At 61.4% G+C, this 115,343-nt stretch carries 97 protein-coding genes, 1 tRNA gene and 1 pseudogene (1 of these 99 running past the window's edge); 64 read left to right on the top strand and 35 right to left on the bottom strand.

Going from position 1 to position 115,343, the window contains the following annotated elements:
* From HMPREF2760_RS08930 to HMPREF2760_RS08920, 3 genes are all read left to right on the top strand, one after another.
* Positions 1-975 carry the 3' portion of a carboxylesterase/lipase family protein gene (locus HMPREF2760_RS08930; RefSeq protein ID WP_070562921.1) on the top strand. The gene continues 747 nt to the left of window position 1, outside the view, so only the last 975 of its 1,722 coding nucleotides appear in the window; its start codon lies beyond the left edge, outside the window; the stop codon is at positions 973-975.
* 76 nt (positions 976-1,051) lie between these two features.
* Positions 1,052-1,900, top strand: a complete 849-nt coding sequence (locus HMPREF2760_RS08925) for a DNA primase (protein WP_070562924.1) — start codon at positions 1,052-1,054, stop codon at positions 1,898-1,900.
* Between the two features lie 63 nt (positions 1,901-1,963).
* On the top strand, positions 1,964-2,815 hold the full coding sequence (locus HMPREF2760_RS08920) for an ECF transporter S component (RefSeq protein ID WP_070562927.1): 852 nt from the start codon (positions 1,964-1,966) through the stop codon (positions 2,813-2,815).
* Positions 2,816-2,851: 36 nt separating this feature from the next.
* Here HMPREF2760_RS08920 and HMPREF2760_RS08915 read toward each other — a convergent pair whose 3' ends face one another.
* Positions 2,852-3,373 (bottom strand): hypothetical protein, encoded by a 522-nt coding sequence (locus tag HMPREF2760_RS08915; protein WP_245168466.1) that lies wholly within the window; start codon positions 3,371-3,373, stop codon positions 2,852-2,854.
* A 106-nt stretch (positions 3,374-3,479) separates the two neighbouring features.
* Between HMPREF2760_RS08915 and HMPREF2760_RS08910 the strand changes: the two genes are divergently transcribed.
* The gene (locus HMPREF2760_RS08910) at positions 3,480-4,715 is read left to right on the top strand and encodes an MFS transporter (RefSeq protein WP_070563092.1); all 1,236 of its coding nucleotides are present in this window, start codon (positions 3,480-3,482) and stop codon (positions 4,713-4,715) included.
* A 354-nt stretch (positions 4,716-5,069) separates the two neighbouring features.
* Here HMPREF2760_RS08910 and HMPREF2760_RS08905 read toward each other — a convergent pair whose 3' ends face one another.
* Genes HMPREF2760_RS08905 through HMPREF2760_RS08890 form a run of 4 tightly spaced genes read right to left on the bottom strand, consistent with a single transcriptional unit; the run spans position 5,070 to position 10,962 of the window.
* A complete protein-coding gene (locus tag HMPREF2760_RS08905) occupies positions 5,070-8,186 on the bottom strand; it encodes a DUF3427 domain-containing protein (RefSeq protein WP_070597108.1) in 3,117 nt (1,038 codons plus the stop codon).
* Entirely contained in the window at positions 8,183-8,575 is a 393-nt protein-coding gene (locus tag HMPREF2760_RS08900; protein ID WP_070524965.1) for a (deoxy)nucleoside triphosphate pyrophosphohydrolase, read from the bottom strand. The genes HMPREF2760_RS08905 and HMPREF2760_RS08900 overlap by 4 nt, the downstream gene beginning before the upstream one ends.
* A gap of 33 nt (positions 8,576-8,608) precedes the next feature.
* Entirely contained in the window at positions 8,609-9,577 is a 969-nt protein-coding gene (gene hutG / locus HMPREF2760_RS08895; protein WP_070597107.1) for a formimidoylglutamase, read from the bottom strand.
* A gap of 2 nt (positions 9,578-9,579) precedes the next feature.
* Entirely contained in the window at positions 9,580-10,962 is a 1,383-nt protein-coding gene (locus HMPREF2760_RS08890) for an amino acid permease (protein ID WP_070531231.1), read from the bottom strand.
* Between the two features lie 367 nt (positions 10,963-11,329).
* Between HMPREF2760_RS08890 and HMPREF2760_RS08885 the strand changes: the two genes are divergently transcribed.
* From HMPREF2760_RS08885 to HMPREF2760_RS08860, 6 genes are all read left to right on the top strand, one after another.
* Positions 11,330-12,676, top strand: coding sequence for a YjiH family protein (locus HMPREF2760_RS08885; protein WP_070597106.1), 1,347 nt, complete (start codon positions 11,330-11,332; stop codon positions 12,674-12,676).
* Between the two features lie 37 nt (positions 12,677-12,713).
* Positions 12,714-13,442, top strand: coding sequence for an IclR family transcriptional regulator (locus HMPREF2760_RS08880; RefSeq protein WP_070597105.1), 729 nt, complete (start codon positions 12,714-12,716; stop codon positions 13,440-13,442).
* 182 nt (positions 13,443-13,624) lie between these two features.
* Positions 13,625-15,178 carry a histidine ammonia-lyase gene (hutH, locus tag HMPREF2760_RS08875; RefSeq protein ID WP_070597104.1) on the top strand — a complete coding sequence of 518 codons (1,554 nt, stop codon included), beginning with the start codon at positions 13,625-13,627 and terminating at the stop codon, positions 15,176-15,178.
* Between the two features lie 387 nt (positions 15,179-15,565).
* Complete coding sequence (locus HMPREF2760_RS08870) at positions 15,566-17,242, top strand: urocanate hydratase (protein ID WP_070531219.1); 1,677 nt, start codon at positions 15,566-15,568, stop codon at positions 17,240-17,242.
* A 21-nt stretch (positions 17,243-17,263) separates the two neighbouring features.
* Positions 17,264-18,442, top strand: coding sequence for an imidazolonepropionase (hutI, locus tag HMPREF2760_RS08865; RefSeq protein ID WP_070597103.1), 1,179 nt, complete (start codon positions 17,264-17,266; stop codon positions 18,440-18,442).
* 287 nt (positions 18,443-18,729) lie between these two features.
* Entirely contained in the window at positions 18,730-20,742 is a 2,013-nt protein-coding gene (locus HMPREF2760_RS08860; protein WP_070597102.1) for a DEAD/DEAH box helicase, read from the top strand.
* Between the two features lie 112 nt (positions 20,743-20,854).
* Here the strand turns inward: HMPREF2760_RS08860 and HMPREF2760_RS08855 are convergent, their stop codons facing one another.
* The 3 genes from HMPREF2760_RS08855 to putP all read right to left on the bottom strand — a co-directional run bounded on the left by HMPREF2760_RS08855 (position 20,855) and on the right by putP (position 23,763).
* On the bottom strand, positions 20,855-21,298 hold the full coding sequence (locus HMPREF2760_RS08855; protein ID WP_070597101.1) for a DUF2269 domain-containing protein: 444 nt from the start codon (positions 21,296-21,298) through the stop codon (positions 20,855-20,857).
* A gap of 47 nt (positions 21,299-21,345) precedes the next feature.
* Positions 21,346-21,888 carry an HNH endonuclease family protein gene (locus tag HMPREF2760_RS08850; protein WP_070597100.1) on the bottom strand — a complete coding sequence of 181 codons (543 nt, stop codon included), beginning with the start codon at positions 21,886-21,888 and terminating at the stop codon, positions 21,346-21,348.
* Positions 21,889-22,200: 312 nt separating this feature from the next.
* On the bottom strand, positions 22,201-23,763 hold the full coding sequence (gene putP / locus HMPREF2760_RS08845; protein WP_070597099.1) for a sodium/proline symporter PutP: 1,563 nt from the start codon (positions 23,761-23,763) through the stop codon (positions 22,201-22,203).
* A 243-nt stretch (positions 23,764-24,006) separates the two neighbouring features.
* On the opposite strand from putP, the gene HMPREF2760_RS08840 reads away from it, so the two are divergent.
* From HMPREF2760_RS08840 to HMPREF2760_RS08805, 8 genes are all read left to right on the top strand, one after another.
* Complete coding sequence (locus tag HMPREF2760_RS08840) at positions 24,007-27,093, top strand: DEAD/DEAH box helicase (RefSeq protein WP_070597098.1); 3,087 nt, start codon at positions 24,007-24,009, stop codon at positions 27,091-27,093.
* Positions 27,094-27,927, top strand: a complete 834-nt coding sequence (locus tag HMPREF2760_RS08835) for an SWIM zinc finger family protein (RefSeq protein WP_070597097.1) — start codon at positions 27,094-27,096, stop codon at positions 27,925-27,927.
* A 62-nt stretch (positions 27,928-27,989) separates the two neighbouring features.
* The gene (locus HMPREF2760_RS08830) at positions 27,990-29,114 is read left to right on the top strand and encodes a metallophosphoesterase family protein (RefSeq protein WP_070597096.1); all 1,125 of its coding nucleotides are present in this window, start codon (positions 27,990-27,992) and stop codon (positions 29,112-29,114) included.
* A 2-nt stretch (positions 29,115-29,116) separates the two neighbouring features.
* Entirely contained in the window at positions 29,117-31,690 is a 2,574-nt protein-coding gene (locus HMPREF2760_RS08825) for an AAA family ATPase (RefSeq protein ID WP_070597095.1), read from the top strand.
* A gap of 24 nt (positions 31,691-31,714) precedes the next feature.
* Complete coding sequence (locus HMPREF2760_RS08820) at positions 31,715-32,224, top strand: MarR family winged helix-turn-helix transcriptional regulator (protein WP_070597094.1); 510 nt, start codon at positions 31,715-31,717, stop codon at positions 32,222-32,224.
* Between the two features lie 66 nt (positions 32,225-32,290).
* A complete protein-coding gene (locus tag HMPREF2760_RS08815; protein ID WP_070597093.1) occupies positions 32,291-32,584 on the top strand; it encodes a molecular chaperone GrpE in 294 nt (97 codons plus the stop codon).
* Positions 32,585-32,766: 182 nt separating this feature from the next.
* Entirely contained in the window at positions 32,767-32,973 is a 207-nt protein-coding gene (locus tag HMPREF2760_RS08810) for a hypothetical protein (protein ID WP_154737117.1), read from the top strand.
* 308 nt (positions 32,974-33,281) lie between these two features.
* The gene (locus tag HMPREF2760_RS08805) at positions 33,282-33,722 is read left to right on the top strand and encodes a hypothetical protein (RefSeq protein WP_070597092.1); all 441 of its coding nucleotides are present in this window, start codon (positions 33,282-33,284) and stop codon (positions 33,720-33,722) included.
* A gap of 202 nt (positions 33,723-33,924) precedes the next feature.
* Here HMPREF2760_RS08805 and HMPREF2760_RS08800 read toward each other — a convergent pair.
* From HMPREF2760_RS08800 to HMPREF2760_RS08775, 6 genes are all read right to left on the bottom strand, one after another.
* A tRNA-Arg gene (locus HMPREF2760_RS08800) sits at positions 33,925-33,998 on the bottom strand.
* Positions 33,999-34,136: 138 nt separating this feature from the next.
* Positions 34,137-35,729, bottom strand: a complete 1,593-nt coding sequence (locus tag HMPREF2760_RS08795; RefSeq protein ID WP_070597091.1) for an alpha/beta hydrolase — start codon at positions 35,727-35,729, stop codon at positions 34,137-34,139.
* 104 nt (positions 35,730-35,833) lie between these two features.
* Positions 35,834-36,463, bottom strand: coding sequence for a LutC/YkgG family protein (locus HMPREF2760_RS08790; RefSeq protein ID WP_070597090.1), 630 nt, complete (start codon positions 36,461-36,463; stop codon positions 35,834-35,836).
* Positions 36,460-37,965: a LutB/LldF family L-lactate oxidation iron-sulfur protein gene (locus tag HMPREF2760_RS08785; protein ID WP_070597089.1), complete on the bottom strand. Its 1,506-nt coding sequence runs from the start codon at positions 37,963-37,965 to the stop codon at positions 36,460-36,462. The genes HMPREF2760_RS08790 and HMPREF2760_RS08785 overlap by 4 nt, the downstream gene beginning before the upstream one ends.
* Positions 37,965-38,750 carry a (Fe-S)-binding protein gene (locus tag HMPREF2760_RS08780; RefSeq protein WP_070597088.1) on the bottom strand — a complete coding sequence of 262 codons (786 nt, stop codon included), beginning with the start codon at positions 38,748-38,750 and terminating at the stop codon, positions 37,965-37,967. Before HMPREF2760_RS08780 ends, HMPREF2760_RS08785 begins: the two co-directional genes overlap by 1 nt.
* Positions 38,751-39,074: 324 nt before the next feature.
* Positions 39,075-40,727: an L-lactate permease gene (locus tag HMPREF2760_RS08775; RefSeq protein WP_070562998.1), complete on the bottom strand. Its 1,653-nt coding sequence runs from the start codon at positions 40,725-40,727 to the stop codon at positions 39,075-39,077.
* A gap of 224 nt (positions 40,728-40,951) precedes the next feature.
* Between HMPREF2760_RS08775 and argS the strand changes: the two genes are divergently transcribed.
* From argS to thrB, 4 genes are all read left to right on the top strand, one after another.
* Positions 40,952-42,613: an arginine--tRNA ligase gene (gene argS, locus HMPREF2760_RS08770; RefSeq protein WP_070597087.1), complete on the top strand. Its 1,662-nt coding sequence runs from the start codon at positions 40,952-40,954 to the stop codon at positions 42,611-42,613.
* Between the two features lie 12 nt (positions 42,614-42,625).
* Positions 42,626-43,963 (top strand): diaminopimelate decarboxylase, encoded by a 1,338-nt coding sequence (gene lysA / locus HMPREF2760_RS08765; protein WP_070597086.1) that lies wholly within the window; start codon positions 42,626-42,628, stop codon positions 43,961-43,963.
* Between the two features lie 151 nt (positions 43,964-44,114).
* Positions 44,115-45,437, top strand: a complete 1,323-nt coding sequence (locus tag HMPREF2760_RS08760; RefSeq protein WP_070597085.1) for a homoserine dehydrogenase — start codon at positions 44,115-44,117, stop codon at positions 45,435-45,437.
* 16 nt (positions 45,438-45,453) lie between these two features.
* Entirely contained in the window at positions 45,454-46,377 is a 924-nt protein-coding gene (gene thrB, locus HMPREF2760_RS08755) for a homoserine kinase (protein WP_070597084.1), read from the top strand.
* Here thrB and HMPREF2760_RS08750 read toward each other — a convergent pair.
* From HMPREF2760_RS08750 to HMPREF2760_RS08735, 4 genes are read right to left on the bottom strand one after another with little or no spacing between them, the layout of a single operon-like run.
* Entirely contained in the window at positions 46,374-47,096 is a 723-nt protein-coding gene (locus HMPREF2760_RS08750; protein ID WP_070597083.1) for a helix-turn-helix transcriptional regulator, read from the bottom strand. The genes thrB and HMPREF2760_RS08750 overlap by 4 nt on opposite strands.
* A 57-nt stretch (positions 47,097-47,153) precedes the next feature.
* Positions 47,154-48,884, bottom strand: a complete 1,731-nt coding sequence (locus tag HMPREF2760_RS08745; protein WP_246823661.1) for an ATP-binding cassette domain-containing protein — start codon at positions 48,882-48,884, stop codon at positions 47,154-47,156.
* Positions 48,885-48,893: 9 nt separating this feature from the next.
* Positions 48,894-49,616, bottom strand: coding sequence for a molybdate ABC transporter substrate-binding protein (gene modA, locus HMPREF2760_RS08740; protein ID WP_046648918.1), 723 nt, complete (start codon positions 49,614-49,616; stop codon positions 48,894-48,896).
* A 22-nt stretch (positions 49,617-49,638) separates the two neighbouring features.
* Positions 49,639-49,899 (bottom strand): DUF2249 domain-containing protein, encoded by a 261-nt coding sequence (locus tag HMPREF2760_RS08735; protein ID WP_046648919.1) that lies wholly within the window; start codon positions 49,897-49,899, stop codon positions 49,639-49,641.
* Between the two features lie 93 nt (positions 49,900-49,992).
* Between HMPREF2760_RS08735 and HMPREF2760_RS08730 the strand changes: the two genes are divergently transcribed.
* Positions 49,993-51,192 (top strand): beta-carotene 15,15'-monooxygenase, encoded by a 1,200-nt coding sequence (locus HMPREF2760_RS08730; protein WP_070597081.1) that lies wholly within the window; start codon positions 49,993-49,995, stop codon positions 51,190-51,192.
* Positions 51,173-52,546, top strand: a complete 1,374-nt coding sequence (locus tag HMPREF2760_RS08725; RefSeq protein ID WP_070597080.1) for a multicopper oxidase domain-containing protein — start codon at positions 51,173-51,175, stop codon at positions 52,544-52,546. The genes HMPREF2760_RS08730 and HMPREF2760_RS08725 overlap by 20 nt, the downstream gene beginning before the upstream one ends.
* Here HMPREF2760_RS08725 and HMPREF2760_RS08720 read toward each other — a convergent pair.
* The 5 genes from HMPREF2760_RS08720 to HMPREF2760_RS08700 all read right to left on the bottom strand — a co-directional run bounded on the left by HMPREF2760_RS08720 (position 52,533) and on the right by HMPREF2760_RS08700 (position 57,896).
* Positions 52,533-53,099, bottom strand: a complete 567-nt coding sequence (locus HMPREF2760_RS08720; RefSeq protein WP_070597079.1) for a molybdenum cofactor guanylyltransferase — start codon at positions 53,097-53,099, stop codon at positions 52,533-52,535. The genes HMPREF2760_RS08725 and HMPREF2760_RS08720 overlap by 14 nt on opposite strands.
* Positions 53,100-53,104: 5 nt before the next feature.
* Entirely contained in the window at positions 53,105-53,590 is a 486-nt protein-coding gene (gene moaC / locus HMPREF2760_RS08715; protein ID WP_070563029.1) for a cyclic pyranopterin monophosphate synthase MoaC, read from the bottom strand.
* Between the two features lie 142 nt (positions 53,591-53,732).
* Positions 53,733-54,950 carry a molybdopterin molybdotransferase MoeA gene (locus tag HMPREF2760_RS08710; protein ID WP_070597078.1) on the bottom strand — a complete coding sequence of 406 codons (1,218 nt, stop codon included), beginning with the start codon at positions 54,948-54,950 and terminating at the stop codon, positions 53,733-53,735.
* A gap of 10 nt (positions 54,951-54,960) precedes the next feature.
* The gene (moaA, locus tag HMPREF2760_RS08705; protein WP_070597077.1) at positions 54,961-56,094 is read right to left on the bottom strand and encodes a GTP 3',8-cyclase MoaA; all 1,134 of its coding nucleotides are present in this window, start codon (positions 56,092-56,094) and stop codon (positions 54,961-54,963) included.
* A 50-nt stretch (positions 56,095-56,144) separates the two neighbouring features.
* Entirely contained in the window at positions 56,145-57,896 is a 1,752-nt protein-coding gene (locus HMPREF2760_RS08700; protein WP_070597076.1) for a long-chain fatty-acid--CoA ligase, read from the bottom strand.
* Between the two features lie 467 nt (positions 57,897-58,363).
* Here HMPREF2760_RS08700 and rho point away from each other — a divergent pair, with 467 nt between their 5' ends.
* From rho to HMPREF2760_RS08600, 21 genes are all read left to right on the top strand, one after another.
* A complete protein-coding gene (gene rho, locus HMPREF2760_RS08695; protein ID WP_070597075.1) occupies positions 58,364-60,280 on the top strand; it encodes a transcription termination factor Rho in 1,917 nt (638 codons plus the stop codon).
* Positions 60,280-61,356: a peptide chain release factor 1 gene (gene prfA / locus HMPREF2760_RS08690; protein ID WP_046648926.1), complete on the top strand. Its 1,077-nt coding sequence runs from the start codon at positions 60,280-60,282 to the stop codon at positions 61,354-61,356. The genes rho and prfA overlap by 1 nt, the downstream gene beginning before the upstream one ends.
* A 24-nt stretch (positions 61,357-61,380) precedes the next feature.
* On the top strand, positions 61,381-62,280 hold the full coding sequence (gene prmC, locus HMPREF2760_RS08685) for a peptide chain release factor N(5)-glutamine methyltransferase (protein ID WP_070597074.1): 900 nt from the start codon (positions 61,381-61,383) through the stop codon (positions 62,278-62,280).
* 54 nt (positions 62,281-62,334) lie between these two features.
* Positions 62,335-63,012, top strand: coding sequence for an L-threonylcarbamoyladenylate synthase (locus tag HMPREF2760_RS08680; protein ID WP_070597073.1), 678 nt, complete (start codon positions 62,335-62,337; stop codon positions 63,010-63,012).
* A 10-nt stretch (positions 63,013-63,022) separates the two neighbouring features.
* Positions 63,023-64,198 (top strand): MraY family glycosyltransferase, encoded by a 1,176-nt coding sequence (locus HMPREF2760_RS08675; RefSeq protein WP_070525174.1) that lies wholly within the window; start codon positions 63,023-63,025, stop codon positions 64,196-64,198.
* 16 nt (positions 64,199-64,214) lie between these two features.
* Positions 64,215-64,649, top strand: coding sequence for a Cg1360 family ATP-synthase-associated protein (locus HMPREF2760_RS08670; protein WP_070525176.1), 435 nt, complete (start codon positions 64,215-64,217; stop codon positions 64,647-64,649).
* A gap of 447 nt (positions 64,650-65,096) precedes the next feature.
* On the top strand, positions 65,097-65,909 hold the full coding sequence (atpB, locus tag HMPREF2760_RS08665) for a F0F1 ATP synthase subunit A (RefSeq protein ID WP_070525178.1): 813 nt from the start codon (positions 65,097-65,099) through the stop codon (positions 65,907-65,909).
* Between the two features lie 99 nt (positions 65,910-66,008).
* Positions 66,009-66,251 (top strand): ATP synthase F0 subunit C, encoded by a 243-nt coding sequence (locus HMPREF2760_RS08660; protein ID WP_010187073.1) that lies wholly within the window; start codon positions 66,009-66,011, stop codon positions 66,249-66,251.
* A 45-nt stretch (positions 66,252-66,296) separates the two neighbouring features.
* Positions 66,297-66,869 carry a F0F1 ATP synthase subunit B gene (locus tag HMPREF2760_RS08655; protein ID WP_070597072.1) on the top strand — a complete coding sequence of 191 codons (573 nt, stop codon included), beginning with the start codon at positions 66,297-66,299 and terminating at the stop codon, positions 66,867-66,869.
* A 6-nt stretch (positions 66,870-66,875) separates the two neighbouring features.
* Positions 66,876-67,691 carry a F0F1 ATP synthase subunit delta gene (locus tag HMPREF2760_RS08650; RefSeq protein WP_070563259.1) on the top strand — a complete coding sequence of 272 codons (816 nt, stop codon included), beginning with the start codon at positions 66,876-66,878 and terminating at the stop codon, positions 67,689-67,691.
* 60 nt (positions 67,692-67,751) lie between these two features.
* A complete protein-coding gene (atpA, locus tag HMPREF2760_RS08645; protein WP_070528750.1) occupies positions 67,752-69,392 on the top strand; it encodes a F0F1 ATP synthase subunit alpha in 1,641 nt (546 codons plus the stop codon).
* Positions 69,393-69,448: 56 nt separating this feature from the next.
* Positions 69,449-70,432 (top strand): F0F1 ATP synthase subunit gamma, encoded by a 984-nt coding sequence (locus HMPREF2760_RS08640; protein ID WP_070531166.1) that lies wholly within the window; start codon positions 69,449-69,451, stop codon positions 70,430-70,432.
* A 3-nt stretch (positions 70,433-70,435) separates the two neighbouring features.
* Positions 70,436-71,884 (top strand): F0F1 ATP synthase subunit beta, encoded by a 1,449-nt coding sequence (gene atpD / locus HMPREF2760_RS08635; protein WP_070528745.1) that lies wholly within the window; start codon positions 70,436-70,438, stop codon positions 71,882-71,884.
* Positions 71,885-71,894: 10 nt separating this feature from the next.
* Positions 71,895-72,263, top strand: a complete 369-nt coding sequence (locus HMPREF2760_RS08630; protein ID WP_046648936.1) for a F0F1 ATP synthase subunit epsilon — start codon at positions 71,895-71,897, stop codon at positions 72,261-72,263.
* A gap of 197 nt (positions 72,264-72,460) precedes the next feature.
* Positions 72,461-72,946: a DUF2550 domain-containing protein gene (locus tag HMPREF2760_RS08625; protein WP_070597071.1), complete on the top strand. Its 486-nt coding sequence runs from the start codon at positions 72,461-72,463 to the stop codon at positions 72,944-72,946.
* 23 nt (positions 72,947-72,969) lie between these two features.
* Entirely contained in the window at positions 72,970-73,662 is a 693-nt protein-coding gene (gene nucS, locus HMPREF2760_RS08620; protein WP_010187052.1) for an endonuclease NucS, read from the top strand.
* Entirely contained in the window at positions 73,662-73,946 is a 285-nt protein-coding gene (locus tag HMPREF2760_RS13080) for a hypothetical protein (RefSeq protein ID WP_083304502.1), read from the top strand. The genes nucS and HMPREF2760_RS13080 overlap by 1 nt, the downstream gene beginning before the upstream one ends.
* A gap of 10 nt (positions 73,947-73,956) precedes the next feature.
* Entirely contained in the window at positions 73,957-74,265 is a 309-nt protein-coding gene (locus HMPREF2760_RS08615) for a thiamine-binding protein (protein WP_070597070.1), read from the top strand.
* Entirely contained in the window at positions 74,262-75,185 is a 924-nt protein-coding gene (locus tag HMPREF2760_RS08610; protein ID WP_070597069.1) for a tetratricopeptide repeat protein, read from the top strand. The genes HMPREF2760_RS08615 and HMPREF2760_RS08610 overlap by 4 nt, the downstream gene beginning before the upstream one ends.
* 206 nt (positions 75,186-75,391) lie before the next feature.
* Positions 75,392-76,969 carry a peptide ABC transporter substrate-binding protein gene (locus HMPREF2760_RS08605; protein ID WP_070597068.1) on the top strand — a complete coding sequence of 526 codons (1,578 nt, stop codon included), beginning with the start codon at positions 75,392-75,394 and terminating at the stop codon, positions 76,967-76,969.
* 47 nt (positions 76,970-77,016) lie between these two features.
* A complete protein-coding gene (locus tag HMPREF2760_RS08600; RefSeq protein ID WP_070597067.1) occupies positions 77,017-77,415 on the top strand; it encodes an arsenate reductase/protein-tyrosine-phosphatase family protein in 399 nt (132 codons plus the stop codon).
* A gap of 91 nt (positions 77,416-77,506) precedes the next feature.
* On the opposite strand, the gene glgB is transcribed toward HMPREF2760_RS08600, so the two are convergent.
* Complete coding sequence (gene glgB / locus HMPREF2760_RS08595) at positions 77,507-79,627, bottom strand: 1,4-alpha-glucan branching protein GlgB (protein ID WP_070597117.1); 2,121 nt, start codon at positions 79,625-79,627, stop codon at positions 77,507-77,509.
* Between the two features lie 106 nt (positions 79,628-79,733).
* A complete protein-coding gene (locus HMPREF2760_RS08590) occupies positions 79,734-81,740 on the bottom strand; it encodes a maltotransferase domain-containing protein (protein WP_070597116.1) in 2,007 nt (668 codons plus the stop codon).
* 132 nt (positions 81,741-81,872) lie between these two features.
* On the opposite strand from HMPREF2760_RS08590, the gene HMPREF2760_RS08585 reads away from it, so the two are divergent.
* From HMPREF2760_RS08585 to HMPREF2760_RS08535, 11 genes and pseudogenes are all read left to right on the top strand, one after another.
* Positions 81,873-82,670, top strand: a complete 798-nt coding sequence (locus HMPREF2760_RS08585; RefSeq protein ID WP_371440631.1) for an ABC transporter ATP-binding protein — start codon at positions 81,873-81,875, stop codon at positions 82,668-82,670.
* 50 nt (positions 82,671-82,720) lie between these two features.
* A complete protein-coding gene (locus HMPREF2760_RS08580; RefSeq protein ID WP_070525210.1) occupies positions 82,721-83,548 on the top strand; it encodes an NUDIX hydrolase in 828 nt (275 codons plus the stop codon).
* 11 nt (positions 83,549-83,559) lie between these two features.
* Positions 83,560-84,711, top strand: coding sequence for a THUMP-like domain-containing protein (locus HMPREF2760_RS08575; RefSeq protein WP_070597065.1), 1,152 nt, complete (start codon positions 83,560-83,562; stop codon positions 84,709-84,711).
* Positions 84,712-84,745: 34 nt separating this feature from the next.
* Positions 84,746-85,546, top strand: coding sequence for an electron transfer flavoprotein subunit beta/FixA family protein (locus tag HMPREF2760_RS08570; RefSeq protein WP_070525214.1), 801 nt, complete (start codon positions 84,746-84,748; stop codon positions 85,544-85,546).
* 11 nt (positions 85,547-85,557) lie between these two features.
* Complete coding sequence (locus HMPREF2760_RS08565) at positions 85,558-86,517, top strand: electron transfer flavoprotein subunit alpha/FixB family protein (RefSeq protein WP_070525217.1); 960 nt, start codon at positions 85,558-85,560, stop codon at positions 86,515-86,517.
* Positions 86,517-87,641: a cysteine desulfurase family protein gene (locus HMPREF2760_RS08560; protein ID WP_070597064.1), complete on the top strand. Its 1,125-nt coding sequence runs from the start codon at positions 86,517-86,519 to the stop codon at positions 87,639-87,641. Before HMPREF2760_RS08565 ends, HMPREF2760_RS08560 begins: the two co-directional genes overlap by 1 nt.
* A gap of 90 nt (positions 87,642-87,731) precedes the next feature.
* Entirely contained in the window at positions 87,732-88,985 is a 1,254-nt protein-coding gene (locus HMPREF2760_RS08555) for an alpha/beta hydrolase (protein ID WP_070525221.1), read from the top strand.
* The gene (locus HMPREF2760_RS08550; protein ID WP_070597063.1) at positions 88,966-91,410 is read left to right on the top strand and encodes a bifunctional lysylphosphatidylglycerol flippase/synthetase MprF; all 2,445 of its coding nucleotides are present in this window, start codon (positions 88,966-88,968) and stop codon (positions 91,408-91,410) included. The genes HMPREF2760_RS08555 and HMPREF2760_RS08550 overlap by 20 nt, the downstream gene beginning before the upstream one ends.
* 50 nt (positions 91,411-91,460) lie before the next feature.
* Positions 91,461-96,492 (top strand): annotated as a pseudogene (locus HMPREF2760_RS08545) (DEAD/DEAH box helicase).
* A gap of 205 nt (positions 96,493-96,697) precedes the next feature.
* Positions 96,698-97,150 carry a Panacea domain-containing protein gene (locus HMPREF2760_RS08540; protein ID WP_070531141.1) on the top strand — a complete coding sequence of 151 codons (453 nt, stop codon included), beginning with the start codon at positions 96,698-96,700 and terminating at the stop codon, positions 97,148-97,150.
* A 735-nt stretch (positions 97,151-97,885) separates the two neighbouring features.
* On the top strand, positions 97,886-99,040 hold the full coding sequence (locus HMPREF2760_RS08535; RefSeq protein ID WP_070531264.1) for a glycoside hydrolase family 25 protein: 1,155 nt from the start codon (positions 97,886-97,888) through the stop codon (positions 99,038-99,040).
* Here HMPREF2760_RS08535 and HMPREF2760_RS08530 read toward each other — a convergent pair.
* A complete protein-coding gene (locus HMPREF2760_RS08530) occupies positions 99,037-99,879 on the bottom strand; it encodes a spermidine synthase (RefSeq protein ID WP_070597062.1) in 843 nt (280 codons plus the stop codon). The genes HMPREF2760_RS08535 and HMPREF2760_RS08530 overlap by 4 nt on opposite strands.
* Positions 99,880-99,981: 102 nt before the next feature.
* Between HMPREF2760_RS08530 and mnmA the strand changes: the two genes are divergently transcribed.
* Positions 99,982-101,067, top strand: coding sequence for a tRNA 2-thiouridine(34) synthase MnmA (gene mnmA, locus HMPREF2760_RS08525; RefSeq protein ID WP_070565066.1), 1,086 nt, complete (start codon positions 99,982-99,984; stop codon positions 101,065-101,067).
* 2 nt (positions 101,068-101,069) lie between these two features.
* Here the strand turns inward: mnmA and HMPREF2760_RS08520 are convergent, their stop codons facing one another.
* Entirely contained in the window at positions 101,070-101,438 is a 369-nt protein-coding gene (locus HMPREF2760_RS08520; protein WP_070565063.1) for a PH domain-containing protein, read from the bottom strand.
* Between the two features lie 108 nt (positions 101,439-101,546).
* Between HMPREF2760_RS08520 and HMPREF2760_RS08515 the strand changes: the two genes are divergently transcribed.
* Positions 101,547-102,455, top strand: a complete 909-nt coding sequence (locus HMPREF2760_RS08515; RefSeq protein WP_070597061.1) for a uroporphyrinogen decarboxylase/cobalamine-independent methonine synthase family protein — start codon at positions 101,547-101,549, stop codon at positions 102,453-102,455.
* On the opposite strand, the gene HMPREF2760_RS08510 is transcribed toward HMPREF2760_RS08515, so the two are convergent.
* From HMPREF2760_RS08510 to HMPREF2760_RS08485, 6 genes are all read right to left on the bottom strand, one after another.
* Positions 102,452-103,582: an ATP-binding protein gene (locus HMPREF2760_RS08510; protein ID WP_070531133.1), complete on the bottom strand. Its 1,131-nt coding sequence runs from the start codon at positions 103,580-103,582 to the stop codon at positions 102,452-102,454. The genes HMPREF2760_RS08515 and HMPREF2760_RS08510 overlap by 4 nt on opposite strands.
* A 108-nt stretch (positions 103,583-103,690) precedes the next feature.
* The gene (locus tag HMPREF2760_RS08505) at positions 103,691-103,954 is read right to left on the bottom strand and encodes a FitA-like ribbon-helix-helix domain-containing protein (RefSeq protein WP_070531131.1); all 264 of its coding nucleotides are present in this window, start codon (positions 103,952-103,954) and stop codon (positions 103,691-103,693) included.
* A 4-nt stretch (positions 103,955-103,958) separates the two neighbouring features.
* Positions 103,959-104,243 carry a hypothetical protein gene (locus tag HMPREF2760_RS08500; protein WP_070531130.1) on the bottom strand — a complete coding sequence of 95 codons (285 nt, stop codon included), beginning with the start codon at positions 104,241-104,243 and terminating at the stop codon, positions 103,959-103,961.
* A 9-nt stretch (positions 104,244-104,252) separates the two neighbouring features.
* The gene (locus HMPREF2760_RS08495; protein ID WP_070531129.1) at positions 104,253-105,251 is read right to left on the bottom strand and encodes a serine hydrolase domain-containing protein; all 999 of its coding nucleotides are present in this window, start codon (positions 105,249-105,251) and stop codon (positions 104,253-104,255) included.
* The gene (locus HMPREF2760_RS08490; protein ID WP_070597060.1) at positions 105,251-105,766 is read right to left on the bottom strand and encodes an ArsR/SmtB family transcription factor; all 516 of its coding nucleotides are present in this window, start codon (positions 105,764-105,766) and stop codon (positions 105,251-105,253) included. Before HMPREF2760_RS08490 ends, HMPREF2760_RS08495 begins: the two co-directional genes overlap by 1 nt.
* A gap of 63 nt (positions 105,767-105,829) precedes the next feature.
* Positions 105,830-106,501, bottom strand: a complete 672-nt coding sequence (locus tag HMPREF2760_RS08485) for a 3'-5' exonuclease (RefSeq protein WP_070597059.1) — start codon at positions 106,499-106,501, stop codon at positions 105,830-105,832.
* Positions 106,502-106,646: 145 nt separating this feature from the next.
* On the opposite strand from HMPREF2760_RS08485, the gene HMPREF2760_RS08480 reads away from it, so the two are divergent.
* Genes HMPREF2760_RS08480 through HMPREF2760_RS08465 form a run of 4 tightly spaced genes read left to right on the top strand, consistent with a single transcriptional unit; the run spans position 106,647 to position 111,506 of the window.
* Positions 106,647-107,906, top strand: a complete 1,260-nt coding sequence (locus tag HMPREF2760_RS08480; RefSeq protein WP_070597058.1) for an ATP-binding protein — start codon at positions 106,647-106,649, stop codon at positions 107,904-107,906.
* Between the two features lie 53 nt (positions 107,907-107,959).
* Positions 107,960-109,984: an NAD-dependent DNA ligase LigA gene (ligA, locus tag HMPREF2760_RS08475; RefSeq protein WP_070563070.1), complete on the top strand. Its 2,025-nt coding sequence runs from the start codon at positions 107,960-107,962 to the stop codon at positions 109,982-109,984.
* Complete coding sequence (locus tag HMPREF2760_RS08470; RefSeq protein WP_070563073.1) at positions 109,981-110,751, top strand: HAD family hydrolase; 771 nt, start codon at positions 109,981-109,983, stop codon at positions 110,749-110,751. Before ligA ends, HMPREF2760_RS08470 begins: the two co-directional genes overlap by 4 nt.
* Positions 110,748-111,506 (top strand): HAD hydrolase family protein, encoded by a 759-nt coding sequence (locus tag HMPREF2760_RS08465; protein WP_070525254.1) that lies wholly within the window; start codon positions 110,748-110,750, stop codon positions 111,504-111,506. The genes HMPREF2760_RS08470 and HMPREF2760_RS08465 overlap by 4 nt, the downstream gene beginning before the upstream one ends.
* Here HMPREF2760_RS08465 and HMPREF2760_RS08460 read toward each other — a convergent pair.
* A complete protein-coding gene (locus HMPREF2760_RS08460; protein ID WP_070525255.1) occupies positions 111,503-112,162 on the bottom strand; it encodes an ACT domain-containing protein in 660 nt (219 codons plus the stop codon). The genes HMPREF2760_RS08465 and HMPREF2760_RS08460 overlap by 4 nt on opposite strands.
* 201 nt (positions 112,163-112,363) lie before the next feature.
* On the opposite strand from HMPREF2760_RS08460, the gene gatC reads away from it, so the two are divergent.
* Together gatC and gatA are read left to right on the top strand one after the other, a co-directional pair.
* Positions 112,364-112,666 (top strand): Asp-tRNA(Asn)/Glu-tRNA(Gln) amidotransferase subunit GatC, encoded by a 303-nt coding sequence (gene gatC, locus HMPREF2760_RS08455; RefSeq protein WP_070597057.1) that lies wholly within the window; start codon positions 112,364-112,366, stop codon positions 112,664-112,666.
* Between the two features lie 2 nt (positions 112,667-112,668).
* Positions 112,669-114,153: an Asp-tRNA(Asn)/Glu-tRNA(Gln) amidotransferase subunit GatA gene (gene gatA / locus HMPREF2760_RS08450; RefSeq protein ID WP_070597056.1), complete on the top strand. Its 1,485-nt coding sequence runs from the start codon at positions 112,669-112,671 to the stop codon at positions 114,151-114,153.
* Positions 114,154-114,357: 204 nt separating this feature from the next.
* On the opposite strand, the gene HMPREF2760_RS08445 is transcribed toward gatA, so the two are convergent.
* The coding region (locus tag HMPREF2760_RS08445) for an HNH endonuclease signature motif containing protein (RefSeq protein WP_148138855.1) at positions 114,358-115,343 on the bottom strand (986 nt) is incomplete at its 5' end.

The following is a 115,343-nucleotide window of genomic DNA, read 5'->3' as shown; positions in this document are numbered from 1 at the left end:
GCGGTCCTGACGTTGATGGCTGTTCCGCGCGCCGAGGGCCTGTTCCACCGTGCGATTGCTCAATCACCACCGATCGGCATGATTCATTCGCGAGCGCAGTCAGTCTTTTGGGCCCGCGAGCTGGTCCACAAGATGGCCTTGCCGCGTGATACCACCGCGGATGATTTACGCCGCGAAGATTTCGCGGACGTGGTGCGCTCCGGTCAGTCTATGATGTGGCGCGCGGGGGAGTTACTGTATCTAAATTCCTGCTATGCGCCGACTGTCGACGGCGACCTCATCCCACAGCACCCCATCGAGGCCTTCGAGGCCGGCAACCAGCACCCCGTGCCCTTGCTTGTAGGAACCAACTCCGGTGAAGCTAGTTTTGGCAAGTTCCTTTACCAGCGTCAGAGTGCGCGTGAGCGCGCAGCGCTGCGCCTGCTAGCTTCCTTCGATCCGGAAAGCGCACCGGATGTCGTCGCGGCATACGGTGGTGCGGTGTCGCGCCGCGATTTCGGGGACTTGCTTACCGACGCCCTCTTCTGGGCCCCCACCGTCCGCGTGGCTTCGGAGCATGCGCGGCGCTATCCGACGTGGATGTACCGCTTCGACTTCGCCCCGGCAGCACTGCGTTGGTTGGGCTTGGGAGCGATGCATTCGATGGAGCTCTCCAATATCTTTGGTGATCCGGGAGCATCACGCGTCTCCTTCCTCACCAGCATTGCTAAATCCTCCGAAATGGATGACGTGACGGAGACCATGCAGGCGCAATGGGGCGAGTTCATCAGGGGAGGGGCTCCTCAAGACAACTGGCCGCAATATCGCGCACCGCAGCGCTCGACGATGGTTTTCGATGTGGAGCCGCGCGTCGAGGAGGCACCGATGGAGGGGCGTCGCCAAGCGTGGGAGGCCTACGACATGTTGGAGTGGGGCACCGGGCGTCCGGAGATTCTGAAGGAACTGGGATTCCTGCTTGCGGACGGCAGCTATTGAGGGCAAACGCAGGTAAGATGTGTGGGGCCTTGGCAGCAGCCTGGGTGAGACTCCCACATGGATGGATGTTTATCACATGAGCTTTTTTGAAGATATCGCCTCTGCGCTGGACGGGGAGGGCATTGAGTCCCGCGTCAATGACGATGTGATGTTCGTGCCCATCACCTCCGATTTGGAAATCCAGTTTGTGGAAATTGACCCACTTCTGCCAGCCGCCAACGTATATATCGCCGCCGCAGACGTGGACGAGGATGACGAAGACTTCGAGGCCGTTTTGGTGTCCGTGGCGTTCTCTGTGGAGGATGCGGTTGAGGCCGTATCCCGCCACATCGCCACGGACCAGGTGGTGACGGTGCTGCGTGACCTGCTGGAGGGCACCGATGAGCGCATCGCTGAGTTGGAGTTTGTCCAGGACGAATTCAACCCGAACCTCGTCGTGGCGGAGGTAGCCAACGATTCGGAACTGCGCGTGCTGGTGGAGACCATCGACGGTGTTCCGAGCGCGGTCGTGCGTTTCCTCTCCTTCGACTTTGATGAGGAAGAGCTCGATGAGCTGGAGGATGAGGCAATCAGCAAGCTCTGGGACATCGAGACTCCAGAGGACCTGAGCGAAGAAGAGCGCGTTGCCATCTTCGGCGACGCGGAAGACGTGGACGGCGGGCTAGCTCCCATCATCGAGGTTCCTGCCGAGGCCCTCGAACTGGGCACCTACACCGACTTTGACCGTCTCTTTGACGTGCTGAGCCTTGTCTCCGATCAGGCCTTGGATTGGGAAGCCCAGCTGGTCAGCATCGATGATTCCGATATTGACGAGCCTGAGGTCTATGACATTTTCGGCGCCGATGATGAGGACGAGGATGACGTTCTTTTCGACGACGATGATGACGATGACTCCGACATCGAGGAAGGCGACGCCGACGACTAAAAGCGTCCGGGGTAGGGTAGGAGCGTACTTTTCCCTGGCGTTGAAGAGGAGCAACCAAGACAAATGCCGAATGACAAGGCATCGCTGTACCAGCGTCTGTGTGTTGGCTCAGCGCTAGTGTGTGTGGCTTTGTCTTGGGTGCTGTCGTTGAATCCGGACTATGGCCATCGGGATTTTGTCTTTTCCTCCGTGCTTTCGACCGGCGTGTGGTGCCTGAGTCTGCTCGGCGCAATTTTCTTCATTGCTGCACAGTGGCGGTCCTTGGGTAACCACGCACTGTTCAACCCTTTGCTTGCAGTGGCGGCAAACCTCCTCTTGTCGTCGTTGATCTTCAACATCAACATCCCCTTGTACCTCGACATGATGGGCACGGCTTTCATAGCAATCGTTTACGGCCCTGTCTTGGGAATGGGCACCGCAGTTTTGAGCGCTTGCCTGGCTAGTATCAATAACCCGTCGCTCTTGGCGTATTTGCCAACAGCCGTGGTGGTGGCCTATTTGTTTGGCTGGCTTGCGCGCCGTGGTGCGTTTAAACGAACGCTGGCCATGATGCTTGCTGGTACCGGGCTGGGCATTGTCGCAGGATTGTTGTCCGCAGTTTCTACGTGGTTACTTCCCAGCGATTACGGCCAGCGCGGCCCCGCTGAACTTATAGCGCTGTGGGAGCTCATACTGCACGATGAACACCTCGCCATACTGCTTCAGAACCTGTGCTCTGACGTCATTGACAAGACGTTTACGGCGCTTGTGGTGTGCATTGCAATCCGCTTGGCGCCGAAACCCATCCTCCGCCTTTATGACTACCCGGAGACGCGCCCAGCATTGGATCGCGTGCTGACGGAGGATAGGTTCTCACTTTCTCTTGATGAGGAACCGCCCAAAGGTTTCCTGGACCGGATCCAGCGCTACTTCTAGCGGCTGAGCATCTCGACCTGATGAGGCCCACCGGTACTAGGCGGCCTGACTAAGCCCTTCGAAAAGGGAAAGCGGGGAATGCACCGGTGTGTAGGTGCTATCCACCAGCCACACAAACGTAGCTGCGCTGCTGCTGGAAATCTCATGCACTGCGGAGACGAGTTCTTCAGGAACTAGGGCCCGCACCCACGCTTCCGCTAGTGAGGGGGCGACGGGGCGGCCAGTGGGATCAGTAATGCGCACCGTAACGAGGTAGGAGGGCACGCGCTTTTCGCCATACCCCAGAACGCGGGCCTTAGCCCGCTCACCCACGCGGTGGCGCGAAATGGTAAGCGTCAGCGGGAGTGCTTCACCGCCATATGTCTTTACCGGTGGCAGCACTTTTGATGGTGGGCGCCACTGTGGCGTCGGCCGCGCAAGCGAGCGCGGATGGCGGATGATGCTCTCTATGGAGCGAAGCGTTTCGTGGTGGTGGTAGAGGATATCCGCGGTGAGTTCACCGGTGCTGAGAGCGGACGGGGACTGAACGGAAGTGTGAATGCTGCTGTAGTTCTTCATGGCCCACACACTAGAAATCCACGCGGACATCACCGAACCTTTAAGGGAACATATGTTCGATGTAGCGTTCGACGATTTGACGGGGTGGGATACAGTGAATGGCGATATGAAAAGTACTGCAGCTCCGCAGGTTAAGATCCCGCGGGAAATTTGGGTCATGGTCACCGCCGGGTTCATCATCGCCTTGGGGTACGGGCTCATTGCGCCGCTGCTTCCACAGTTCATCGTTAGCTTCGACGTCTCGATGGCCGCAGCCGGCCTCGTTGTCTCCGTCTTTTCCGCTAGCCGCCTAGTCTTCGCCCCGGCTGCCGGCTTCCTCATTGACCGCGTGGGCACGCGCCGCGTGTACGTGACAGGTTTGTTCACCGTGGCGCTCACCACCGGCTTGGTGGGGATGGCGCAGGAATACTGGCAGATCGTCGCCTTGCGGGCTATCGCCGGCATTGGTTCGACGATGTTTACTGTCGCAGCAATGGGCCTCATCGTGCGCCTGGCACCGCCCAGCATCCGCGGGCGCTGTTCGGCCACCTACGCCACATCCTTCCTTCTCGGCAACGTGATTGGTCCGCTCGTGGGTGCGAGCCTTTCCTTCCTGGGGTTCCGGTGGCCCTTCTTTATTTACGGCACCGGTGTGGCCATCGCCGCGCTGGTTGTGTGGATCCTCATGCCGTCGGTCAATCGCGCCGATGAGCGCCGGCGCCAACTCCGTCCGATGCACTTGGCGGAAGCCTGGGAGGATACCGCCTACCGGGCGGTACTGACGTCGAATTTTGCCCAAGGCTGGATCAACATGGGCGTGCGCGTGGCTGTCCTCCCTCTGTTCGCAGCCGCCATTTTTGCCAACGGCGCCTCGACGTCGGGCGTCGCTCTGGCGGCCTTCGCCGCCGGCAACGCCATTGTCCTGCAGTTCTCCGGATCATGGTCTGACCGGGTCGGACGTCGCCCGCTCATCATTGCAGGACTGGTGGGTTCCGCATTGTTCGTTGGCACGCTGGGCTTGGCGACGAACATCGTATCCCTCCTCATCCTCTCCGCCCTGTCCGGCGCGGCATCGGGCCTCATCGCTCCGTCGCAGCAAGCAGCCGTGGCGGACATCGTCGGCTCGCAGCGCTCGGGCGGACAGGTGCTGTCGACGTTCCAGATGGCGGGTGACTTCGGGCAGATTTTAGGCCCGATTTTCATCGGGCTGCTGGCGGATAGGTACGGATTTGAGACCGCTTTCGGGTTCTGCGCGCTCGTGGCTGCGGCCGGCATTGTTGCGTGGGCATTCGGCCGCGACACCTTGGGTGAGCGGAAGATCATTCTGCGTGGGTTGCGCCGCCGCTACCACCCGCGGCGATAGAGAGCAGAATAGTCCGACTGCGAATTGCTAGCGGAGTTGTGCTGACGGAGTTTCGGGGCGGGACTAATGCTACTTAGCTCGTGTGGCGCGCTTTCTTGCTGCATGCAGCCCAGCGTGGGGTGGTGCCAGTCTTGAAGCTGCGTTCCCTAAAACGCGTAAACCCATACACGGAAGTTTCGGAACCGGTATCTGGGCGGTTCCAGCGCTTTTGGCTACGCTCGCTCGCGGCTCCCATAACCGACCTCCATTTTTCTGCACCAAGGCAACAGAGATTAATTACTTCTTAATCTGCTAAGAAAAGATTAATTTATGGTGGTTACGGCGTCAACTTCCTGGTTTAACTCAATGTGAGGTTTAAGCCACAGTGCGCCCGGCTGCATAAAGCTGCTTGGGCATGTCACGGCGGAGGCTCCATTCGAACTGGATCGGCTTCTCACCGCTGTGCGTGACGTAATCGACGTTTCCTAGGAAGGTATATGCCGAAGCCGTATCCACCTTGTTCTTCTTATTAAAACGGGTTGCGATGATGATGTTGCCGTTGAGCTCATGGTGGTGGATGTAGCGGCGGGCCATCGCGGACTTAAGTGATGTGGTGGATTGGGATTCCCAGTGCAAACGATCCGGTGCTAGCGGGTAATCGCGGTAGTTTGTCGAAGCACTAACGTTCTCATCCTTTTGGAAAGTAACCAGGAAAAGATCAGTGTTAGAGGCATCGAAGCGGCGTACCCCTTCGCGTGGGAGGTTGGCGAGCTTGCGCAGAGAGCCGTCGTCCAAAGCGCCGACGAGTTCGGCGAGGCTGTAATCCGCGTGTGTTTCCAAGACACTATTCGTCGATTTCTCTGGGATGACTCGGGAGCGGTCGAGTGTGAGCCGCATAACCTGAGTTACTTCGGCGACGAAGGCAGGGCAGGCGCGGATGATGCCCAGGGCCTGGTCAATGGTCTCTGGGATTGCCGTATTTGAGTTCGCCCACAGAGCCAGCACAAGCATGGTGGCGTACCGGACTTGCTCGGGAGTCATATCGTTCTCATATGGCCCATCCGGAGAAACCAGGAGACTGTAGGCCGCTACGCGGTTGAGATCGTTGATGTGTAGCAGCACCCGGATTCGGCTGAGTAGAAACTCTTCGTGCTCGCTCGCAGGGCCGAAGGGCAGCAGGTTCTCGTCGCGAAGCAGCGTGGTCCACGTAATGCCCTTGCGACGGTAGATGTCTTCCACGGGGACGCCAGAGCTATTTATGAAGCTTGCGAGGTCGGTCGAGCCGTAGTCAGTAATGAGTGCTCGTATCTTCTTAACGGTGTTCCGGGCCAAGCGTTTGATGTTCTTTAGAACGCGCTCGGTCGTCACGCGGTCCAAGGTGATGCTAGAGCCAGGCGGGGCAGTAGGGAATCCTTGCTCTACCTCCTTGGCGAGGTTCTTTCCGCGAGCGGCGGTAAGCACCTTGAAGCGCTCTTCGAAATCGAATTCCTCGTGCTGGAGACCTAAGAAATCAAAGACGGTACAGGCGTTCTTTCCTTCGTTGAGGCGCAGACCTCGGCCAAGCTGTTGGACGAAGAGCACCGGGCTTTGCGTCGGGCGCAGAAGCAACAGCGTGTTGACCGCTGGGATGTCGATGCCTTCGTTGAAAATATCGACCGCGAAGATGATCTTGATCGTGCCTTCGCGAAGCTGCTCGATGGCGCGACGACGCTCATCAATGTTGAGCTTGCTGCTGACCGCTAGGGCAGGGATACCGAAAAGGTTGAATTGCTCCGCCATGTATTCGGCGTGGGCGATGGTCACACAGAAGCCAAGGGCTTTCATCTCGGAGAGATCGAAAATGCGACGGTTGAGCTCATTGATGATGAACCTGGTGCGCTTTTCTCCGGCCTTGATATAAAACTCGCTCAGCTCCGAAGCTTGATAGTCCTTCTTTCCACGGTTCCAGGTTAGGCTCGTCAGGTCAGTAGCATCGTCGACTCCGTAGTAGTGCAACGGTGCGAGGAGCTGGAGGCGCAACGCATCCCAGAGGCGAAGCTCATGGGCTACGCGATAATCGAAATACTTCTGGACGTTCTCACCGTCACCGCGCTCCGGTGTAGCCGTGAGGCCAAGGAGCTCACGCGGCTGCAGGTAGTCCAGAACAGCGCGATACGTTGCGGCTTCGGCGTGGTGGAACTCATCAATGACGACGACTTCAAAATGGTCCGGCGCAATCTGGGCCAGGCGCTTGCCATGCAGCGACTGGATGCTCGCGAAGACATGGTCCCACTGGGCGGGCTGATCACCGCTTAGGAGGAGCTCGCCAAAGCTGGCAGTGCGAAGAACCTCGCGGTACGTCCGCTGGGCCTGGGTGAGAATCTCACGCCGGTGGGCAATGAAAAGTAGTCGTGGCCTTCGCCCCAGTTTCTCGCATAGGCGGCGGTAGTCAAGTGCAGCCACGACCGTCTTGCCTGTACCGGTGGCGGCAATGAGGAGGTTGCGGTGACGACCGTGAACTTCGCGCTCGGAGTCTAAAGCTTCGAGCATCTCCTCCTGATAAGGATAGGGCTCGACGCGAAGGCCTGATAGCTCGAGCTTTTCGCCGGGCTTTGATTCGAGGAATTTGGCGCTGCCTAGCGCGTCCTTGAGGCGCTCGTAGTCCTTCTCGGGATCAAATGCTTTGAAGTGGGCATCGTACCAATAGCTGTCGAAGGTTTTGATGAACTTCTCAATGATCTCCGGCGTGGAGGAACGAGAACCTCGGACGTTCCACTCCCAGCCGTCAACAAGCGCTGAGCGCGAAAGGTTTGAGCTGCCGATGAAGGCGGTGTCGAACCCGGACTTTCGCCGGAAGAGCCAGGCCTTGGCATGCAAACGTGTGCTCTTGTGTTCGTAGCAAATGCGGACTTCAGCACCGTAATCTTCCACGAGTCGGCGCACTGCGGCTGCTTCGGTCGCCCCGCAGTAAGTGGACGTAATGACTCGCAACGGAATCTGGTGATCCCTGAGGTATTCCAGTTCATCGCTGATGATCGCAATGCCCGAGCTCTTGATGAAAGCGCACAGCAGATCGACGGAGTCCGCCGTTCTAATCTCACGGGCGATCTCAACCGACATATTGGTGTCGTCCACGCTGTTGGTGAACAAGGCACTGGTGTTGAGCGAGACTTCCGGAAGCTCCGGGGCCTCCTCGAGCTCTGATCGATAGATGGCGTAGAGCAGCTGTTCTGCGGCGATAGACTCATCCGCACCAAGATGTTGTGCTAGCGCATTGATGAGGGCAACGCGGTCTTCCGCCTTCGTCATCTCGGTGAGTTTTTGTTCAAGTGCTTTGGCGAAATGCTGAGACACTGCCGCGGCGAAGCGCGGATTGACGTCCTTCGTGGACTCGTGAGCGATGCCAGTAGCAGCCGTGGGGCGAGCCCGTTTGGTCTCCTCGATCCGCTCCTGAATACGAGCGGTGACCGGGGTTTCGTAGATGCCGAAGGGCAGGATGGATTCGGAGCTCATAGGCGCGAAGAAATGAGTTTGACGGTGGGAATGTCTGCGGGAGCCCAGTCGAGTTCCCGTGCCTCAGGTGAGGTCACCCAACGCGTCTCGTCGTGATCACTAAGGGTTAGTTCACCGGACTCGATGCGGCACAGGAATGTAGTTAGCTCAATGGTGGCGAAGTCATACTCGTACAAGGTCGAGGTGACCTTGTCGCCAACGGTTGCGGTTACGGAAAGCTCTTCCTTGATCTCACGCGCCAGCGCCTGCTCCGGGGTTTCGCCCGACTCAACCTTGCCGCCCGGAAACTCCCACATGCCGGCGAGGGACTTTCCAGGAGCCTTTCGACAGGCCAGGAAACGATTGCCGTCTGTGAAGACGGCGCCGACAACACGAATCGGTGAACTCATGGGGACCAGTATGCCGGCTAGCCCCGGTCTTATCTAGGAATTCGCGCCCGTGGCAGCAGAAATATGCGCAGTCACAATGTCATCAATCAACCGCGCGGCCAGCTTGGCGGTGTGGGCGTCGATGTCGAAGGTGGGGTTGAGCTCGACGACGTCGACAAGCGCCAGGCGTCCCGTGGCGGCGATGGTGAGTGCGAGTTCTCGGATGATGTTTACCGGGACGCCGAGGCCTGCGGGGGCGGAGACGCCAGGGGCTTGGTCGGCGGGCAGAACGTCCAAGTCGATGGAGAGGTGGATGGGTGTGGTACCGGCGCAGATGCGCGCGGCGGTGTCGCGCACCTGGGCGAGGTCCATGCTGAGCAGTTCCTCGTCGAGGACGACGGTGACGCCGAGGGCGGCGGCTTCGTCGAAAAGCACGGGCGTGTTGTTGGGGCGGGAGATTCCCAGGACGGAATAGTCGAAGTCTTCGCGGCCGACCAGCTCAGAAATCTGCTTGAACGGGGTGCCGGAGGTGGGCACGTCCGCGGTGCGGAGATCGAAATGCGCGTCCAGGTTGATGATCTGCAGTGGGCCCTGGGCGCGGAAGGCGCCGCGGTGGGAGCCGAAGGCCGTCTCATGGCCGCCGCCGAGGATGATGGGCAGGTGCCCGGCGCGCGAGAGTGATTCCACTGCATCGGAGAGGCGCTCGTGGGAGCCCTCCAGGTCGGTGCCTTGAGTGGTGATCGTGCCGGCGTCGTAAAGCGGGTGCGTATGGTGCAGCGCCAGGGAACCCAGGGCGCTGCGCAGGGCGGCCGGGCCTGCAGCCGCGCCGGGGCGTCCATGGTTGCGCTCAACGCCCTCGTCGGAGGCAAAACCAAGGAGTGCGACGCCGGGTTCTGCCTGGGGCTTGGCGACGTCCAGCGGGCGAACCACGCTGTGCCACCGCGCATGCTCGGGGCCCGGGCCATCGGAGCGGCCGGACCACTCGGGGGCGGGGGAGTAGGCGGGGGCATCAACGGTGTTCATGGTTATCCTTTCGCGTCTGTTCCTTGCGTGGTACCTGCGGCGGTGCGGCGGCCGGTGAGGTAGAAGATGGCAGTCATGAGGAGGATGAAGATAACGCCCGTGGCGAGTGCCGGGCGGTACTGCTCCTGCCATACCATGATGCCAAAAGTGAAGATGATGAAGACGATCGAGAAGTATTGGCCCCAGGGCCAAAAGGGGACGGTGTATTCCAGGCTGGCACGCTCTTCGGTGGGCATCTGGCGGCGGGAGGCCACGTGGGCCAGGAGGATCATCAACCACACGTAGATGGTGGCGAAGGTAGCCAGGGAAGCGATGATTTCGAAGACATTCTCCGGGATGAGCGCGTTGAGCGCGGTGCCGATGATCATGACGATGAGCAGGATGATCATGGTCATGACGGGCACACCCCGAGTCTTCTTCGCCATGATCTGCGGCGCGAGGTTCTGGCGTGCCAAGCCGGTGAGGACGTTGCCGGCGCCGAAGAGATCGGCGTTGATGGCAGAAACCGCCGCGGTGATGACGACGACGTTGAGGGCGGCCGCGGCCCAGGTGACGCCGAGGGTGGAGAAGATTTGGACGAAGGGGCTTTCCTCGCCGGTGATGCTGCGCCAGGGGTTGATCATCAGGATGACCAGGATAGCCAAGACATAGAAGAGCAGGATGCGCACCGGGATGGTGTTGACGGCCTTCGGCACGGACTTGGCGGGGTCCTCGGCCTCCGCGCTGGCGACGCCGACGATCTCCGTGCCGCCGAAGGCGAAGAGGACCAGGATGAAGGAAGCGACCATGCCGGAAATACCGTTGGGGAAGAAGCCGCCATCGTTGACCAGGTTGGCCGGGCCGGTGGTCTCCGCTGTGGAGAGGCCGAAGACGAGCACGGCCACGCCGCCTAAGATCATGGCGATGACGGCGCCGACCTTGACGATGGTGAAGGCGAATTCCAGCTCACCGAAGGCCTTAACCGTGGCGAGGTTGGCGCCGCCGACGAGGAGCAGCGTGGCCGCAACCCAGACCCATTTGGGCGAGCCGGGGAACCAGAATTGCATGTAGACGCCGATGGCGGTCAGATCCGCCAGGGCCACGATGACCATCTCGAAGGCGAACATCCAGCCGGTGATGTAACCCGCCCAGGGGCCTAGGAAGGCGCGGGCGTATTCGGCGAAGGAGCCGGTGACGGGGTGGTGCACGGACATCTCACCGAGCGCGCGTAGGAGGAAGTAAACCACGGCGCCGCCGAGGAGGTAGACCAAGAGGACCGAGGGGCCGGCGGCTTGGATGGCGCCGGCGGAGCCGTAGAACAGGCCGGTGCCGATGGCCGAGCCCAGGGCGATGAAGTGCAGGTGCCGGTGTTTCAAGCCGGGGCGCTTGGCGGTGGTTTCTGCCACGGGGATGCGTCCTCCTCAGTTCCCCTATGCGGTGCTCGTTGGTTCCGGCGCCGCGGATGAAGGGGAGTGGTTGGTGCGGGTGGGTCTGGGAGTTACTTTCCTCTAGTTCAGACGTGGGGTCAATTTTGTGGTGGGGGTGGCACGGTTGGGCTCTATGGCGGGGGACTCATTCCGCTTGTGGGGGTGACGTGCGTGACAAGTGTGTGTGGTGCCGCTAGTATGTGGAAGACCTGCGTGTGGCTGTCGCGTGGGCACGGCTTCAAGCAACCGCCTTTTCTTGGCGTGTGCTTGATCGGCGCGATCATTTAAGAGAACGCGTTTGTGGCCGTGCTAATGACGTGTAGTTTCCACCACCGTGAGGTAGAACATGAACTCTGAAGACGCAATCGTTGACGCCTTCTACGAAAGCGACGACGATGTCCCCTCCAAGAAGGGCATCTGGCGCCTCTTTGTCTACAGCGCTATTGGCGCTTTCGTTTTCTTCTTTCCCATTAGCTATGACGGAAAGAAGTCCATCCCGCTTGACCACATGGTCACCATCATCCGCACTTATGCCGATGCCTTCGTGCCCTGGTTCATCCTGGCGCTGGCGCTCTATGGCACGGTGCGTAGCATCGTGAACAAGAACTGGCGGGAGGGGCCGCTGCAAGCGGTCTTTACAGTCCTCAACGTGGTGGGCCTGGTGGTTTCCTTCCTCATGGTCATCGGAACCCTGCCGGGAGTGCTGGGCAATGAGGACATCGTGCCCTTCCTGTGGAATTCCATTGCCACCCCGGTGGGCCTCATCGTGCCAATTGGCGGCGCCTTCCTGGGCCTGCTGATTGGCTATGGCCTCCTTGAATTCGTGGGCGTGTTCATGCAGCCCATCATGCGCCCGCTGTGGCGCACGCCGGGGCGCTCCGCCATCGACGCTGTGGCTTCCTTCGTGGGCTCCTACTCTTTGGGAATTCTCATCACCGACCGCGTGTATCAGCGCGGCGGCTACACCGCACGTGAGGCATCCATCATCGCGACGGGCTTCTCGACGGTCTCAGCGGCTTTCATGGTGATCGTCGCCAAGCAGCTCGACCTGATGGGCATGTGGGGCACCTACTTCGCGGTATCCCTCGTGGTGACCTTCCTGGTTACTGCAATCACCGTGTGGATTCCGCCGCTGAGCAGGATCCCTGATGAGTACGTCGACGGCGTGCAACCGGACCCCGAAAAGCCGGTCAAGGGCAACTTCATCAAGGCCGCCTGGCGCGAGGCGCTGCTGGCGCTGGACCGCGCGCCGTCTTTGGGTGCTGCCATCTGGGAGAACCTGCGCGATGGCGTGCGCATGGCGGCGGCGATCGTGCCCTCCATCATGTCGGTGGGCCTGATTGGCCTTCTGCTGGCTAACTTCACTCCGCTCTTCGATTGGTTGGGCTACCTGTTCTATCCCTTCGCGTGGATTGTCCAGCTGCCGGAACCGGCACTCGCGGGCAAGGCAGCCGCCATGGGAATCGCGGAAATGTTCCTGCCTGCCACCGTGGCGGCTGGGTCCTCGAGCATGGTGCTCAAGTTCGTGATCGGCGTGGTCGCGATTTCCGCCATCATTTTCTTCTCCGCGCTGGTGCCCTGCATCCTGGCCACCAAGATCCCGATCAAGCTGTGGCAGCTCGTGGTCATCTGGTTCGAGCGCGTGGTGCTCACCATCATCATTACGACGCCGATTGCCTTCTTGGTGACCTAAGGAGGGCTCAGATGAGGGCTCACTAGAATGTGGGCCCATGAGTACCTCCCGAGTCCCGGCGGCGCGCAACGCGCTGGAGATCCTCCGGCTGCTGTCCACCATCGACGTGCCGATTTCCGCCGCGCGCATTCGCAGTGAGCTGAACCTGCCGCGCTCGTCCACCTACCACCTGCTCAAGGAAATGGTGGACGCGGGATTCGTGGTGCACCTGCCGGAGAACCAAACCTATGGCTTGGGGCTCGCCGCCTATTCCATGGCCGCGGCTTATGCCACGCAGCAGCCCCTCGTGAAGGCAACGCAGGGGCACCTTGAACGCATCGCCAGCAGCGTGGGCGGCTCGGGGCACCTGTCGCGCTTGGCGGGATCGGAGATCCTCTACCTCAACGAGGTTCGCGCGCCGGGGGCGCTGTCACTGGTCACGGAGAGGGGAGTGCGGCTGCAGGCACAGCGTACGGCCTCGGGGCGGGCGATGTTAGCGCTGCTTCCGGAAGCAGAATGGAAGGCGGCATTCTTCCCCGGTTCCTTAGGCTTTGGGGAATACAAGGAAATCCTGCGCCACGTACGCGAGCGCGGTTGGGCCGAAGAGGTTGAGGTGGTGGCGCGCGGGCAGGCGTCGGTAGGCGTGGCGGTGGTTGACCACGTGGGCAGGCCGGCAGCGGCGCTGGCGGTGACTTTCCCGGTGGGCACTGCCGACGCCACCGACGTCGCACAACAACTGCACGCGGCAGCACAGCAGGTGGCAAAGAGGATGTACGGGCGCCGTTAAAACGTAGTGCGCGGGGTATTGGCGCGCCGGGGAGCCTGTTGTACTATGAGCGCAACGCGTAAGGCTGTCGCGCGTATCACCATTTTTCTATTCTTGTGAAAGCAAGTACGTATTTTCGCGTGCCTTTTCTCCCCGCTGGTGGGTGAGGTGCGGGCAACGCGGCGACGTTAAAGGAGCCTTACATGTCTAATTCTTATCCCTCCACCGTGACCGTGGGAATCGGGGCGCTGAGCATCGAGGAGGTCGTGGCCGTTGCGCGCTATGGCGCGCCGGTAGAGATTTCCCAGGATGCGCTTGAGGAAATCGCCTCCACACGCGAGCGCGTCGAGGAGCTGGCGCAGGACCCGACTCCGGTCTATGGCATTTCCACCGGCTTCGGCGCCCTGGCCCGCCGTCACATTCCGGAGGAGATGCGCGCGCAGCTGCAGCTTTCGCTGGTGCGCTCGCATGCGGCGGGCACGGGCCCGGAGGTTGAGCAAGAGGTTGTCCGCGCGCTCATGTTGCTGCGCCTGTCCACCCTGTGTACTGGCCGGACCGGTGTGCGCCCGGTGGTGGCACAGACCTATGCCGCGGTGCTCAACGCCAACATCCACCCGGTGGTCCGCGAGTACGGCTCCTTGGGCTGCTCCGGCGACTTGGCTCCGCTCGCGCACTGCGCGCTGGCGCTGTTGGGTGAGGGCGAGGTGCGCGTCGACGGCGGTGATATCACCCCGGCCGCCGAGGCCCTGTCTGCTGCGGGCATTGAGCCGCTCAAGCTGCGGGAGAAGGAAGGCTTGGCGCTAATTAACGGCACCGATGGCATGCTGGGCCAGCTGTGCCTGGCTATTACAGATCTGCGAGAACTGGCCAAGACCGCGGATATCGCTACCGCAATGACAGTGGAAGGCCTGCTGGGCACGCTTGTGGTATTCGCCGATGACCTGCAGCAGCTGCGCCCACACCCGGGCCAGGCGGATGCCGCAGCCAATATCCTGCAGGTTGCAGAGGGGTCGGAGATTCTCGCGGCTGCCCTCGAGGACTTCAAGAAGAAGCAGGTCCAGGACGCCTACTCCGTACGCTGCGCCCCGCAGGTAGCCGGCGGTTTCCGCGATACTTTAGCGCACACCGCCTTGGTTGCGGAGCGGGAGCTTGCCGCGGCCGTCGACAACCCGGTTGTGGCCAAGGATGGGCGCGTGGTTTCCAACGGCAACTTCCACGGCGCGCCGGTGGCCTACGCGCTGGACTTCCTGGCCATCGTGGTGGCTGACCTGGCCTCTATTTCTGAACGTCGCACCGATCGCTTCCTCGATGTTGCCCGCAACCGCGGCCTTAACGCCTTCCTGGCCGATGACCCGGGCGTGGACTCCGGCCACATGATTGCGCAGTATGCGCAGGCGGGCATCGTCTCTGAGCTCAAGCGCCTGGCCAACCCGTCCTCGGCGGATTCCATCCCGTCTTCGGCGATGCAGGAAGACCACGTTTCTATGGGCTGGTCGGGCGCGCGCAAGCTGCGCAAGGCAGTCGACGGACTGCAGCGCGTCCTCGCCATCGAAATTCTCACCGCCGCCCGCGCTATTGATATGCGTGAGGGCAAGCCGGCCAAGGGTACTGGCGCGGTCATTGACACTCTGCGCCAGACCGTGCAGGGTCCGGGCACCGACCGCTACCTCTCCCCAGAGATTGAGGAGACCGTGCGCCTGGTCAAGGAAGGTGCGCTGGTGGCTGCGGTAGAGGGGGCCGTCGGCACGCTGCGCTAACTCCACCCCAGCCCCATGGTCCACGCGGTCCATGGGGCTTTCTCGTCCGCCCTTGATTTCAAAAGTGCAGACCTGGAAGTACAGACGCTGCATGAATACACTTCCAGGTCTGCACTTTTGGGTTGGGTGGAGGTATGGAGCCATTGGGTTGGTTGATGCGGGGCCGCTGCAGGGCAGCTGAATGTGGCGGAGGCGGGCAGCGCGCCGCTGCAGTACTGGTCGTGCGACAGTCTTGTATCTGAGACAGCTAGGCCAAAAGTGTCCTGGCTCATGGTGCTGCGTCACAGTAACTTGTCCTGTGTGACGCCGACCAAGCCTCTAGGGACAGCCCCGGGAAACCGGCCTGGGGCTTGGGAAGGCGTCGAAAAGCACGAGCGAAAGGAAGTCATGTCTGAACCCCGCGAAGTACGCGCCCCGCGCGGAACCGAACTGAACGCCAAGTCTTGGCAGACCGAAGCCCCGCTGCGCATGCTCATGAACAACCTCGACCCCGAGGTTGCCGAGCGCCCCGAGGACCTCGTGGTCTACGGTGGCACCGGCCGTGCCGCCCGCAGCTGGGAAGCCTTCGATGCCATCGTGGAGTCCCTCAAGGACCTCGAATCCGATGAGACCCTGCTGGTGCAGTCCGGCAAGCCGGTGGGTATTTGGAAGACCAACGAGTGGGCACCGCGCGTGCTCATTGCGAACTCCAACCTGGTCGGCGACTGGGCCAATTGGGAGCACTTCCGCAAGCTCGAGGATGAGGGCCTCATGATGTACGGCCAAATGACGGCCGGTTCCTGGATTTACATCGCTACCCAGGGCATCCTGCAAGGCACTTTTGAGACCTTCGCGGCCGTGGCCAAGAAGCGCTTCAACGGAACGCTTGCCGGCACCTTTACCCTGACCGGTGGCTGCGGCGGCATGGGCGGCGCACAGCCGCTGTCCGTCACTCTCAATGGCGGCGCTTGCCTCATCGTCGATGTTGATGAGACCCGCCTGAAGCGCCGCCAGTCCAAGCGCTACCTCGATGAGGTCGTCACCGACCTGGACGAGGCCCTCAAGCTGGTGCTCGACGCCAAGGAGAACAAGAAGCCTCTGTCCGTGGGTCTGGTGGGCAATGCCGCCGAGGTCTTCCCGGAGGTGCTGCGCCGCCAGCGTGCGGGCGAGTTCACCGTGGACATCGTTACGGACCAGACCTCCGCGCACGACCCGCTGAGCTACCTGCCCACCGAAATCACCGTCGAGGATTGGCACAACGAGGCCAAGGCGGATCCGACCACCTTCACGAAGAAGGCCCGCGAGGCCATGGCCGCCCAGGTTCAGGCCATGGTGGAATTCCAGGACGAGGGCGCCGAGGTCTTCGACTACGGCAACTCCATCCGCGATGAGGCCCGCAAGGCCGGCTACCAGCGCGCCTTCGAGTTCCCGGGCTTCGTCCCTGCCTACATCCGCCCGCTCTTCTGCGAGGGCTTGGGCCCCTTCCGCTGGGCAGCGCTCTCCGGCGACCCAGAGGACATCAAGGTAACCGACCAGGCGCTTAAGGAGCTCTTCCCGGACAACGAGCACCTGCACAACTGGCTTGATGCCGCTGAGGAGTACGTGGAGTTCGAGGGCCTGCCGGCGCGTATTTGCTGGCTGGGCTACAACGAGCGCCACAAGGCTGGCTTGCTCTTCAATGACCTAGTCAAGGAAGGCAAGATCAAGGCCCCGATCGTCATCGGTCGCGATCACCTGGACTCCGGCTCCGTGGCCTCCCCGTACCGCGAGACCGAGGCCATGCTCGATGGCACCGATGCTGTGGCTGACTGGCCGCTGCTCAACGCCATGACCGCTGTGTCTTCCGGTGCCACCTGGGTGTCCATCCACCACGGCGGTGGCGTAGGTATGGGCCGCTCCATCCACGCGGGGCAGGTCACCGTGGCCGATGGCACCGAGCTGGCCGCCGCCAAGCTGCGCGCGGTGCTCACCAACGACCCGGGCATGGGCGTTATCCGCCACGTGGATTCCGGTTACACTCGCGCCAAGGAAGTCGCCGACGAGCGCGGCGTGCGTATCCCGATGGAATTCAAGGCCCGCGACTAGACACGAGAGGAAAAGAAGATCATGTCCACCCTGTTTACTGGAATCTCAGAGCTGCGCACGGTGTCGGAGGCAGGCACGCTTGCCGACGCCTCCCTCATCGCCAACACCGACGGCACCATTGCCTGGATCGGATCGGCGTCCGAGGCGCCAGCCGCGGACGAGAAGGTCGACCTTGGCGGCCGCGCAGTTCTGCCGGGCTGGGTGGATTCCCATACCCACATGATCTTCGACGGCGACCGCTCCGCCGAGTTCGAAGCCCGCATGGCGGGCGAGTCTTACCAGGCCGGCGGCATCGCCGTGACCATGGATGCGACCCGTTCGGCGGGGGAGGAGCGCCTGGAAAAGCTCTTGGTGGAGCGCATCGCCGCCGCCCGCCGCGGGGGAACGACGACCCTGGAGACCAAGACCGGCTACGGCCTCAACACCGCCTCCGAGGTTGAGGCCGCTCGCGTGGCGGCCCGCCACGTCGATGACGTGACCTTCCTTGGCGCGCACCTCGTGCCGCCGGGAGCAGAGGCCGAGACCTACCTCGACGAGGTGGTCGGCCCCATGCTCGATGGGGTGGCCGAGCACGTGCAGTGGATTGACGTCTTCTGCGAGCGCGGTGCATTCGACGAGGATCAGTCGCGCCGCGTGCTCGAGGCCGGTAAGGCCCGCGGATTGGGCGTGCGCGTGCACGGCAACCAGCTGGGCGAGGGGCCAGGCGTAGCACTCGCGGTGGAGCTGGGTGCTGCCTCCGTGGACCACGTCAACTACCTCAGTGATGCCGATGTTGAGGCACTGGCGTCTTCGGATACGGTGGCCACCTTGCTGCCTGCCTGCGACCTGTCCACGCGTGAGCCGCTGGCGCCGGGACGCAAGCTTATCGACGCCGGCGCGACCGTCGCCATCGCCTCCAACCTCAACCCGGGCACCTCGTACACGTCCTCGATGAACTTTTGCGTGACCACGGCCGTGCTTCAGCAGCACCTTACGCTCGATGAGGCGATTGCCGCCGGCACGCTGGGCGGTGCCACCGCGCTGCGCCGCCAGAATGTTGGCGAGGGCAAGGATGCGCAGGGCCGTCCGGCCAAGGGCTCGCTGGTGGTCGGTGCTGCCGCGGACCTCCATGTCCTCGATGCCCCGAGCGCTATCCACCTGGCCTACCGCCCGGGCATGCCGATGACCTGGAAGACCTTCGTGGGTGGCTGCGAAGTCTAGGCCGGGGCAAAGGCACCATTTGAGGGGCACCTTATAAAGAAACCGACATGTATTGACGTGGGGTTTTAGATTTCGGAAGCCGCAAATGGTGCCTTTGGGTTTGGTATCTTCGGTCTTTTCGGGCCTTCGCGGACGGGGACTAAGTGTGATTCAAAGGGCTGGGTCAAATGGGGCTGAGTTAAAGGGCCTTGGCTGAAGTTCGAGGTGCCGGGGTGCCGCGTCGGGAAGAGACAGGTCGTGGGGAGAAATAGCTAATCTCACCTCAGTGCCGTACTCTGGTTTGAGCAATGAGCATTACCGATAACGCCACCGGCGGCGTCAACGAGCCGGAAGAATTCAATAAGTCGGAATCTCAGGAAAACTCGCAAGGTGGCGAAGCATTGGACGCTTCGCAGGTGTCGAACCATGACACCGGGGCTGCGAATAACCCTGAGGACACCGGCGCTGAAGAAGCTTCAGCCAACGACAACTCCCAGGGTTTTGCACACCTCGGCCTTCCCGATGACGTTCAGGAAGCCGTGTCCAAGGTGGGCTTTACCAAGCCATCCCCGATTCAGGAAGAAACCATCCCGATCCTCATGGAGGGCCGCGACGTCGTCGGCCTCGCCCAAACGGGTACGGGTAAGACCGCAGCCTTTGCGCTGCCGGTTCTCTCCCAGATCGATACCGAGGCTCGCTATCCGCAGGCCCTTGTCCTTGCGCCCACGCGCGAGCTGGCTCTCCAGGTTGCGGACTCCTTCCAGTCCTTCGCCGACCACTTGGGTCGCATCGAAGTTCTGCCTATTTACGGTGGCCAGGCTTATGGCATCCAGCTCTCTGGTCTGCGCCGTGGTGCCCAGATCATTGTGGGTACCCCGGGCCGTGTCATCGACCACCTGGAGAAGGGCTCCCTGGATATCTCCCAGTTGCGCTTCCTCGTCCTCGATGAGGCAGACGAGATGCTCAACATGGGCTTCCAGGAAGACGTTGAGCGCATTCTTGAGGACACCCCGGAGGACAAGCAGGTCGCACTCTTCTCGGCCACGATGCCGAACTCCATCCGCCGCCTGTCCAAGCAGTACCTCAACAACCCTGCCGAAATCACGGTGAAGTCGGAGCGCCGCACCAACGACAACATCACGCAGCGCTTCCTCCTGACGCCGCACCGCCATAAGATGGATGCCTTCACGCGCATCCTCGAGGTCATTGACTATGACGCCATCATCGTCTTCTGCCGCACGAAGCATGCGACCGAAGACGTGGCCGACAGCCTCAAGGAGGCCGGCTACAACGCCGCTGCCATCAACGGCGATATCGCGCAGCAGCAGCGTGAGCGTACCGTCGATCAGCTCAAGGATGGCCGCCTGGACATCCTGGTGGCTACCGACGTTGCTGCCCGCGGCCTCGACGTCGACCGCATTACTCACGTGGTCAACTACGACATCCCGAATGACACCGAGTCCTATGTGCACCGCATTGGCCGTACCGGCCGTGCTGGCCGCACTGGCGAGGCCATCCTCTTCGTCACCCCGCGTGAGCGCCGCATGCTGCGCTCCATCGAGCGCGTGACCAACGCCCGCCTGGAGGAGATGGATCTCCCGACCGCGGATGAGGTCAATGCCAAGCGCAAGGAGAAGTTCTTCGCGGCCATCGGCGCCTCCCAGCAAGACAAGCAGTTCGACTTCTTCCGTGACATGGTGCGCGAATACTCCGCGGCAGAGAACGTGGCGATGGATGACATCGCGGCCTCCCTGGCTGTGCAGCTGCAGGGCGGAACGGACTTCCTGATCAAGGAGCGCCCGGTGTCCAAGAAGGACCGCCGCGAGCGCGATCGCTTTGAGCGCGATGGCCGCGGGCGTGACCGCGACCGTGATCGTGGTGGCCGTGACCGCGATAGGGGCCGTGACCGCGGCCCGCGCCGCCCGGACGGGGACTTTGAGACGTACCGGCTGGACGTCGGCAAGCGCCAAGGCGTGCGCCCCGGCGCCATCGTGGGTGCGTTGGCCAACGAAGGTGGCCTGACCTCCAAGGACTTCGGCCGCATCACCATCGCCGTGGGGCACACCCTGGTGGACCTGCCGAAGAACCTGGACCCCGCAGTGCTGGACCGTCTCAAGGACACCCGCATTTCTGGCCAGCTCATCAAGATCCAGAAGGATACCGGACGCCCACCGCGCCGGAACTTCGACGATGACCGCGGCCGCGGCGGTTACGGCGGGCGCGGACGTGGTGGACGCGGTGATCGTGGCGGATACCGTGACCGTGACCGCGGTGGACGCGGCCGTGATCGTGGTGGACGCCGCGGCGGCTGGCGCGACTAGCCTCCGCTCGGCGCCGCAGCGGCGTTAGAGCAACACAAGAAAACCTCCCAAACTCGTTCACGCATCGTGCGAGCTTGGGAGGTTTTCGCTATTGGGGCCTAAACCGGAAGGATTAGACGTACATCAGGATGGCGCACACAACCCACAGCAGGTTGAAGATGCCGGAGAACATAGCCAGCTGCTTCTTTAGCTTGGCAACATCGGCGCTGCCTGGGGCAGCAATCGCGGACATGGCCTGGTTCTGCTTCGGGATGACCACGACGAGCAGGATAACCCAGGCGATGACGGCCAGAAGAAGAGCGATGTGGAACTGGACCTGGGACTTGTAGGTATTGAGGTCAGTAAGGAAGACAGCTAGACCAATGACCGGAACAATAGCGGAGATATAGCCATACGTCGAGGTGATCTTGTTGAGGACACCGGCGGCACCAGCTGCAGAAGCATCACCGGAGGCCGCCTTTGCCAGCTGACCGGGGAAGGCGGAGGTGGAGATGCACACGGTACCGACCAACAAGATAGCGGCGAAGGCGTGGAGGAAGATGAGCAAGCTAGTCATGGGAGGGTGCTTATACCTTTCTGTACGGGGCTTTTCCCTGCGAGAGTCTAACGGCGCGGTGAGATGAAATCGAATCGACACTGGTGGCGCATGACCACGTAGTCGCGGGAGGGCAGCGGTAGTTGGTATTTGCGGGCCACTGCGGCAAGCCGCTGCGAGTAGTCGCAACGGTCGGCGGGCGGGAGCCAATCGGCCGGCAGAGAATCGGACTTGGCCTGGTTGAGGTTGCGGGCGGTGGCGACGAGGTTGAGCGGATCGTTAGCAAAGGCCATCTTTTTATCCGGCGGCCAAACTGATGCCCCAAGGTCCCAGGCCGCCGCGAGCGGGAAGACGTGGTCAACTTCCACGCGGTCCGGCGCGGGCGCGCGGGCATAGGGATCGTAGAGGGCCCCGTCGATAGTCTGCGCGGCCTTGACGTTGTCCCGTGTTCCAGGTGCCCATCCGCCGAAGTCTTCCCGTTTATAGCCGGGGACCTCCACGCGCGCGGGCACGGTTGCCACGCCCAGATCAGGTCCGGGGAGGAGGTGATAGCCGCCGTAGACAACGGTTGCCACGGAGAGGAAGCCTATATAGACCGTGCGCAGGTTCATGCACTTTTAGACTGCGCGGGGGTGTTCGCGGTTCCCGTATGAGCAGGAAGCCTGTGAGTGCGCAGAGGGGCTACATGGATGCAGTCAAAAGGCACTTCCCAGAAGGCATTAGTAAGAAGGTTTCTTTGGGGGGGCAAAGACACCTTTTAGAGGCTCGGACACGGCGTTCTCGAAGCAAAGGCACCTTTTGGGAAATGCCTTTTGAGTAGCGACCATGTAGAGCCATCCGATCCAATCACAAGCGAAACCCCGCCACAGCAGTAACTGGACTGCTGGAGCGGGGTTCGCGCGTGAGGGGAGAGGGGGAGAGGCCTACTTCTGAACCTGCTCCGCAGCCTCCTCGAAGTCCAAGTCATCGTTCTTCTCAACGAGCTTGGCCAGGCGGGATGCCTCCTCGAACTCCTGGGTGACCTTCTCATCCGGAGCCTTGGTGGCCAGGGAAACGCCGACAGTCACGAGCAGAGCGGAGATGAAGCCAGGTACCAGCTCGTAGAGGGTATCGCCCAGCGGGCTCATGCCCCAGCCGATGGCCACGATGGCACCGGTGAGCATGCCGGCGATGGCGCCGGTGGAGTTGAGTCGCTTCCAGTACAGCGACAGCAGCACCAGCGGACCGAAGGCGGAACCGAAGCCGGCCCAAGCGAAGCCAACCAGGCCCAGAATCGAATCCGACGGGTTAATGGCCAGCACAGCAGCGATGACGGCGATGGCCACGACGGCGGTGCGGGACAGGTTGATCAGGACGTTCTGGCTCGGCTTTTTCTTGGCGAAGATGAGGTAAAGGTCCTCAATCAGGGAGGTGGAAACAACCAGCATCTGGGAGGACATGGTGGACATGATGGCCGCCAGAACGGCGGTCAGGACCAGACCTGCGAAGAGCGGGTGGAACATAACCTGTGCCATGTCCAGGAAGATGGTCTCGTAGTTCTCCTGGTCAGTAATGGAGTGGCTGGTCTCAGTGAAGAAGACCGTGCCGGAGAGCGCGACGAAAATAGCACCGATGAGGGAGATACCCATCCAGCTGACACCGTAGAAGCGGCCTGCGCGGGCGTCGGAAGGCTTACGCAGCGCCATGAAGCGCACGATGATGTGCGGCTGGCCAAAGTAGCCCAAGCCCCAGGCCAGGTTGCCGATGATGACGGCGGCAGACACACCAGAGAACAAGGAGAAGTAGTCAGGGTTCTCAATTACACCACCGGTGGCGTACGGGTTCTCAGCGGCGAAGCTGAAAATCTCGCCCGGGTTGTCCAAGGAGAAGAGCACCATGATCGGCACGATGATGAGAGAGGCGAACATGAGCAGGCCCTGGACGGTATCGGTGTAGGACACCGCGAGGAAACCGCCGACGAAGGTGTAGAAGACCGTCACGGCAGCCACGACGAGCATGCCGACCAGGTAGTCGCCACCGAAGCTGGACTCGAAGTAGCGGCCGCCGGCCACCATGCCGGAAGAGACATAGAAGGTGAAGAAGAAGATGATGATCGCCGCCGCGATAATGCGCAGCAAGCGCGACTTATCGTGGAGGCGGTTTTCAAAGAAGGAGGGAACAGTAATCGAATTGCCGGCGATTTCGGAGTAGGAACGCAGACGCGGCGCGACCCACTTCCAGTTGGCCCAAGCACCGATGAGGAGGCCGATGGCCATCCATAGCTCGGACATGCCGGTCAGGAACAAAGCGCCCGGCAGGCCCATAAGCAGCCAGCCGGACATATCGGAGGCGCCGGCGGATAGGGCGGCTACGAACGGGTGAAGGCCGCGGCCGGCGAGAACGTAGTCGTCGTACTCATCCGTCTGCTTGTAGCTCCAGAAGCCGATGGCGGCCATGGCAAGCAGGTAGATGATCATCGCAACGACATACCAAGTGGAGTCTTGCACTGATCTCTCCTTGAGATTGAGATTAAAGAATAGGACTCACCCACGCTAACGAGGCAAATGCTCCAACCCAACTGAAAATTGGCTGGTTGACCAGTATTTGGTTACCTTGGTCACAGATTAATGCACGGTCTTACTGGTGTTACGCCGTTATGTAACGAGACTGTAACAATTGCGTATTTGGGCAGGAATCGGGAACTTTCTGCAACCCTTTCCCCACAAAGGTGTGCTGCTAAACTGGCCCCTATGGCTTCTTACCTGCTGCATGGCCTCTGGCTGCCCGTCTCCGGCCTGAGTCTATGGATCGAACAGGTCGAAGGGCACAAGATCGTCATGCCCTCAGCAGTCCCGGAGGGAACCTTTCCGGATGTGGTTGATACCATCCTGAGCAAGAAGACCTTCCGCAACCGAGCGCGCGTCTCCCTCCGCACACCGAAGGGCAAAGATGTCTCCCTCATGGTGCCCATGGCGATGTTCGCCCCGGATGAGGCAGTGGAGACGCTGGCCAAACTGGAATACCTCGATACAGACAGCCAGGCGGTTTCGGCGGAACAGCGTGCAGCTATTGCGCCGGACCTCCTGTGGCTCATCCGCGCCTATCGCGGCCTGTACCGTTTCGTCCGCGCCGGCCGCGTGACCATCCGCCTGTCCTATCAAGCAGGCGAGTGGTACCCGATGTGGCAGCTGGCATCCGGTCTGGGCGAGCGCAGCTGGCTGGCGGAAATGCTGGCTTCTGCGCCCGGCATCCTCTCCATTAATAACCGGGCGCTTTCGGATGATTTGGCCGATGAGCTTACGCACTGGATTGCCTATACCCAATTGCGCCCGCAGATCGATGCCCCACGCGCCGCGCCCTGGCATGAATTCGCGCAGGCCTTGCTGAAAACCGCGCCGGTCAAGAAGGGGCGCGCCCAGCTGCTGCGTGGGCTCAATGAGTGGAAAGATTCCATTACCTCCGTTGACCTGCAGCTCGTCTTCCTCGTGGAGGAGCCGCCAAATAGTACTGACTCCGTCGAGGATGCAGCGTGGCCCATTCGCCTGCTGGTGCGCTCCGGTACGGATTCGCCGCTGCCGGTGCGGCAGGACCAGTTGGATCGGGGGAGCGTCGAGAAGCTGCGTGAGGCCCGCCGCCATGCCTTCGACGTGGCTCCGCGGCTGAAGTACAACTCCGCCCCGGCGAGCCGGAATGCGGGGGACTGGGACGTCTACCTGACCACCGAGCAGCTCGTCGATTTTGTTACCCACGACGCCGCTGCCCTGCGCAAGGCCGGTTTCACCGTGCTGCTGCCCAAGTCTTGGTCCCATATGGAGACCAAGGCCAAGCTGGAAACCACGGAGGTCCGTGATCCGGCCGATGCTGCCACCAAGGCGCACATTGGTATGGAGAAGCTGTTCAGCTATGACTGGAAGCTCTCGGTGGGTGACACGCAGCTTACCGACGCCGAAATGCAAGAGCTCATCACTTCTAAGTCCGGGCTGATTCGTTTGCGCGGCGAGTGGGTCATGGCGGATACCCAGGCCTTGAACAAGATCTCGCAGTACATGCGCGAGTTGGCCGATACCGCACGAAAGCGCGCCCTGAAGGAGTTGGAGCAACTCGCCGCTACCGCAGAGATGGCGCGCCAGCTGGAACAGCCCGGCTGGGAAGAATTGGTGGCCGAGGTGGAGCGCCGCCGCAAGGAATTCAATGAGGGTGAGCAAGAAGAAGCGGTAACGCTTGCAGACCTGCGCGAGATGGCCTTGAAGTCCATGGCGGAGGACCCCGTGGCCTTCACCGGATCCGAGTGGCATACCTCGCTGCTCGGCGGGCTGGATAGTACGGCACCTGACCGCGTGGAGATCCCCGATACGGTCCATGCCGAGCTGCGCGAGTACCAGCGCCGAGGCGTCGACTGGCTGTACTGGATGTCCCGCAACAACATCGGCGCGGTGCTGGCAGATGACATGGGTTTGGGCAAGACCCTGCAGCTGCTGTCTTTGCTGGCGGTGGAAAAGGCTGCCCACGAGGACGCGCCGGACAAGGAAGATGGGGAGGCTGAAGCCTGGAAGCCCACCCTCGTCGTCGCGCCGACCTCCGTGGTGGGCAACTGGGCTAGGGAAGCTACGCGCTTCGTACCGGACTTTAAGGTCATGGTGCAACACGGCACTGGGCGCCTGAAGGGCGAGGAATTGGTCAGCGCAGCTCAGGAGGCCGATATCGTCATTACCTCCTATGGCACGGTGAGCCGTGACTTCCTCACATTGAGCAAGGTGGAGTGGGACCGCGTGGTCCTCGATGAGGCTCAAGCGATCAAGAACGCCTCCACGCGCTCCTCCAAGGCAGTGCGCGCCATCCCGTCACGTCACCGCGTAGCGCTGACCGGCACGCCGATTGAGAACCGCCTCTCAGAGATGCGCTCCATCCTGGACTATTGCAACCCGGGCATCTTGGGTTCGGCCTCCTTCTTCCGCAACCACTTTGCCAAGGCCATCGAGCGCGAGGGCAGCGATGTTATGGCGGAGCGCCTGCGCCTTCTCACCGGTCCGTTCATCCTGCGCCGCCTTAAGACGGATCCGAATATCATCGATGACCTGCCGGAAAAGTCCGAACAGATCATCACCGTGCGCATGACCGATGAACAGGCAGCACTCTACAAGGCCCTGGTCAATGACGTGGAGCAGGCCCTGGCGAAGAAGAAGGAGGGCATCTCGCGCCGCGGCCTCATCCTGGCATCACTGACGCGCATCAAGCAGATCTGCAACCACCCGGCGCACTTCTTGGCCGATGGTAGCCCCGTCACCATCAAGGGCAAGCACCGCTCCGGCAAGGTGGAGGAGCTCATGCGGATCATCGACCAGGCCATCGAATCTCAGGAGCGCGTTCTGATCTTCACCCAGTACAAGGCCTTCGGCGACGTTCTCCAGCCCTACCTCTCTGAACAACTGGGCTGCGAGATTCCCTTCCTCCATGGCGGGGTCAGCAAGAACCGGCGCGATCAGATGGTGGAGGAATTCCAGGCCGATAACGGCGCGCCCGTCATGCTGCTCTCGCTCAAGGCGGGTGGTACGGGGCTGAACCTCACGGCGGCGTCGATTGTCGTGCACATGGACCGCTGGTGGAATCCGGCGGTGGAGAACCAAGCCACGGACCGCGCCTTCCGCATCGGCCAGCAGCGCAACGTGCAGGTGTACAAGATGATTACCGCCGGTACCTTGGAGGAATCCATCCAGGACATCCTCGACGGCAAGACACAGTTGGCCGGTGCCGTCGTGGGCGAGGGCGAGGGCTGGCTCACCGAACTGAGCCCTGAGCAGCTGGCGGATCTCATGAGCTATAGGGAGCAGGAGAAGTAAATGGCACCGAAGAATCCTGAGGACAATAACGTCATCTACGCCAACTTCGGCACCCGCAAGCGCGTGAGCACGCCGGAGGAGGTCAACCGCGTTGACCGCGTGCGCACCATGCAGCCGGCGGCCACGCGCCTGCTCAATTTCGTGAACCAGCAGACGGATTCCGGCCGCATTCGCCGCGGGCGCCAGTACGCCACCGAGGGGCATGTCGTGGGCCTCGATGTGCGCAATGGTGCTGTGCACGGCAAAGTCGCGGGCTCTCAGAACGAACCTTTCGCGGTGCTCATCCAGGTGCCTTACCGCAACAACGAGGACATCGGGCGGCTGTCGGAGATGTTCGCGCGCACCCCCAACTCCGTGGCGAAGGCTAGGGAGGGCATGCTTGCCGACGCCTCCCTCGACATCCTCATCGCCGAATACCCCGACGACCTCCGTTTCTCTTGCACCTGCCCCGACCCGGAGTACGTGTGCAAGCACGTCGTGGCGGTGGCGGACCGACTGGCCGCGCGCATGGACGCTGACCCGTCCGTTATCTTCGCCCTGCGTGGCCTCGATTTTGCGCGGCTGGAGCAAGCGGTCATGGAGCAGGCCAAGGCGGCCTCGGAGGACTCTTATTCCGCTTCCGCGGCCTCTGAAATCTCTGCCGAGGAGCGCAATGCCTTGTTCTGGGAGGGGCGAGAACTCCCGCCCCTGCCGGAGCCGAAGACCGCTCCCGCTGTCGATGATTCCGACCCGGAGTTGCTGCGCAAGGCCATGAGGTCTGTCAGCCATACGAACATAGATTTGCTTCGGGCCGTCTCCGATGTCGAGGACCTTTACTATCATCTGACGCACTAGACATTGCCACCCCAGGGGAGAGGCTCAAGCGCCAGCCCTGGACCACGTTGTAGGGAGTTTGCATGGCCGCGGTTACGTTCATCCACACCTCAGATTTCCAGCTGGGAATGACACGCTGGTTTTTAAGTCCCGCCGCGCAGTCGCGCTTTGATGATGACCGCGAAGCAGCGGTCCTGCGGCTAGGGGAGTTGGCCACCGAGACAGGGGCGGAGTTCATCGTCGTGGCCGGTGATGTGTTTGAGCACAACTCCTTGAACAAATCCACGCTGCTGCGTGCCAAGGACATGTTCAAGCGCCTGCCGGTGCCGGTCTACCTGCTGCCCGGCAACCACGATCCTCTCGTGGCGGATTCCATCTTCTTCAACTCCTTTGCGGATAACGTGCACGTCATCGCGGATTCAGAGCCCATCGAGGTGCGCCCAGGCGTGGAAATCGTCGGCGCTCCCTACCTGTCCAAGCGGGCTAATTATGACCTGGTGCGCCGCGCGCTGGAGCCGCTGCAGCCTGCCGATGAGGGCACGGTTCGCATCGCGGTGGGGCATGGCCAGGTGGAGTCCCGCGCGGGCGAGGGCGAGGACTCGGACGCTGATACTATCGACCTCTCCTTCGTGGAGGAGTGCCTGGATAAAGGCGTTATTGATTATCTGGCCTTGGGGGATACGCACTCCACGGAATCGCTGGGCCGTACCGGCAAGGTGTGGTTCTCCGGCAGCCCGGAGACTACGGCCTTCGACGATAGGGAGCGCGATTCGGGCAATGCCTTGGTGGTGACCGTTGAGGGGGAGCGGGTGGACGTCGCCAAGCACCGCGTCGGTCGCTGGGACTTCCGGGCGATTGATGCGGACGTTGACTCACTCGAGGAGGTCGAAAGCTTCCTTGCGGAGCTCGAGGCCGTGCCGGAGAAGATTCGTACCGCGGTGAAATACAGCCTGCGTGGCACCGTGGGTTTGAGCGCGCAGGCTCGTCTGGAGCAGGGGCTGGCGGAGCTGGAGGAGGTCTTTGCCTCCCTCAAGCCGCGCGAGAGAACCATGGACCTGCATCTGGCGCCCTCCGAAGAGGAGCTCAGCGAGTTGAGTTTGAGCGGTTATGCCGCGGATGCCCTGGCGGAGCTGCTTGAGGACTTAGATGATCCCACCGCCCGCGACGCCGCCAACCTGCTGTTCCGCCTCAGCGCGAAGGGAGCTTAATCATGATGCAGCTACATTCTGTTGAACTCAATAATGTCCGGGGCGTGGATCACCTGGAGGTCAAGGACCTTCCAGAAACCGGTGTGGTGGTCATCGGCGGGCCGAATGAGGCTGGCAAATCCACATTGGTGGAGTCTATTGATTTTGTGCTGACGCAAAAACACACCGCCAACTCTAAGGCGGTGAGGGCGCTGCAGCCCGCCGGCCGCGATGTGGGTCCAGAGGTCACGCTGGAGGCCACCGTGGGGCCCTATCATTTCCGCATCCACAAGCGGTGGGTGAAGAAGCGCACCTCGGAGCTGCATGTGTTCTCCCCGCGCCCGGGCCAGTGGACCGGTGCGGAAGCGGATGGGGAGCTCGAGCGCATTCTCAGTGAACATATGGACCGCGCGCTTGTCGACGCCCTCTTCGTCCGCCAAGACGATAGCCACGAGGGCATCGCCGCCGTGGGCATTCCTTCCCTTACTGCGGCGCTAGAGGAGCAGACCGGGGCGAATGCCGTGGCGGAAGACTCCGAGCTGCTCACGCGCATCGAGGCGGAGTACAAGGAGTATTTCACCGCGAAGACGGATAAGCCGGCGGGAGACTATAAGGCCGCAATCGCCGCGCTGTCAGAGGCGGAGGAGGAGCACGCGAACGCTGAGTCTGCGCTCCGTGAGCTCGACGGCGTGGTGGAGCGCTATGAAGCCGCCGAGCTGAAGAAGTCCGAGGCCGAAGCGGCTTTGCCGGAGGCCGTAGAAGAGTGCGAGCGCCGTGACGGCGAACTAGTCGCCGCCCGGGCCGCCCAGGAGAAGGTCACCGCGCAGGAGGCAGCAGTGACCCGGGCAGCGGAAGCTGTGACGCGCGCGGAGGAGGAATCGGCGCGGCGCAAGGCTGTGATTGCTGAGCACTCCGCAGCGGTTGAAGCGGCCGAGCGTGCTGCAACTGCTGTTAGCGAAGCCCGCGAGCGCGCCGAGGAAGAGTCCGCCGCCCGCACGAAGCTGGAAGAAGAACGCGCCGAGGTTCATGAGCGCTACGAGGCCGTGCGCGAGGAGCGCCAGCGCGCCCGCCGCGCGCAGCGGCGCGCAGAACGCGAGGCCTTGGGCACCCGCCTCGAAGCCTTGACCAAGCTGGAAGAGACCTTGGCGTCGCGCCGTCGTGAGCTGGCTGCCGCTCCAGACGTGCCAAACTTGAAAGCACTGGAAGAGGCGGCTCGTGAGGTCACTGTCCAGGAGCGCCTGCGAGCGGCGGCTGCTGCCAAGCTGTACTTTTCCGGGAAGGGCTCCGTCGCCGTCGATGGCGAGGAACGCTCTCTGGAGAGCGGTGAAGAACTTGCAGTCGAGTTGCGTGAGGGCACGACCCTTCAGGTAGGCGAGGTCACCGCCCGCTATGCCGCAGGTGCCGGCGAAAGCGGTGAGGAAGGCGTGGAGAAGGCTCGCGCTGAGCTCGCGCGCCTGCTGGAGGATGCCGGGTGCGAAGACCTCGAGTCGGCCCGTGCCGCTCACGAGAAACACACCGAACTCGCATCCGCCGCGGATTCCGCGGCGCGCGAACTGGCTGCTGCGTTGGGAGGGGAGGACCTCGGTGAACTGCGTGCGCGTTTTGAGGCCGGCGCAGAAGAGGCTGAGGACGTCGAGGGCGCTGAGGAGGCCGCGGAACCGCGAGAGCTGGACGTGGTGGAGCAGGAGGAAGAGGAGCTACGCAGGAAGCTCGATGAACTCGACCGCGCTGTGGCACCCTACCGTGAGAACAAGGCTGGCGCGGCATTAGAGGTAGCCACCGTGCGCGCGGAGGAGGCAACCGCGCAGCGCGATGCCAAGGCCGCAGCCGTGGAGGCCGCCCGTGCTCAACTCAGTGATGCCGACGTGACCACGGCTATCGAGGCAGCACAGGCCAAGCTGCAGGAGGAAAGAGCAGTGCTGGCGGAGATGTCCGCGGTGGACGTGGACACCGCCGAGCATCTTGCCAAGGGAGCGCGTACACACGTGGACTCCCTGAAGGCAGCGGTGAATGCCGCAGTCGGTGACATGCGCGAGTTCCGAGGACTCATCGATATGCATTCCGGTGCGGCTGAGGATGCGGAGAAAGCCGCCGCCGAGCTCGAGGTTGCTCGTGAGCGCCACGCCGCTATCGAGCGCCGTGCGAACGCTGCGCGTTACCTGCGCACTCTCATGCTGCGCCACCGTGACGCCGCACGCCAGCGCTATGCCGCGCCGTTTGTCACAGCGCTCAATAGCTTGGCGCGAACAGTCTTCGGCGGGGATGTGGACTTCGAGCTGTCGGAAGAGCTCAAGGTCGAAGCTCGCAGCCGCGATGGGGAGACCGTGTCCTTCGACGCGCTCTCGGGTGGTGCCAAAGAGCAGTTGAGCATCCTGACGCGCTTCGCCATAGCCCAGCTGGTCTCCGATGAACCGGTGCCTGTTTTGATCGATGATGCGTTGGGTTCCACGGACTCCCAGCGCCTTCAGCTCATGGCGGCGCTGTTCAGTAAGGCCGGGAAAAACACTCAGGTCATCGTGCTGACCTGTATGCCGCAGCGCTACTCCTGGGTGCCTGGGCGAATGGAGCTAGATATGGAGAAGCTTACAAGGGCTTAAGTCCCGGAGTGTAGGGTATGAGCCATGACAGCGGACACTCGATGGCTCACCGAAAGCGAACAGGACCTGTGGCGCCACATTCTAGCTAGCATTCGCAAGATCAATCGCGGTATGGAGGAAACCCTGTTGGCCTGCGGCGATATCTCGGCCGCGGAGTTTTCGGTGCTTGTTTCTCTTTCGGAAGCACCCGAGCACACGCGGCGCCTGCGCGAATTATGCACGGAGTTGGAGTGGGACCGCTCCCGCGCCTCCCACCAAATCACCCGCATGGAAAAACGGGGTTTGGTGCGCAAGGAAAAGTGTGCGGGCGATGCGCGTGGCGTGGAGGTCGTCATGACGAAGTCCGGCCGGGAGCGTCTAGAGGCGGCGGTACCTGAGCACGTCGAGTCCGTGCGCCGCATGGTTTTTGATCACCTCGATCCTGCCGACGCTCCGGCGGTCCTGCGTTTCTGCGAGGGCGTCCTTTCAGAAAGCAACCTTCCAGGATATGACGGCTTCGTGCCGGATGAGCGCTTGGGTATTCACACCGACTAGTTGTGCTTCGTACGGGTAGTGTTAGTTTTCGACCGTTTACTCACCTGGAGGTGATCTGTCCGCACCATGATGGGACAAGAACTGTTTGAGCATCCCGAGCGCCAGTACGCTACGTACGACATTACTCCGCTGAAAGAGCTCAGCGCTCAAGTCGGCCCGGTCGATGATCTGGATGAGCTCTCCGAGGAACAAGCCACCGCGCTTGAGGCGGCCCTCGAGCAGCACCCGGAGGGCGCGCTGACCTTCGATGACGCCTCGCAGCTGTGGATTATCGGCGCGGATGAGGACATTGAGCGTATGTTCCAAGACCGCGAGGGATTCGTCGAAGCGCTCAACAACAACGAAGACCCTGGGGTCTAACCCACAGTCGGTGTCATACTAAAGGTGGATGGCGGCTAGATTTACTGGGTTTAACTACGGGCGGCTCTGTTTAAACTGCTAAGATACTCTGTGTTAAAGGGCGAGCATCCCCGCGCTTTTCAGAGGCAGCTTGAGCGAGAGCGCCATCTGGCTAGGGGAGCTAAGTGAAAGGACAAAACATAATGGTCGAGCGCGATTTGGCTCAGGAACAGCGCGAAGCAGCTGCACGTGACAAGGCTGACGGCTGGGTATCCGTCTTCGTTCAGTGGATTCCCTCCATGCTTCTCTCCGTGGTGATGCTGGGCGCCATGATGTTCGGCATGTACTACATCGAGCACGGCACCTTGGACATCACCCAGCCGATCGTCAACCAGTACATCACCCAGTAACCTGGTTCGCTCCCTCGCTGCCGCCTGGCAGGGGGAGAACAGCTTGACTTTAAGCCCCAGCAGATTTGTCTGCTGGGGCCTCCTCTTTATTACCAGGCTCATCTCTCTAACTCGTGACGTGGATCCATCAGGCGGCTTGAGCCACTGCTAAGCCTGAGAATTAATCTCCGAGTGCGATGTCTCGAGGCATGATGACTCCTACACCCTTCGCGCTCACCGTCGTTCCTTGATCAGCCGCCGCCCGTCCTTTCGGTGAGCGCGAAGGGCGTATTCGTCCGAGAGAGCGCTAATCCGATAGCCTGAACTCCATGGACTCTCGCATCTACATTCGCTATCTCAACGGTCCGCTCCTGTGGATGGGAATAGTCGTTGGCCTTGCCGTCGTGGCAGCGGTGGTGCCCACGATGATTGATTCCACGTGGGCAGCAATCCTATTTGGTGCCCTAGTCATCATTGCAACCGTGGCCTGCCTGCTGATGCGGGTGAAGATCGCCGTCAACGATGGCGAGGTTGCGGTGTCCGTCTTTGGCGTCTTCACAAAGAGAATTCCCCTGCGCGAGATCACCGGGGTGAGTATCGGTCCTGAGACGGGGCTTAAAGAAGGTGCGGGCCCGCGCATCGTCGATGGCGCACCAGCCTATATCGTCTCTGGGCCGACGGTGCGCATTGAATGGGGTCGGAGTTCTCTCATTGCTTCGGCGAAGAACCCGGAAGAAGTGGTTGCGGATATTAAGGCGCGCTTGCACTAGTTCCATATCCCCAGACCTCGATCCCGAAACTTCCAAGTGAGTGGTTTGGTGCCGGAGGGCGCTTGACGACGCCCACCTGCAGGTTGCGGGTTTCAGGTCTGGGGAGATGCAAAATGCGCCAAGCCGCCCACCCGCAAACGTGGCGTCGTGAAAGGTGGGCCGGGGCGTACTGGCCGATTCGCGATAGGTGGGCATGAAAAAGTGCCCCTGACAGGGATCGAACCTGCGACCTTCGGTACCGGAAACCGATGCTCTAATCCGCTGAGCTACAAGGGCATTGCTGGCGAAATGCCAACGATGCGATTCTAACCTATAAAGACTGAAGCGCAGTAATTGGCCTAGCGCCGATGGGGGTGTGGTGGGAAAGAAGCAGCGGCCGGAGTAGCCACTGCTTCGAGTTTTTCGCTGGGGCGCTTACTGGGCCGGCTGTTCCTGGGGCTGGTCAAAGAAGCCCGGGGCATCCGCGGTGTGGACCTCGCCAGTGCGCAGGTAGTCAACCACAATCTGGTCAACAGCCTTGTTGCCCACCGCGAAGTGCCCGTGACCTGGGCCGTGGACGGTTACCACGCGGGATTGCATCGGGTCAGACAGGCCGCGGTAGAAAGCGTATGGGGTCTGCGGGTCACCGGTAGCCTGCAGCTGCAGCGGCTTGGTCTGCAGCTTGTCACCAGAAACGGCAATCGGGGTAGTGATCGGTGCGCGGCCGGAGCAACCGGCGCCGGAGGCATACATCGCGTTGAACAGTGAGAACGGGTCAACCGTGACATAGTTAGACCAGAGGAAGGCCGGTATGAAGGCCGGATCCGTCGGCGCAGTGTTCTCATTGCACATGATGATGTTCTGCATGCTCATGGAGTTGAGAATCTCTTGCTGGACCTTTTGCGGGTCCTGCTCGCCCTGTTGTGCGGCCTGCGCCTCAAAGTTGATGGCTTCGACGCCGCCAATGTGCTTGGCTAGGGAGTCCCACGACTCCGGGCGGGGAAGGAGGTCACGGGTAGCGGTGAGCGTCGGCGAAGTGGCCTGAACAGCCTGCGGGTTCTGGACCTTGCCCGCGAGGTGCTCTGCCTGTACGCGCAGCTCACCGGTCGCAGTCATGACATTGGCGCCGGGCTGGCCGGCAAACTCGAGCCCCGGCGGGAGGTCACCAATCTGAGCGTTCGGAGGAAGCACGGTGGGGCGCACGCCCGCCTCCGCGGCCACAATCTGAGACCAGCGCTCGTAGGCCTTCAGCGGTGTCGTGCCGGCGTGGTAGGTGGCGTCGTTCTTCGCCACATAGCTAAAGAAGTCATGCAGAGCATTCTCATAACCAGCCTGCTGAGAAGCGAAAATCTGGTTCCACGCCATGTTGGGGTTCATTCCGGAGTCCAGCACGACCTTGTCGGTGTGCTCCGGATAGAGCGTGGAGTACGTGGACCCCAAGAAGGTGCCGTAGGAGAGGCCGAAGATGTTGATCTTCTCCTCACCAAGCGCCTGGCGCACGACATCCCAGTCCTTGGCGGTGTTCTCCGTGGTCAGGGAATCGGTGTAGCCCGGAGTGTTCTTCTCGCAGTCATCGCGGGTAATGGAGCCGATCTTTGTCAGCTGTTCTAGAGGGTTTCCGCCCGCCTCAGTTGACGAGCAGTTCACCTGTGCGGACTCGCGCAAACCACGCGGTTGAACGCCGATGATGTCGTATCCTTGTTTGACTTCCTCAGGCCAGGCAGCGAAGTTGACCCAGCTATACGCGTCACCGCCTGGACCGCCCGGGTTGGTGAACAGAGTGCCTTGGCGCTCGCCCGTGGCCTTCAACCGGATAAGGCCGACGTCGATAGTGCCCTTCTCGGGAGCATTATGGTAGGTCGGCACGGTCACGTGGCCGCATTCGGCGCGCTCTTCGGTGACCCCTTCCGGGCACGGGCCCCAGTTGATGGCGGGTTGGTCGGCGTGAGCAACGGCAGGTGCCGCAACCAAGCCAGCGGCGATGGTTACAGGTCCTAGAACCGAACCTAAAACGCGAGAAAGACGCATAGAACAAGGCTCCTAAAATCGTAAATTGGTACGAGCCTTATCCTATGCGTCAGGGGTGATGTGAGCCGAGCTCTCATACAGGGCGGGTGCCCCCGAAAGCCTCACTACTTAACAATCACCACAATGAGATCGCGCGGGCCGTGGACACCCTCCACGCGGGAGAGCTCGATATCCGAGGTCGCGGAAGGGCCCGAGATCCACGTTGCCGGGCGCTCAGGGTTGATGCGGGAGACCATCTCCGGGACACCGTAGACAATCTGGTCCTTGCGCACGATGCACACGTGACGGTCCGGCACCAAGGTCAGCGCGCGACGGCCGCAGGTCTCATTGGATTCGAGCACGATGGTGCCGGTCTGCGCGGAGGTGACGTGGGATTCGGTCACCACGGCGTCGACGGCGTCGAGCTCACGCGGGTCCTTGGCGTTGTCATCCGGGGTGATGGTGCCCTCGAAGCCGACGAGAAGCCCAGCGTCCATGCCGGGGGCGTAGACGACGTTCGAGCAGCCGCGCTCCTTGAGGATGCCCACGAGGGTGGAGTTCAGGCCGGACTCATCGGTGACGTGCACGTCAGCCTTGTAGTCCTCGAGGCGGTCCACGAGCATCTCACGCAGCTCATCTTCGTTGAGCGTGCCTTCCTTCTGGTATTCGCGCGGGATCTCTACGTGGTCCGGCAGGCCGGCCTGCTTTTGGGCGGCGGCAATGCGGTTGAGGATTTCCTCTTTGGCGGTGGTCACTTGATGCCCTCCTTCTTGGCTTGGGCGAGGAGTTCTTGAGCTTCGTCAGAGTTGAACCATTGGCGGAAGGACTTCTTCGGCGGAACGGCAGTATCGCGTACCTCGGACCAACCAGACATGAACAGCGGTAGCTTGTCGATGACTCCGTTGAAGCCACCGAGGACACGGCCGAGCGCCACCATGTGGGTGATCTGGTTCCAGATCTTCGGGTTCTTCCACACCAGCTCCACGACCTGGAAGAGCTTTTCCTCCACCGGCGGGGTGGCGTTAGTGACCTTCTGGTAGCGGTTCTCCAAAATGACTTGGGAGAGCGGGATGCGCACCGGGCATACCTCGTCGCAACGGCCACACAGGGAGCAGGCATAAGGCAAGCTTGCCGACGGATCGTTGTGGTCCTTCATACCAGTCAACTGCGGCGTCAGGGAGATGCCAATTGGGCCCGGGTAGACAGAGCCGTAGGCGTGTCCGCCGGCGCGCTCGTAGACCGGGCAGACGTTCAGGCAGGCAGAGCAGCGAATGCACTTGAGTGCTTCGTGGCCCTTGGGGGAGGACAGGGCTGCGGTGCGGCCATTGTCCAGAAGCACGATGTGGAAGTTCTGCGGGCCGTCGCCTTCGGTCACACCGGACCACATCGACGTGTACGGGTTCATGCGCTCAGCAGTGGAGGAGCGCGGCAGCAGCTGGAGGAAGACCTCGAGGTCCTGGAAAGTCGGGACCAGCTTCTCAATACCCATCACGGTAATGAGGGTTTCCGGCAGGGTCAGGCACATGCGGCCATTGCCCTCAGACTCCACGATGTTGATGGTGCCGGTTTCTGCCACACCGAAGTTAGCGCCGGAGATGGCCACCTTGGCCTTCATGAACTGCTCGCGCAGGAACTTACGGGATGCTTCAGCCAGTTCCGCCGGCTCGGCCTTGAGCGAGTCATCGGTATTCGGCATCTTGTTGACAAAGATGTCACGGATCTCCGCGCGGTTGCGGTGGATAGCCGGGACCAGAATGTGGGAAGGCTTGTCCTCTCCCAGCTGGACGATGAGCTCCGCCAGGTCAGTCTCTTGGGCGTGGATGCCGACTTCTTCCAGGTGCTCGTTGAGCGCGATTTCCTGGGTAGCCATGGACTTGATCTTCACCACGTCGGTCTCACCGGTTTCGCGGATAAGGCCCTCGATGATCTCGTTGGCCTCCTTGGCATCGCGTGCCCAGTGGACGATGCCTCCGCGCTTGGTCACCTGCTCTTCGAACTGGACCAGCAATTCACCCATGCGTACGGCGACGTCATCCTTGAGCGCGGAGCCGGCGTCGCGAAGCTGCTCCCAGTCCGGGGTCTCATCCACGGCGTGCTGGCGCTTATCACGAATGGTGGTGGTGGCGTGGTGCAGGTTGCGGCGCTGGGTAGCATTGTTGAGACCCACGTGAGCCAGCGGCACGAAGGCCTTCGAGCCGCGCAGGTTGCCGTAGCCTTCGGGGGCGCGCGGAGGAGTGGTGTCGAGGAAGGAAGTCATTAGAGCATCTTCTCCTTGGAGTAGGCCGCAGAGGTAGGAGTCCACGGGTGTTCCTTGGTGGAGGCGAGGATTTCCGCCAAGTGGATAGCGCGAACACCGGAGCGCTGGCGAGTCAGAGCACCACCGATATTCATCAGGCAGGAGGAGTCACCGCCGGTGACGTATTCGGCCTCGGTTTCACGGATGTGGCGGGTCTTGTCACCGACCATCGCTGCAGAAACCTCGGCGTTCTTGAGGGCGAAGGTGCCGCCAAAACCACAGCACTCTTCGGCATTAGGCAGCTGGACGAGGTCGATTCCTTCGACCTCCTTAAGAAGCTGGTAGGGGCGGTCACCCAGTTTGAGGAAGCGCAGGCCGTGGCACGAAGGGTGGTAGGTCACGCGGTGGGGGAAGAAGGCACCGACGTTGGTGACACCGGCGACGTCGACAAGAAACTCCGGCAAGTCCAGGGTCTTGCCGGCGGCCTTCTTGGCGCCGTCCACATCGGCGGAAGTGCCGAAGCGGTTTGCGATCATCTCGTGCTGCTCGCGCACGGCGCCCACGCAGGAGCCGGAGGCAGAAACCACGTAATCAATGGAGGGATCCGCGAAGGCGTCCGCATAGGTGCGGATCATGCCCAAGGTCTGCTCCTGGTAGCCGGTGTTGATGTGCATCTGGCCGCAACAAGTCTGTTCCTCGGGGAAGACGACGTCGTAGCCCAGGCGGGAGAGGATCAGGGCCGTGGCCTTGTGGGCATCGGGGAAAAGTGAGTCACCGATGCAGGTGGAAAACAATGCTATTCGCATTTGTGAGCGCTCCTTAATCTGCCTCCATGTGGCTTGTCCCGTGCTGTGCACAGCGGAGTTGTGCTCGGATGCGCGCTACCAGGACAGCCGCACTGGGCATTTTTCGAGTGTGTACCTTTGAGCCTACCGCCCAAAACTCACATTATCGACACAGGATTACCCCTCCTACCTGGCTTTTTATCGCAACACTAATGTTGTGAAATTCCTAACGTGCGGTGATGGTCGCAGCGGTCGCGGCCGATATGAGGCAACCCCCAGACTGGGCGATGAAGACGCCCGAATCTGGGGGTAGTTAGTGGTGTAGAACTTTATGGCTAAACCCTTTTAGGGGACCAAGAAGCCCAGCACGTTGGTCATGAGGAAGACGATGACGCACACGACGGCGAGGAAGGCCACGGAGTAGCCCACGACCGCCTTGAAGATGCGGGATTCCTCGCCCTCCATCTGCACGGCGGTGGCGGCGATGGCCAGTGACTGCGGGGAGATCATCTTGCCCACAACGCCACCGGAGGTATTGGCGGCCAGCATGAGGTCCGGATTGACGCCGATGCGCTCGGCGGCGGTGACCTGCAGGTTGGCAAAGAGTGCGTTGGCGGAGGTATCCGAGCCGGTGACGGCGGTGCCGATCCAGCCCAGGACGGGGGAGAAGAGCGCGAAGATGCCGCCGACAGAAGCCACGAACTGGCCGATGGAGATGGTTTGGCCGGAGTAGTTCATGGTGTAGGCCAGTGCGAGGACCAGGATGATGGTCAGCGCGGAGAACTTCATGCGGGAGACAACCTCGCCGAACTTGGTCAGCGGCGCGGAGGCGTCCAGCTTGTAGCGGCCGTTCTCGTTGAAGGTCATGTAGATAAGGGCCACGATGATGCCGGAAATCAGCAGTAGGGTTCCCGGGTTGCCCAGCACGTTGAACGTGAAGGCGGTGTCCATGGCGTGGCCTTCGGCGTCGAAGACGGTGCCGTCGAGAAGCGGCCAGGCAACGTTGACCTGGAGGAAGCCGAAGATGGCCGGCCATGCGGTGGCGATGGCGAAGACAGCGGTGACCACGGCATAGGGCAGCAGGGCCATCCAAATGCGGCTGCTGTTGAGATCCGTGACCTCCTCCTGGGCGGGCAGCTCCATGCGCTCGCGCAGGCTGTCGACACCCTTGGGCTTCCACACACGCAGGAAGATGAAGCCCGCGCCGAGGGAGACGATGCAGGCCACGACGTTGGTGAGCTGGTAGGCGAAGAAGGTAGCCGCGGCCCACTGGGCAATGGCGAAGGAGATGCCGATGACGGCCGCGGCGGGGCCGGCCTCCTTAACACCGCGCATGCCGTCAAGGATAAAGAGGATGAAGAAAGGCACGACGGCGGCAATGAGCAGGACCTGGAGGGAAATCAACGCGGCGATGTCAGCGGTCTGCTCGGCGGTGCGCCCGCCGACCGAGCCCGCGGTGGTGACTGGGATGCCCACCGCGCCGAAGGCCACGGGCGCGGTGTTGGCAATGAGCACCGTGGTGGCCGCCTTGAGCGGCTTAACACCCAAGGCCAGGATCATGGTCGCCGTAATCGCCACGGGGGCGCCGAAGCCGGCGAGGGCCTCCAGCAGGCCGCCGAAGCAGAAGGCGATGAGGATGGCCTGGATGCGGATATCGCCATCGCCCAGCAAGTCAAAGGTCTTGCGCAGGTCATTGAATCGTCCGGAAGCCACGGTCACTTCGTAGAACCAGATGGCGGTGATGATCACCCAGACGATGGGGAAGAGGCCGAAGAGCCCGCCGCGCACCGCGGAGGACAAAGCCATGCCGGTTGGCATGCCCATGCCGAAAATGGCGATGAGAACCGCTACGAGAAGCGCTACCGCACCCGAGGTGTGGGCGCGGGCCTTGATCCCCAGGAGCATGATGAAGAACGCGATGAGCGGCAGCGTGGACACCAGCGCGGTAAGCCCGACGTTGCCAGCGATGGCGTCGGTGGTGATTGTGAATGTAGACATAACGCTCACTTCAGGTTGAGTCCCGCCGGCGTCCCTGCGGTGTGGCACCACAAGTTTCGGCCGGGCGAGAGAGGCGAAAGAATAAATCGGTTCAGATATCAAGTTTAGGGTAAAACCATGCGAGTGCTTGTGTCGCCGGATTCACACTACGGGGGTGGGTGACCTTGCTAACGTCCGCGACCTGATAGTGCCTCCCAGCGGCGGGGACGATAGACTTTGGCCCTATGAATCCTGAAGATCTTTCCGTCCTGATCAAGAACACCGCTGCCGCCGTGCTCACCGAGCATGAGCTGGACGCCTCAGTCCTGCCAGAGACCGTGACCGTGGAGCGTCCGCGCAACCCGGAGCACGGCGATTACGCCACCAACCTGGCCCTCCAGGTGGCTAAGAAGGCTGGCGCCCAGCCGCGCGAGTTGGCGCAGTGGCTTGCCGACGCCCTTGCAAGCAACGACGCCATCGATGAAGCGTCCATCGCGGGCCCGGGATTCCTCAACATTCGCCTCGCTGCCGCCGCGCAAGGTGCCATCGTGGCGCAGGTTCTTAACGCCGGCTCAGAGTTCGGCAGCAATTCCACCTACCAGGGCAAGAAGATCAACCTCGAGTTTGTCTCCGCGAACCCGACTGGTCCCATCCACCTGGGTGGTACCCGTTGGGCCGCCGTGGGTGACTCACTCGGCCGCGTGCTCGAGGCCTCCGGCGCGGACGTGACCCGCGAGTACTACTTCAACGATCACGGCGGACAGATCGACCGTTTTGCTCGCTCCCTCGTGGCCGCGGCCAAGGGCGAGCCCACCCCGGAGGACGGCTACGGCGGAGACTACATCAAGGACATCGCGCAGGCGGTAGTGGAGAAGAACCCGCAGGCTCTCGAGGGCAGCGATGCCGAGGTCCAGGAGAACTTCCGCGCTGACGGCGTGGAGATGATGTTTGCCCAGATCAAGGAGTCCCTCCACGAGTTCGGCGTGGACTTCGACGTGTACTTCCACGAGAATTCCCTCTTCGAATCCGGTGCCGTGGAGAAGGCCATCCAGACGCTCAAGGACAACGGCAAGCTCTACGAAGCCGAGGGCGCGTGGTGGCTGAAGTCCACCGAATACGGCGACGATAAGGACCGCGTGGTCATCAAGTCCGACGGCAACGCCGCCTACATCGCCGGTGATATCGCTTATGTGGCCGATAAATTCGACCGCGGCCACGACCTGGCCATCTACATGCTGGGCGCTGACCACCACGGTTACATCGCCCGCTTGCGTGCCTCGGCCCAGGCTTTGGGTTATGACCCGGAGGCCGTCGAGGTGCTCATCGGCCAGATGGTGAATCTGGTCCGCGACGGTAAAGCGGTCAAGATGTCCAAGCGCGCGGGAACCGTTATCACCTTGGATGACCTCGTCGAGGCCATCGGCGTCGACGGCGCGCGCTACTCGCTGGTGCGCTCCTCCGTGGACTCCAGCCTGGACATTGACTTGGGCCTGTGGGCCTCCCAGTCGTCCGATAACCCGGTCTACTACGTGCAGTATGGCCACGCCCGCATCTGCTCGATCCTGCGCAAGGCCACGGACCTGGGCTTCGACACTGCCGCGCTTGGCGACGCCCCCCTCGACCTCCTCACCCACGACAAGGAAGGCGACCTTATCCGCACCCTGGGCGAGTTCCCCGAGGTTGTGGCCACCGCCGCCACGCTGCGTGAACCGCACCGCATCGCGCGTTATGCCGAGGAGCTCGCTGCCGTGTTCCACCGTTTCTATGACCAGTGCCAGGTGCTGCCGAAGGCAGGCGAAGAGACCGAGCCGATCCACTCCGCACGCCTCGCCCTGGCTGCAGCCACCCGCCAGGTCATGGCGAATGCCTTGACCATGGTCGGGGTCAGCGCGCCGGAGAAGATGTAAGAAAAGGTATCGATGACTGATTTCAATTCTCTTCCGGCCCACGTGTGGCCGCGCAACGCCGCTCGAGACTCGAATGGTGTGGTCTCGATTGGCGGTGTAGCGCTGACGGACTTGGCCGCCGAATACGGCACCCCGCTCTACGTTTTCGACGAGCAGGACTTCCGCTCGCGTTGCCGGGATATGGCCCAGGCCTTCGGCGGGCCCGACCACGTGCACTATGCCTCCAAGGCTTTCATTACCAAGCGCATCGTGCGCTGGGTTGACGAGGAGGGCTTGTGCCTCGACGTGGCCTCCCTCAACGAGGCAAAGCTGGCCCTGGCCGCGGGTTTCCCGGCGGAGCGCATGACCGCCCACGGCAACAACAAGGAAGACGAGTACCTGCAGCTGTGCGTGGACAAAGGTATCGGGCACGTCGTCCTCGACAACGAGGAGGAGCTCTCGCGCCTCAACAGCATCGCGGCGTCCGCCGGCCGCGTGCAGCCGGTGATGATCCGCGTTAAGCCTGGCGTGGATGCGCATACCCACGAGTTCATCGCCACGGCTCATGAGGACCAAAAGTTCGGCATTTCCCTGTCCACCGGTGCAGCCTTCAACGCCGCACAGAAGGTGCTGGAATCCGCCAACCTTAAGCTCGTGGGCCTGCACTGCCACGTGGGGTCTTCGGTGTTTAATGCTGATGGTTTCAAGCTGGCCGCCGAGCGCGTGCTCAGCCTGTACAAGCGCATCCACTGCGAGCTCGGCGTTGCCCTCGAGGAGCTGGACTTGGGCGGCGGCTTCGGCATTCCCTACATGGAATACGAGGAAGCGCTCGACGTCGCCACGCTGGCCAAGGATCTGCTCGACGCCGTGGAGCGCACCGCCACCGAGCTCGACATCACGCCGCCCTTCGTACTGGTGGAACCCGGTCGCTCCCTGGTGGGTGCCTCTGCGGTCACCGTGTACCGCGTGGGCACGGTCAAGGATGTGGAGACCGGCAAGGCGGATCTGCCGATGCGCCGCTACCTCTCCGTGGACGGCGGCATGTCCGATAACATCCGCCCAGCGCTTTATGGCTCGGAGTACGACGTGCGCGTGGTCAACCGCCGCACCCGGGGCGAGCCCGTGGATTCGCGCATCGTGGGCTTCCACTGCGAGTCCGGTGACATTCTGGTCAACGAGCGCCGTTTCCCCTCGGATATCACCACCGGTGATCTCCTCGCCTTCGCCACCACCGGCGCCTATCAGTACATGATGGCCTCGCGCTACAACGGTGCTCTGCGCCCGGCGGTCGTGTCCGTGCGCGACGGCAAGGCCCAGCTCATGCTGCGCCGGGAGACGGTGGAGGACTTGCTGGCGTTGGACGTCGATTAGTGCGGCGTTGTCACAGCTCACCGTATTTTATTCACTATGACATGGCCGGTCGCGCCCAGTGCCGGCCATTTTGTATAGAAATAGACAGCTCGTTCTGTATAGTGATGGGCTAGCACGTAAGAATCAAACGCAACATCAACAAAGGGACACCATGACGACGAACCGTAGCAAGAAGCCCGAAGGCGAACCAGTAGGTATTGCGCTGCTTGGGTTTGGCACCGTAGGCGCCGAGGTTTTCCGCCTCGTGCAGGAGAATGCGGACGCTTTTGCGCACCGCATCGGCGGCCCGGTGGAGATCCGCGGCGTTGCCGTGCACAACAAGAACAAGCTGCGCCCAGGCGTGCCGGAGGAGCTGCTGACCGACGACGCCAAGGCGCTTGTCCTGCGCGATGATATCGACCTCGTCGTCGAGGTTATCGGCGGCATTGACTTCCCGCGCGAGCTCGTTCTCGCCGCCCTTAATGCTGGCAAATCCGTGGTTACCGCCAATAAGGCCCTCGTGGCCGCGCACGCTGATGAGCTGGCGGAGGCCGCTGAGCGCGCTGACGTCGACCTCTTCTTCGAGGCTGCGGTGGCCGCCGCCATCCCGGTTGTCGGCATGCTGCGCCGCTCCCTGGCCGGTGACAAAATCCAACGCATCTCCGGAATCGTCAACGGAACCACCAACTTTATCTTGGACGCCATGGAGACCACCGGCGCCTCCTACGAGGACGCGCTGGCTGAGGCCACCCGTCTGGGCTACGCCGAAGCCGATCCCACCGCGGACGTGGAGGGCCACGACGCCGCCTCCAAGGCCGCCATCCTGGCATCCCTGGGGTTCTACACTCGCTTGACCTTCAACGATGTCTATTGCGAGGGCATTTCCAAGATCACCGCGGATGATATCGCGGCCGCCAACCAAGCCGGTTATTCCATCAAGCTGCTCGCTATTTGTGAGCGCTTGGTTGATGAGGAAACCGGCGCGGAATCCGTCAATGCCCGCGTGCACCCGACTTTGGTCCCGAAGGATCACCCGTTGGCGTCGGTTAGTCAGTCCTACAATGCCATCTTCGTCGAGGCGGAGGCCGCCGGTTCCCTGATGTTCTACGGCAACGGTGCCGGCGGCAACCCGACGGCTTCGGCTGTGCTGGGTGACGTCATCGGCGCGGCACGCAACATTGTCCACGGCGGCCAAGCGCCGGGGGAGAACACCTACGCCAACCTACCTATTGCGGAGTTCGGAGAAGTGGAAACTCGTTATCACGTCGACATGGAAGTTGAAGACCGCACCGGCGTGCTTTCTGCCATCTCCGGTGTCTTTGCCCGCCACGGGGTGTCACTGCGCACCGTGCGCCAGGAGGACGGCGATGCCACCGCTCGCCTCATCGTGGTGACCCACGCAGCGAAGGAAGCGGTGCTCGAGGAGATCGTCGCTGCCCTCGGCGAGCTCGATGAGGTTAAGGCCGTTCACTCCGTCATCCGCCTGGGCGTATAGGGACTCAGAGAGAACAATGAGTATCGATATCGAAGTAGGCACCAAGGTCACCGTCCAGGTCCCGGCATCCTCGGCCAACCTGGGCCCGGGCTACGACACCCTGGGTATTGCGCTGAGTCTCTACGACACCGTGGAGGTGGAAGTCACCCGCTCCGGCCTGGAGGTGGAGATCTTCGGCGAGGGCGCAGACGAGCTGCCGCGCGATGGCTCCCACTTGGTTGTCAAAGCCATCCGCTCAGCGCTGAAGGCTGCCGACGTGGAGGTTTCCGGCCTGCGTGTGGTGTGCACGAACAACATCCCGCAGTCCCGTGGTCTGGGCTCCTCGGCGTCCGCCGCGGTGGCCGGCGTGGCCGCGGGCAATGGCCTGGCGGGCTTCCCACTTTCGGAGCAGCAGGTTGTGCAGCTGTCCTCGGCTTTCGAAGGGCATCCGGATAACGCCGCTGCCTCTGTGCTGGGCAATGCCGTGGTGTCCTGGACCACCGTGCCTGTCGACGGCCGCTCGCTGCCGGAGTACCGTGCCGCGACCTTGGACGTGCACCCGAGCATTAAGGCCACGGCCTTGGTCCCGGATTTCCATGCGTCGACGCAGGCCGTGCGCCGCGTGCTGCCCTCGCACGTCACGCATGCCGATGCCGCCTTCAACGTCTCCCGCACTGCAGTAAACGTGGCGGCGCTGACCACCTACCCGGACCTGCTGTGGGAGGGTACCCGCGACCGCCTGCACCAGCCCTATCGCGCTGACGTTCTGCCGGTCACCGCGGAGTGGGTGAACCGCTTGCGCAACCGCGGCTACGCCGCCTATCTCTCCGGCGCTGGCCCCACCGTCATGGTCCTGCACACCGAGCCCATCGAGGAGGAGATCCTCGATGATGCCCGCGGTCAGAATCTGCGCGTGCTGGAGCTGGAGGTCGCCGGGCCGGTCACCGTCGAGCGCGGTTAGCCTAGCTCGCTGCTCTCTTCCACGTCAATTCGGCACACGCCGTTTCCGGCTTTGGGTATGAGCTTCAGGCTCAGCCGCCCGCCGGAATCGGCAGCCGCTTGATCTAGGTAGCCATCATGGATGGCGCAGACGAAGGGGGAGGGCTGAATTCCGGCCGTGACGAACGGGCAGGCGTGGAGTTGCACTGTGGTGCGGCCTTCTTCGGTGCGGCCTTCTTCGGCGAATTGCTCCACCGAAGTTACCGGGTCAAAGCCCATATCGCGCATCGTCTGGTAGAGAGGTGCCAGCGCCTCAGCACCGTGGCTCGTGGCCGCAGCTTGAGCCCACGCGCGGCCGATCTCTCGTGCTTGCTCGGAAGAAAAGTCATTGAGCTGCTCTTTATCCGCCAGCGCTGTGACCAAGACGCTAATCAGCGTGACGTATTCCTCCGCCACCGAACGGTTGTCGGGTACACGTACTTGGAAGATCAGGGAGGGGCGCCCGCGCCCGTGCGCTGGGGCGGTAACTACCCGCACCGCGCCGGCGTTAACGAGCTCATCTAGGTGGCCGCGCGCGGTGTTAACGTGCATCCCCAGTTCCTGTGCAATCTCGGCGGCGCGTGCTCCTTGCGGGAATGTCTGCAGGGTTGAGAGTACCTCGCTCTGCTTGGGGGAGAGCTTCATCGTGTCGGGAAAAAGCTCAGTAGACGAGCGCGGGCTATGCGCAGATGACGTAGACATAAACGGCCTCTCCTTGGACAATGCTACGAGGATCTTACATCTGCTCGCAGCTCTTCCCTATTTCAGCGCATAAAGCCTTAAAGCAGCGGAATCGAGGAACACAGTCACAACCTCACCGGGGGCCTTGCTGCCTGCTGGTTGGTCTAGAGTCACCCGTTGGCCATCGATCTCCACCAGGGTTGAGCTGCCTAAGTCAGCAAGAATTGTGGCGCTCAGTGCCCCGGCGTTGTCGAAGTTCAGTGCGCTCTGGGGGAAGGCCGCCCAGTGGTCACCGCTGCGAGCAGGAGTGAACACTCCATCGCGGAGGCTACCCCGTAACAGATTGACGCCTGATAGCTCTGCCATGAAGAGAGTGGTGGGCTGCTCCAGTAGCTGATCCGCGGGTCCTTGCGAGATGACCTCGCCGGCTTCCATTACAGCGATGTCGTCTGCCAGCGTGGTGAGGTCCACGCGGTTGTGGGTGACAATGATGGTGGTGCGGTCTGCCGCCGAGAGGCGCAAAAGGTGACGCCACCGGGCGGCTGATTCGACGTCCATGGCGGCAAAGGGCTCATCCGCGACCAATACCTCGGGCCGTGTCGCCAGCGCGCGCAGGAGGGCAACCTGCGCGGCCTGCCCGCCGGAAAGCTCGGAAACATGGACCAGCTCCTGCAATCCAGCTGCGTTCAGCAACTCCTGGGTCCTTTGTCCATCCTTGGTCACCATGGTCAAAGCTTGTTCCACGGTGGCGGTGGGAGGCAGCCCGGGGTCCTGGGAGAGCATGACCACACGCTCGGCATTCGTCTGGGCTCCCTGCAAGCGCCCGCTAATGAAACGCATCAACGTGGTCTTTCCCGCGCCGTTGGGGCCAACCACTGCAGTCACGCGCCCGCCACGGAATGACGTGGTGGTGGTACCAATCGTGACGACGAGATCGCGGGGAGAGTCCTGTGGGGAGGTCATCGTGCGGAGCGCAGCCGGGTCCATTGGCTGCAAAGCGCGCACAGCTTGCTCGCGGCGGCGGCGCAGCAGCAGGGGCATTCCGGCGGCGGTGAGCGTGAGGATGGCTATCCCAATCAACACGGCCGACAGCGCATAGGCATTGTCCGCGCTGACCTCACGCTCAAGGTAGATGCCGTTGGGCATGGTCCGAGTAGAACCGGGCAGGGAGCCGGCGAAGGTGATCGTCGTTCCGAATTCACCCAGCGAGCGGGCGAAAGCTAGTGCTCCGCCCGTGAACACCGCAGGGAGGATAGCGGGCAGGATGATGCGCCGAAGAATGGTGCTGGGGCTCAGGCCGATGCCCCGCGCGCTGGCCACGACTTCGGGGTCGAGCTGCCGCAGCGCAGAATCCACCGCCACCACCACGAAGGGCAGGGTGACGAATAAGTGAGCTGCCACAACACCGGGAAAGGCGAAAGACACGTGCAGCCCAGCCTGCTCCAAAACCGGACCAAGCAGTCCGCGGCGCCCGAGCAGCGCGGTGAGTGCCAACCCGCCCACCACGGGAGGCATGGCCAAAGGGAGATAGACCACCAGACGCACAAGGTGAGACACGCGGCGCAGCTGCTGGAGCCACAGAGCCAGACAGGTGCCCAGGATCGTGGATAGCAAGGTAGACAACGCCGCCGCGGAAAGGCTGACGCGGAGGAGGTCATGGGTCGCCGGAGCGCTCAGCGTGTCGGCGAGCTTCGGCCAGGGCACTCGCACCCCGAGGGCGAGCACTGGGGCAAGGATGTAGACCGCAGCAAGCACGCCGGCGGCGATGACCGGCCACGTTGTCCGCGGGCGCTGTTCGTGCAATATCACGCGTGACACTTAGTCCACCGGGCTAAAACCGAATTTTTCCCAGGTGCTGTCAAAATCCGAGTCGAGGAGGTTGAGGACATCCTGAGCTTCGTCGTGTCGGGGTGAATCAGTTACCACCGCGCCCATGATCTCGTTACGGAAGTCTTCCGCGTGGTCCAGCGGAATGGCCTCGACGTCCTCGCTAGCGGCGGCATCGGTGGAATAGACCCACCCGGCGTCCGCCTCACCGGAGGCGACCTTACCCAGGACGTCAGCTACCTGTCCCTCCAAGGAGGAAGCGTGCAGGTCCCAGTTGTTGGCCTCCATGATGCGCGTAGAGATGGCGCCGCAGGGCACGCTTGGGTCGCAGAGCACGAGGTGTGCTGAGGGATCCAGGTCGGCCGCGGAGCGCAGTCCCAAGGGATTGCCCTTCGGCACGACCATGACCATGACGTTGCTGGCTAGGGTCACGGGGGTGTCGACGGTGCCCTGAGCGGTCGCATCATCCATGGTCTCCCGGGAAGCCGTGAGGAGCAGATCTGCGGGAGCGCCTTCATTGATTTGCTGTACCAGGGCAGAAGAGCCGCCGTTGTTGAACGCCAGCGGGGTTTCAGACGCACTGGAGAGTTCGTCGTTGAGCACACGGGTGGAGGACGCGGCAAATACCTGCAACGGCTCGTCGGAGCTGGAGGAGCAGCCGCCGACAGTCAGCGCGGCGGCGAGAACAGAGACAGCAATTTTCAAGCGGCGCATGGTGAGTTACGTTACGGCATCTTTACGCGGTCCGCGTGAATTTAATATGGACTTCCTTTGGTTCCTTCTTGAGGTATTCACGGTCGAAGGATTCTTCGCGCTGGTCCACCTCTTTGAGTAACGGAAGCGGGTCGTGCGGAGCAATGAGAATCATGGATTCGCCCACGTTGAGGGTGCCCAGGGCTCCATGGATGGCGCCGTGGCGCACTGCATGAGGGATTTCGGACGCGTTAAGGGTGGGAATGTCGCGGCCCTTGGAAGTGTCGACAAGCGGCAAGTTCATTGATGGATTCCTTTCGAGTTCTAGGGCGGCGGGCGTTGCTGCCCGTGCAACTAATTTACTACGATTATATCCGTGCAAATAAGTATGTCAGATATGTCTCTGCGTGATGTCTCCCTGGCTTCGCGCCGGCGCTGGCACACCCTTGCCTTTAGCCTCGTCGCGCTCTGGATCACGGTCGGCGTGGGAATCACCGTGGCAAGTTTTTGGGGAGCACCCGTCGTGTGGTGGGACCTCATCCACCCATTTACCCTCGGCGCGCTGACCACCGCGATCCTCGTATTCAGTACCCACTTCACGGAGGCGCTCACCCGCACTCCGGCGGTCGGCTTCCGCGGGGTGGGCGCGCGGGTAGGGCTGGTCCAGGTGGGACTGGTACTTCTCCTCATTGATCGTGCAGGCTATGACTGGGGCGTGCTTGCGGATATCGGCTCCGCTCTCGTCATCGCTGCCGTTTCGTGGCACCTGTGGGCGCTGTGGACCACGCTCCGGGGCTCTTTGTCTGGTTCTTTCGCCGTGACCGTTCCTTTTTATCTGGCGGCGGCCTGCTTCATGATGTTCTCGGTGCTACTGGTCATTCTGGCCGCGCACGGGGTAGGGAATTACTCGCTGTTGGTGGCCGCGCACTCACGCGGGATGGTGTGGGGCTTCGGACTGCTTACCATCCTGGGCACGGTCATCACGCTGTTGCCCACGTTGACCCGAACCCCCATTTCAGCGGTTGCCCGGGCGCGGTGCAGCCGGGCGTTGAGCGTGCATTGCGTGGGGCTGGGGGTGGCCATGCTTGCCGACGCCTCCGGGCTCACCCGCGCCGCCGGCATGGCGCAGCTGCTCACCGTGCTTGCTGCCGTACTCATCATCCAGCCAGTGCTGGCCGGCGCGCTTGGTGGCGACAAGACCACGGCTAGCGTGTCCGCGATGGCGGGTCTGGTGTGGATGGTGGCGCTCTGTGCCGGTGACGCCGCGGCCACCATCGCAGGGGCCTACCCACGCGCGGTCACGTTACTGCTCATGCCGGCGTTTCTGGGCGCCGGCCTGCTGCAGCTTGTCACCGGGGTGCTCCATCACATGCTTCCCATCCTGGCCGGGGCGGCCCGTCCCGCGCACGGGCATATTGCCGGGTTCCTGCGCGTGGCGCTCATTAACGTGGGCGGTGTGCTCAGCCTCCTCGGCATTGCTGGTGTGTCTGTGGCCGGGCTTATCATGATGGGGCTTGGACTCATCGCCAATAGTGCGGCCCTGGCATGGGCCGTCGCATCATCTCAAGGAGAAATTCATGTCAAGCGTGCCCGTTAAGAAGGAGCATTCCGAAAAGAAGTGGGCGTCCTGGCTCATCATCATCGTCGCGCTCCTCGCTGTCATTGGGCTGGCTGTGTTTAACTCGACCACAGGTAAGCAGGACCCAGCTACGGTGGCATCCGCCGACGCCGTGACCGTTGACGTCTCCGTGGACGGCATGGCCTTTGTCCCGTCCTCCATTGACGTGGCAGCGGGCAGTCACCTCGTAGTGAATTTCACTAACACCGGTGACCAGGTCCATGACCTGAAGATTGGGCGCGAGGAGACGGGCCGGGTGGAACCGGGCGAAACGGTGCAGCTCGACGCCGGAATCATCGAGGAGTCTGTGGAAGGTTATTGCACGATCGCCGGGCACAAGATGCAAGGTATGACGTTCATGGTCAACGTCGGCGAGTCAGCATCCGGCGAGCATGATCATGCGGGGGCGTCGGAAAGCACCGGCTCCGCCGGCGCACCGGCGACGGTGCCCTCGGCTGCCGAGCGCATGGCAGCCCGCGAGAACTTTAAGGCTTTTGATGCCTCCCTTGCCCCCGCCGAAGGGGACCTCCATGAGGAAACGTGGGTGATGACCGAGGAAGAAGTCGAGGTTGCCCCAGGCGTGCGCCAAACCCGGTGGCTTTTCAACGGGCAAGCACCCGGGCCTACCTTGCGCGGCAAGGTAGGGGATAAGTTCCGCATCACCATCAAAAACGAGGGCTCGATGGGGCACTCGGTGGACTTTCACGCGGGTGAGGTCAACCCGGATGAGAACATGAAGTCGATCCAGCCGGGTGAATCGCTGACCTATGAATTCGTGGCACACAGGGCGGGTATCTGGATGTATCATTGCTCGACCATGCCGATGAGCTTGCACATTGCCAATGGCATGGCGGGATCGGTCATCATCGATCCTCGCGGGGAGGACGCGCTGGCAGACGTCGATGCGGAGTACGTCATGACGGTGAACGAGGTCTTTCTAGCCTCTGCGGGTAAGGAAGCTGAGGGCGCTAACGCGCAGCGCGTCAGCGACGGCGACTATGACCTCACGGCCTTCAATTACTATCCCAACCAGTATGATGTTGCTCCGCTGCGCGCCAAGGTGGGCGATACCGTGCGCATCTGGGTGGTCAACCTCGGCCCGGATCTGCCGTTGAGCTTCCACGTCGTGGGCGAACAATTCGACACCGTGTACAAGGAAGGCGCCTACCTGATTAAGGGCGCGAAGGATTCCGGATCCCAGGCGCTCGACCTTCTACCTGCCCAGGGCGGATTCGTGGAGATGACCTTCAACGAGCCGGGCACCTACTCTTTTGTCAACCACCTCATGACGAACGCGGAGAAGGGCCAGCACGGCCAGATTATCGTTGAGTAGCAAGGCGCTCGCGCCGTAGACGTAATTCGTCCAAGGTGTCGATATCGCGTACTGCGTGCGTTGCCTCGACCTCGGCGATGGTGCCCGCGAGCCTCAGTAAGTGCATGGCCGGCTTGTTGCGTGGATCTCCGAGCTCCTCCAGCGCGCGGGTGAGGGCCTTAGTGCGCCACAGCGCACACAGCGGTTGTAGGCTCCCGTCGAGGGTAGCCACAGCGACATCCGCGCCCGAGCTAGCCAGAGACTTGTGGAGGGCGGGCAGTACCTGCGGGGAATCCGGGGCATCGACGGCAAAGATTGCTGTGGTAGCCCTCGCGTCACCAGCCAGTGCGGCGTGGCCCGCAGCGATACCTGCAGCTGGCCCGCCGAAGAGGGGACTTTCGCACACCTGGGGCATGCCTAAACGATAGGGCGAGACGACCGCTATCGGCGCGCCATAAGGAAGCTGGCGCAGCAGTCGGTCGATGAGGCGTTCACCGGCGAGCCTCACGCTAGCCTTGTCCACGCCGCCCATGCGTTGGCCGCGCCCGCCGGCTAAAACGATGACACCTGGCACTTTGCTTAACCTTTCGTTCCGGGCAGCTCGCGGGACCAATCACCGGAGCGGCCCCCGGACTTCGCGGTGATGCCGCAGCGCCGGATATAGGCGGAGCGGTCGACGCCTTTGACCATGTCAATGACCGCCAAGGCGGCGATGTTCACCGCGGTGAGCGCCTCCATTTCCACACCGGTGCGGTCAGCGGTGCGCACTGTGGCTTCGATGAAGACGTGGTCTTCACGCAGCTCAATGTCCACCGCACAGCCATGCACCCCAATGGTGTGGGCCAACGGAAGGAGATCGGGAACCTTCTTGGCCGCCGCGATGCCAGCCACACGCGCAACCGCAAGCACGTCCCCCTTAGGCACGGTTCCCTCCCGCAGCGCGGTGAGAACTTCTGGTGAGCACGCGACCTCGCCTTGGGCGGTAGCGGTGCGTACCGTGGGCTGCTTTTCGGTGACGTCCACCATGTAGGCGGAGCCGGCGTCGTTGAGGTGAGTGAACTTCATGTCTAAACAGGGATCCTTTCCTAGCGTGGACCTAGCCTAGCTGACCTAGCCTAGCTGAAGAAGAGCGGACCGATCCGGGGGTTCAGATGCGCGATCTTTGGCAGCAATGGAGGGGTGGGGGATGTGGAGGTAGATTGTGACGCTAGTAGGGGTAGACGGTAAGTTGCTCGCCGGCGGCGACCGGACTCGTCAGCAGCGCAAAGCCGTGTGTGCCCGGAAGGGCGGCAACGTGGTGGCTGCGCATACGCGGACCCGGCGGTGGGCTTGCGGTAATGGATTCCGTCATGGTGATGGAGCACGGCTGAATGAGCGGGTGGTGAGGTTCGGGGAAGTCCGCACCGGCGACGGCCGTGAGGCACGGCCGGTCCTTGACACCCGCGGGGCGGGGCAGTCCGCGCAGAGAGCGCAGCAGTTGGGTGAGGTAGAGGTGTGCGGAGACAAACGCCGCCACCGGGTTGCCCGGCAAACACACCACGGGGATACCGTCCCAGAGCGCATGGCCCTGAGGCGCGCCGGGCCGTTGGTTGACGTGGCCGAACCAGTAAGAATCGCGTTCCACGGAATCCTCAATCACGGCGCGGACCACGTCAAAGGCGCCGGCTGAGACGCCGCCGGTGGTGACAATGAGATCGGAATCCGCAGCGGCCGCGTTGAAGCGCCGCTGCAGCTCAATGGGGGAATCTCCACAGACCGTGCGGGTGATCTCGCAGAGACCGGTGGAAGAAATGAGGGCTTCGAGCATGGGCCCATTCGAATCGGAAAGCTGGCCGTTGATCAGCTCCTCACCCGTGGCAATGATGGTTACTCGTGGGATGCGGTGAACCACGGCGCTGTCAACGCCGGAGGAGAGGCTGGCGGCGATAAGGGGGGCGTCGACAAGCGTGGCAGATCCAGCGAGTTGGTGGCCGGCGTCGATGTGGGAACCGCGTCGCCGGATATGGTTACGGTCGGGCAGGTGGTGCACCGTAACGGTTTCAGGCACAGGTCCGGGCCCTAGGGGAACATCGGTGTTTTCTACTGGTATGACCAGGCCATCAAAACCCTCCGGAACCTCCCCGCCAGTCATAATTCGCACCGCGGTCCCAGGACGCGGGACCTGGGCGGGTGAGCCTGCTGGGACATCACCTATAACAGGCAGCGTGAATGGGGTGGGTAAGTCATCAGGTGACGCCGGAGTTGGGATGAGGAAGCCGTCCATCGCCGAATTATCCCGCGGCGGGAGGGGAAGACGGGCGAAGAGTGGCTTGGCCAGAACGCGGCCTTGTACAAGGGGAGCGCGCTCAGCAGGCAGGGCGCGAATCAATGCGTGGAGGCGGTCGAAGTACTCCTCGATGCTTAAGTCAGTCCCGGTGCTTGTCATTGCACCCAATCTAGCCGCCGATGGCGGACATCGGGCGATCGGGCTGGAGGAATCCTTCGTCATCCACACCATGGCCCGGAAGCTTCTTCCACATTTCGCCCGCCCATGCGGCGGCGAGTTCCGCGTCGCTAGCGCCGCTGCGCAACAAGTCCCGCAAGGACGTCTCTGAGTTTCCAAATAAGCAATTACGTACAGCGCCGTCCGCGGTGAGTCGCGTGCGGTCGCAATTGCCGCAGAAAGGCCTTGTCACGGATGCGATGACGCCGATTCGGCCTACCGGTATTAAGCCATCGCGCGATTGTGCGTTCCACAGCGCGGCGGGGGCTGAGCCGCGGGGACCCTGCACAGGTGTGAGCTCGAATTCTTCACCCAAACGAGCCAAAATATCTTCTGCGGTGACCATCCGGGAGCGTTCCCATTCTTCGCGCGGACCTAGTGGCATCTGCTCGATGAAGCGCAGCTGCGCGCCTCGCTCGAGGCAGTAGCGTGCCAAGGGGACGATGTCCTCTTCATTTACTCCGGGCATAACTACGGCATTAACTTTGACCGTGCCCAGACGCCCTTCGCGGTGGGCGGCTGTGGCGGCTTCGATGGCGGCGAAGACATCGCCAAGCCTGTCGCGCCGGGTGAGGCGGGCATAAAGCTCAGGATCAATGGTGTCTAGGGAGATGTTGACGCGGTCCAGTCCCGCCTCAATGAGACCGTCCAGGCGGCGGGGGAGTCCCAAGCCATTGGTCGTCAGTGCGGTGGCGGGGGCCAACTTTTCGTCTGTGCGTAGCTGCGTGGTAGCGGCGATAATCTTCTCTAGCGACTTGCGCAGCAAAGGTTCGCCGCCGGTAAAGCGCACCTGGCGAATGCCCAAGTGGGTTACGGCAATCCTGATGAGGCGGATGGTCTCGTCGTCGCTGAGCGTCTGTGCAGTGGGCATCCACTCGAGGCCCTCGGCGGGCATGCAATACGTACAGCGGAGGTTGCAGCGATCGGTCAGCGAGACTCGAAGGTCGCGCGCTTGGCGTCCATAACGGTCGAGCAAGTCGCGGCGACCATCGCTTAATGCAGGCGGCAGGTCCGGAGGCGTTGCGTCGGCACCGCCGCGGGTGGAACCGCGCGGGGAGGGCGTAGGCAGAAAGACGCGATCAGACATTAACCACACTTTAGCCGGAGTAATAGCAGATCTATAGTCGCACGGCCCCTTTATTGCGTGGCGCCTTCTTCGGCGTCGAGGCGTTGAGCCTCGCCTGGGCCCTTGAGCCGGATGATGTTATAGGCACCCTCGGCAAGATGGGCACGGAGATCCTTCTTGTCGAACTTGCCCACCGAGGTCTTGTCGATGGACTTCACGAAGGTCCAGTACTCCGGCAGCATCCACGATGGAAGCTCAGAGCGCATCCCGTCACGCAGGCGCTCGGCGGTCTCAATCGTGGGGCTGATATCCGCGGCAAGCACGGTGACGGCCAGCGGGCGCTCGACCCACTGCTTGTCGGGGTAGCCAATGACGGCGCATTCGAGCACCACCGGGTTGGCCATGATGAGGTTTTCCAACTGGACGGAGTAGATCCACTCGCCGCCGGAGCGGATGACATCGCGCGCGCGATCCTCCACGGTGAGGAAGCCATCCTCGTTGACGAATCCGACGTCACCAGTGCGCAGCCAGCCATCGGCAGTGAACTTCGAGGCCGCGTCCTCGACGTCTTTTCCGCGGAACTCGTGAGCAGCGCCGCCATCCTCCGAGGTGGGCGAGTGGTAATAGGAGCCGGTGACCAAGTTGCCGCGCACCTGAATCTCGCCCGCATTGCGGTCGGTGGTGTTGACCACGTGGCCGTCATTGACCACCCGGTATTCCAGGGAGGAAGGAAAGCGCCCCTGGGAAATACGGTAGGCCCACCGGGCTTCACCCGAAGCACCTGAGGGCGGGCGCGCCACTGTACCCACCGTGGTGGTTTCCGCCATGCCCCAGACATGGACCACGTCCACGCCATAGCGCTCCTCCCAGCTCTTGATGAGCTGCGGCGGAACTGGTGAGCCGCCGGCAAAAATCTCCGTCAGCGTCATGCGCTCCGGCGGGTTCTTGAGGTAGTGCACGAAGAGCTGAATCCAAATGGTGGGCACACCGTGCGCCACGCGCGGGGAGGTGGCGGCGATGATTTTGGCCAGGGTGGCGGGGGAGACGTCGGCGTCGGGAAGCACCAGCGGCGTGCCCGTCATCCACGCCGCAAAGGGAACGCCCCAGCTCAACACGTGATAGATGGGAATGCAGCACAGAAATGTTTCCCCGTGGGTCACACACAAGGAATCGGAGGAGCGCAGCTGCATACCTTCCAAGTACAGGGCGCGGTGCGAGTAGAGCACGCCCTTGGGTGCACCGGTGGTGCCTGTGGAGTAGCACAGGGCGGCAGCGGTGTGCTCATTCAACACCGGCCAGTTGTACACGGTGGAGCGCCCATCCAGAAGCTGTTCGTAGCTATAAACCTCAACGTTGCCCGGCAGGGCAATGCTGGGCTTGTCGACGCCCGTGAATACCACCGCGCGCACGCACTCCACTCCGTCTAATACGCGGGCGAGCTGCTCCGCTAACCGGGCATCTGCGACGATGACGCGAACCTCGGCGTGGTTGATGATGTGCCGGATCTGATCATTCATGAGCTGCTTGTTGAGCGGCGTAAACACCGCTCCCTTGCAGGCCGTTCCGAAAAGCACTTCGAGGTGTTCGGCGCAATTCCACATCAGGGAGCCCACGCGTTCATCACCAGTGATGCCGAGCGTGTCATGCAGGGCGTGGGCGAAAGCGGCGGCGCGTGCACCGATATCGGCGAAGGTCGTCTCTTCGCGTTCGTTGCCGGGATTGGCGCTGTGCCACGTGACTACCTGGGTTTGGCTGTGGACGGAGGAGCCGTACTCCAGGATGCGGGTGAGGGACAGCGGGATATCCTGCATTGTGGAGAGCATGCGCACCACTTTAGCCGTGTCAGTGTGAGCGCGGTGGATGGATGCGGTATAGTTGTTCGCGACTGGCGGGGAAAGCCTTCCTCGCACCTCCGAGCTCCCTCCACGGCGTGCACACCTGCGGTGAAAAACTCATGGCAGTCCAACGGTGCGCGCGGCAATGAGAGGGTAGAGATACGCTCGCAGTCGCCTTCTTAAAATATCTCCCCGCGATTGACCCGCGGCCGCTTCCTTGAGTTCTTTTCGGAGTTCAGCAAGGAGTTCTTCACGTTCTGCTCCGCAGGGCCGGAGAGGGGGGAGAGCCAAAGAAAACCACCGCCCACGGGGATCGCGGTTGCGTGAACTCGCTGGTGGCGGCGGACCATCTCAATTACACACTGGCTTCCAACGCCCACGTGGAGCGGCACCACGCACAATGCGGGTGCGGCTGAATAGACGGCGCGCGTTGGTGAAGCGACGAAAGGATATCCGTGAGCGATACGGACAAGACCGCAGCACAGGATCTCGCGTCCCTGAAGCTGCCGGAATTGCGCAAGCTGGCTGCGGAGCGCGGACTTCGCGGCGTCTCCGGACTGCGCAAGGGGGATCTCATCACCGCACTGACCACCGGCCAGGTGCCAGCGCGCGGCGCGAAGGCCGCAGCCCAAGCGGAGCCCAAGAAGGACGAACAGCCGCGCCGCGCTACCCGCAAGGCTTCTCGCCCTGCCGGCGCCGCAGACCAGGAGTCCGAGCAGCCGGAGCAGGATAAGAAGCGCAAGCAGGACCAGCCGAAGCAGCAGACTGATGAAGCTGCCAAATCTGACAAGGCTGATAAGTCCGAGCACAACGACGGTAACGACGAGCACCGCTACGAGTCCCGCTCCCAGGCTCGCCGCGCCCGCCGCAACCGCGCCCGCCGCCAGGAGCGCGAGGCCCGCGAAGAGGCCAAGGGCAACGGCAACGGAAATAACAACGGTGCCGAGGACAATAACGGCAAGTCCGAGGACAACCAGTCCCGCGGTGGAAACAATTCCGATAACGGTGATCGCGGCAATGGCGGCAACGGTGGCAATAACGGTGGCGGCCACAACAATAACCGCCGCGACAACCACCGCAACGACGATGACAACAATGGCGGCGGCCGCCGCAACCGCCGCAACCGCCGTAACCGCCGCGGGCGTGACCGCGATGGTGGCGGCAATGGTGGCAACGATCTGCAGATCCGCGAGGGCGATGAAGTACAGGTAGTCGGCGGCATCCTGGAGGTCGTGGACAACAACGTGGCCTTCCTGCGCACCACCGGCTACCGCGCGGCCAGCTCCGATGTCTTTGTTAACAACAACCTCGTGCGCCGCCTGGGCCTGCGCTCCGGCGACGCGCTGACCGGCAAGGTCAAGGTTTCTGGCCCGACCCACACCCACGGCAACGGCCGCAACCGCCGCAAGTACAACCAGCTGGTGGAGGTCGACACCGTCAACGGCCTGGATCCGTCGACTGCGAAGGACCGCCCGGACTTCTCCAAGCTCACCCCGCTTTACCCGAACCAGCGCCTGCGCTTGGAGACGGATCCGAAGATCCTCACCACCCGCGTCATCGACCTCATCATGCCGATTGGTAAGGGCCAGCGCGCGCTCATCGTCTCCCCGCCGAAGGCCGGTAAGACGACGATCCTGCAAAACATCGCCAACGCCATCGCCACGAACAATCCGGAGTGCTACCTCATGGTGGTCCTCGTGGACGAGCGCCCCGAAGAGGTCACGGACATGCAGCGCAGCGTCAACGGTGAGGTCATCGCTTCCACCTTTGACCGCCCGCCGTCAGAGCACACCTCCGTGGCGGAGCTGGCCATCGAGCGCGCCAAGCGCTTGGTGGAGCAGGGCAAGGACGTCGTCGTCCTGCTCGATTCCATCACCCGCCTGGGCCGCGCCTACAACAACTCCTCCCCGGCGTCGGGCCGCATTCTGTCCGGTGGTGTCGACTCCAACGCCCTGTACCCGCCGAAGCGCTTCTTGGGTGCTGCCCGCAACATCGAAAACGGTGGCTCGCTGACCATCATCGCCACCGCGATGGTGGAAACCGGCTCCACCGGTGACACGGTCATCTTCGAGGAATTCAAGGGCACCGGCAACGCCGAGCTCAAGCTCGACCGCGCCATCTCCGAGCGCCGCATCTTCCCGGCCGTGGACGTCAACCCGTCCGGCACCCGCAAGGACGAACTCCTCCTGGTTCCGGAGGAGGCGCGCATCATGACCAAGCTGCGCCGCATCCTGTCCGGCCTGGATTCCTTTGCTGCCATCGATTTGCTGATCAAGCAGCTCAAGAAGACCCGCTCCAACGGCGAATTCCTCATGCAGGTGGCCTCGTCTGCGCCCATGGCGGCAGATATGGATGAGGAGGACTACAAATAATGTCGAACCAGGTTTCCCTCGTTGATGACATCGTCTCCGAGTACCAGGGCATCGAGATGCAGATGGCTGACCCGGATGTAGCCGGAGATCAGAAGCAGTTCCGCAAGCTGTCCAAGCGCTACGCTGAACTGCGCCCCATCGTTGCTGTCAACGATGAACTCGTCCAGGCCCGCCAAGACCTGGCCGACGCCAAAGAGATGGCCTATGAGGACCACGAGTTCCAGCCCGAGGTTGAGCGCCTCGAACCGCTCGTCGTGGAGCTGGAGGAGAAGCTCGCGGATCTGCTCGCTCCGCGCGATGAGCAGGACTCCGAGGACATCATCATGGAGATCAAGGCCGGCGCCGGCGGCGAAGAGGCAGCACTTTTCGCTGGCGACCTAGCCCGCATGTACGAGCGCTTCGCCGACAAGGCCGGCTTCCAGTGGGAGGTCCTGGGCCTCAACGAGTCCGACCTCGGTGGCGTCAAAGACATGTCCATCTCCTTCAAATCCAAGACCCCGTCCCGTGATGGCGCGTGGAGCGTGTTCAAGTTTGAGGGCGGCGTCCACCGCGTGCAGCGCGTTCCGGTGACCGAGTCCCAGGGCCGCATCCAGACCTCCGCAGCCGGTGTGCTGGTCTACCCGGAGCCGGAAGAAGTCGAAGCAGTCAACATCGATGACAAGGACATCCGCGTCGACGTCTACCGCTCCTCCGGTAAGGGCGGCCAGGGCGTGAACACCACTGACTCCGCCGTGCGCATTACCCACCTGCCCACGGGCCTGGTGGTGACCTGTCAGAAGGAGCGCTCCCAGATCCAGAACAAGGCGCGCGCCCTGCAGGTGCTGCAAGCCCGCCTGGATCAAATGGAGCGCGAGGCACGCGAGGCCGAGGCCGGCGAGCAGCGTGCATCCCAGGTGCGCACCATGGACCGCTCCGAGCGCATCCGCACCTATAACTGGCCGGAGAACCGCATTACCGATCACCGTATCGGCTACAAGGCAAATAACCTCGACTCCGTTCTCAACGGCGACATGCACGACCTCATCGAGGCCCTGCAGGCCCAGGAGCGCGCCGAGCGCCTCGAGGCCGAGGGCTAGAAGGCTAAGGCACGGTTATTAACGGTGACTTTTCACACCTATAGGGAGGCGCTTCGTGATGCCACGGAGCGCCTTCGCGCTGCCGGGGTGCCTTCACCCGAATGGGACGCGCGCCTGTTGGCCGCCCACCTCATCCACTGCGGGCACATGGACATCCCCCTCGACGAGCAACCGATCCCCGGTTTTGACGTGGCCTATGGGGCGTTGGTGGGGCGTCGTGAAGCGCGCGAACCACTCCAGCACATCCTGGGCGTCGCGTGGTTCGGTCCTCTCGAACTCGAGGTCGGCCCGGGCGTGTTCATTCCACGCCCGGAGACGGAGGTGCTCGCCGACTGGGGAGTTAAGTTTCTTAGGAAACTTAACTCGTCGGGGTCAAAGGAATTTAACTCGTTGGAATCTCCCCGTGTCGTGGACTTGTGCGCTGGGTCCGGAGCGCTCGCGCTCTACGTTGCGCACTACGTGCCACAGGCCGAGGTGTGGGCGGTGGAGCTTGCCGACGCCTCCCTGGCCTACACCCGCCGCAACGCCGCGACCGCAGTGCACGGCGGGGCGGGAACCGTACACGTGGTCCAAGGGGATGTCACCGAGGCGGACCTCTTGCCGGAGCTGCACGGCAGCGTCGACCTCGTGCTGACGAATCCGCCATATGTGCCGGAAACCCCGGACCTGGAACCGGAGGTCTACCAGGATCCTCACGAGGCAGTGTTCGGGGGAGTAGATGGCATGGAAACCATCAACGCGATGATCCCGACCATCGCTGCGCTGCTGCGCCCCGGTGGCCGCGTGGGCATCGAGCACGACGACGACACCTCCGAGCTGGTGCAAGAAGCCCTGCGCGCGCATGGAGGATTTAGCCACATCGAGGTGCTCAAGGATCTCACTGGCACCGCCCGCTTTGTCACGGCACAGCGGGGAGTACAGTAGATTGGTCGAAGATTGGTCGACAAGCCGACACGAACGGGATTAAAGGAGAGACCAATGCAGGGACAGATTTATAACTGTGCGGACGCCGCCGAGCGCGAAGAAGGAATGGCCTTTGCCGTCAAGGCAGCCAAGTCGGGGCGGCTTGTAGTGATGCCCACCGATACGCTCTACGGGCTGGGCTGCGATGCCTTTGATAACGACGCCGTGGCTAGCCTGCTGGCCACCAAGCACCGCGGCCCAGACATGCCGGTACCGGTGCTCGTGGGCTCCTGGGATACCGTCAAAGGTCTTGTCGCGTCGTTGGATGATACCGCCCAAACGCTGATCGAGGCCTTCTGGCCGGGCGGACTATCCATCGTCGTCCCGCAGGCGCCTTCGCTTCCGTGGAACTTGGGAGATACCCGCGGCACGGTGATGCTGCGCATGCCGCTGCACCCCATCGCCATCGAGCTCCTGCGCGAGGTCGGCCCCATGGCGGTGTCCTCCGCGAATATCTCTGGCCAAACCCCACCCACCACGGCGATTGCCGCCAAGCAGCAGCTGGGTAAGGCCGTCACCGTCTACCTCGACGGGGGAGAAGCAGAGGTAGGAAAGCCATCCACCATTATCGATCTGTCTGGCTCCCGCCCTTATCTTTTGCGCGAAGGCGCATTGAGCGCTGAGCAGATCGGAGAGGTCATCGGAGTATCCGCAGAGTCCTTGCGCACCCGCCCGGGTGCCCAATCCTCTTAAGGAGACATCAGTGGCTGGAACCGGAGTGCCGCTGCGCGAGCTAGCGTTGGTGATCTTTGTCGCGGCGGCGTTTACCTACCTCACCACCGGACTGGTGCGCACCTTCTTAGTACGCAGCGGCCAGGTGGCGGAGATTCGCCTGCGCGATAGCCACTCCCAGCCCACACCGCAGCTCGGCGGGGTGGCGATGTTCACGGGTTTTGCGGCCGCCGTCTATCTCGCAGGCCAGCTTCCAGCCTTGACTCGCGGCTTTATGCCCGTCACGCCTGAGATGAATGCTGTGCTGTGGTCAGCCGCAGCCATCGTCCTCGTGGGCGTGGTGGATGACTTGGTAGAGCTGAGTGCTCTGGTCAAGCTCATCGGTCAGCTCGTCGCCGCGGCCATCATGAGCGGGTTGGGGTTGACGTGGACGCTTCTCTTCCTGCCTTTTGGCGATGGAACTACGGTCATCCTGGACCAGGTCCAGGGGACACTCTTGACTACGTTCTTTACGGTCCTGCTTATCAATGCCATCAACTTCGTCGACGGGCTCGACGGTTTGGCGGCCGGGCTGGGCATGATCGCCGGCGGCGCCATCTTGGTCTTCTCGCTGACGGTTCTGCACGACCAGGGCGGTGCAGTGTCCGCGTATCCGCCGGCGATTATCGCCGCCGCTCTTGTTGGTGTGTGTGCCGGGTTCCTACCTCACAACTTTGAGCCCTCCCGCATCTTCATGGGGGATAGCGGTGCGATGCTCATTGGTTTGCTCCTTGCGGCGGCGTCGACGTCTGCCTCCGGCAAGATCAACATGTCTTTGTACGGCACCGTGGACATTGTGGCGTTGATGTCACCCGTCATCGTCGTGGTCGCCGCGGTCTTTATTCCAGTCCTGGACCTTGTCTGGGCCGTCATTCGCCGCGTATCGCAGGGGCGCTCGCCTTTCGCTGCGGATAAGGCGCACATTCACCACCGGCTGCTCTCCTTGGGGCACACGCACCGACGCACAGTACTGGTGCTTTATTTATGGGTCTCCGCGGTGGCGTTTGGGGCCGTCTCCTTTTCTATCGTTCCGGCCCCTGCGGCCGTGGCTTTGGCGGTTCTCGCGCTTGGCGTGGCCTTCGGCGTGACCCTGATTCCGCTGCGCCAGGGCAAGATTGGGCGTCGGCCGCGGGCTACCAGTGTGGTGCTGGAAACTGATCCTTCCTGAGGTAGGGTATGGGGCTGTGACTGATTCAACGACCTCCGAAGAGCTTTCGCCCTACGACGATCATCGTCGCCCCCTGAAGCGCGCCCTGCGCCTCGGGGTCATCGGCCTTATCGTCGTAACCATCGCGTCCCTGTCCATCTGGGGTGGCGTTCGCGGAGTGCCCGGAATTTGGGGAGTACTCGTCGGCGCGGCCATCGGCGGCGGCTTCGTGCTCTTTACCGCGGCCTCGGTGCTTATTACCGCACGCACGACACCCTCGACGACGATGGCTGTGGTCCTAGGTGGCTGGTTGCTTAAGGTCGTCATCCTCATCATGGTGTTGTTGCTGATCAAGGACCTAGAGTTCTACGACACGATGGCTCTCTTCGTCACCGTCCTCCTGGCGCTGGCGGTGACGTTGGGAACTGAGGTATGGGGTGTGGTCACCTCCAACGTGACCTACGTGTCTTAGCCTTTCTCGACCTTTTTCAGTGAGCCACTGCTCCCGGTGACCCCGGGAGGGTGGCTTTTTGTGTAGCGAAATGACGCCGCTTCGGGCGCTCATTACCCCCGTCAAGGTGGGAAAACGCGGGTGTGTGACCAAATACACTTAGTAGGGTTTTGGCAGAATGTGGGCGTTTTATGCGGCCGCACGGCGCTGGGCTGTGCCTTTAGGTTCACAACGCTGCCCCCACGTGCGAAAACTTGAGGGCGAACTGATAGCATTCTCTTCGGGTTACCGCGGGTTAGCGTCATGCTATCCCGAAAAAGTACGGTTTATCCTTGCCCTGTTTACGCTGATGTGCGACGGAGTCCGTGAGCAGGGCAAAGAGCTTGAGACGTCCATCGCACCACATAGCCTTCGACAAGCTGTGTGGCCCGAACACGGGAGAGAACGCTGAGCGTTACGACATTGGCCATGAAGGGTGAGTTTCACGCACCCGAACTGGATCCAGAATTTTTCCCGGGGCACGTAACCGAAGATGGTGGAGTTGTCGATCTTCTTTTCGCCGATTTCGCCAACGGTTGGTTCGCTTTGGATCGCATCATGCTGGTCCGCCTGTTTATGGCGGCTATCTTGGTGCTCCTTTTTGTTGTCGCCTTCAGGAACCCGAAGCTGGTTCCTAAAGGATTGCAGAACGTAGCGGAGCATGCGATTGACTTCGTACGAATTCACATCGCAGAAGACATTTTGGGCCGTAAGGAAGGACGTCGTTTCCTTCCGATCCTGGCCACGATCTTCTTCGGTGTTTTGTTCTGGAACGTAGCAACTATTGTTCCAGCCCTAAACATCTCTCCGAATGCTCGTATTGGTATGCCAATCGTGCTGGCAGTCGTTGCGTACATCGCCATGATTTACGCCGGCGCAAAGCGCTTTGGCTTCGGCAAGTTCGTCAAGTCCTCGGTGGTTATCCCTAACCTTCCGCCGTTGCTGCACGTGCTTGTTGTACCGATTGAGGCTTTCTCTACGTTTGTCATGCGTCCAGTCACGCTGGCTCTTCGTCTTATGGCGAACTTCCTGGCTGGCCACCTCATTTTGGTCCTGTTGTACTCGGCAACGAACTTCTTCTTCTTCCAGTTCAACGGTTGGACCGCACTGAGTGGCCTCACTCTGGTCGCAGCGGTTCTGTTCACGCTGTACGAAATTATCGTCATCTTCCTGCAGGCATACATTTTCGCCCTGCTGACGGCGGTATACATCGAACTGTCGCTGCATGCAGATTCGCACTAACAACAACGCGAACCTCGCGGTTAACTAAATACCCCAGAAATCACCACTTCCCCCGCGGAACAATTCGCGGGAAAACATTGAAAGGGAACGACTTTCATCATGAACGAAATCATTCTTGCTCAGGCTGCTGACGAGTCCACCCTCAAGGGCCTCGGCGCTATCGGCTACGGCATCGCAACCATCGGCCCGGGTCTGGGCATCGGTATCCTCGTCGGCAAGACCGTCGAGGGCATGGCTCGCCAGCCGGAGATGGCCGGCCAGCTGCGTACCACCATGTTCCTGGGTATCGCCTTCGTTGAGGCCCTGGCACTTATCGGCCTCGTTGCAGGCTTCCTGTTCTAAAGAGCGCTTTACACAAAGTAAATCGAACTTTAAGAACGGAGCCCCATGAACAACGTCATTTACTGCCTTGCAGCAGAGGGAAGTGAGCACCTGCCGCTGGAGAGCGGCAACTCCATCCTTCTGCCCAAGATGTACGACTTGGTCTGGTCGATCATTCCGTTCGCCATCATCCTGATTGTGTTCTGGAAGCTTGTTCTTCCGGCATACAACAAGATGCTGCAGGAGCGTGAAGACCGGATCGAAGGTGGCCTTAAGCGTGCGGAGGCTCAGCAGGCCGAAGCAAAGGCCGCTCTAGAAAAGTACAATGCTCAGCTCGCTGACGCTCGAGCAGAGGCTGCGGAGATCCGCGAGCAGGCGCGCGAGCGCGGCAAGCTGATCGAGGCAGAGGCTAAGGAAGCTGCAGAGGAAGAGTCTCGTCGCATCCTGACCGCCGGCGAGAAGCAGCTTGAAGCTTCTCGTGCACAGGTCGTGTCTGAGCTGCGTTCCGACATCGGACAGAACTCCATCAACCTGGCAGAGAAGCTGCTCGGCGGCGAACTTTCGGACGCCACCAAGCAGTCCTCCACGATTGATAACTTCCTGTCCGAGCTCGACACTGTGGCACCGGCCGGAAAGTAGGCAACGATGAAGGCAGCTAGCCGCGAAGCACTCGCTACCGTTGAGTCCAAGCTGGATGAGTTCCTCTCCGGCGACCGCTCGGTGGCGACTGCTACCCAGGCAGGCCAGGACCTCTTCGAGGTTGTCCGCGTCCTCGACGGTGACCGCGAACTGCGTGTCGCGCTGACCGACGACGCCGCTACCTCCGAGGAGCGCAAGTCCCTGGCCCAGACCCTTTTCGGCGGAAAGGTCACCCCGGTTGCACTCCAAGTGCTGCAGGAGGCCGCCGCCGCACAGTGGTCGACGCCGCGTGATATCGCCCGTGGCCTCATCATCCTCGGCCGCCGCGCACTGCTGCGTGGCGCTGAGTTTGAGGGCAAGCTGGGCCAGGTGGAAGACGAGCTCTTCTCCCTGTCGCGCGTGCTTGACCGCGAAGGCGAACTGACCCAGCTGCTTTCAGACCGTACTGCTACGTCCGATCGTAAGGTCGGGCTGCTGGCAAGCGTGCTCTACGGCAAGGTCACGATGGTTACTGAGGCGCTCGCGCTGCAGGCCATTGGCCGCCCGGAGCAGAACCCGATTGATGATCTCGCCGGTTTGGCGGACACCGCAGCCAAGCTGCAGGGCCGTACCATCGCGCGAGTGACCACCGCGGGTGAGCTGAACGATAGCCAGCGGGCAGCACTCGCTGAAAAGCTGGGCAAAATTTATGGTCGTGCGATGTCCATCCACTCTGAGGTTGACACCAGCCTCCTCGGTGGTATGACCATCCGCGTCGGCGACGAAGTCATCGATGGCTCGACGGCAGGCAAGATTGCTCGCCTTCGTGCGCAGATGGCATAAGCCGAAACGACAGAAACGATTAAGTAATTGCTGGAAGATACTACCGAGAGCAGGAAGAACATGGCGGAGCTGACGATCTCCTCCGACGAGATCCGTAGCGCGATTGCGAACTACACCTCGAGCTACTCCGCGGAGGCCTCCCGTGAGGAGGTCGGCGTGGTCATTTCGGCAGCTGACGGTATTGCGCAGGTTTCGGGCCTGCCGTCCGTCATGGCGAATGAGCTGCTCGAGTTCCCCGGCGGCGTGATTGGCGTCGCACAGAACCTTGACACCAACTCCATCGGTGTCGTGGTCTTGGGCAACTTCGAGTCGCTTAAAGAAGGCGACGAGGTCAAGAGGACCGGCGAGGTTCTCTCCATCCCTGTGGGCGAGGAATTCCTCGGCCGCGTAATTAACCCCCTGGGCCAGCCGATCGACGGCATGGGCCCGATCACCGCTGAAGAGGACCGCGTCCTCGAGCTGCAGGCACCGTCCGTGCTGCAGCGTCAGCCGGTGGAAGAGCCGATGCAGACCGGCATCAAGGCTATTGACGCGATGACCCCGATTGGTCGCGGTCAGCGTCAGTTGATCATTGGTGACCGTAAGACGGGTAAGACCGCTGTCTGTATCGACACCATCCTGAACCAGAAGGCTAACTGGGAATCTGGCGACAAGAACAAGCAGGTCCGCTGCATCTACGTCGCCATCGGCCAGAAGGGCTCCACCATTGCTGGTGTGCGCCACACCCTGGAGCAGCACGGCGCACTGGAGTACACCACCATCGTGGCGGCTCCGGCATCCGACGCCGCCGGCTTCAAGTGGCTGGCACCGTTCTCCGGTGCAGCTCTGGGTCAGCACTGGATGTACCAGGGCAACCACGTGCTGATCATTTACGATGATCTGACCAAGCAGGCTGAGGCCTACCGTGCGATTTCCCTTCTTCTGCGCCGTCCGCCGGGCCGCGAGGCTTACCCGGGCGACGTCTTCTACCTCCACTCCCGTCTGCTGGAGCGCGCTGCGAAGCTCTCCGACGACATGGGTGCAGGTTCCATGACCGCACTGCCGATCATCGAGACCAAGGCGAACGACGTCTCCGCCTTCATTCCGACCAACGTTATTTCTATTACCGACGGCCAGGTCTTCCTGGAGTCCGACCTGTTCAACCAGGGCGTCCGTCCGGCAATTAACGTCGGTGTGTCGGTCTCCCGTGTTGGTGGTGCCGCACAGACCAAGGGTATGAAGAAGGTCGCCGGTAACCTGCGTCTTGAGCTGGCTGCCTACCGTGATCTGCAGGCCTTCGCGGCCTTCGCATCCGACCTGGATCCGGCCTCCAAGGCTCAGCTGGAGCGCGGTGAGCGTCTCGTCGAGCTGCTCAAGCAGTCCGAGTCCTCCCCGCAGCCTGTCGAGTACCAGATGGTGTCCATCTTCCTCGCAGACCAGGGCATCTTCGACGTCGTTCCCGTCGAGGACGTACGCCGCTTCGAGAAGGAGCTGCACGATCACCTCAACTCTGCAACCCCGCAGGTGTTCGAGCAGATCCAGGGCGGTACCGCTCTGACCGACGAGTCCAAGGATGCACTTGTTGCAGCTGCTAAGGACTTCATTCCGTCCTTCCGCACGACCGAGGGCAACAACCTCGGCACCGAGGCACCGGTTGACCCGCTCGCCGCGGATGACGTGAATAAGACCGAGCTCAACGTCTCCCGCAAGACGGCCAAATAGAGTTTCGCACGCTCTAAGAATTAACCGTCTAGATAAAGAAGGGAGGAGCGAACACCATGGCTAATCTTCGTGAACTGCGTGACCGTATCCGGTCCGTCAATTCCACCAAGAAGATCACCAAGGCACAGGAGCTCATTGCTACCTCGCGCATTACCAAGGCTCAGGCCAGGGTAGAGGCGTCCCAGCCTTATGCACGTGAACTGTCCAACGTGCTCAACAAGCTGGCGGCGCACACGTCCCTGGATCACCCGATGCTCCGGGAACGCGAAGATGCAAAGGTGGCCGCCATTCTCGTGGTCTCTTCGGACCGCGGTATGTGCGGTGGCTACAACAACAACATCTTCAAGAAGGCGGCCGAGCTGGAAGCCCTGCTCAAGAGTGAGGGTTTCGAGACCGTCCGCTACGTGACCGGCAACAAGGGCGTTGGCTTCTACAAGTTCCGTGAGGCCGAGGTCGCAGGCAGCTGGACTGGATTCTCGCAGGATCCGACCTGGGAGAAGACGCACGACGTGCGTCGCCACATCATCGACGGCTTCGTTGCCGGTTCGAATGGCCAGGCCAAGACCCGCGAGGGTATTCACGTGGAGGGCGAGACCGTTCGCGGTTTCGACCAGGTCCACGTTGTGTACACCGAGTTCGAGTCCATGCTGACCCAGACCGCGCGTGTGCAGCAGCTGCTGCCGGTGGTACCGGTTATCGAGGAAGAGGACTACAACATGGGTGAGTCCGCGCTTTCCGACGCCGAGCCGAACAATCAGATCACTCCTGATTACGACTTCGAGCCGGATGCGGACACCCTCATGGACGCACTGCTTCCGCAGTACGTGTCCCGCCTCCTGTTTGCGATGTTCTTGGAGTCCTCGGCCTCCGAGTCCGCCGCACGCCGTACCGCAATGAAGTCTGCAACTGACAACGCAACCGAGCTGGTCAAGGACCTCTCGCGCGTGGCCAACCAGGCCCGTCAGGCGCAGATTACCCAAGAAATCACAGAGATCGTCGGTGGCGCTGGGGCGCTCGCCGAAAGCGCAGAAAGTGACTAGATTATGACTACAGCTCTGCAAGAGCAGAACACACAGTCGTCGGCTACCGCCGGCCGTGTGGTGCGTGTCATCGGTCCGGTCGTCGACGTGGAGTTTCCGCGTGGCGGGCTGCCGGCACTGTACAACGCACTGACCGTCGAGGTTTCCCTCGAGGCTGTTGCAAAGACCGTCACCCTTGAGGTCGCTCAGCACCTCGGTGACAACCTCGTCCGTGCCGTGTCCATGGCTCCGACCGACGGCCTCGTCCGCGGTGCAGCCGTGACCGACACCGGCAAGCCGATTTCCGTCCCGGTGGGCGATGTGGTCAAGGGCCACGTCTTCAACGCCCTCGGTGACTGCCTTGACCAGCCGGGTCTGGGCCGCGACGGCGAGCAGTGGGGCATCCACCGCGAGCCGCCGGCATTCGACCAGCTGGAGGGTAAGACCGAGATCCTGGAGACCGGTATTAAGGTCATCGACCTGCTGACCCCGTACGTGAAGGGCGGCAAGATCGGCCTCTTCGGTGGTGCAGGTGTGGGTAAGACCGTTCTTATCCAGGAGATGATTACTCGTATCGCACGCGAGTTCTCCGGTACCTCCGTCTTCGCCGGCGTCGGCGAGCGCACCCGTGAGGGCACCGACCTCTTCCTCGAGATGGAGGAGATGGGCGTTCTTCAAGACACCGCACTTGTCTTCGGCCAGATGGATGAGCCGCCAGGAGTCCGTATGCGCGTGGCTCTGTCCGGCCTGACCATGGCGGAGTACTTCCGCGATGTTCAGAACCAGGACGTGCTGCTGTTCATCGACAACATCTTCCGTTTCACCCAGGCCGGTTCTGAGGTTTCGACCCTGCTGGGCCGTATGCCTTCCGCCGTGGGTTACCAGCCGACTCTGGCTGATGAGATGGGTGTGCTGCAGGAGCGTATTACCTCCACCAAGGGTAAGTCCATTACCTCCCTGCAGGCCGTGTACGTGCCGGCCGATGACTACACCGACCCGGCTCCGGCGACCACCTTCGCCCACCTCGATGCCACCACCGAGTTGGACCGCGGTATTGCTTCGAAGGGTATTTACCCGGCAGTGAACCCGCTGACCTCTACCTCTCGTATTCTGGAGCCGTCCATCGTGGGCGAGCGCCACTACGAGGTGGCACAGCGTGTCATCGGTATCCTGCAGAAGAACAAGGAGCTCCAGGACATCATCGCCATCCTTGGTATGGACGAGCTGTCTGAGGAAGACAAGATCACCGTTCAGCGTGCTCGCCGCATCGAGCGCTTCCTTGGCCAGAACTTCTTCGTCGCAGAAAAGTTCACCGGCCTGCCGGGCTCCTACGTGCCGCTGGCCGATACCATCGATGCTTTCGAGCGCATCTGCAACGGCGAATTCGACCACTACCCGGAGCAGGCCTTCAACGGCCTGGGTGGCTTGGACGACGTCGAGGCTGCGTACAAGAAGCTGACCGAGAAGAAGTAGGGAGAGGCACATGGCTGACATCACCGCCGAATTGGTTTCCGTCGAGCGCCTGCTGTGGACCGGAAAGGCCACCATGGTGACGGCTGAAACCACCGAGGGTGAGATCGGCGTGCTTCCTGGCCATGAGCCCATGGTTGGTCAGTTGATCGACAATGGCGTAGTGACCATCCACCCGGCCGACGGCGAGCGTCGCGTCGCCGCTGTCCAGGGTGGCTTCCTCTCCGTGTCCGAGAACAAGATCACCGTCCTCGCCGATTGGGCCATCTGGGCCTCGGAGGTCGATGAAGCACAGGCACAGGAAGACCTGAAGTCTGAGCGCGAGCTGACGAGGTCCCGTGGCGATGCCGCATTGCGCGCCGCCCGCCGCTTCAACAGCTAACGGATGAGCGGAGAGGGAAACGACGGGCAGCAATGACCGCCCTTCCCACTCTCACCTAGGAACCCCACCCCCTCGCTAAGAGGGGGTGGGGTTCCTTCGTGATCTGCGCCAAAGGTCAAGCAAGGACTAGCATTGTTTCCTCCGCGAGCGGTAGAATCAACGCAACGTTTCTTACTCGCGGTGAAGGAAATCAACCCATGAACTCTCAGGTGCTCCAAGGGCTATCTATTCTTTTAGGTCTGTGCGCACTGATTCTTCTGGTTGTCGTCATTCTGGCCGCAGTACGGTTTTTTACGGTGCGTTCCCGCGGAACGGGCATCCTTCTGCGCCGGCTTCCTTCGAAGGACTCCCATACGTGGCGTCATGGCCTCGTGCGCTATGACGGTGAATATATGGAGTACTTCAAGCTTCGCTCCGTATTGCCGCGCGCCAACAAACGCTTTAATCGCCTCGACATCGAACTGGGCAGCACCCGCCCAATGGATGATAACGAGGCTTCTTTTATGCCCTCTGGCCACCAGATCATCCGGATTAGCATCGATGGGCGGGACTATGAGATTGCCTCCGATACGCACGGGATCATGGCCTTGAACGCGTGGGTGGAATCGGCGCCGTCCAAGCGCCAAGAGAAGATGGATTATCACCAGATGCGCCAGCGAGCTACCCGCTTACCAAAGAAGTAGCGCCCAACGATAGGGTAGAGGGCATGCGTGTTGTCATCGCCCAATGCTCCGTAGATTACGTAGGCCGCCTCGACGCCCACCTTCCCATGGCGGACCGTCTCATCCTCATCAAAGCCGATGGTTCGGTGTCCATCCATGCGGATGACCGTGCCTATAAGCCGCTGAACTGGATGACTCCGCCGTGCACCTTTGAGGAGTCGGCGATCGAGGATATCGACGGCGAGGACACAGGAGAGAAGCTGTGGCTGGTAGAAAACCCGAAAGGTGAGCAGCTGCGCATCACTATCGCCCAGATTCACCAGGAGATTGACATGGATCTGGGAGAAGACCCCGGCTTGGTCAAGGATGGCGTGGAAGCCCACTTGCAGGAGCTGTTGGCGGAACACATAGAAACGTTGGGGGAGAAGTACTCGCTGGTGCGCCGCGAGTACCCCACCGCGATTGGTCCGGTAGACATCATGGCCAAGAACTCGAAGAATGAATTCGTGGCGGTCGAGGTCAAGCGCCGCGGCGGAATTGATGGCGTTGAGCAGCTCACGCGCTACCTTGAGTTGCTCAACCGCGACGACTTGCTAGCACCAGTCCACGGTGTGTTCGCAGCGCAGGAAATCAAGCCCCAAGCGCGGACCTTGGCGGAAGACCGTGGTATCCGTTGCGTCGTCCTGGACTACCAAGAGCTGCGCGGCATCGAGTCCAACGAGCTGCGGTTGTTCTAGTGCCGCGCCGCAATCGTAGGATCCGCGAAGAGCCACGGTCACTGCCGCGCGACGGCAGTGCCTTCGTCGGCTCGCAGACGGTACCAGGGCCGAGCTGGACCCATGGCGAGCCTTTCGTTATGAGACACGTCGGCAGCGCGGCCGCTCAGAAGTACTACGTGTGCCCGGGATGCAACCAGAACATACCTCCCGGGGTGGCGCACATCGTGGCGTGGCCGCGGGATACCGGCGGGCGCGCAGATGATCGCCGACACTGGCACCGGCACTGCTGGGAGCGGCGGTAGGATAGCGGGCATGATTGTTGCCTTTTCCGTAGCCCCCTCCGTCGTGGGCGATGAACGCGCTGAGATGTCCGAGGCCGTCGCCGAAGCCGTGCGTGTTGTCCGTGCTTCCGGCTTACCTAATGAGACCAATGCCATGTTTACCCTTGTGGAAGGCGAGTGGGATGAGGTCTTCGCGGTTATCAAGGAAGCCACCAATGCCGTGCGCGCGGTTTCGCCGCGCACGAGCCTGGTGATTAAAGCCGATATCCGCGAAGGCGTGACCGGGCAGATAACCCAAAAAGTAGATTCCGTTAATCGTTACCTGGAGGAGAATAAGTGACCGGACCGTACGTAGGAGGAGCCCTCGACCTGGGTGCTATCAAGCAGCAGGCAGAGGCCAAGGCGAAAGCACAGGAACAGGGTACTACTGGTGCCTCGGCAGGTGTACAGCCCTTCTTTGAGGTCACCGAGCAGAACTTCGAGAATGACTTGGTGCGCCGCTCTGCGGAAGTACCCGTCATCGCCTTGATTGGCTCGCCGCGCTCCCCGGCCTCCGAGCAGCTCAAGAAGGACTTCGAGGAGATGGCGACCGCAGGTGGGCTGAAGTTCATCGTGGGCTATATCAACGCTGATGTTGTGCCCCAGGTGGCGCAGGTCTTCGGCGTACAGAATCTGCCGACCACCGTTGCCATCGCCGCCGGCCAGCCCGTCACCAACTTTGAGGGCGGGCAGCCGCGCGAGAACCTGGAGCAGTGGGTAGCGGCGATCGTCGACAAGCTCGGCCCCCAGCTCAAGGGTTTGCCAGACCAAGATGTAGCGGGGGAGAGCCCAGAGGAAGAAGCAGCAGATCCGCGCCTGGGCCTGGCTGAGGACGCGCTCAACCGTGGCGATTTCGACGCTGCCATCGCTACCTATGAGGAGATTCTGGCCGCTGAGCCGGATAATGCGGAGATTAAGCAGGCGCGTGACACCACTGTGCTGCTCAAGCGCTTGGATCCGGCTAACCGTAGCGAGGACCCCATCGCCGCCGCCGATGCCGCCCCAGAGGACGTGGCAAAGCAGCTCGACGCCGCCGACGCGGAGGTCGTCGCCGGTGCCCCTGACCGAGCTTTCGAGCGCCTCATTGAGGCCATGAAGCGCACCGCTGGGGATGAGAAGGAACAGCTCAAGACCCGCCTCTTGGAGCTCTTTGGTCTCTTTGATTCCGGTGACCCGCGCGTACTGGCCGCACGCACGAAGCTGGCCAGCGCGTTGTATTAAAGACGGCGTAGAAATAGTGCCCAGCTTGTGCCGGGCCCGAGAGCGACCTTCCCGGACTGTCGCGGGCTGGACCCTCAGGATGACTCAGTTGAGTCTTCTCCTGAGGGTCTTTTTTGCGTTCAAGCAATGAGGTGACGTATGGCATGTTAAATTGCTTTTTGTGCGATACAGCACAATGGTTGTTTGACTCTTTCTGGAGGACTCTCATGCGCAAGCTCCTCGGCGTTGTTGGCGCCGCCTCTCTTGCTCTTAGCCTTACCGCCTGCGGAAGCGATAGCTCCGATAGTGCCGGCGGATCCAACTATGTTCGCGTGCTCGGTACTGAACCACAGCAGGGGCTCATTCCCGCGATGACGAATGAGAACGGCGGCGGACGCATCGTCGACATGCTGTTTTCCGGATTGGTGTACTACGACGCCGACGGCAACGTGCACAACGAGATGGCGGAGTCCATCGACAAGAAAGGAGAGAAGACCTACAAGGTCACGCTCAAGCCTGACCTGAAGTTCTCTGATGGCTCAGCCGTGACGGCTGATTCTTTCGTCGATACGTGGAACTACGCGGTGGCCAATGAACAACTTAATGAGAGCTTCTTCTCCTCCATCAAGGGCTACGGGGAAGGCGTCAAAGAAATGGAAGGCCTCAAGGTCATCGATGAGCGCACCTTCACCATCGAACTCACCCAACCGGAGAGCGACTTTCCGAGCCGCTTAGGCTACAACGCCTACTTCCCAGTCCCCGCGGCCGCGCTGGAGGACCCACAGGGCTTTGGCGAATCCCCGGTGTCGAACGGCCCCTACAAGATCAAGGAATGGAACCACAACCAGAACCTGATCATCGAGCCGAACCCGGAGTACAAGGGCGACCGCGCAGCGCAGAACGACGGCATCGAATTCGCCTTCTACGCCGATTCCAGCGCGGCCTACATGGACCTGTTGGCGAATAACCTCGACGTGCTCGAAGCGATCCCGTCGTCCGCTTTCGGCAGCTATGAGCAGGACCTGGCCGGCCGTCAGGAGACCAAGCCGGCCGCTACCTATCTGGAGATGTCCATCCACATGGAGACCCCGCACTTTAGTGGGGAAGAAGGCACGCTGCGCCGCAAGGCAATCTCGATGGCTATCAACCGTGAGGAGATCGCGGAGACCATCTTCCATGGCACCCGCACACCGGCCCGCGAGTTCACGTCACCGGTGCTGAACGGATACAACGACAGCCTGCCCGGTTCGGAAAACCTGGACTATAACCCGGAGGAGGCGAAGAAGCTGTGGGCGGAGGCCGATAAGATGTACGGTGCTTTTGAAGGCTCGTTCCCGATCAACTACAACACCGATGGTGATAACAAGGACTGGGCCGATGCCGTGGCTAACAACATCAGCAACACGCTGGGAATCCAGGCCGTGGGCAACCCTTACCCGGACTTCAAGTCCTTCCGCGATGCCTACCGCACCGAGCGGATGGATGGCGCCTACCGCACGGCGTGGTTCGCCGACTATCCCTCGATGGGTAACTTCCTTGGGCCAAACTTCACCACGGGTGTAGCTTCCAATGACTCGAAGTACTCCAACCCGGAGTTCGATGAACTGATTGTGAAGGCCAACGGCGCCGCAAATGAGGAGGAAGCCGCGAAGCTCTACAACCAGGCACAGGAGCTGCTGCTGCGTGACCTTCCTTCAATCCCGCTGTTCTACCCAAACGTGGTCGGCGGCTGGTCCGAGAACGTCCAGGACGTGACGTTCAACTGGAAGTCCCTGCCGGTGTACTACGCGGTGAAGAAGAACTAGGGATCTGGCCCTACAGGCACACCGAAATATGACTAAAGTGCGGAGGCATGACCTCCGTACTTTTCCTTTGCAATACCAACCGCGGTAAGTCTCAGATGGCGGCTGCCTTAGCTAAGAAGCATGCGCCCGATTGGGAAGTTCACTCCGCAGGCGTAAAGACCACTGAACAGCATCGTGCGCAGGGCGTGAACGCCGAGGCGCAGGCCTCTCTTGCAAAGGTCGGCGCCGACATGTCAGGAACGCCAACGTTGCTTGATGCCGGCCTCGCGTCTTCGGTGGATCACGTCATCATCGTCGGTGATGCCGACTATGACGGAGTGGCTGAGCGTTGGGAGATTGAGGACCCGTCCGTGCGTGGTCTAGAGGGAGAGGAGCGAATGGATGCGTTGCGCGATGACATTGATGCTCGCGTAAGAGCTTTCCTCGATACTCACGCACAAGACTGAAAACTGCAACTGCCCGAGTTGCCAAAACTAGCGGCTGGAATTCGATCTCAGCGGTGATCTTTGGCAGGTCGGGCAGTTGTGTTCTTAGAAACTAGCCACGGAAGGCATACCACTGCACCGAGTTGGCCGGCAGGTGCAGCTGTACGTGGTTGCCTTCGGAGCGCACGCGGTGGGCAAGGTCGTTGCCGGCACCCTGGTAGACGGCGTCGTCTGTGTTGATGACTAGCTCCCACTCGCCATCGCGCGGCACCCAGAGGTCATAGTTTGGCACCGAGCTGCCGGAGAAGTTGCACACTGCCAACAAGGCGGAGCCGTCCTTGCCATAGCGGACGTAGCCGAGCATGTTGTTGTTGGCGTCGTCAGCCTTGACCCACTGGAAGCCATCCTGCGTGAAGTCCTGTGTCCACAGGGCCGGCTGTTGCTTGTACACCGCGTTGAGGTCGCGCACCAGGCGCTTAATGCCGTGGTGCCACTCGTTGCCCCAGCCCTCCAAATTGGACCAGTCCACGGAGTGGCCCTCTGCCCATTCGGTGGTCTGGCCAAACTCCTGGCCCATGAACATCAGCTGCTTGCCCGGGTGGGAGAACATGTAGCCGTACAGCGCGCGCAGGCCCGCGGCCTTATTCCAGTCATCGCCCGGCATGCGCTCCCACAAGGAGCCCTTGCCGTGGACCACTTCGTCGTGGCTAAACGGCAGTACGTAGCGCTCCGAGTAGGCGTAGACCATGGAGAAGGTGAGCTCACCGTGGTGGTAGCGGCGGTGAATCGGCTCGTGCTTAAAGTACTCCAGGGTGTCGTTCATCCAGCCCATGTTCCACTTCAGGCTAAAGCCCAGTCCGCCCTCGTGCGTCGGTGCGGTCACGCCGGGCCAGGAGGTGGATTCCTCAGCGATGGTCAGCACGCCCGGGTGGTTACGGTTCAGCGTGGCGTTGGTCTCCTGGAGGAATTGGACTGCCTCCAGGTTCTCGCGCCCGCCGTAGATATTGGGCAGCCATTCCTCGCGGGAGTAGTCCAGGTAGAGCATGGAAGCAACGGCGTCGACACGCAAGCCGTCGACGTGGAACTCCTCGGCCCAGTACAGGGCGTTAGCCACGAGGAAGTTGCGAACCTCGTTGCGGCCGAAGTCGAAGACGTAGGTGCCCCAATCGGCCTGCTCACCGCGGCGCGGGTCCGGGTGCTCGTAGAGTGCCTGCCCGTCGAAGCGGCCCAGCGCCCATTCGTCCTTGGGGAAGTGCGCGGGCACCCAGTCGATGAAGACGCCGATGCCAGCGTTATGCAAGTCGTCGATAAGCGCGCGCAGCTCATCCGGGGAGCCCCAGCGCGCGGAGGGAGCGTAGTAGCCGGAGACCTGGTAACCCCAGGAACCGCCGAAGGGGTGCTCGGCCACGGGCAGCAGCTCCACGTGGGTAAAGCCGTGCTCAACCAGGTAAGGGATGAGTTCTTCGCGCAAGCTGTTGTAGTTGGCGCCTACCTTCCAGGAGCCGACGTGGAGCTCGTAGACGCTCATCGGGACGTCGAAGTCCCCGGTGCGCTTGCTTATCCACTCCTCATCACTCCATTTGAAACTGGAGCGGGCCACTACGGAGGCGGTTTCCGGCGGGGCAATGGTGCGCTTGGCCAGGGGATCCGCCTTATCAATGCGCGGGGAGTTCTTGCCGTGGACCGCAAACTTATAGCGCTCGCCTTCGCCCACACCGGGGATGAAGACCTCCCAAATGCCCGTGGAGCCGAGGCTGCGCATGGGGTACTGGGTAGGGTTCCAGCCGCAGAAGTCACCGACCACGGCCACGCCCTCCGCGTTGGGCGCCCACACAGCAAAGGCCGTGCCCTCGACTACTCCCAGGTCGGTGGTGTAGCTCTTGAGATTTGCGCCCAGTACTTCCCAGAGGCGCTCGTGGCGGCCCTCGCCGATGAGGTGTTGATCCAGGGTGCCCAGGGTGGGCAGGAAGTGATAACCGTCCGCTACCTCGATGGCGGGCTGGCCCGGGTAGGTGATGCGCAGACGGTAGTCTGCTTCTTCGGTAAGCGGGGCCTCCCAGATATCATCCCCAACCGCGCGCATCGCGGTGGTGCCGGAAGCGGTGACGAGCTCGACGGCTTCGGCACCGGGGCGGCGAGTGCGGACGGTTCCGTCGTGCCAGCCATAAAAATCATGGGGCGCGTGGTGGCGGCAGTTGTTAAGGCGTTCGAGGTCTGAGGCCGGGATGTTCATAAAGACCAAATTACCGAACAACACCCGCTCGCGGGGCAGAAAAGAAACCCCGCGCTACCCATGAAGGGGGTACTGGTTCAGCGTGGGGTTTCAGGGGCCTAAGAACCTAGGCGCGGTAGTCGTTCACTCGGCGCCAGGCAATGCGCTCCTGCAGGTCATGGTGGGCTGGCGGGAGGATGAAGATGTGGGCGACGTCACGCAGCGGCTCCAGGCGCACGAAGTTGCGGTCGGACCACTCGTAGGCGGCACCACTGATGGTGTCCTGCACCGTGAAGTGTTCACCCGGGTGGCGGCCCACGGCGGCCAGATCCACAAAGACCGTGGCCTCCTGCGCGTTGCGCGGATCCAGGTTGACCACCACGAGCACTACGTTGCCGGTAGCAGGATCGGCCTTGGAGTAGGCGATGATGGCCTCGTTATCCGTGTTGTGGAAGCGCAGCGTGCGCAGCTGCTGGAGGGCCGGGTTTTCGCGGCGGATGAGGTTGAGCAGCCGGATATAGGATTCCAGGGAGTCACCGGACTTGACAGCGGCCTGGAAGTCGCGCGGGCGCAGCTCGTACTTCTCCGAGTCGAGGTACTCCTCGCTGCCCGGCTTGACGGCCTGGTGCTCGTAGAGCTCGAAGCCCGAGTACACGCCCCACAGCGGGGAGAGAGTCGCAGCCAGCGTAGCGCGAATGGCGAACATGGCGCGCCCACCGGTCTGCAGGGATTCGTGGAGAATATCCGGGGTATTGACAAAGAGGTTGGGGCGGCAGATATCGGCCTGCTCCACGTGCATCTGCGCGAATTCGGTGAGCTCGTGCTTGGAGGTCTGCCACGTGAAGTAGGTATAGGACTGCGTAAATCCTGCCTTGGCCAGGCCGAACAGGCGCGGAGCGCGGGTGAAGGCCTCGGCGAGGAAGATGACCTCCGGGTGAGTCACATGCACCTTGGAAATCAGCCAGTTCCAGAAGTTAGCTGGTTTGGTGTGCGGGTTGTCCACGCGGAACGTATGCACGCCGGCCTCGATCCAGATCATGACGATGCGATAGATTTCCGCGTAGATGGCATCCGGGTCGTTATCGAAGTTCAGCGGGTAGATGTCCTGGTACTTCTTCGGCGGGTTCTCCGCGTAGGCAATGGTGCCATCGGCCAGGACGGTGAAAAATTCCGGGTTGGTCTTAGCCCACGGGTGGTCCGGGGAGGCCTGCAGAGCCAGGTCCAGGGCCACCTCCAGGCCCAAGTCGGCGGCCTTCTTGACCAGCTCCTTGAAGTCCTCCATGGTGCCCAGGTCCGGGTGCGTGGTGGAGTGATCTTGGATGGCCCACGGCGAGCCCACATCATCGGGCTCAGCCACCACCGAATTGTTGCGGCCCTTGCGGTGCACCTTGCCAATGGGGTGGATGGGTGGGAAGTAAACGGTATCGAAACCCATGGCTGCCACTCGCTCGAGTGCCTGTGCCGTGGTCTTAAACGTGCCGTGCACGGGGTTGCCCTCGGCATCCCAACCGCCGGTGGAGCGTGGGAAGAGCTCGTACCAGGAGCTGTAGAGGGCTTCGCGGCGTTCCACGAGGACCTCGTGAATGTCACCCTCCACCAGCAGGTGCCGCAGGGGGTGGTGGTGGAGGACGTCCGCGACCTCGTCGGACAGCGCGGTGCGCACGCGCTTGTCGACGTCCCCCGTTTCATCCTTCAGCTCCTTCGCCGCCTTAAAGAGCAGATCCGCCTTGTCGCTCGGGCATTGGATTGCCGCCTCCTCGAAGAGCTCGGCGCCGTGCAAGAGATCGTTGCTGAGCTCCTGTGCGGATTGACCGGCCTCCATCTTCTTGACCACCGCGTTGCGCCAGGTGGACATCGGATCGGACCAGGCATCGACGCGGAAAAACCAGCGGCCGGCGGTGGCCGGGCTAAACACGCCGTGGACCCGATCCGGGTTCTCCGGATCCACCGTCATGGTCACGGCAGAAGTGGACGGGGAGTCAGTGTTCCACACCGACAGCGTCGCGGCGACGGCATCGTGGCCCTCACGCCACACCAGCGCGGTAACAGGAACGACCTCTCCGACAACGGCCTTCGAGGCTGCATTACCGGAGAGGGAGGGGCGGACATCGTCGATACCAAGGCGTTGAGTCATGCCCATAGAATAATGCAGCTGTGGCAGTTTCACCGGGGAAGGCTGTGTCAGTTTCACCGGGGGCGGAAGGTTTCGGCCACAATGGTGCGTGTGAACACTCCAGAGCAACAAAGCCAGCAAAACCCTGAACTTATGGACACCGACGAAGATTGGTTGATTGACTTCCGCGGCGTCGAACTGCGACGGGGTGGGCGCACGCTGGTGGGGCCCATCGACTGGCAGGTGGAGCTCGACGAACGCTGGGTCATCATCGGCCCCAACGGTGCGGGCAAGACCTCGCTGGTGCGGATGGCCGCCGCCGAAGAGTTTCCCTCCGCCGGCGTGGCATACCTGATGGGAGAGCGCCTAGGTAAGACGGATATGCGCGATCTGCGCGCCGCCATCGGCATTTCCTCCGCCGCCGTCCAACACCGAATCCCGGACAATGAGCGCGTCGATGACCTCGTGGTCTCCGCCGGCTATGCCGTGCTCGGCCGCTGGCGTGAGGACTACCAAGACATGGATTTCTCCCGCGCCGATGACATCCTGGATCAGGTCGGCGCATCCCACTTGGCCAAGCGCACCTGGGGCACCCTCTCCGAAGGTGAGAAGAAGCGCGTCATCCTCGCCCGCGCGCTCATGGCCAACCCGGAGCTGCTCATCCTGGATGAGCCCTCCGCCGGCATGGACTTGGGTGGACGCGAGGACCTGGTGGGCTACCTCGGGGACCTAGCGCTCGATGCGGATGCCCCGGCGATTGTCATGATCACCCACCACGTGGAGGAAATACCTTACGGGTTTACGCATGCGATGCTCCTGGATGAGGGTAAGGTCGTGGCCAAAGGACTCATTAATTCTGTCCTGACGTCGGAAAACCTCTCCAAGGCCTTCCACCAGCCCATCCAGGTGGATCGCATTGGGGAGCGGTACTTCGCCCGGCGCACCCGCTAATCTCTAGTTCACCCCAAGAATTCTGCTCCTTCGCGGGCACGGAAAGTTGCATGAGCCAGTCCATCCACGACAGCCTTGACGCCATCGACCCTGGCGAAACCACCGGCTTCAATGGGGCACGCTTGGCCGCTACCGTCCTCCTGTTGCGCGATACCGCAGAGGGTCTGCGCGTGTGGATCCAGGAACGCGTGCGCACCATGCGCAATTACCCCGGCCACGTCGTGTTTCCCGGCGGCGGGGTAGACCCGCGTGACTTCCCACCCCGCACCTGGGACTCCGGCGAACTGTGGGCAGGCCGCTCAGTGGTGTCCATGGCACGCCGCATGGGTGTCACCAAGTACAAGGCCCACGCCCTTGTCTTCGCCGCGGCCCGGGAACTTTTCGAAGAGGCCGGCACGCTGCTGGCCATCCGCGAAGACGGCCTAGTCTCCGATGCCTCGCGCTATCACCGCGAGCGCGAGCTACTGGAATCCCACGAGATTTCTTTTACCGAATTCCTGGAACACAACGGCATGCGTGTCGACGCCGACATGTTCCTTCCCTGGTCCCGCTGGGCAGGTGAGGACAATGACCACTGGTTCGACACCTTCTTCTTCATCGGTGTGCTTCCCGAGGGCCAAGAACCGGATGGCGAAACAGGGGAGGCCGATGACGCCGGTTGGTTCGATCCACAACTGGTTCTCGACGGCTGGCGCGCCGGGCTGGTACGCCTAGCCATCCCCACCTGGGCGCAGCTCAAGCGCCTCACGTCCTATTCCAGCGTCAAGGAAGTCTTGGACGATGCCTCCTTCTCCGATCTGCGCCCCATCATCGGGGATCCCCGGGACGATGAACGCTACCGCGAGTACTTCACCACATTCCCCGTCAACCGCATCTAGAAAAGCACACCATGAGCTACACCCTGGACGAAGTCGCCTTCCTGCGCGAGAATGCAGCCGCCATCGACGCCGCCGCGGCGGACCTGGAGGGAACAAAGAAGGCGCACCTGAGGGACGTCGCCAAGCTGCAGGCCCAGTTCGGTGATTATGGGCGCGCCGTAGCCGAGCTCATTCAAGCCCGCAGCTCCGGAAAGCTGCCGCAGGATTGGCTCATGGACCACGACTCTGCACAACAGGCCACTCCACCCGCGGTGGCGGCTTACCGCGCGCAATTCCTCCAGGAGCGCAACGTGGACCTCGTCCACGACCTCACGTGTTCCATCGGCACCGAGGGGCAGGCTTATCGCCCCGGCGCTTATGTGGGCAGCGACCTCGACGCCTCACGCGTGGCCATGGCGCGGCACAATATTGAGCACCCCGTCTTTCGCGCAGATGCGCTGACAACAACGACGACCGCCCAGGTTTGCATCGCCGATCCCGCCCGGCGCCAAGGCGGCAACCGCATTACCCGGCTTGACCAACTGCTACCACCACCGGCAGATCTCCTGGACACCCACGGTGAGATGGCCATCAAATGCGCGCCGGGAATCGACCACTCCGAATGGGAAGGTCTGGCCTGCGTGGCTAGCCTCGATGGCGGGGTGAAGGAAACGTGTCTGTATACCCCGGGGCTGGGAACGGGGAAGAGGGCGGTGGTCCTCAACACCACGCCCGAAGGAATATACACGGACGTCATTGATGACGGCGTTGCAGAGCACGAGCTACCTGAGGTCGGCCCCATCGGCCGCTTTCTCATCGACCCCGACGGCGCCATCGTGCGCGCCGGGCTGGTGCGCCACTACGCCGCGCGGGAAGGCCTGCACCAACTGGACCCGCGCATTGCCTACCTCACCGGTGACCGCCTGCCTAACGGCACGTCCGGATTTGAATTCATCGAGATGGTCCCCATGAAGAAGCTCAAGGCGGCCATGGTTGCCCACGATGTTGGCTCGCTGGAAATCCTGGTACGCGGGCAAGATGTCAACCCGGATCAGTTGCGCAAGAAGCTCAAGCTGAAGGGTTCAACGGCCAAGACCCTCGTGGTCACGCGCATCGGGGCGAAGGGAGTCGCGGTGTTGTGTGGACCGCGAGTAGTATCGTCCGAAGGTAATTACGCACCCTAATAGTTTCAAAATTTACGGAAGGGGAAGTGCCCACATGCCAGTCATTGTGGCTCTGGTCAAGCACGTACCGGATACGTGGTCAACCAAGACCCTCGAGGCGGACCACACCTTGGACCGCACCTCGGTGGATAACGTCATCGATGAGGTCAACGAGTACTCCGTCGAACAAGCCCTGCGCCTGCGCGACGATAACGCTGATGCCGGCTACGAGGTCGTGGCGCTTACTATGGGCCCGGCGGCAGCCGACGAGGCCCTGCGCAAGGCCCTGGCCATGGGCGCGGACCACGCCGTGCACGTGACGGATGACGCCCTCGCTGGCGCCGACGCACTGGCCACCGCCTGGGTTCTTAACGCCGCGATCAACAAGGTGGCTGAGAAATTCGGTGAGGTCCAGGTCATCACCTTGGGCAATAATTCCTCGGACGCCTCCACCGGGCTTATCGCAGGGCTCTTGGCCGAGTACCGCCAGCTGCCCGCGCTCACGGAGCTCAAGGCAGCCTCCCTGACCGGTGCCACCGCCACCGGCACCCGCGAGGACGCCCACGGCCACTGGGAACTTGAGGCCAACCTGCCGGCCATTCTGTCCTTTACGGATAAGGCCGACAAGCCGCGCTTCCCCAACTTCAAGGGCCTGATGGCCGCCAAGAAGGCTGAGGTCACCACGCTCGCCGTGGCGGACCTGGGCATCGACGGCGTGCCGTCCACGACCACGGTGACCGCCTCCGCGCAGCGCCCAGCCCGCACCGCCGGTGAGGTCATCACCGATCCTGATCCGGCCGTGGCTGCCGCCAAGGTCGCGGACTTCCTGGCCGCCAAGAATCTCATCGAGGGTTAAGGAGAAAAGATATGTCTCACGTTTATGTCTTGGTTGAGCACGAAGCAGAGCAGCTCAGCCCCGTTACCGGCGAGCTGATTACCGCCGCCCGCGCACTCGGTACCGTCTCCGCCGTCGTCGTGGCCAAGGATGCCGCCACCGCCGCCTCCTTCGATGCCGAGTTGGGCAACCTCGGTGCAGCCCAGGTAGTTCAGGCCACCGCCGCGGACTATGAGCAGCGCATCGTCACCCCGGAAGTTGACGCCCTCCACGCCCTGGCCGCCAATAACCCGGCGCCCATCGTGCTGGCTGCCACCCCGACTAACAACGAGATCGCCGGCCGCCTCGCCGCCCGCCTGGGCTCGGGCGCCCTGGTCAACGTCGACGGCATCAACGCTGATGGCTCCGCACACCACACCATCTTCGGCGGCTCCTACGAGACCTCCTCCACGGCCACCGGCTCTGTGGTCTACACTCTGCGCCCGGGAACCGTCACCGCGGAACCGCAGCCGGTCACCGCAGCTCCTGCTCCTTTTGAGCTGCCGGCTGCCACGGCTAAGGACGTCACCGTCACCTCCTTCACCCCGGCGGAGAAGACCGCCCGTCCGGAGCTAACCTCCGCGAAGGTCGTTGTGGCCGGTGGCCGCGGTGTGGGCGACAAGTTCGCCGACGTGGTGGAGCCGCTTGCCGACGTCCTCGGTGCCGCCGTCGGCGCCACCCGCGACGCTGTGGACGAAGGTTTCTACGACCCTGCTTTCCAGATTGGCCAGACCGGCGTGACCGTCTCCCCGAAGCTCTACATCGGCCTGGGTATTTCCGGTGCAATCCAGCACACCTCCGGTATGCAGACCTCGGAGACCATCGTTGTGGTCAACCAGGATCAGGACGAGCCCTTCTTCCAGATCGCCGACCTCGGCGTGGTGGGCGACCTCCACGAGATCGCTCCGGCGCTGGTCACCGAGCTTGAGTCCCGCAAGGGGGCCGGCAACTAATGCCTCGCTACCTCGATTACGCAGCTACCCAACCCATGCGCCAGTGCGCCATCGACGCCTGGGTCGACGCCGCCGGGTCCCTCAACCCCGGCTCTGCCTATGGCTCTGGGCGCAAGGCACGCTCCGTGTTGGATGACGCCCGCGAGACCGTCGCCGAGCTGCTCGGCTGCGAACCCATCGAGGTAGTCTTTACCTCCTCCGGCACGGAGGCGGATAACATTGCAATCCAGGGCCTTTTCCGTGCGGGGTCGGATACGACACCGCACATCATCTCGACCCCCATCGAGCACCCCGCCGTCCTCGAGACCGTAGAGAAGCTGCGCGCTGAGCACGGCGCCACCGTGGACCTGCTTCCGGTTGATTCCACCGGCCACGTCAATGACCTCGCTGCCCTGGATACCCCGGCCGCTGTGGCCACCTGCATGTGGGCCAACAACGAGACCGGCGCCATCCAGCCGGTCGCCGACATTGTTCAGCGCGCCGCCGCGCAGAACACCCCTGTGCATATCGACGCCGTGCAGGTCACCGGCAAGCTGCCCATCAATTTCCATGAGCTGGGTGCCACCACACTGGCGGCCAGCGCTCACAAGTTCGGCGGGCCCCGCGGCATCGGCCTGCTGCTCGCGCGCCGCACCCCGGCGCCTCAACCCATTGCCTTCGGCGGCGGCCAGGAGCGCGGCATCCGCCCCGGCACCGTGGACGTGGCCAGCGCGAGCGCACTCGCCGCGGCCCTGCGTGAATCTGTCGCGGACATGGAGCAGGAGACCGCTCACCTGAGCGCACTCCGCGACAAGCTCAAGGCCGGCATTGAGGACAGTATCGACAACGTCATCATCAACTCCGTCGAGCCCACCTTGGCCTCCCACCTCCACGTGTCCTTCCCGGGCACGGATGGTGACAGCCTCATCATGCTTCTCGACGCCTCCGGCATCGAAGCCTCCGCCGGCTCCGCCTGCCACGCGGGCGTTAACCGCATGTCCCACGTGCTCGAAGCCATGGGCATCGATGAGGAACACGGACGCGGCTCCCTGCGCTTTAGCCTGGGACGCCTCACCACCGACGAGGACATTGACGTGGTTCTGGCGGAGCTTCCGGAGATCATTCGTCGCGCTCGTTCGGTTTAGCGCAAGTATTCAATCAAGATCACAGCTATTCGGGCATATTCACAGGGAGACTACAGCGCTTTCGCCACGGCGTGGGTCTATGTTTAATCCGTGAATAACTTCATCCAGTCTGTGCTAGGCCTACCGCTGACGGACCCCGTGAACGGTGGGATCTACATTGCTATCTTGGTCATCAGTGCGCTGCTCATTGCGTGGCGCCTGCGCAAACGCGATGTCGTGTCCTTCCTTCTCGCCGCAGTCATTGCCACCGTAGCATTCTTCGTGCTCAAGCACTGGGACGTCCCGTTCTACCTCTTTGTTGCCGGGCTTGTCCCCATTGCAGCGCTCATCTCCCTCATTCACCATGCGGGCCGACGAGTCCTCATGGCCGTGATTGCGGCATTCTCGGCACTTGCGGTAGCCGGTCTGGCCAATATGGAGTACCAGTCCTATCCGGACATCGCCTCGCTCGATCCCACGCCGGTGGCCCAAGAGATGGACTACAGCCAATTCAAGGCCATGAAATCCTCGGATTCCGCTGCGATTGTGCACGTGGATCTTCCGGGTGCCATCTCAGGGTTCAGCGCGCGCCAGGCCATTGCCTACATCCCGCCGGCCTATTGGAGCAAAAAGGATATAAACCTTCCCGTTCTAGTCCTGCTCCACGGCAACCCGGGTGGTCCGGAGCAGTGGTTCGGCTCCGGCGAGGCGGCCGAAACCGCCGATGCCTTCCAACGCGCCAATGGGGGACTAAGCCCCATCGTCGTGGCGGTCGATGCCACCGGCAGTGAGACCGCCAACCCCATCTGCGCGGACACCTCCGTGGCCAAGGTCATGACCTACCTAACGACCGACGTGCCGACAGGAATCAAGACCGCTTTCCGTGTCGACGAGAATCAACAACATTGGACCGTCGCTGGTTTGTCATACGGAGGGACGTGTTCACTACAGATCCTCACCAATCATCCCGAAGCCTATGGCCAGGCAGTGGACATCTCCGGCGAGGCCGAACCCACTATTGGAAACCACGCCGCCACCGTGTCCAAGTTCTATGGTGGCGATGAAGCCGCCTACCAAGCCGCTAATCCTGCACACCTGCTGGCGACGAAAAAGTACCCCGATCACCAGGCCATCTTCATCGCCGGTAACCGGGATACTGCTGCGGTGAAAGCGCTCGGCCAACTGAACGACGCCGCACGAGGCGCCGGCATGGCCACCTACTACACTTCCCGCCCGGGCGGCCATTCCTTCGAGGTGTGGCGTCCCGCCCTGCGCGAAGTATTTGCCTGGGTTGCCCGCCGGGGCGGGCTGGCAGACCTCACCGATTCTTTCGATGGAGTACAAGATGCAGATCTTCAGCGCTAACAACCTCCGACACCTCGCGCGGCGCATTCCGGTGACGTGGGTGTTGATCCTTCTGATGTGGGTATTGATCATCGTGACCTACGCGGTTCCAGGGCTGGCGGGCATTACGCAAACGATCGGCCTGACCGGCCGTACTTTCGGCGCAGTTGTGGCACTCACCCTCATGGCCCTAGCTTTCGTTCTTCCTTCGGAATACCGGTTGGGCTCCGTGCGGACACTTGCCGTTGGTATTGCCGCGCAGCTTATCTCCGTTCCCGTGGCCTATGTGGCCGCCCACGGGATCGAAGAAATCGGCCTCAACCGCTGGGGTGATGATCTTCTGAGCTCCACTGATTTATCACCCATCGGTTTCATAGTGGGCACAGCCGGCTTCGCTTCTGCGTGGATGCCGCGCCTCTGGCAGCGCCGCGTACGCCTCAGCATCCTCGCCCTGACGCTCACCATGGCCCTGTATGGCGGTACTTTGAGCGATGTCCTCGGCGTGAGCGCCTCGGTGCTGTCCATCGCGGCCGGTATCGCATGGAGTGTCTTTGTGCCCCGCACGAGCGCGGAGCGCCCAGCCGCTTTCCATCGTGCCTCGGTGCCGGAGCGCCGAGTTCTCACCGCGCTCATCGTGGGAGTGGTAGCCATCGGCCCAGCCTTCGTGGCGCTCGACCCACTGGCGGAAGGGCCCTTCAGCCCAGTCACCCGGCTGATGTGGTCCTTCAACTCTGCTGCTTATCACGCCACTGAGATCTGCCAGGCTGACCCCACAAGCCAGGCCTGCCAAGCTGCCCTTGATTTCGCCCGCGTCCACGGCGTGGGTCCGGCCATCGCCAGCGTCATGCCGCTCATCATCCAACTCGTACTGTGCTTCGGCCTCATCCGCGGACGCCGTCTTGCGTGGTTGCTATCCGTCCTTACCCAGGTACTCGTCATCGCTGTGCTTCTAGCTCAGCTGTGGGACTTTAGCCAAGAAGGCCTTGTGCTCTACGGCGTGAATCTCGCCGCTGTGGTCCTGCCCTGGGCCACCTGCTTCGTCGTGCTCATCTGGAACCGCCGCGTGTTCCACATCCACGAAAGTGTGCGCGCGCTGGGCCGAGCCGCAGGAAAGATCGCAGCTGCCTTTGTCATCACGGCCGCTCTTTGGGGCGTTGGCGCACTACTTTTCAAGGACGGCTTCGTCGAGACAGCCACTGCCGGATCGATCCTGGCCGAACTCCCTCTGCGCTATGTCCCGCCAGTCGTGGCTACGCTACTTCCGCTCAAGCTCGCGCCGACCACCTGGTTGACGTGGGCTTTCTACGAGTGGGTCGGCACTCTGTTCTGGATGTACACCTCCTGGGTGGTCTATCGCATGTTCGCTACTCCTGCGAACCCCGAGGCCGCTGAGGTTCGTGACCACGCTCGCGCCATCCTGGAGCAGGGCAGTGGTGACCACCTCTCCGCTATGACCCTGTGGAAGGGGAACCGCTACTTCTTTAACGACAGCAACTACGTGGCCTACCGCGTCCACAACGGCATTGCACTCAGCCTCGGCGAGCCGGCGGGCAATGACCCGCAGGCCACCGCAGCGGCCTTCGAAGAATTCGCCCGCGAACAAGGCTGGCGTCCAGCCTGGTATTCGGTACGGGAAAGCTTTACCCGTCCTGACTTCCGCCGCCTCGAAGTAGCTGAGGAAGCCGTCCTGGACACCTCCAACACCGAGTTCAAAGGCAAGAAATTCCAGAACATCCGCACGGCCCGTAACAAGGCCAGCAAGGAGGGCGTGACCACGTTGTGGACGGAGTGGAAGGACCTCGATCTTGCCACCCGCAACAAGATTGCGGAGCTCTCCGAAGAATGGGTCTCCGACAAGGCACTCCCAGAGATGGGTTTTACCCTGGGCGGTGTCAATGAGTTGCGGGAGGAAGGCACCAAGCTCCTGCTCGCGCTGGGGGAGGACGGCACTCTGCATGGCGTGACATCTTGGCTCCCTGTTCGTGAGAACGGAAGCGTGGTGGGCTACACCCTCGACGTCATGCGCCGCGCCGACCACGGCTTCAAGGGGGCAATCGAGCTACTCATCTCTGAGGCTATGATCATCGCCGCCGGCGAAGGCTGCGCCTGGATTTCGCTCTCCGGCGCGCCCCTGTCAGGTACACCAGAGGAACCCGGGCTTCTCGACGCCCTCCTCACCCGCCTCGGCGAAGAAATGGAACCCCTCTACGGCTTCCGCAGCTTGGCTGCCTCCAAACGCAAGTTCCAGCCGGAAGAGCACAAGTGGTACCTGGCCTACAACGATGAGCTGGCACTGCCCGCCATTGGACTCGCCGTCGTTCACGCCTATGTGCCCGACATGCGCGCAGCCGACGCCGCCCGAGCTGTGAAGACCTGGCTGGCTGAGCGTAAACAAGCCAAAGCGGAGCAAAGCGCAACGGAACCCAGCAAAGCAGATCCACGCTAAGACCAGTGTGTTGACAGAACCTCGTGCACACCTTCGGGCACAATGTTCTCATGTCGAAGTTCTCTGAGGTCCTAGACCAGCTGCGTGAAAACCAACCAAAGGCAAAATATGGCATTGCCTTTGAGAAGCTGATGGTCAACTATTTCAAGACTGACCCGACCTTGAAGAGCCAGTTCGATGCGGTCTGCCGCTGGACAGATTGGCGCTACAACGGCGGCAAGGCAGATACCGGCATTGACCTGGTGGCCCGCCGTATCGATGACGGCACATGGACCGCCATCCAATGCAAGTTCTATGACTCCAAGGCGCGTATCCAGAAGTCCCACCTGGATTCCTTCTTCGAAGCCTCCGGTCATTCCTTCGAAACGGAAGAAGGCCGCCAGCACTTCGGCAGCCGCCTGATTATTTCCACCACGGACCACTGGTCCTCCCATGCGGAGGACGCCCTGTCCAACCAGATCATTCCAACCAGCCGCATTGGCATCTCCGCCATCGCGGAATCACCCATCAACTGGGACGTGGCCTTCCCTGGCTCGGAAGTGCGCGATAAAACCATCCAGATCAACCTCTCCCAGCGCGAGACCTTTGAACCCCGCCCACACCAGCAGGCGGCCATCGACAAAGCCATCGAAGGATTCAAGACCCATGACCGCGGCAAGCTCATCATGGCCTGCGGCACCGGAAAAACCTTCACCGCCCTGCGCCTGGCGGAACGCGTCGCTGAGGACAACGGCGGCAAGGCCCGGATTCTCTTCCTCGTGCCGTCCATCTCCTTGCTCTCCCAAACCTTGAAGGAGTGGACCGCCCAGGGCCGCCTCGACATGCGCGCCTTCGCGGTGTGCTCCGACAGCAAGGTCTCCAAGAAGGCCGAGGACATCGCCGTCTATGACCTTGAGGTCCCAGTTTCCACCGAAGGCAAGGACATCACCACGCGCTTTGAATCCGGCAAGCGCGCCAAGGGCCTCAATATCGTCTTCTCCACCTACCAGTCCATCCAGGCAGTACAAGATGCCCAGCAGGTAGGCCTCGATGATTTCGACCTCGTCATCTGCGATGAAGCCCACCGCACCACCGGCATCACCTTGGCCGGTGAGGACGCCAGCAACTTTGTCCGCGTCCACGATGCCGACTACATCAAGGCAGCCAAGCGCCTCTACATGACAGCCACCCCGCGCCTTTATGACGAAGCCGTCAAGGGCAAGGCCGAAGAGCACTCCGCGGAGCTGGCCTCTATGGATGATGAAGCCATCTACGGACCAGAGTTCTTCCGCCTCGGCTTTGGCGAAGCCGTGGACAAGGGGCTGCTTACTGACTACAAGGTGCTTGTCATGACCGTGGATGAATCCGTGGCCGCCCAAGCCATGGCCCACAGTGAGAACAACCAGGTCAACCTTTCACTCGCCTCCGCCATGATTGGTGCCTGGAACGGCTTGGCCAAGCGCTCCGGTGAATTGCAGGGCAAGAAGGGCGGCTTTGAGGAAGACGCCCAGCCCATGCAGCGCGCCGTGGCCTTTGCCAAGGACATCAAGACCTCCCAGCTCATTGCGGAGACCTACCCCTCACTCATCGGCACCCACCAAGAACTGCTCAAAGAAAAGGCAGTGCTTAACGACGTCTCCCTCACCAACGTCGATCTCCACGTCGCCGCCCAGCACGTCGACGGCGGCATGAATGCCATGGAGCGCGGCACCAAGCTTTCGTGGCTGGAGGCTCCTTCAGGGGGGGGGGCAACAGTCGCGCATGCTCACCAATGCGCGCTGTCTTTCTGAGGGTGTAGACGTCCCGGCGCTGGACGCCGTTATCTTCTTCAACCCCCGCAACTCCATGGTGGACGTGGTCCAGTCCGTTGGCCGCGTCATGCGCAAGTCGGAGGGCAAGGACTACGGCTACATCATTCTGCCCGTGGCCGTGGCCAGCAATGTCTCTCCAGCAGAAGCTCTCAACGACAACCAGCGCTTCAAAGTGGTCTGGCAGATCCTCAACGCTCTGCGCGCCCACGATGACCGCTTCAACGCGAAGATTAACTCCATCGCGCTCAACGACAGTAAAGACCCAGATCTTCCTATCATTCCAATCCCGGTCAATCCGATTCCCGATGATCCGAACGCCAGCAAAGATGCAGAAGAAGATCCGCGGGAGAAGCTCAAGGCGAGCGATGTTGAGCGCTCTTCGGATAGCTCTTCCGCGTGGGAGGACCCATCTGCCGTTACTCGACAGATCGCTCTGTTCTCTCTGGAGCAGTGGCAGGAAGCTATCTACACCAAGCTGGTGGATAAGGTCGGCAGCCGTACCTACTGGGAAGACTGGGCAGATGACGTTGCCACGATTGCGGAGAACCAAATCACCCGCATTAAGGCGCTTCTCGATGGCGCCGATGTAGACCTACGCACAGAATTCGACACCTTCGTCGAAGGCCTGCGCAACAACCTCAACGATGGCATCAGCGAAGAAGACGCTATCTCGATGCTCTCGCAGCACCTCATTACGGCACCGGTCTTCAACGCGCTCTTTGAGAACCATGACTTCATCACCCACAACCCCGTGGCCCAGGTCATGGAGAAGATGGTCAAGGCTTTGTCCAAGGCAAACCTCGATACCGAAACCGAGTCCCTGGAGAAGTTCTATGAGTCCGTTCGCGTCCGTGCCTCTGAGGTGAACTCTGCCTCCGGTAAGCAGCAGGTCATCAAGGAGCTTTACGAGCGTTTCTTCCGCAAGGCCTTCAAGAAGCAATCTGAGGCCCTCGGCATTGTCTACACCCCAGTCGAAATCGTCGACTTCATCCTGCGTGCCGCCGATGACGTGTCCAAGAAGCACTTTGGCAAGGGATTGACCGATGAGGGCGTGTGCATCCTCGACCCCTTCGCTGGCACCTCGACCTTAACGGTCCGCCTGCTGCAGTCCGGCCTCATTAAGCCGGAGGACCTCGCCCGCAAGTACGCCAACGAGCTCTTCGCCACCGAGATCATGCTGCTGGCCTACTACGTTTCAGCGGTGAATATTGAGACCACCTACAACGCCCTGCGCGAAGAGGCAGCCCTGCGCAATGGCGAACCCGCACCCGAGTACGTGCCCTTCACCAACATAGCCCTGGCCGATACATTCCAGATCCACGAGGAAGGTGACATCCCAGACCTCAATATCTTCCGCGAGAACAATGAGACCATCGAGCGCCAGAAGCAAGCGCCCATCAACGTTGTGATTGGTAACCCGCCGTATTCGGCAGGGCAGAAGTCCGCGAACGACCTCAATGCAAACCTGAAGTACCCGAGCCTAGATAAGCGCATTGCGGAAACGTACGCCGCAAAGTCCACCGCGACCAATAAGAACTCGCTGTACGACTCCTACCTAAGAGCTTTCCGCTGGGCCACTGACCGCATTGGCGACCAGGGCGTCGTTGCGTTCGTCTCTAACGGCGGATGGATCGACGGCAACACCGGCGACGGAGTGCGCCTGTCGATGGCGGAAGACTTCACCGACCTCTATGTGTTCAACCTTCGTGGCAATATGCGTAACTCCAATTGGCGAGCAGAGGGAGGTCAGATCTTTGGGGCCGGTTCACAGACGACGATCGCAATCTTTATCGGAGTAAAGGACCCGAACAAGACGCGCTTTGATTTGCACTATGTACAGACCCCCGATTGTGCTACCCGTGATGAGAAACTTGAGATCGTTGAAAACTCAACCGTGGAACGCATGGAATGGCAACAAATTTCGCCGAACAGGGAAGGCGACTGGCTTAATCAGCGGTCGGAAGAGTTCGAGAAATGGCCAGTTGTTGGCGAAAAGAATGGTGCCGCGGTAAAGGTTTTCGAAGTATATTCTCGCGGCCTGTCAACTGCTCGTGACGCTTGGGCCTATGCGCAGACCGACGGCCAATTGCTCTCTAAGCTGGGGATCTTGACTGGTACATACACTGAAGCAACAACTTCGCTTCAAAAATGGTTAGTTGACCAAGGGATCACTAAACCCAAGGAACAGGATGTAACGGCTTTCCTGCGAGTGCATCCACAATACGCAGATATAACAAAGGTGTCTTGGAATCGCACGCTAAAAAATTTAGCTGCTAAAGGCGCTGAGATTCTCGTTCAGCCTGATCGTATTTACGGTTCGCTCTACCGCCCGTTTATGAAACAGCGAGGGTATTTTGAGCAGTCGCTGAACGACATGACGTACCAGCTCCCGTCGATGTTCCCGACCCCAGTGCACCGAAACATCGGGTTCTATCAAGTTGGAAATGGTTCAGCTGTTCCTTTCTCTGTGATCGCAACGAACTTGCTGCCTGATCTACATGTGACTGGTGCAGGGTCGGGCGGCCAATTCTTCCCCCGCTTCACCTGGGCCGCCGTCGAAGCCGACGACGGTGGGCTGTTCGGTGAGGGGACCGCGGTCAAGCAGGGAGAAGCCAGCATCTACGGTTCGATTGGTGAAGTCGTCGACGGCTACGTGCGCGTGGACAACATCACTGATGAGATAAAGGCTCTCTACCGTGATGCGTTGGGTGCGGACATCACGGGCGATGACATCTTCCACTTTGTCTACGGCAAGCTGCATGACCCTGTCTATCGCACGAAGTACGCGGCTGACTTGAAGAAGATGCTCCCGCATATTGAGACGCCGAGCTTGCGTGCGGAGTTCGACACGTTCGCGGCTGCTGGCCAAGAGCTGATGGACCTTCACGTCGACTATGAGACCGTGGAGCCGTGGACACTGGACATTCAAGTCAAGGGCGATGAGACCGACCGTGAGACGTGGCGCGTGCTCAAGATGAAGTGGGCCAAGCGCAAGGATCCGGAGACGGGAAAGAACGGCAATGACGTGACGAAGCTGATCTACAACAAGCGCGTGACCATCGCCGGTATCCCGGAAGAAGCGGATGAGTACATGCTGGGCTCGCGCTCGGCAGTCGCGTGGCTGATTGACCGATACCAGGTCAAGAAAGACAAGGCTTCGGGCATCGTCAATGACCCGAACGATTGGGCCGACGAGGTAGGCAATCCGCGCTACATCGTGGACCTGATCGGGAAAGTCGTGCGCGTGGCCATGGAGACGGTACGGATTGTGGATGGATTGAATTCCAAGTAGTCGGGAGCCAAATTTGTCCGCCAGATGTATGGTAATAAGGAGTCAAGTGGTGTTTGTAAAGCGAGTAGGCTCTTTGCCTATGCCACACTGATGGGGGGACGCACACGAGACTTCTCGTGTATCTGTTGGTGCACGCACAGTCTGGTGGATAATAGAAAGTGAAGGGTAGAAACATGCACCAGGACAAGGGCGAAAGGAGCTGGATATGGCGCGCGTCAACGATGTAGCTCGTTACATTCTGGAAAACGTTGATTCTGGTGTAAGCACTATGAAGCTCCAGAAGCTCGTTTACTACGCCCAAGCATGGAGTCTCGTGTGGGATGAAAAGCCCTTGTTCAATTCCCGCATAGAGGCATGGGCTAACGGTCCTGTTTGCCGTGACCTTTATAAGTGCCACCGCGGAGAATTCACCGCGAGCACTGACATGTTTCCCGGTGACTCTACTCAGTTAAATGCAGATGAGAAAGACACCATTGATGCAGTCTTAGCTGCTTATGGTCACTTGAACGGTCAGCAGCTGAGCGATTTGTCTCATAATGAACGTCCGTGGCGCGAGGCGCGCGTGGGCGTTGCAGATGGCGCTCCCTCCACGAACGAAGTCAGCCTAGAGGTCATGCAAGACTTTTACAGTGCCATGCAATCTGCGGCTAGCGCATAACGATGGGAAGCGGAAAGCGTAAGAAAAAGAAGCTTGCGCGCCAAAGGAATAACGCTGGTGGAAAATACGTGCCGCCTCTGGTTGCCACGGCTGATGATAAAAAGGTTCCGGTGAGCGCAACACTAGATGCCTCATATAAGAACGAATTAGTTCGTTGGACGGCTAGGGAGATAGACGAAGTTCCCGGTGCTGGTGACGGGCGCCGGTGGGATTTGAGTGCCAACGAGACAGTGGAACTACTAAAGTTCCTTGATGATCTAACTAAGAAGACTTGGGCGGAGTGTGAAAACGAAGGATCCAAGGGGCACCGACGCAACCATGATCACGCAATAAACGAATTGAGTAAAGCTGCGCAGAATCGACTACGACAGCTGGACCAAAATGAAGAACGAGTCTTCCGTTTTAGATTGAGTGGTGCCTGCCGGTTGTGGGGGTTCCGCTCAGGAAGCCTGTTTCGTGTGCTTTGGTACGACCCGGAGCACAAGGTTTATCCGGTCAAAAAGCGACACACATAACTGGAGCGGCTCCAGTCTTCCGATTGCTGACAACTTTGTTGAAGCTCTTAGTCCTGATGACCGGACCTTTCGTAGGGGCGTCGCCAAGCATTGCCCGTTCCTTCGCTGCACCGGTTTATCGGGACGGCGTTGGTGGCGGTGTTAAAACTGTGGCAAACGAGTTTAGAGTTTTGCGTGTTGCATCTGTTACTCATGTTGTTAAAGCGGTAGTGTGGCGCGCATGAGCCATGCACGTCGCCTTGTTACCGCCGCCGTTACCGCAGTAGCGGCCGTGGCACTGTCCGTATCCACCGCCGTTGCCATCCCGTCCTACGCGCCTTCCGGTGTGGACGTCTCCGGCAATAACCACGCGTCCCTTCGCGGAATCGATTGGGACGCTGTGAAGTCTGATGGCCAGTCCTATGCCTTTGTGAAGGCCACTGAAGGCGTTGGGTTTGTTAACAACCACTTCGTACGCGATGCCAATGCCGCCGCAGCGGCTGGTCTGAAGGTCGGCGCTTACCACTACGCGCGCCCGGCTGGTGATGCCAAGCAGCAGGCAGCGAGCTTCGCCTCCCAGATTGCGCTGGTGCCGACGCAAACCTTGCCGCCGGTGCTGGACATTGAGGTCGATGAGGGCCTGAGCGCAGCTCAGCTGGAGGAGTGGATCGACACCTTCATGACTGAGGTGAAAACCCTAACCGGCCGCACGCCGATGCTGTACACCTACAAGTACTTCTGGATGGGCCAGATGGGCAATTCCACACGCTTCTCCGAGTACCCGCTGTGGCTGGCCGCCTACCAGGACACCGCGCCGGACCCAGTCGGAGGCTGGGACAAGTTGGCCTTCTGGCAGCGCTCCGGCAGCGGCCGCGTTGCCGGTATCGAAACCGATGTTGACATGAACCTCTTTAACGGTACTGAGGCACAGCTGCAGTCCTTCTCCGGTGGCAATTACATCGACTTCGGCGGCATCTTGGATGACATGGTCATCCCGGGTATTGACCTAGGCGACGACGCCGGCGTGCTGATCGCTGGAATCCTGGCTCTGGCAGCGGGTGCTGTGGCCGTGCCGGCCGTCGCCGATGCCGCCAAGAACGCGGGGCTCGATGTCGATGCGACCGGTCTTATCAAGCAAGCGGAAAAGCTGCTTAACGACGGCGTTATTAGCGCCGATGACCTCAAAGACATGTCCAACAATGACGCTAGCGTTGGTGACTTGGCCATCTTCTTGGACAATGCGCAGCACCTGCAGGATGTTGATGCCGATAATGTCAGCCAGCAGGACGTGGAGAACGCCGACCGCGCCGCGCGCAGTGCGGGTCACGCCGCAGGCGTTGCGGTGCCGAATCTCGACTCCAAGCAAGTGGCGGATCTGCTCAATAGTCTGCGTTAATCGCTACGCGGTGATGGGGCGTCGTGGCGCGGATTAGCCCCCTTAAAGAAGCGGCGGGTCCAGGACTCGTCGCGGAAGTGCGCGGGCACCGCACCGGACAGCAGTGGTTTAGCAAGCGCGGCGGCTTGCGGGGAGCCGTCGACAGGCAGCTCGGTGTCTGAGCCGATGAGGATGATGTTGCCGTAGCGCCGGCCTTTGAGCATGGGAGGGTCGGCAATAACGGCGACGTGTGCAAAGACTTCTGCCATTCCGGCGAGTTCTGCCTTCGCCCCTTGCAGGTCGGAGTGGTCACCGCAGTTGGCAACGTAAAGCCCGCCCGGAGTGAGCGTGGCGTGGGCGTGCTGGAAGAACTCTTGGGTGGTGAGAGGCTCCGGCGTGACGGCGCCGGCGAAGACGTCGCGGATGATGACGTCGAAGCGATTCGGAGGGAAGCCTTCCGTCACCGCGCGTGCCTCACCGGCGCGGATTTTCACGCGGGGAGCGGCAGGGATATCGACTAGCTCACGGATGAGCTCGGCCAGTTTCGCGTCGAGCTCCACCACCGTGTTGTGGGAATCCGGCCACAGGTCTGCGAAGTAGCGGGGGAGAGAACAGCCACCGCCGCCCAGGTGGAGCAGGCGCTTGCCAGGCGCTAGGTTTTCTACCGCTGCAGCAATCCAACGCATGTACTCGAATTCGAGGGTGCGTGGCTCTTCGGGGATGAGGTGTGAGGAGGGTACGCCGTTGATGTTGAAGATGAAGGCGCCATCGCGGAACGGGTCGGCTTCGACGACAAGCTCCCCCGTGGAAATCTCGTAGGTGCCCGCGATTGAATCGGTCTTGTTGCGCTTTCTTCCCATAATGCCTTTTAGCTTAGGGAATAGAGCGTGAGTTCAGTGTGTTGGGGTATGGGGTACACCGCGACTAGCCTAAGTGGACGAAAGAAGGAAGAAGGGGAAAGCATGCGAGTATTGGTAGCCATGTCCGGCGGCGTCGATTCCTCGGTCGCAGCCGCACGCGCGGTGGAGGCGGGCCACGAGGTCATTGGTGTGCACCTGGCCCTGCACAAGGATGCGCAGCAGACTCGTGAGAAGGCGCGCGGCTGCTGCTCCTTGGAGGATTCCGCCGATGCCCGCCGTATTTGTGACAAGCTCGGCATTCCTTTCTACGTGTGGGACTTCTCCGAGGAGTTCAAGGAAGCCGTTATTGGTGACTTCGTTGACTCCTACGCCCGCGGCGAGACCCCGAACCCCTGCTTGCGGTGCAACGAGAAGATCAAGTTCGCAGCTCTCCTGCGCAAGGGCATGGCACTCGGCTTTGATGCGGTGGCCACGGGCCACTACGCCACTATCGATGACGACGGCTACATGCGCCGCTCCCTGGATGAGAATAAGGACCAGTCCTATGTGCTGGGCGTTATTACCAAGGAAGAGCTGGACCACTGCTTTTTCCCGATTGGTGATACCCCGAAGCCGCAAATCCGCGAGGAGGCCAAGCGCCATGGTTTCTCCACGGCGGCGAAGCCGGATTCTTATGACATCTGCTTCATCCCGGACGGCAATACCCAGGCCTTCCTGGGTCGTTCCATCGGCCTGCGTCCAGGCATGATCGTGGACACCGAGGGCAATGAGCTCAAGGAACACGATGGCGCGTGGAACTATACCATCGGCCAGCGCAAGGGCTTGGACATCAAGACGCCGACTGCCGACGGCTCCCCGCGCTACGTCACCGACATCGACGCGGCCACCGGCACCGTCACCGTCGGGTCGCGCGCAGACCTGGCCGTGACCCGTATCGAGGCCGACCGCCTGAAGTACCTGCACCCCGCGATGGAAGGTGACTTCGACTGCGAGGTGCAGGTGCGCGCCCACGGTTCCGTCGTTCCCTGCCACGCTCACGTGGACCGCGAAGCCGACCGCATGACGCTGGAACTGAAGGAGCCGCTCTCCGGCGTGGCTCGTGGCCAGGCTGCCGTGCTTTACCTACCGAGCCCGGACGAGCTAGGCGATATTGTCCTGGGCTCCGGCACCATCTGCGGAACCGAGTAGCTTTAGCGAAGCACGCAGTCAGCGATGAGTCGATCGAGTGCCCGAATATCGACTTTGGGCCCGATGTTGATTTTGAAGTGGCCAGCTCGTGTCCAGAGCTCCAGTTCAGCATTTACGTCTAGGAGCTTCCCTGCATTCTCCGTCGACCACATATTAATGGAGGAGTAAGGGAGAGAATAGATTTCGACTTTCTTTCCAGTGAGACCTTGAGAATCTCGGATAATCAATCGGTGGCTAGTGAAGACCGCTGCGTCTCGGACAGTTTTAAATGCGCAGATGGGCTTTTCGTTGGCTGCGAGAACTGACGAAATATCGCTCGGAATCTCGCAAGGAGAATAGAAGGTCCAGCCAGAAAACTGTTCAAGTGCCACGGGAGTATCCTTTACTATCTGCGACTTAGTGGTTTGTGAATTGCATTATAGATGTCGCAGTAGTCTTTGATTCGGTATTAGAAGAAAAACATTCGGGAAGGAGAACGGATGACGGGATTTGCCCTTGGCCCCATGCCCGGCACCTCCATGGCGGAGGCCGCGGACATCATCATGGGGGAGACCGAACTTCCTGCCATCCCGCAGCTGCCCGAGCGTGGCCTCGGTTCCGACGCGGTGGGCCGCACGGCCAGCATGCTGGAGGCCATCTCCATCGACCGCGGCCCGCGCTCGTGGCGCATGACTGCGCGCCCGCAGCTGCTGACCCGCCGCACGTGGGACCGCTTGGAACGCGACCTCGACGAGGTCCAGGAAGTCTGGGGCGAGACCGTGCCTCGCGTCAAGGTGCAAGCACTCGGCCCCTGGTCGCTTGCGGCGAGCATTGAGCTTTCCGATGGTCACCGCGTGCTCACCGACCGCGGGGCCTTCACCGAGCTTGCCGACGCCCTCCGCCACGGCCTCCATGCACACGCCGAGGACGTCGCTAGTCGCTTCCACGGGGAGGTCGTCGTCCAGCTCGACGAGCCCCTGCTTGCCGATATCATCGCCGGCCGAATCCCCGGCACTACCGACTTCGATACCATCCCGGCGGTCCCGGATGAGGTCGCGCTCGACCTCCTACAATCCTTCGAAGCAGACTACCTACACGCCCCACCGCTGTGGTCGCTAGCGCCTGCTGCCACGACCTTCCTCACGGATTTCCGCGGTCTGGAGACCCCGCGTCACCTTGATGGCTTGGGCGAACACCTTAACGCGGGCCACCGGATTGGTCTGGGCATTGAAGGTTCCGATGCCCGCGCGGAGGCTATCGCGTTGGCCCAGCACCTCGACCGCATCGGCATGCCGCGCGACCTGCTCGTCGACCGTTTCGACGTCTATCCCGTCAAGGCCTCCGCCAGATCCCTGCGCTCGGCAACCGAGACCGCCGGCATCCTCACTCGCGATGCCGGTGACCTTTAGTCAACCCGCCCCAAGCTATCCGTCGCGGTGAAAAAAGACTCCATATACGGGATGACGAACTGGAGCTGGCCGTGGGCGGTGGGTTCGATGAGGTCGGCGTCGATAAGCCGCTGGCGCGTGGCCGACAAGGAGCGCACCGTCCGGTCCTGGTGCGCGGCGATGTTCTTGATTTCTGCCGTACCGTCCTCCATGACCGCGCTCATCGCCTCGAGGAAGAGGCGCTGGGCCGGTGGAAGCGAAAGGGTAGCAGGCTGGTGGACTTGGGCACCCAAAACCGAGATAGCCTCGGCTGACACCGCTGCGACGTCACTCTCCTCGATACTGCTCCCACCCTCGCGCTGCGCCTTTCTCCAAGCCAGTGAGCCCACCAGCTGCACCATGTAGGGGTAGCCGCGCGACAGGCGCACCGCCGCTGCTACCGCATCATCGGTGAATTCAAGCCCGGACTGTGCGGCGGTCTCGGTGAAGGCCACCTCGGCGTTCGCGGGGGAGAGCGGGCCCAGAACGAACCTTTGCGCGCGGCGTAGGAAGGTCACGCCCGGCAGGTCCAGCAGTCGGTTGACTCCCTGCGGAAGGCCCGCGGCGACAATAGCGACATCGAGCTCATCGCGCACCAAGTCTTGGTAGGTCACGGCCAGGGAAGTTAGGTCCTCCGCGTATGCGTCCTGTACCTCGTCGATGGTCAACAGCACGCCAGTGCCTTTGAGCATGCCTAAAAGCTCGCGCAGGCGGGTGTTCAACGTGGGTTTGTAGGCTTCCTCAGTGTTGTGCTGGATGCCAATGGTTGCCACACCACCAATGCCGACGCGGTTGACCTTGTGCTTGTCCGCCGGGGCCAGCTTGTCCATGATGCGCGGGATGGTGGTGTCAACGAGCTCGTCAACCATGGAGCTGCGTCCCGAGGCACGCAATGTGATCCACCCGCGACTAGAGGCGATATCTTCTATCTCGTTGAGCAGGACCGTCTTGCCGATACCGCGGGCGCCGCTGATGATGAGCGAGCGGCCCGGGCTGCCTGGTTGGGAGTCAAGCGCTGCGCGGAAGGTGTCGAGCACTGCCGTGCGGCCGACCCAGAATAGCGGTGGAACGCCGAAGGTGGGGCGGAAGGGATTCTCGTGCGGGGACATAGCTTCATCCTAGAGTATTGGGAGATTTGGGAGACTTTTATAAAGGTGGAGATTTGGGAGACTTTTCTGAGGGTGTCGACTAGAGAGACCAACGATCTCCCTAGTCCTCTATGCGTCTCGTCCGGCGCGGATTGCGGCGACGACGTCGAAGTCTCCCTTCATATCGATAGGTGCACGACGGGAGAGTTTGGCCGCCTTTTCTTCGATGGACTTTCTGTTGGCAGTGGATGGGGATGACGCGGCCATAGTGAGGATGTTGCGCACGTAGTCTTCGAGGGAAACACCAGCGTTAGCGGCGCGGTGTTGAAGAGTTGCGATGGTTGTACTGTCTACGTCTGGGATTTCAACGGTGCAGGTAGGGGAGGAGCTCATAGTGCTATCGTACGGGAGCTTCTTGACCAGCGTCTGCGTGGCTAGAAGGCTGCACGGCCTGCCAAGCTACCGCGCCGATGTGTAGCGAGCAGGCTGCGACAAGGGCGTACCACCAGCCAAAACTGACCGAGGTATGCCAGGGCATGACGTAGCCGATGAAGAGTATGGCGAGGATCGCAATCGTTGCGGTGACGAGGCGATTTGCCGTGGAAAGGGGCTTTCGCAGGGCCTTCCATGCGGCCCAGAGCTCCGAAGCGGTGATGACGGCGAGCGCTACGGTGAGGAACATGCTTACTCCTTAGGATGCGAGCTCGTCGAATAGAGCTTGGGCAAGGTCTTCGGTGCCGGCGAGGGAATCGTTGTTGGCGAAGGCGGCGCGTTTGGTTTCCGGATCGATGATGAGCATGGTCGAGTAACCGTAGGTGCCGCCGTTGTGCCAGTACCCAACATTGTCCTCGCTGGGAGGCTGCCAGCCGTAGTCGATATCGCCGTTCTTCATAAACCACTCAGCGAATTTGGCCATGTCACTCGCCGTGGAGCGGATCGCTCCCGCAGGTGCGGAGCCTTCCATCTCCCAGGGGGCAGCGTGGCGGCCGGTGGCGGTAAGTCCCCGTGGAGCGTCGGCAGGCACAGAGCCCGGCGTCATGAGGTAGGTCTCCGTCATGCCGGCCGGTTTGAAGATGCGCTCCTTGAGCATCTGCTCATAAGGCTGTCCAGCGGCGGTTTCCACCATGTGGCCCAAGAGTCCGTATCCAAGATTGGAATAGGACTCTTCGCCGCGGCCCTTCAACTTAGACTTCGTGGCTGCATCCATGATGTCCTCGGTGGTTTCGCCCTCATAAGGGTTGGCGCCGGTAATGGCCGAAATGAGGCTGCCTAGAACATCGTTGCTGGCCAGCCGAGGAAGGCCAGAGGTGTGGTCGAGTAGCTCCCTTACGGTGACGTCGGCGACGGGTGCATCGCCAATCTCGAGGACTTCGCCGACGGTCGTGTCGGGGCTCAGCTTCCCCTCTTCAACGAGCTGGTGGGCTAGCTCGCCGGTAAACATCTTGGTGACGGAGCCAATTTCGACCTCCGTGTGCTCGTCGCTGCCCAGTCCTGCGAAAGTGGCCTTGCCGTCCTGGAGGGTGAAGGCGGTGAGGTTGTGGAAGCCGGACTCTGAGTGCTGTTCCAGCTGGGTGGCTAGGGCTTCGTCGCCAGTCTTGTCTTGTGCCAGCGTAATCCTTTGTGGGCCTGCGACAAGCAGGACGGCGGCAACGGCAATAGCAGTGATAACGGCTAAGACAATTTTGCGCATTAATGGTCCTCGCTTGCGGTGATAATAGTGAGCAGGGGAATGACGCGGGGCGGGCGGATGGAGTATTCGCCGCCAGACTTCGTGGTCCAGCCCACATGAGTTAGAGCGCTCAAGTGGTGGTAAGCGGTGCCAGTGGAGGAGACGATGTTTTCTTCGACAAGCTCGGCGGCGGTGGCGGGTGCGGCGAGGAGGCGGCGGAGGATTTCGCCGCGGACGGGATGGGCCAGCGCGGAGAGGCGCTCGAGATTCTCCGCCCAGCTCTCATCGGTAACGAACGTGGTGGGGCGCTGCCATTGATAGGCGTACGAGCGCTTGCCGACGTTTATGTTGCCGCCAAAGATGACGGAACCGTCGGGAAGCTGCTCGTTGGGTGCGAGGGCGTCGACCAGCCAGTAGGTCGAGTCTTCTTCAGCGGTGGTGGGTGTAGGTCTGGCGTCGGCAGTGTTCGTGCGCCCCTCGAGCGCGGCGACGCGCGCTTCAAGCTCGGCGAGGCGTGCTTCGACTGTTGTGTCCATGGTTTCTAGAATTCCAGAAATCTAGAAACCTGGCAAGGATTAGTTGAGGATTGGGTACTGGAGTTAAGAAATCATCGGCCACGCGGTGGAGACATCCGAGGCATCCCGACCGCGTCCTTCCAGGTACTTCTTGAAGGACTCGCGGTCCTTGTACCACTCGACGGCCTGGTATTCCATGAGCTCGTTGGTGTCCATCTGTGCTAGCTCGGGGAAGTGCTGGCGCACTTGCTTCCAAGCGACGCGGGCGGCCGCGAGGGCGTCGGCAGTAGCCTCATGCGCGTTGCTCAGCTCCACGCCGTAGTGGGCGGAGACCTCCTCCAAGGTGCGCTTGCCCTTGCGCCACTTGTCCTTCACCCGGTCGATGACGAAAGGATCGAATACCGGACCATTGACCGTGAAATCCCCGGTCAGCGCGCGCAGTACGGAGAGATCGTAGGCGGCATTGTAGACAATGAGCGTAAGACCTTCCTCCCAGGCCTGGTAGATGGCATCGACCGTCTCCTTGAGGATTTCGTCGTGCGGGCGACCCTCCGCGCGGGCCTTCTCAGTAGTGATGCCGTGAATCTTCGCGGCCTCCTCGGGGATCTCCACGCCAGGGTCAGCGAGCATTTCCCGCTTGTCTACTTCGCGCCCGTCGATACGAACCAGGGCAGAGGTGACGATGCGGGCTTCTTTGGGCTTTACGGAGGTGGTCTCGAGGTCGAAGGAGAGCATACGGGTGGCGTCGAAGTTCATGGACAACACTCTAGCGCCCGGCTCGGACATGCACTGTGGAAGTCCTGCAGAATGACGGATATAGAACTGCAGAATGACGATCAATATCTTGCAGAATGACGGACAAAGCCTTGCAGAATGACCAACTGCAGGTAGAGTGCTATTTATGGAACGGTATATTAGACGCGGTATGGAAGGTTTTGCCCGAGAAGCATTGACCTTCTCACCCGTTGTCCACGTCACGGGCGCACGGCAGGTTGGCAAGTCGACGTTGACAAGGCATCTCGGCCTTGAACGTGCTGTGTATGTAACGCTGGATGAACCCGCTGCTCTCTCACTAGCGGAAGAGGATCCGATGACCTTTGTGCAGCAAGGTGGTGACGCAACGCTGATTATTGATGAAATTCAGCGGCTTCCCGAGCTCACACTGCCGTTAAAAGCCGAGGTGGATAGGAACCGCCGGCCAGGTCGATTTATCATTACTGGTTCATCAGATTTTGCTCGGGGAGTGGGTAAGAAGGATTCCCTTGCAGGAAGAATTATTGATCTCCATTTGCACCCACTGAGCCAACAAGAAATTTGTGAAACCGTCAGTGACGGCGCCTTTGTAGATAGGCTCGATGAGCTCGTCGAATTGCCTGTGCGTTCTGTTCCTACGGAACAAGTAGATCGAGCTGGCTTGGTGGACAAAGTGCTGAAGGGCGGCTATCCGGTTGCATTAGATCTGCAAGATCGTATGCGCCGAGCTTGGTTCGAGTCTTATGTTTCACATGTCACGGTGATTGAAGAAACCCTATCCCGGGAAAGCGCACAGCCGGGAAGGTTGCAATCGTTGTTGCGACTACTCGCAGCACATCAGGCGGGGGAGTTAGTTCCGGCGAAGCTCGCGCGTGAAGCGGAAATCCCAGCGTCCACTGTCCGCTCCTACCTCGATACATTGTCAAGGCTGTTTCTTTCCTCACAGGTGAAAGCGTGGAAATCAAATCTGACGTCGCGAGAAATATCCAAGCCCAAAAGTTGGGTCACTGATTCCGGTCTGGCTTCCTGGTTAGCGGGGCAAACTCGAGACATGCTCATGAATCCGCTGGTGCAGTCGCATCTAGGGCATTTAGTGGAAGGGTTTGTCCTTCAGGAACTTTCTGCCCAGCAGGGTTGGGCTGAAAGTCAGCATCAGCTGCTCCACTGGCGTGATAGTGCCGGGATGGAAGCGGATGTTGTCATCGAATTCGCGGACAATAGCATCGCTGCGCTTGAGGTTAAATCCGGTGCGACAGTCAAGGCAGGACAGGTTCGGCATTTGCGTGCACTGAGCGAGAAACTAGGGCCCCGTTTCCGTGGAGGATTTGTCTTGGCTCCGATTCCCTATGTGCAGCCCTTGGGAGACAAACTTTGTGCGCTACCGATGTCATATTTGTGGCGTGGATAGGACGTTTGGCCAGGAACATGCTGTGTCCGGCAGCCCCGCTACACTAGTGACTCGTGAGTGATGCAGTAGATATCCAACGCGAATGGTCCGAGCTTGCCCAGGAAGTGCGCAAGCACCGCGAGCTGTACTACAACGGCGAGCCGGCGATCCCGGATGCGGACTTTGACGCCCTTTTCCAGCGCTTGCTGGCGCTGGAAGCGGAACACCCGGAGCTTCAAACTCCGGATTCGCCTACCCAGCAGGTGGGCGCTGCCCCGGAGGGCGCCGTTGACATCGAGCACCTGGAACGCCTGTACAGTTTGGACAACGTTTTTAGCGCTGACGAGTTGCAGGACTGGCTGGACCGCACCCCGGCAAAGGCCTATCTCACCGAGCTCAAGATTGACGGTTTGTCCATCGATTTGGTCTATCGTGACGGCAAGCTTGCCACGGCCGCCACGCGTGGTGATGGTCGCGTGGGTGAGGACATCACTGCTAATGCGCGTGTTATTCCCGATATCCCACGTGAGCTGACGGGCAGCGAAGAATACCCGGTTCCCTCCCTGGTAGAGGTCCGCGGCGAGGTGTACATGCGCCCGGATGAATTTGAGGAAATTAACTCCGCACGCCGCGAGGATGGTAAGCCCACCTTTGCCAACCCCCGCAACGCGGCCGCGGGCGGACTGCGCATGAAGGACCCGGAGGACGTCAAGAAGCGCCGGCTCCACATGGTCTGCCACGGCATCGGCGCGCGCGAAGGATTCCAACCAGCCTCGCAACACGACGCCTACCAGGCCTTGGAGGCATGGGGATTCCCGGTGTCGCCTTATACCCAGCGGGTCACCACCGCCAAGGAGGTTCAAGAGCGCGTGACCTACTGGGAGGAACACCGCCACGATGCTTACTTCGAGATGGACGGTCTCGTCATCAAGGTCGACGACCTGGCCAGCCAGCGCTCCTTAGGAGCGACTTCACGTGCGCCACGTTGGGCCATCGCGTATAAGTACCCACCGGAGGAGGTCACCACCAAGCTTCTTAACATTGAGGTCGGTGTCGGTCGAACGGGGCGCGTGACGCCTTTCGCCATCATGGAACCAGTCTTTGTCTCCGGCTCGACGGTTTCCATGGCCACCCTGCACAACCAGTTCGAGGTCAAGAACAAGAACGTCCTCATCGGGGACACCATTGTCATCCGCAAGGCCGGAGAGATCATCCCTGAGGTTCTCGGCCCCGTCCTAGACAAGCGCGATGGCAGTGAGACCGATTGGGTCTTCCCGGAGAACTGCCCTGCATGCGGCACGAAGCTGGCACCGCAGAAGGAAGGCGACCAGGACTGGCGCTGCCCGAATACCCGCAGCTGCCCAGCGCAGCTGGCGGCGCGTCTGGAGTATTTGGCCTCCCGCAAGGCGCTTGACATTGGTGAGCTGGGGGAGAAGGCGGCGGCGGACTTGATTTCTTCCGGAGTGCTCGTGGACGAGGCAGAACTCTTTGATCTCGATGAAGAAGCACTCCTTAAATCCTCGGTCTACACCACCCAGAAGGGCGCGCTCAACGCCTCGGGCAAGAAGCTGCTGGAGAACCTCAAGACCGCCCGTCAGGCTGAGTTCTGGCGAGTGCTCGTAGCGCTGTCCATCCGCCACGTTGGCCCCATTGCCGCGCGTGCGTTAGCCACGCGGTTCGGCTCCATGGAGGCGCTGCGCGCGGCATCGGTGGAGGAGCTGGCGGATACTGATGGCGTGGGTGGCATCATCGCGGAATCCTTTAAGCAATGGTTCGAGGTGGACTGGCACGACAACATCGTGCAGAAGTGGACCGCCGCCGGGGTGACCATGGAGGAAGAATCCAGCGATAAGCCCGCGCAAACGCTGGAGGGAATCACCGTGGTGGTGACCGGAACCCTAGAGAACTACAGTCGCGATTCCGCTAAGGAGGCCATCATCTCCCGTGGCGGCAAGGCCTCCGGGTCGGTGTCGAAGAAGACCAACTATGTCGTCGTCGGAGAAAACGCCGGTTCAAAGGAACAGAAGGCCCGCGACCTTGGCTTGACCATCTTGGATGAGGAAGGCTTCAACCGCCTCCTTGAAACGGGCGAGGCATGAAGTTAGCCGCCTTCGACCTGGACGGCACTATCTACTTTGATGGCCACATGCCCGAAGACGTGCCGGAGGCGATTGCCGGTTGGCGCGCTGCGGGCAACCTTGCTGTCGTGGCCACGGGCAAGTCTCCTCATTCTGCTCGGCGTGCACTAGAGCCTTTTGGCGTTGACTTTGACTACTACCTGCTCTGCAACGGCACCGTCATCATGGATGGCTCTTATGAGTTGCTCTACGAAAACCATGTACCGCCCGAGGTGGTTCGTGCCGTGTATGAGCGGGTGCATGACACACCAAAGCTCGACCTCTACTGCACACGTTTGACAGGCCCGGACGGCTACCTCGTGCGCAACGTGGCGGGCGTGCACAACCCCATCATCAGTGAGCCCGTGCCGGTCCCGCCGTCACGCATTGAGGAAGAGGTCTTCCCGCTTGTTGCCGCCTGGACCCCGGGCAACCCAGACCTGCAGAGGAAGATCGCGCAGTGGGTCACGGACCGCTTTCCGGTAGGTACCGCGATGAACCGCAACTTCTTCGACATCATGCCGCCCGGTCACGACAAGGGCTTTGCCTTGACTTGGCTGCTTCGTCACCTGGAAGTTGAGCGCTCTAACATTGAGCTCATCACCTTCGGGGACGGGCACAATGACCTGCCCATGCATGCGCTTGCCGACGTCTCCCTCACCTTCCCCTGGGCGCAACCCGACATCCACAAGGCGTGCTCAGCGGTTGTGGACTCAGCCTTTGAAGGTCTAATACACTACGGTTCATGAAGATTGCGGCTTTAGACATGGATGGCACTGTTTACGTCAACGAAGACATAACAGAGGCCACACAAAAAGCCATCGCTGAGTGGCGTGCCGCAGGCAACTTGGCCGTCTCCGCGACGGGCAAGTCCATCGCCAATGCGCGCAACACACTCGAACCCTTCGGCGTGGAGCTGGACTACCACGTGCTCTACAACGGGACAGTCATCACCGGCGGCGACTATTCCATCCTGCACGAGGAGCATCTGCCGAGTGAGGTTGTGCAGTCCATTGTCGCTCGTTTCACCGGCCTGCCGTTGAATATCTACCTCACAGGCTTGTCTGGAGCCGACCAGGTAGCGTGGGATGGCCTCGCAGGACGCGAGTCCTCCATGGTGGCGAATACGGAAGTGGTGGATCCGGGGGACGTCGCCAAGCGCAGCACTGTGTTGTTGTCCCTGTGGATCCCTGGCAACCCTGAGCTGCGCCGCGAGGTGGACGAGTGGGTCCGCGAGAATTGTGCCGTCGAATCATCCTTTAACTGCGATTTCTACGACATCATGCCACCTGGCCATAACAAGGGTGAGGGCTTGACGCGGTTGCTTGATCATCTCGGCCACGAAAAAGCTGAACTCTACACCTTCGGCGATAGCTTCAATGATCTCTCGATGCACTCTATCGCCACCGAGTCCTTCACGTTCCCGGGAACGCAGATCACCGAAGAGGTGGACCACGTGGTCCCCGATGTCGCCGCGGGACTCAACTCGTTGCTTGCCCGCTAAGTAAGAAACGCACCCAAGATGGCACCCAAGTCACCCAAGTGCTCAACTTCGGAGGCGAGGTAATCGGGTCCACCAACGCGGCCCATCACCACCACGTAGTTCGTTCCCACGAGGGGAGCAGCGGCCAGCGCGGATTCGATGAGCGTCCAGGATTCCGGAATCCACGTGTCCTTTTCAGGGTTGAGCACGCGAGCCGTTGTGATGTTGAGGTCGGTGGGGATCGAGCCGTCGTCGGCAGGCGCGGCGTCCGACGCGGCGATGCGGCTGATGTTCTCGTCGTTCGCGATGACAATGGCCCAATTGGACGTCAGCGCCTTGGGGATGGCGGCGCAGACTTCACTCATTGCGGCCGTCACGTTGCGTTGTGCGGCAACCTTGGCCAGCACGTGGATTTGCCCGCGGCGGTCAACGCGACCGCTGAAGGGGCGAATGGAGTCGACCTCGACTCCTTCCACGGTCTGTGCTGCCGTGATGATCTCATCCGCCATGGTGGACTGGGGGAGATCCAAGACGATGTCATCCATGACCGTACCGTCTGGGAAATTCTCCACAATGTCGACGGAGCGGATATTTGCCTCGATGCTGCCCATCGCGTTGGCAAGGAGGCCAAGGCTGCCGGGGGTGTCAGGGAGTAGGACACGGACGAGGTACGACATATCGTTCTTTCTGGGGAAGGTGAATAAGTAGGGAGGGGATATTTGGCTTTCTAACTCGATCGATGTTACCCAACCTGTCGAATACTATTCAATAGTATGAGCTTCACTTAGGGGAGGAGTGGTGGTGGCGCGGCAACAGCTGTGCAGTACCATGGGTGCTTAGCTATCAACCGTCTCAATGAATAAAAGGATGGAGTTCGCGTGTCTGATATTTCGCGTGACGAGGTCGCGCACTTGGCAAAGCTGTCGCGATTGGCCCTGAGCGAGGAAGAACTGAAGCAGTTCGCCGCGCAGATCGACGAAATCGTGGACTCGGTGTCCGCGGTGGGCAAGGTCGAGGCTGAAGGTGTGGAGCCAATGTCGCACCCGCACTCCGTACATGCTCCAATGCGTGAGGACGTTATTGTGCGCACCCTCACCGCCGAGCAGGCCCTGGACCAAGCGCCGGCAGCTGAAGATGACCGCTTCATGGTTCCGCAGATTCTGGGTAGAGGAGACGAATAAGAATGGCACAATTCATTGCGCCCACCGAGGGCATTACCGCACTGACCGCCGCCGAGCTGGCTGAGAAGATTCACTCCCGTGAGCTCACCTCCCGCGAAGTTACTCAGGCATTCTTGGATCGCATCGCGGAGACCGATGGCGAGCTCAACGCCTTCCTCCATGTTGGCGCGGAGGAAGCACTGGCGGCTGCCGACGCCGTCGATAAGTCCCTCGACGCCGGCGAAGAACCCGCCTCTGCTCTGGCTGGCGTGCCGCTGGCGCTCAAGGATCTGCTCGTTACTACCGACGCCCCCACGACCGCCGCCTCCAAAATGCTGGAGGGCTGGGTGTCACCTTATGACGCTACGCTGGTGACCAAGCTGCGCGAGGCAGGTATCCCGATTCTGGGTAAGACGAACCTTGATGAGTTCGCGATGGGCTCCTCCAATGAGAACTCTGCTTATGGCCCTGCGCACAACCCCTACGACACGGAGCGCACTCCGGGCGGCTCCGGTGGCGGCACTGCTGCGGCTCTTGCCTCGGGCCAGGCTCCGCTGGGTATCGGTACTGACACTGGTGGCTCGATCCGCCAGCCTGCTGCACTGACCAACACCGTTGGTGTCAAGCCGACGTACGGCACGGTGTCGCGTTACGGCCTCATCGCAGCTGCAAGCTCTCTGGACCAGGCAGGTCCGACTGCCCGCACGGTTCTGGATACCGCACTGCTGCACGAAATCATTGCTGGACACGATTCTTTTGATGCCACCTCCGTGGATAAGCCGGTTGCCCCGGTAGTCGCCGCCGCTAAGGAAGGCGCCAATGGCGACCTTTCCGGCGTCAAGGTTGGCCTGATCAAGCAATTCGAGCGCGACGGCTGGCAGCCGGGCGTGATGGAGGCCTACCACGCTGCGGTTGAGCAGTTGAAGAACCAGGGCGCGGAGATCGTCGAGGTTGACTGCCCGCACTTCGACGATGCACTAGCTGCGTACTACCTCATCATGCCGTGTGAGGTCTCCTCCAACCTGGCCCGCTTCGACGGCATGCGCTACGGCCTGCGTGTGGGCGATGACGGAACCCACTCCGCGGAAGAGGTTATGTCTCTGTCCCGCGCTGCTGGCTTTGGTCCTGAGGTTAAGCGCCGCATCATGCTGGGTACCTACGCGCTATCCGTCGGATATTACGACGCCTACTACCTTCAAGCACAGCGTGTGCGCACCCTCATTGCACAGGACTTTGAGCGCGCTTTCGAACAGGTCGATGTCCTTGTTTCCCCGACCACGCCGACCACGGCCTTCAAGCTGGGGGAGAAGGTTGAGGATCCGATGGAGATGTACAACTTCGACCTCTGCACCCTGCCGCTGAACCTTGCCGGCGTGTGCGGCATGTCTGTACCCTCCGGCTTGGCGTCTGACACCAATCTGCCGACCGGCCTGCAGATCATGGCTCCGGCGTTCAAGGATGACCGCCTGTACAAGGTTGGTGCCGCCTACGAAGCAGGGCGCAAGTAGCGCACAGAACTGCACCTTGTAGTGCTCCTCAGCCGGTGACCTTTCACGGAAACGTGGGAGGCCGCCGGTCTTCGTCGTTTTATTCGACGGTGGATGTGTTCTTGGCTTCTTGTCCTTTCGGTTGTTTGGAGTGGTGTCGTCGTTTGATTCGACGAGGGCTAGGCCCCTGTTCTTCGTCATCGTCGTCGTTTGAATCGACGGGGTTTAGAAGGGGATGTCCTCGCCGTTGTCAGTGTCGGTGTTGGTCTTGGTTTCGGCTTTAGCTTTGGCTTGTTGTTGTGCGTAGTCGTCGAGTTCTTGTTTGAGGTGTTGGGCTTCTTCGCGCACACGTTTCCTGGTGGCGGTGATGTGTTGGGCGACTGTTTGCGCCCACCGTTTTTGTTTTGGTGCCAGGGGTCCTTCTGCTTCGTTGATGGTCCAGGTACCGTCAGCGAAAAGCCAGATAACATCCCCACTGTAGGGGTCCAGCAGGTATTTTAAGGTGCCATCGGTTTTCATATTGTGGTGTCCTTGGCATAAGCATGCCAGGTTCTTCGGATGGGTTGGCCCGCCTTCAGCCCAGTTGTGCCGGTGGTCAAGCTGGGTAAGAAAGGCTGGTTTCTCACACCCGCCGACCCGGCAGGTCCCGTCGCGGCCTTCGACGTGTTTGCGCATGACAACACCTGGCTGGTAGCCGTCTGCTTCGGCTACCTCGCCGGTTAAGTCCCGGGTTTTATCATGCGGCATAGCCTCTTGCCGCCAGCCAAAGCCTTCAATGAAGGTCGGGGCATTCTCAATATCGCAGGCTTGGTAGGTGTGTAAAACTACGGTGGCTGGTGGTTGTATTTCGCCGCTTAAGAGTTTGATGACCGCTTCAGCAACAGTGATTCCTTCTTTTGCGGCGGTTGTGTGGATGAAGGCATCGAGTTTAATGCCGGTGTCTTCCCCAACCTGGAGTTCCAGCCAGGCAGAGGTTCCGTTGGAGGAGAAACGGTAGGTGTCTTTGGGGCGGGTGTCGCGAAAAGCAATGGAGTCGTCCAGGATTTTACAGATGTCGCGGACTTTGCGCCTGATTTGGCTGCGGGTAGGAAAAGCCTGATTGGGTTTCGAAGGGGTGAAGAAGTCAGCCAGGATGGTGTCGATAAAATCCAGGGTTTCATCCGTCAGGGCCGTCAGGGCTGACATGGGTTGGTCAATAGCAATCAAGGACT

The sequence above is a fragment of the Corynebacterium sp. HMSC065D07 genome (assembly GCF_001810695.1).
In the GTDB taxonomy this organism is placed as follows: domain Bacteria; phylum Actinomycetota; class Actinomycetes; order Mycobacteriales; family Mycobacteriaceae; genus Corynebacterium; species Corynebacterium hesseae.
This window is presented reverse-complemented; position numbering and strand designations above follow the sequence as displayed.

Bases quoted from the DNA above. Each gene is read 5' to 3' on its own strand.
- HMPREF2760_RS08925 (WP_070562924.1), top strand. From the start codon at position 1,052: ATGAGCTTTTTTGAAGATATCGCCTCTGCGCTGGACGGGGAGGGCATT.
- HMPREF2760_RS08920 (WP_070562927.1), top strand. From the start codon at position 1,964: ATGCCGAATGACAAGGCATCGCTGTACCAGCGTCTGTGTGTTGGCTCA.
- HMPREF2760_RS08915 (WP_245168466.1), bottom strand. From the start codon at position 3,373: ATGAAGAACTACAGCAGCATTCACACTTCCGTTCAGTCCCCGTCCGCT.
- HMPREF2760_RS08910 (WP_070563092.1), top strand. From the start codon at position 3,480: ATGAAAAGTACTGCAGCTCCGCAGGTTAAGATCCCGCGGGAAATTTGG.
- HMPREF2760_RS08905 (WP_070597108.1), bottom strand. From the start codon at position 8,186: ATGAGCTCCGAATCCATCCTGCCCTTCGGCATCTACGAAACCCCGGTC.
- HMPREF2760_RS08900 (WP_070524965.1), bottom strand. From the start codon at position 8,575: ATGAGTTCACCGATTCGTGTTGTCGGCGCCGTCTTCACAGACGGCAAT.
- hutG (WP_070597107.1), bottom strand. From the start codon at position 9,577: ATGAACACCGTTGATGCCCCCGCCTACTCCCCCGCCCCCGAGTGGTCC.
- HMPREF2760_RS08885 (WP_070597106.1), top strand. From the start codon at position 11,330: ATGAACTCTGAAGACGCAATCGTTGACGCCTTCTACGAAAGCGACGAC.
- HMPREF2760_RS08880 (WP_070597105.1), top strand. From the start codon at position 12,714: ATGAGTACCTCCCGAGTCCCGGCGGCGCGCAACGCGCTGGAGATCCTC.
- hutH (WP_070597104.1), top strand. From the start codon at position 13,625: ATGTCTAATTCTTATCCCTCCACCGTGACCGTGGGAATCGGGGCGCTG.
- HMPREF2760_RS08870 (WP_070531219.1), top strand. From the start codon at position 15,566: ATGTCTGAACCCCGCGAAGTACGCGCCCCGCGCGGAACCGAACTGAAC.
- hutI (WP_070597103.1), top strand. From the start codon at position 17,264: ATGTCCACCCTGTTTACTGGAATCTCAGAGCTGCGCACGGTGTCGGAG.
- HMPREF2760_RS08860 (WP_070597102.1), top strand. From the start codon at position 18,730: ATGAGCATTACCGATAACGCCACCGGCGGCGTCAACGAGCCGGAAGAA.
- HMPREF2760_RS08855 (WP_070597101.1), bottom strand. From the start codon at position 21,298: ATGACTAGCTTGCTCATCTTCCTCCACGCCTTCGCCGCTATCTTGTTG.
- HMPREF2760_RS08850 (WP_070597100.1), bottom strand. From the start codon at position 21,888: ATGAACCTGCGCACGGTCTATATAGGCTTCCTCTCCGTGGCAACCGTT.
- HMPREF2760_RS08840 (WP_070597098.1), top strand. From the start codon at position 24,007: ATGGCTTCTTACCTGCTGCATGGCCTCTGGCTGCCCGTCTCCGGCCTG.
- HMPREF2760_RS08835 (WP_070597097.1), top strand. From the start codon at position 27,094: ATGGCACCGAAGAATCCTGAGGACAATAACGTCATCTACGCCAACTTC.
- HMPREF2760_RS08830 (WP_070597096.1), top strand. From the start codon at position 27,990: ATGGCCGCGGTTACGTTCATCCACACCTCAGATTTCCAGCTGGGAATG.
- HMPREF2760_RS08825 (WP_070597095.1), top strand. From the start codon at position 29,117: ATGATGCAGCTACATTCTGTTGAACTCAATAATGTCCGGGGCGTGGAT.
- HMPREF2760_RS08820 (WP_070597094.1), top strand. From the start codon at position 31,715: ATGACAGCGGACACTCGATGGCTCACCGAAAGCGAACAGGACCTGTGG.
- HMPREF2760_RS08815 (WP_070597093.1), top strand. From the start codon at position 32,291: ATGATGGGACAAGAACTGTTTGAGCATCCCGAGCGCCAGTACGCTACG.
- HMPREF2760_RS08810 (WP_154737117.1), top strand. From the start codon at position 32,767: ATGGTCGAGCGCGATTTGGCTCAGGAACAGCGCGAAGCAGCTGCACGT.
- HMPREF2760_RS08805 (WP_070597092.1), top strand. From the start codon at position 33,282: ATGGACTCTCGCATCTACATTCGCTATCTCAACGGTCCGCTCCTGTGG.
- HMPREF2760_RS08795 (WP_070597091.1), bottom strand. From the start codon at position 35,729: ATGCGTCTTTCTCGCGTTTTAGGTTCGGTTCTAGGACCTGTAACCATC.
- HMPREF2760_RS08785 (WP_070597089.1), bottom strand. From the start codon at position 37,965: ATGACTTCCTTCCTCGACACCACTCCTCCGCGCGCCCCCGAAGGCTAC.
- HMPREF2760_RS08780 (WP_070597088.1), bottom strand. From the start codon at position 38,750: ATGCGAATAGCATTGTTTTCCACCTGCATCGGTGACTCACTTTTCCCC.
- HMPREF2760_RS08775 (WP_070562998.1), bottom strand. From the start codon at position 40,727: ATGTCTACATTCACAATCACCACCGACGCCATCGCTGGCAACGTCGGG.
- argS (WP_070597087.1), top strand. From the start codon at position 40,952: ATGAATCCTGAAGATCTTTCCGTCCTGATCAAGAACACCGCTGCCGCC.
- lysA (WP_070597086.1), top strand. From the start codon at position 42,626: ATGACTGATTTCAATTCTCTTCCGGCCCACGTGTGGCCGCGCAACGCC.
- HMPREF2760_RS08760 (WP_070597085.1), top strand. From the start codon at position 44,115: ATGACGACGAACCGTAGCAAGAAGCCCGAAGGCGAACCAGTAGGTATT.
- thrB (WP_070597084.1), top strand. From the start codon at position 45,454: ATGAGTATCGATATCGAAGTAGGCACCAAGGTCACCGTCCAGGTCCCG.
- HMPREF2760_RS08750 (WP_070597083.1), bottom strand. From the start codon at position 47,096: ATGTCTACGTCATCTGCGCATAGCCCGCGCTCGTCTACTGAGCTTTTT.
- modA (WP_046648918.1), bottom strand. From the start codon at position 49,616: ATGCGCCGCTTGAAAATTGCTGTCTCTGTTCTCGCCGCCGCGCTGACT.
- HMPREF2760_RS08735 (WP_046648919.1), bottom strand. From the start codon at position 49,899: ATGAACTTGCCGCTTGTCGACACTTCCAAGGGCCGCGACATTCCCACC.
- HMPREF2760_RS08730 (WP_070597081.1), top strand. From the start codon at position 49,993: ATGTCTCTGCGTGATGTCTCCCTGGCTTCGCGCCGGCGCTGGCACACC.
- HMPREF2760_RS08725 (WP_070597080.1), top strand. From the start codon at position 51,173: ATGTCAAGCGTGCCCGTTAAGAAGGAGCATTCCGAAAAGAAGTGGGCG.
- moaC (WP_070563029.1), bottom strand. From the start codon at position 53,590: ATGAAGTTCACTCACCTCAACGACGCCGGCTCCGCCTACATGGTGGAC.
- HMPREF2760_RS08710 (WP_070597078.1), bottom strand. From the start codon at position 54,950: ATGACAAGCACCGGGACTGACTTAAGCATCGAGGAGTACTTCGACCGC.
- moaA (WP_070597077.1), bottom strand. From the start codon at position 56,094: ATGTCTGATCGCGTCTTTCTGCCTACGCCCTCCCCGCGCGGTTCCACC.
- HMPREF2760_RS08700 (WP_070597076.1), bottom strand. From the start codon at position 57,896: ATGCTCTCCACAATGCAGGATATCCCGCTGTCCCTCACCCGCATCCTG.
- prfA (WP_046648926.1), top strand. From the start codon at position 60,280: ATGTCGAACCAGGTTTCCCTCGTTGATGACATCGTCTCCGAGTACCAG.
- HMPREF2760_RS08680 (WP_070597073.1), top strand. From the start codon at position 62,335: ATGCAGGGACAGATTTATAACTGTGCGGACGCCGCCGAGCGCGAAGAA.
- atpB (WP_070525178.1), top strand. From the start codon at position 65,097: ATGAAGGGTGAGTTTCACGCACCCGAACTGGATCCAGAATTTTTCCCG.
- HMPREF2760_RS08660 (WP_010187073.1), top strand. From the start codon at position 66,009: ATGAACGAAATCATTCTTGCTCAGGCTGCTGACGAGTCCACCCTCAAG.
- HMPREF2760_RS08655 (WP_070597072.1), top strand. From the start codon at position 66,297: ATGAACAACGTCATTTACTGCCTTGCAGCAGAGGGAAGTGAGCACCTG.
- HMPREF2760_RS08650 (WP_070563259.1), top strand. From the start codon at position 66,876: ATGAAGGCAGCTAGCCGCGAAGCACTCGCTACCGTTGAGTCCAAGCTG.
- atpA (WP_070528750.1), top strand. From the start codon at position 67,752: ATGGCGGAGCTGACGATCTCCTCCGACGAGATCCGTAGCGCGATTGCG.
- HMPREF2760_RS08640 (WP_070531166.1), top strand. From the start codon at position 69,449: ATGGCTAATCTTCGTGAACTGCGTGACCGTATCCGGTCCGTCAATTCC.
- atpD (WP_070528745.1), top strand. From the start codon at position 70,436: ATGACTACAGCTCTGCAAGAGCAGAACACACAGTCGTCGGCTACCGCC.
- HMPREF2760_RS08630 (WP_046648936.1), top strand. From the start codon at position 71,895: ATGGCTGACATCACCGCCGAATTGGTTTCCGTCGAGCGCCTGCTGTGG.
- HMPREF2760_RS08625 (WP_070597071.1), top strand. From the start codon at position 72,461: ATGAACTCTCAGGTGCTCCAAGGGCTATCTATTCTTTTAGGTCTGTGC.
- nucS (WP_010187052.1), top strand. From the start codon at position 72,970: ATGCGTGTTGTCATCGCCCAATGCTCCGTAGATTACGTAGGCCGCCTC.
- HMPREF2760_RS08615 (WP_070597070.1), top strand. From the start codon at position 73,957: ATGATTGTTGCCTTTTCCGTAGCCCCCTCCGTCGTGGGCGATGAACGC.
- HMPREF2760_RS08605 (WP_070597068.1), top strand. From the start codon at position 75,392: ATGCGCAAGCTCCTCGGCGTTGTTGGCGCCGCCTCTCTTGCTCTTAGC.
- HMPREF2760_RS08600 (WP_070597067.1), top strand. From the start codon at position 77,017: ATGACCTCCGTACTTTTCCTTTGCAATACCAACCGCGGTAAGTCTCAG.
- glgB (WP_070597117.1), bottom strand. From the start codon at position 79,627: ATGAACATCCCGGCCTCAGACCTCGAACGCCTTAACAACTGCCGCCAC.
- HMPREF2760_RS08590 (WP_070597116.1), bottom strand. From the start codon at position 81,740: ATGACTCAACGCCTTGGTATCGACGATGTCCGCCCCTCCCTCTCCGGT.
- HMPREF2760_RS08585 (WP_371440631.1), top strand. From the start codon at position 81,873: ATGGACACCGACGAAGATTGGTTGATTGACTTCCGCGGCGTCGAACTG.
- HMPREF2760_RS08580 (WP_070525210.1), top strand. From the start codon at position 82,721: ATGAGCCAGTCCATCCACGACAGCCTTGACGCCATCGACCCTGGCGAA.
- HMPREF2760_RS08575 (WP_070597065.1), top strand. From the start codon at position 83,560: ATGAGCTACACCCTGGACGAAGTCGCCTTCCTGCGCGAGAATGCAGCC.
- HMPREF2760_RS08570 (WP_070525214.1), top strand. From the start codon at position 84,746: ATGCCAGTCATTGTGGCTCTGGTCAAGCACGTACCGGATACGTGGTCA.
- HMPREF2760_RS08565 (WP_070525217.1), top strand. From the start codon at position 85,558: ATGTCTCACGTTTATGTCTTGGTTGAGCACGAAGCAGAGCAGCTCAGC.
- HMPREF2760_RS08560 (WP_070597064.1), top strand. From the start codon at position 86,517: ATGCCTCGCTACCTCGATTACGCAGCTACCCAACCCATGCGCCAGTGC.
- HMPREF2760_RS08550 (WP_070597063.1), top strand. From the start codon at position 88,966: ATGCAGATCTTCAGCGCTAACAACCTCCGACACCTCGCGCGGCGCATT.
- HMPREF2760_RS08540 (WP_070531141.1), top strand. From the start codon at position 96,698: ATGGCGCGCGTCAACGATGTAGCTCGTTACATTCTGGAAAACGTTGAT.
- HMPREF2760_RS08535 (WP_070531264.1), top strand. From the start codon at position 97,886: ATGAGCCATGCACGTCGCCTTGTTACCGCCGCCGTTACCGCAGTAGCG.
- HMPREF2760_RS08530 (WP_070597062.1), bottom strand. From the start codon at position 99,879: ATGGGAAGAAAGCGCAACAAGACCGATTCAATCGCGGGCACCTACGAG.
- mnmA (WP_070565066.1), top strand. From the start codon at position 99,982: ATGCGAGTATTGGTAGCCATGTCCGGCGGCGTCGATTCCTCGGTCGCA.
- HMPREF2760_RS08515 (WP_070597061.1), top strand. From the start codon at position 101,547: ATGACGGGATTTGCCCTTGGCCCCATGCCCGGCACCTCCATGGCGGAG.
- HMPREF2760_RS08510 (WP_070531133.1), bottom strand. From the start codon at position 103,582: ATGTCCCCGCACGAGAATCCCTTCCGCCCCACCTTCGGCGTTCCACCG.
- HMPREF2760_RS08505 (WP_070531131.1), bottom strand. From the start codon at position 103,954: ATGAGCTCCTCCCCTACCTGCACCGTTGAAATCCCAGACGTAGACAGT.
- HMPREF2760_RS08500 (WP_070531130.1), bottom strand. From the start codon at position 104,243: ATGTTCCTCACCGTAGCGCTCGCCGTCATCACCGCTTCGGAGCTCTGG.
- HMPREF2760_RS08495 (WP_070531129.1), bottom strand. From the start codon at position 105,251: ATGCGCAAAATTGTCTTAGCCGTTATCACTGCTATTGCCGTTGCCGCC.
- HMPREF2760_RS08490 (WP_070597060.1), bottom strand. From the start codon at position 105,766: ATGGACACAACAGTCGAAGCACGCCTCGCCGAGCTTGAAGCGCGCGTC.
- HMPREF2760_RS08485 (WP_070597059.1), bottom strand. From the start codon at position 106,501: ATGAACTTCGACGCCACCCGTATGCTCTCCTTCGACCTCGAGACCACC.
- HMPREF2760_RS08480 (WP_070597058.1), top strand. From the start codon at position 106,647: ATGGAACGGTATATTAGACGCGGTATGGAAGGTTTTGCCCGAGAAGCA.
- HMPREF2760_RS08470 (WP_070563073.1), top strand. From the start codon at position 109,981: ATGAAGTTAGCCGCCTTCGACCTGGACGGCACTATCTACTTTGATGGC.
- HMPREF2760_RS08465 (WP_070525254.1), top strand. From the start codon at position 110,748: ATGAAGATTGCGGCTTTAGACATGGATGGCACTGTTTACGTCAACGAA.
- HMPREF2760_RS08460 (WP_070525255.1), bottom strand. From the start codon at position 112,162: ATGTCGTACCTCGTCCGTGTCCTACTCCCTGACACCCCCGGCAGCCTT.
- gatA (WP_070597056.1), top strand. From the start codon at position 112,669: ATGGCACAATTCATTGCGCCCACCGAGGGCATTACCGCACTGACCGCC.